Genomic DNA, 113,513 nt, shown 5'->3' on the forward strand with positions numbered 1-113,513 from the left:
TGACCGGCCGCAAATCCTAGGCGATCGCCGACAGGTAGGCCGAGACCGTGACGATCGCCAGCACCGTCGAGACCAGCACCACGGTGGCGGTCAGGTCGGCCTCGCGCCGGTAGAACTCCGCCAGCATGAACGGTCCGGTTCCCGTGGGGAGGGCGGCCATGAGCACCGCGGTGTGCAGCAGGAGCGGGGGCAGGTCGAACAGGTAGCGGCCGAGGCCGTAGGCCAGCAGCGGATGAAGGGCGAGCTTGAGGCCGACGAGGAGCGCGGCGGTCCGCCCCTGCCCGCCGCCGGCGTGACGGGTCTGGGCCAGGAACAGGCCGAGCGCCACCAGGGCGCAGGGCGCGGCCGCGCCGCCGAGGAGCTTCAGGAAGGTCTCCGCGGATTCCGGCACGGTCAGTCCGGCACTCGGCACGAGGGCGCCCAGCGCCGGCGCCACCAGAAGCGGGTTGCGCATGAGCGAGCGGCCGACCGACCGCCAGACGGGCATGCGGGGGCCGCTGCGGCCCGACGCGGCCGCCTCGCGCCGCAGCCCGGTCTCGATCAGCACGATGGCCACCGCAAACACGCCGCAGACCGTCAGGATCGCCGCCACCGTGGTGGGGGCGAGCGCCTCGGGCCCGAAGGCGACCAGCGCCAGGGGGAACCCCATGAAGCCGGTATTGGCGTAGCCGGCGTTGAGCCCGTCCACCGCGGCATCGGCCAGCGGCCGCCCCTCCCCGCGCCGGATCAGCACGGTGAGGGCGAAGACCGCGAGGCTGCTGAGACCGAAGGCGCCGATGAAGCCGGGCTTCCAGATGGCGCTCCAATGGGCGTGGGCGGTGACGTCGAACAGGAGGGCCGGCAGGGCCAGGAAGACCACGAACCGGTTGAGTTCGGTGGTGGCGGCGGCGCCGAGCACGCCGATCCGGCGGGCCAGCCAGCCGGCGAAGATCAGCGCGAAGATCGGCAGCACGACCAGCACGGTCGAGAGCATGGCGGGTCCGGGTCGGAGGACGATGCTCCGGCCTTAGGACGGTTTGCGGGGCCATCTCCAGTGCCGGGGGCGGGGACCTGCCATGCCGCGGCCCCCGCTCAAAGGACCTACCAGCGGTAGATCAGGCTGCCGATGACCGTCGCGGGCGCGCCGCGATAGCAGTTCCCGAACGCGCAGGTGTTATAGGTCCGGTCAAAGATATTGTAGGCGTTAACCTGCGCGCGCAGCCCCTGATACTTCGGATCGATCGCCGCGAAATCGTAGGCCACCAGAGCGTCGTAGAGCGTTACAGTCGGGTTCCGCACCGTATTGTCGTCGTCAGCGAAGCTCGTGCCGATGTAGCGGATGCCACCGCCCACCGTCAGCCCGCGCAACGGCGAATATGTCGGGAACGCGTAGGTCAGGAACGACGTGTAGGTGTCGCTGGGGATGCCAGAAACGCGGTTTCCATCCTGCGTGGCGCCCGTAAACGAGGTCTGGCTCAGGAAGCGGAAATCCAGGTGGGTGTAGGCGATCGTCAGGTTCGTGCCCGGAGCGAGGTTGGCCGTGGCCTCGGCCTCGAAGCCGCGGGACCGCACGGAGCCGGTGGCCGCCTGGAAGGCGAGGTTGGTCGGGTCAGTCCGCAGGATGCTCGACTGCACGATGTCGAATCCCGCGAAAGCGGTCTGAATGTTGGTCCCGGGGATCAGGTACTTTACACCCGCCTCGATCTGGTCACCCGTCGCCGGCTTGAAAGCTTGGCCGCGCACATCCGTGCCCACCTGCGGCGTGAAGGTCGTGGCATAGCTGGCATAGGGCACGAGGCCGGGCGCCAGGAGATAGTTCAGGCCGACCCGGCCGGTGAAGGCGGTGTTGTCCTGGCTCGTCACCGCGCTGACGGGTGAGGTCCGGTTATCCTGGAAGACCCAGTCATGACGGCCGTTCAGCGTCAACACGAAGTCGCCGAACTTGGCCTGATCCTGGAGGTAGACGCCGATCTGGTCCTGGGCTTGGCGCGTCGGGCTCGCGAGAACGGGTGTCGGGATGAATTGTTGGCCGTAATTCTGGGTGATTAGGTTGAGAGACGGCGCAGAACCGGCGCCGAACCGGTTGCTCAGGCCATAATGGGCGTAATCCACACCGGCCACGAGGGTATGGGAGATCGGGCCCGTGGTGACGTGCGCCTCGAGCTGGTTATCCAGAGTCTGCTGGACCAATCCCTCGCGGATGTAGCCGGTCGATCGGGTACCGATGGTGCGTGCCTCGTTGATCGAATCGATTCCGGTGTACTTCGCGCTCAGGAAGACCCCGTAGTGCCGAAAGTTCTGACGGAAGATCAGGTCGTCCGAAAAGCGGTGCTCGAAAGCGTAGCCGACACGGTATTGCGTCTGATCGAGCCCGGCAAAGCGGGGGTCGCCGCTGTAATACTTGGTAACGCGGAAGCCGGGATCATTGTAGTAGAACACCGTCGCCGGCGTATTCCGGACCTGAAATTCGCTCAGAAACGTGAAGGTCGTATCGGCCGAGGGCTTCCACGTGAAAGCGGGGGCGATGTTGAGCTGGTCGTCGTTCGTGCCGCGGCCGATGAAGGTCCCCGCCTCCCGACGCACACCCGTCAGGCGGTAAGCCATGGTGCCGCCGGTGCCCTCGATCGGTCCGCCGAGATCGAAATTGCCCTGGAAGCGATCAAAGCTCCCCGACTGGAACCAGACTTCGCCGAACGGCGCGAAGACCGGCCGCTTCGACGTGGCGTCGAGGATGCCACCCGGTGAGCCGAGACCGTACAGGCCGGAGGCCGGTCCGCGCAGAACGGTGACGGATTCCAAGCCATAGGGCTCGATGCGCGGGAAGATGAAGCCGCTCCCGATCTGACGCAGGCCATCGCGATAGGTGCCCTGGTTGGAGAGCACATCGAAGCCGCGGATGAAGATCTGATCGAAGCGCGGGTCGAAGCCGGACACGTTGATGGTCGCGCCTGGAACGTAGGCGAGCGCGTCGCTGAAGCTCTGCACGTTGCGGTCGTTGAGCTGCTCGCGGGTGACCACGGAGACCGATTGCGGGGTCTCGATCAGGGGCGTGTTGGTCTTCGTGGCGGTCGGGCTCACCCGCGCCACGTAGCCGGTGATGCCGGAGGGCCCGCCGCCGCCGCCGCTGGTGGCGGCGCTGCCGCCGTCACCGCCGCTGACATTGCCGCCGCCGCCGCCGGATCCCGTCGGAGCCGCCACGGCCGGCCGGGCGGCCTCCACGGAGATCTCGTTGAGCTGCACGGCGGTCTCTTGCGCGGCAGCCGCCGGGGCGAGGGCAATCGTGGTCAGCGCCGTGGTGGCGAGCAGCAGGCCGGACTGGGCGATACGGAATGACATCGGAGACCCCGAAACGCGCCCTTACGCGGCGCCTGGGGTCCACGTACCATCGTTCACGGGTCCTTGAGCAAGCCGAAAACGTGTTGTAAATCACACACTTAGAAGACTTCAAATCTGGAACGGTTCGAGCCTAGAACTCGAGCGGCGGCTCCCGCAGGGCGTCAGCCTCCCGGGTACAGGCAGCCTGATCCGGCACCGTCCCGGCGCCCGCCATGGCGCTCCGGAGCTCGGCCCGAGCCCGGTCGAGGTCCGCCCGGAAGGTTGCATCCCCCATCAGGGCGGCGAAGACCGCGGTGCCGGTGAGGCGTCCCGCCGCCACGTCGCTGAGCCAGTGCACGCCGCAGACGATCCGGCTCTCGCCATAGGCCCGGCCGCGGGTCAGGATCGGCGTCGCCTTCTCGGGAACCAGGGATGCGAGAATCAGCGCGTAGGCCCACCCCTGGGTGGCGTGCCCGGAGGGATAACTGAAGCTGTCGGCCAGGGCCTGGCTGCGCTGCACGCAGATCGGCGCCTCGTTGCCCACGAACGGGCGCAGGCGGCGGTAATGGACCTTGGGGCCCCGCGTCGCCCGGGCGAGGTCGAGGCGGGCGCGCTCCAGGAGGTTGATCACCGCCGGCACCCGCGCCTGATCGATCCGGGTGCCGAGGACGCAGGCGAAATTCTCCAGCACCGCCGCCGCGCCCTCCGCGACGTCGTTGGCGGCCAGGTCCCAACGGGCCGTTCCCTTGAGGACACGGGTGCTGTTGAAGGCCGCCCGGTCGGCCTTGTCGAGGGGCGCGTCGTGGGCCGGCGGGGCCGGCAGGATCTGGACGGCGTCCGGCACCGCCGCATCCGCCAGGTAGGGCTTCACGGCCGGCTTGCCGGGCTTCAGCGTCTCGGCGCCCAGGGACGGGGCTGCAGGGGTCATCGCCGGGGGGTGATGGGGCGCATCCTCAGCCCGGGCCGCGACGGCCAGGAGGAGGGCGAGGGCGGCCGGGGCGAGGAGGGGGAGGGACGGCGTGCGCAGCATCGGATCCGGGGCTCTATCGGATGGAATCTGCGGGGCGCGCCCGCTGCCGGACGAACGGCTCAGCCGGCCCATCCAGTCCCTGCACAGGCGCCCTCTTCTGTCCAGGGTGACGGTGCCGATCCGCGCCGACTGTCACGCGTGATCGCGCCCCCGCCGCATTCACGCCGCCCGGATCGCGGCGGCCACGGCGCCCGGATGCTCCTCGTGCGGGCTCAGGGCGCCGGGGATCGCGGCGCCGGTCACGCGGCCGCCGGCGATGAGGGCGTCCATCTCGGCGCCCGAGCGCCGGGGTGCGCCCTCGGGCCGCAGCACCAGGGTCGGCGGCAGGCCGTCGCCGAACAGGGCCAGGAAGGCGTCGCGGCTGCCCACCGGATCGAGGCCTCCGGTGACGAAGGCGGCGGTGCCGAACCGGCCGTTGCGCTGGCGGGTGATGGCGTGCTTGTCGCGGACCAGAGCCGGGGTCACCCGGGCGGCGTCGGCATAGACATGGGCGCGCATCATCCGGCCGATGATCGGTGGGCTGATGTTGATGCGGTAGAGCGCCTCGCCGAGGAGCGGCGCCTCCACGGCGCGGCGGATGCGCGGGAACCAGTGCGCCCGTCCCGGCATCGCGGTGGGCAGCGGCCCCCGCCAGGTCGGCGCCACCAGGACCAGGCGCGCGAAGGCCTGCGGATGGCGCCGCGCCGCCGCCACGAGGTAGCCGGCGGCATGGCCGGCCGCGACGCCGAGCGCGTACGGGCCGGGGGCAGCGGCGAGCAGGGCGTCGAGGAAGGCGTGGAAGGTCGCGGGGGCGAGGGGCACCCGCGTCCGCGGCCTCGCGCCGAAACCGGGCCAGTCGGGCACGAGGCAGCGATACGCGGTTCCCAGGTCGCGGGCGAGGTCCCGCATCTCGGCGCGCGCCGAGATGGTCGACAGGGCCGGGAGCAGGAGGGCGTCCGGCCCTGCTCCGAACACGTCGCAGGGAGTCGGCACCGGCCGGCCCGCCACCGTGAGGTTCAGCTCCAGCGTCTCCATCGCGCTCCCGCCAAGCACGCTCCCGCCCAGTCTCAGGACATCAGGTGCGCAGCAGCTCGTTGATGGCGGTCTTCGACCGGGTGCCGGCATCGACGCGCTTGACGATCACCGCGCAGTAGAGGCCCGGGCCGGGCGATCCGTCCGGGAGCGCCTTGCCGGGCATCGTGCCCGAGACGACCACGGAGTAGGGCGGCACGCGGCCGTACATCACCTCGCCGGTGGTCCGATCGACGATCTTGGTGGAGGCGCCGATATACACGCCCATGGACAGGACGCTGCCCTGGCCGACGATGACGCCCTCCGCCACCTCGGCGCGGGCGCCGATGAAGCAATCGTCCTCGATGATCACCGGGTTGGCCTGGAGCGGCTCCAGCACGCCCGCGATGCCGGCGCCGCCGGAGATGTGGCAGTTCTTCCCCACCTGCGCGCAGGAGCCGATCGTCACCCAGGTGTCGACCATCGTGCCCTCGCCCACATGGGCGCCGAGATTGACGAAGCTCGGCATCAGCACGGCACCGGGGGCGATGTAGGAGCCCCGGCGGACGAAGCAGCCCGGCACGGCGCGCAGGCCCGCGGCGCGGAACTCGGCCTCGCCCCAGCCGGCGAATTTCGACGCGACCTTGTCCCACCAGGGCGCGCCGCCGGGGCCGCCCTCGATCGTCGCCATGTCGTTGAGGCGGAAGGAGAGCAGCACCGCCTTCTTCAGCCACTGGTTGACCACCCAGTCGTGGTTGCCGCTCTTCTCGGCGACCCGTGCCTTGCCCGAATCGAGCAGCTCCAGGGCCGTCTCGACCGCCTCGCGCACCGCCCCCTGGGTGGCGGTCGAGATGTTGGCGCGGTCTTCCCAGGCGGCTTCGATGGTCTGGGCGAGATCGGAATGGGGCAGGCCGGCCTGGGACATGGAACGGGTCAGAACTCTTGCGGCGGGAGCCCGTGCTTACAAGCGGCCATCGGAGCTGTCACCTGAGGAGATGCCGTCGATGACCTCGAGGAGCCCGCGCACCTGATCGAGATCGGTCACCAGCCCGGCGAGGTCGTCCGCCAGGGTGTCGTGGACGGCCTGCGCGGCCGCGGGGAATTCCTCCAGCACCCGGCGCATCAGCATCGGCGTGATGCGCATCACCGCGGCGCTCCCCTCGGCCCGGGCCTCGGTCGGGCGGGTCCCGCGCACGAACAGGGCGAGCTGGCCGATCAAGGCGGAGCGCCCGGCCCGCACCGGCTCGGCCCCCGGGGACCGGGGTGCCAGCCGGATCGTCCCGGCCATCACCACGAAGCCGCCATCGGCCGGATCGCCGCGGGAAAACAGCAGGTCGCCGTCCGCGAGGTCGCGGCGCTCCGCCGCGAAGGTCAGCAGGCGCAGGGCATCCCGGTCGAGGAAGCCGAACAGCGGTGCGGCCGCGAGGATCGCGATGTCGTCGTCGAGCCCCAAGAACGCCTCACCACCCTGCGCATACGCGAACCTGCCGGATCGCCTACACGTAAAGCTTCAATTCGTCAGGGCAGCAACTTGTATCCGCCCCCCTCGGTCACGAGGATCGCGGCGGTGGCGGGGTTCGGCTCGATCTTCTGGCGCAGCCGGTAGATATGCGTCTCCAGCGTGTGCGTGGTCACCTGGGCGTTGTAGCCCCAGACCTCGGCGAGGAGGGTGTCGCGGTTCACCACGGCCCGGCCCGCCCGGTAGAGGAAGCGCAGGATCGCGGTCTCCTTCTCGGTGAGCTTCAGCTTCGAGCCGCGCTCGCCGACGAGGAGCTTGGCCCCCGGCCGGAACGTGTAGGGGCCGATCTGGAACACCGCGTCCTCGGAGGCCTCATGGCTGCGCAGGTGGGCGCGGATCCGGGCCAGCAGGATGCCGAACTTGAACGGCTTGGTGACGTAGTCGTTGGCGCCGGCCTCCAGCCCCTCGACATGGTCCGCCTCGGAATCCTGGGCGGTCAGCATGATCACCGGGCCGCGGAAGCCGCCGGCCCGCATCCGGCGCACGGCCTCGCGCCCGTCGAGGTCGGGCAGGCCGACATCCATCACGGCGAGGTCGATGCGCTCGGCGGCGACCCGTCGGATCGCGTCCGTGGCGTTGGCTTCGGTGAAGACCGTGAACTCGTCGCAGAGATCGAGCTGCTCGGTGAGAGTATCGCGCAGGATCGCGTCGTCGTCGCAGATCAGCAGGCGGTAGGCATTCGGCATCGTCCGGGGCCCCAGAGCAGGCTGCGGGAGAGGCGGGGGCCGCCTGCCGGGTGCAGCATGCGATGACGTCAGGATCTCGGCAGGATCGCGGCGCGACTCTACCGAGGCTTGTGTTTCCGCATCCTTTCGCCGCCGCGGCAATCGCCGCGGTGAACGGGCTGCGGGATCGGGGCGCACCGCTTCAGGATCAAGGCGTCGGACCCCACGGCGAGGCGGTGGGCTGGCTCCCGAATCCCGGCTCGGCGGCCCGGGTTCAACCGAGAAATAGAGCGCCCTTTGTGGCCGGAAGTTGCCTTGCGCGCAATTTTTCACCGGTTCGGAGTACGGATCTCGGGCATAAGGCGCGCCGGACCGGGTGGATTCGGGAGGACGGAGATGCGGCGGCCGAGCAGGGGACCCGTCCGCCTGACCCTGGGGGACATCCGCGTGCGGGCCACGGTGGGGGACCGGCGGCGCGGGCAGCTTCTCGTCGGCCCGGCGGTGATCCCCTGCGCCCTCGGGGCGGGCGGGATCGTGATCGACAAGCGCGAGGGCGACGGCGGCTCGCCGCGCGGGCGCTTCCGCCTGCGGGCCGGCGCCTACCGGCCCGATCATCTCGGGATCCGGCCGCGCACGCTGCTGCCCCTGCGGGCGACCCGGCCCGACGACGGCTGGTGCGACGAGAGCCGGGACCGCCGCTACAACCGGCCGATCCGCCTGCCGGCCCCCGAGATCAGCGCCGAATCGATGTGGCGCGGCGACGGGCTCTACGACGTGGTGATCGATCTCGACTACAACCGCGCCCCGATCCGGAAGGGGCGGGGCTCGGCGATCTTCCTGCACATCGCCCGGGACGGCTACCGCCCGACGGAGGGCTGCGTCGCCCTGGCCCGGGCCGACCTGCTGCGGCTGCTGCGCCGCCTCGGGCCGCGGACGCATCTGCGGATCGGCTGAGGCCCGACCTCAGGCTCAGGCCTTCCGGGTCCGGGCCCCGAAGATCGCGGTCCCGACCCGGACATGGGTGGCGCCGAGCTGGATCGCCGCGGGGAAATCCGCGCTCATGCCCATGGAGAGGATCGGCAGGTTGTGGGCCTTCGCGAGCCGGGCCAGCAGGGCGAAATGGGCCGAGGGCGGATCCTCCGCCGGCGGGATGCACATCAGCCCCTGAATGGCGAGGCCGTGGGTCTCCTGGCATTCGGAGAGCAGGGTGTCGAGTTGATCCGGGAGCACGCCGCCCTTCTGCGGCTCTGCGCCGGTATTGACCTGGATCAGAAGCTTCGGCGTCCGGCCGGACCGGTCGATCTCCTTGGCCAGCGCCGCCGCGAGCGACAGCCGGTCGAGGGAGTGGATCACGTCGAACAGGGCGACCGCCTCCCGGGCCTTGTTGGATTGCAGCGGCCCGACGAGGTGCAACTCGACATCCGGGTAGCGGGCCCGGAGGTCCGGCCATTTCGCTACGGATTCCTGGACGTAGTTCTCGCCGAAGACCCGCTGTCCGGCCTTGAGCGCCGGCAGGATGCCCTCGGCCGGCACGGTCTTGGAGACGGCCACGAGCTGGACCGTGGCCGGATCGCGCTCCGAATCCTCGGCGGCCCGGGCGATGGCCGCCCGGACCTCGGCGAGACCCGCGGCGACATCGGCCTGCCCCACCGGAAGCTTCGCGGTCACATGCCCCATCCCGTCGGTGGGAGGCGCGCTGGGTTCGGTCTTCGCGTCGTCCATGGCCTTGCCTGTCCTGTCGCTGCCGGGCGGCGGTCCGCGCATCCCCGCTGCCGTGATTCTCGAGGGGACGGTCATCCTGTCCAACCCCCTCATCCTGAGATGCCGAAGCGCCGCGGAGGCCTCGAAGGAGGGTCCCGGCCGTCCGCCACCCTGCAGCCCGCCGTCGAGGCGGCGGCGCCGCGTCTCAGGATGAGGGGGTTGGATGGGATCGCTCCGGCGCGACCCCGCCTCATGTCCCGCCTCTCCCTGTCCGACCTATGCGTTCGCGCGCCCCGCGCAAGCCCGAATCGCGCGCTGCGTTGACCGGCTGCGGCGCAGATATGCTATCGCGGCGCGACCGTGCCGTGGTCATCCTTCGGAATGACCGACGAGCCCCTGACCCAGCCGGATCCATGACCAGCACCGCCCCCCAGCCCGTCGAGCGCTACAACGCCAAGGATGCCGAGCCGCGCTGGCAGGAAGCCTGGGCTGAGAGGCGCCTGTTCGAGACCGACAATTCCGACAGCCGTCCGAAATACTACGTTCTTGAGATGTTCCCCTATCCGTCGGGGCGCATCCACATGGGCCATGTCCGCAACTACGCGATGGGCGACGTCGTCGCCCGCTACAAGCGCGCCCGCGGCTTCAACGTGCTGCACCCGATGGGCTGGGACGCCTTCGGCCTGCCGGCCGAGAACGCCGCCATGGAGCGCAAGGTCAACCCGCGGGACTGGACCTACGCCAACATCGCGTCGATGCGCGACCAGTTGAAGGCCATGGGCCTGTCGCTGGACTGGAGCCGGGAGATCGCGACCTGCGATCCCGACTATTACAAGCATCAGCAGCGCATGTTCCTGGACTTCTTGGCGAAGGGCCTCGTGACCCGCCGCACCGCCAAGGTGAACTGGGACCCGGTGGACCACACCGTGCTCGCCAACGAGCAGGTGATCGACGGGCGCGGCTGGCGCTCCGGCGCCCTGGTGGAGCAGCGCGAGCTGACCCAGTGGTTCTTCAAGATCACCGACTTCGCCGAGGACCTGCTGACCGCGCTGGACGGGCTGGACCGCTGGCCGGAGAAGGTCCGGCTGATGCAGAAGAACTGGATCGGCCGCTCGGAGGGCCTGGAGGTTCTTTTCGCACTTGTTCCGGATGCCCACGCCGCAGCGGCCCAACGTGCGGCGGATGGGGTCCTCCGTGACATCAAGGTCTACACCACGCGGCCCGACACCCTGTTCGGCGCCAAGTTCCTCGCCGTGGCCGCCGATCATCCGCTGGCGGCAGCGGTTGCCGCAACAAACCCCGCTCTCCAGGCCTTCATCGAAGAATGCCGGCGCACGGGCACGGCCCAGGCGGCGATCGACACGGCGGAAAAACTCGGCTTCGACACCGGCCTCACCGTCCGCCATCCCCTGGACCCGTCCTGGACGCTGCCGGTCTACGTGGCGAATTTCGTGCTGATGGAATACGGCACCGGCGCGGTGTTCGGCTGCCCGGCGCACGACCAGCGCGACCTCGATTTTTCGAACAAGTACGGGCTCGGCAACACGCCGGTGGTCTGCCCCGAGGGGCAGGATCCGGCGACCTTCGTCATCACCGACACCGCCTATGTCGAGGACGGGCGGATGATCAATTCGCGCTTCCTCGACGGCATGAGCACCGGGGAGGCCTTCGAGGCCGTGGCGCGGCGCCTGGAAGGGGAGGGGATCGCCAAGCGCAAGGTCCAGTTCCGCCTGCGCGATTGGGGCGTCTCCCGCCAGCGCTACTGGGGCTGCCCGATCCCGATCATCCACTGCGAGTCCTGCGGCCCGGTCCCGGTTCCGGTGTCAGACCTGCCGGTGAAGCTCCCCGAGGACGTCTCCTTCGATCAGCCCGGCAACCCGCTGGAGCGCGACGCGGCGTGGCGGAACGTGCCCTGCCCGCAATGCGGCGCGCCGGCCCGGCGCGAGACCGACACGATGGACACGTTCGTCGATTCGTCCTGGTACTACGCCCGCTTCACCGCGCCCTGGCTCACGGACGCGCCCACCGACCGCGCCGTGGTCGATCGCTGGCTGGCGGTGGACCAGTATATCGGCGGCATCGAGCACGCGATCCTGCACCTGCTCTACGCCCGGTTCTTCATGCGGGCGATGCGCGAGACCGGCTGGGCCGGCGTCTCCGAGCCCTTCGCCGGCCTGTTCACGCAGGGCATGGTCGTCCACGAAACCTACAAGGACGCGGCCGGCGCCTGGGTGCCCCCGGCCGAGATCCGCTTCGCCACGGAGGAGGGCGAGCGCCGCGCGTTTCACGTGAAAACTCAGGCGCCGATCACGATCGGTGCCATCGAGAAGATGTCGAAGTCGAAGAAGAACGTGGTCGACCCCGACGACATCATCGCGAGCTATGGGGCCGACACGGCGCGCTGGTTCATGCTCTCCGACTCGCCGCCGGAGCGCGACGTGATCTGGACCGAGGAGGGCGTGCAGGGCGCGGCCCGCTTCGTCCAGAAGGTCTGGCGGCTGGTCAACGCGGCCGTGCAGGCGACCGGCGACGGCGCCGCGGACCTGCCCCTGCGCAAGGCCGCCCACCGGGCGCTGGCCTCCGTGCAGGACGATATCGAGCGCCTGCGCTTCAACCGCTGCGTCGCCCACATCTACACCCTGGCCAACGCCCTGGAGGATGGCCTGCGCGGGCCGGTCTCGGGACAAGCGGCGCGGGAGGCCGCCGGCATCCTGGTCCAGCTCATCGCCCCGATGATGCCGCACCTCGCCGAGGAGTGCTGGTCCGTCCTCGGCCGCGGCGGCCTCGTGGCCCAGGCGCCCTGGCCCGAGACCGAGGCGGGGCTCCTCGTCGAGGACGAGATCACCTTGCCGGTCCAGATCAACGGCAAGAAGCGTGCGGACGTCATCGTGCCGCGCGATGCCGACGCCAAGGCTGTGGAGGCCGCGACCCTGGCGCTGGAGGCGGTCCAGAAGGTCCTGGAGGGCAAGGCGCCCCGCAAGGTCATCGTCGTGCCGGGGCGGATCGTGAACCTGGTGGTGTGAGGCGTCGATCTGCCGATCCCATCCGGAATCGACTCCATCCCACCCTCCATCCTCATCCTGAGGTGCCGGAGCGCAGCGGAGGCCTCGAAGGAGAGCTCCCGCCAGCCGGGCGATCCCGGGTGCCCTCCTTCGAGGCCCGCCGAGGCGGGCACATCAGGATGAGGGCACGGGTGAGGTCAGCGGATTCCAGGGCGAGGACGGCTCTGCCGGGCCTCTGTCACAGCGCCAGGTTGACGAAGGCCTCAGCGCGCCGCGTGACGCACCTCAAGGCGCCGCCAGCTCCGGGTCCTGCCCGCTGGCTTCCAGACCGCGCCGCACCAGTCCGTCCCGCTTCGCCTGCGCGATGAACGCGGCGAGGTAGGCGGCCCCGGCCGCGCGTCCGACCGGCAGGCCCATGGCCTGCGGGATCTCCATGAAGTGCCCCGGCAGCAATCGCACCTCCGGATGCGCCGCCGCGTAGGCGGCCAGCGGCTGATGCACGCCCGCCGCCACCTCCAACCCGTCCCGCGCGAAGGCCGTCACCGCCTCGGCCGAGGTCGGTGCCCGCACCAGGGCCGCGTGCGTCAGGGCGCGGGTCAGGAACAGGTCGTAGGCGCTGCCGCGCCCCACCGAGACGCGCACGCCGTCGCGATCCACCGCCTCCGGGGACCGGAGCGGCGAGGCGTCCGGCACGAGGTAGCTGCCGGCGATCAGCACGTAGGGCTCGGTGAAGCTGATCCCCTCGGCGCGCTTGGGGTCGATCGCCAGGAAGCAGATGTCCCAGGTTCCGGAGCCCGCCGAGCCCGAAACCGCGCCCGCTCCCGGATAGGTGATGAACGCCACCGGCACCCCGAGCCGCGCCGCCAGGGCCCGGGCCAGATCCACCGAGACCCCCGCGGGCCCGTCCGGGCCTCCCTGAGCGAGCACCGGGTTGCCGAGATTGATCGCCGCCCGGAGCGTGCCGGTGGGGGCGAGGTCGTGCAGGACCGTCGGATCGGGTGCCATCGGTCTCGTCTCGGCATGTGCGGCGGCGGGGAGCAGCAGCAGGAGGAGGGCTGCGCGGATCCACATGACGGTCGCTCCGCCTCAGGCGCGCCGCGCCGGCCCGGTCGATGCGGGGACGCCGTCCCGGGCGGGACGGCGGCGCCGTCGGGCCAGCATGTTGAGGCCCTCGACGCCGGCCGAGAAGGCCATGGCCGTGTAGACGTAGCCCTTCTGCACATGCGCGCCGAACCCCTCGGCGATCAGCGTCATGCCGATCATGATCAGGAAGCCGAGCGCCAGCATCACCACGCTGGGGTTTCGGGCGATGAAGGCCGAGAGCGGCTCGGCGGCGACCAGCATCACCACCACGGCGGCCACCACCGCCACCATCATCACCGGCACGTGCTCGGTCATGCCCACCGCAGTGATGATCGAGTCGACGGAGAAGACGAGGTCGAGGAGCAGGATCTGGCCGATCGCCGCGCCGAAGCCCAGGCTGCCCCCGGTTGGCCTGTCCGTCTCGGGCTCCGGATCCACCGTGTGGTGGATCTCCTTGGTGGCCTTCCACAGCAGGAACAGGCCGCCGCCGATCAGGATCAGGTCGCGCCAGGAGAAAGCCTGGCCGAGCACCGCGAAGACCGGTTCGGTCAGCTGCACGATGAACGCCACGGTGCCGAGCAGCCCCAGCCGCAGGATCAGCGCGAGCCCGATGCCGATACGCCGCGCCCGGGTCTGCTGATCGGCCGGCAGCTTGTTGGTCAGGATCGAGATGAAGATCAGGTTGTCGATCCCGAGCACCACCTCCATCACCACCAGGGTGGCGAGGGCGGCCCAGACGGCCGGCTGGCTCGCGAGTTGGAGCAGGTCGGTCACAGGCTGGGGGCCTCACTGGTCGGGAACAAGCGGCTGCCCAGGGTGGTCAGGTCGAACGGGCTGGGGCCGCGCACCGGCTCGGGGGCCAGCACCCGCAGAATCTGCGGGAAGACCTTGAAGTGGGCGGGCGTGTGCGTGGTCAGCTCGCCGTCGGTGTTCACCGGCCGGGGTCTGCGGGTGGAGAGGCGGATCTCCTGCGCGTGGAACGCCCGCACGTCGGCCGCCCGTCCATGCGTGCCCCGCCGAAGCGCCGGGAGCAGGGTGATGAGCCGCCACCAGTGATCGATCTCCAGGCTGTAGAAATCCAGCTTGCCGTCATCCACCGCAGCCATCTCCTCGACGGTCATGCCGCCGCCGTAGTGGCGGCCATTGCCCACCGAGACCTGGATCGTGGTGACCTTCTCCACCGTGCCGTCATGCTCGATCGTCACGGTGAAGGGCCGGACACGGCGCAGCACGCGGACAGCCGCGACCGCGTAACCGAGCACGCCCCAGGTCTTCTTGGATTCCGCCGTGAGTTCGCCGGCGAGTTCGGCGGAGAAGCCGATGCTCGCCACGTTGAAGTAGTAGTGACCGTTGACCCAGCCGAGATCCACCGGCCGCGCCTCGGCGGCGGGGATGAAGCGGGCGGCCGCCAGGGGATCCAGCGGCAGGTTGAGGGAGCGGGCGAGGTCGTTGGCCGTGCCGAGCGGCAGGATGGCGAAGGGCAGGCCGGCCTCCACCAGAGCCGGGGCGGCGTAGTTCATGGTGCCGTCGCCGCCGCCGAGAATCACGAGGTCGACCGCGCCGGCGCGGTCGCGGATGACATCCCGGCAATCGGCCTCCGGCGACGGCTCCTCCGGCTCGATCCCGCCCTCCCGCAGGATGGCGCGCACCTCGTCGAGATCCAGGGCGCCATTGCGGGCCTTGGCGTTACAGATCAGCAGGGCCCGGCGCTGGCGCGTGCTCATCGTGTGCGTCCGGGACGGGTGCCGGACGGCGTTTCGGTCTCAGGTCGGGCCAAGGGATCCTCGGTGCACGGCGGCAAGGGGGTGCCAGGGGAACGCGGGAACGGCGAAAGGCCGAGACTGTCCCCGACTTGGTACCCAAACGCACGAACGCAACCCCATCATCCCCGCAATCCAGGGCTGGTCGCCGCCGCGCAGTCGGGCAGGATGTGACGCGCGCCCGAAGCCCCCGTGGAACCCCGCACTCACGCAGGCGCGTTCTCTCCCAGTCCGCCCCCCAGTCCGCCCCGGCCGCCAGGAAGGCACCGATGCCCGCCACACGTCCCGCCCGTCCACAGGCCCTCGTCCTGGGCTTGGTCCTGCCGCTCGCCATCGTGGGCTCTGCCGTGGCCCAGCAGCCGGGTGCTGCGGGCGGGGGCGGCTGGGTGGATCCGCCCCCGCGGGCAGCCGCGCCCGTAGCGGCTGCCCCGAAGGCCCCGCTCAAAGCCGCAGGCCCACAGACCCAGGAGCCCGTCACCGCTCAGGCGAAAGCCCCGCCCGAAGGCGGGCGCGGCGCCGAGCCGCTCCGGCAGGCCGCCAGACCGGAACCGGGGGAGGATGCCCTGCCGAAGGCTGCGGCGACGCGGGGGCCGGGACCGAAGCGGGCCGCCGCCCTGGAGCGCCCGCCGGTCCGGGAATCCCTGCACCATCACGCGCGCCCCCCGCACCGGCTCGCCGAGACGCCGGCCGCGATGGTCCCGGCATCCGGCGTCTCGGCCGAGCGCGTCGCCGCCGCCCGGGCGCTGGCCACGAGCTACCTCGCCACCGTCTCGGGTTCGAGCGACACGATGGTCGATGCCGCGACCCGGTTCTACGCGACCCGCGTGCGCTTCTATGGGCGGCCGATCACCACGGCGGGGCTCGTGGCCGAGAAGCGCAGCTTCGTGCAGCGCTGGCCCGAGCGTCGCTACGAGCCGCGGGCGATGCGCGCCGCCTGCGATGCCGAGACCTGTACGATCCGCACGATCGTCGATTTCCGCACCGCCAATCCGGGGCGCGGCGCCGTCTCCAGCGGCGAGGCCGAGCTGATCCTGGAGGTCGGCTTCGCGGGCACGCGACCCTACATCCTCGGCGAGACCGGTCGCGTCCTGCGGCGGAGCATCCAGGCCGGAACCCTGGCCGCTTCGCCCGGCAAGGCGTAAGAGCCCCGGATCATGGTCCGCCGCCTCGCGGCGGGCAGGGGCGTGCGAGGTGGTGCGTCATGGGATCGGTCCCGGTGCTCGGGCGTTCCGTGAGGCGCCCCGGGCGGGCTTCGTCGGGAGGCGCGGCCGGGCCTCCTTCACGCCGCGCGCGGTGATGCCGGGATCGGGTGTATGACGTCTTCGATGGTGGTGGGGAAACAGGCGGCGGAGCCGGCGCGTCCGGCCCTCGACGGTCCCGGCCGCCTCGCCCTGCGCGAGGCAATCCGGGCCGAGATCGCGCGGGCGCGCCCGCGCCCCGTGGCGGTCCGGACCCTCGAGCTCCTGGCCGAGGCCGCCTGCACCCCCGATGAGGCGGGAACCGGCCTCCGCGTGCTCGATCGACACGGTGCCGTGCGCCTGCGGGACGACACGTCCGAGCCGATGACCCTCGTGGATCTCGTGGCGGACCTGCGCGCCCGGCATCCGGCCCTGTTCCTGCCGCCCGAGCCCGAACCCGAATCGGCGCCGGAGGCCGCCGACGAGGCCCGCGATTCGTCTCTGCTGAGCGGCGCCTACGAGATGAAGGCCGCCACCGCGCGCTTCGTCGAAACCCAGTCCGAACGGGCCCGCTCCCTGGCGGAGCGCTCCTCCGAGCAGGGTCGGGTGCTGGCGCAGAGCGCCGCCGGCCGGTTCGCCACCCTGCGGACGAGCCTGCGCGGCCGGTTCGCCCGTCCCGCGACGGTCCGGACCGACGCGGCCACGGGGGCGAGCCCGGGGGTCGATCCGGCAACGGCCTGGAACAGCGGCCCCGGCCGCGTCGGAGAGTCCCTCCGTGACGGCTTCGGCCGTCTGCGCGACCGGTTCGGCCGCGGCGGAGACGGCGCGGACGAGGGCGCACGCCGGCAGCGCCGCCTGCTCCTGGGCGCCAGTGCCGGCACCCTGGCGGCGGTGATCGCCGCGGGCCTCGTCCTGGAGGGCCGTGCGCCCGATCCCGCGCGCCCCGCGGCCCCGGCCGCGCCCCGCACGGAGGCCCCGAACGGCGCCACCCCGAACAATCCCTCCTCCGGCGCCCCGGCGGTAGCCCCCGACACGGTCACGCCGCCCCCCGAAACCGGAGGCGAGTCCGAGCCCGACGCGCCGCTGCCGCCGAATGCCGTGACGGGACAGGCCCAAGTCATCGATACCGCGACCCTCAAGGTCGGCGGCAAGGTCGTGCATCTGTTCGGCGTCGAATGGGTGCGCGGCGGTCAGGCGGAGGAGTTGGCCCGGTACATCGGCAACCGGCCGGTGACCTGCCAGCCCGCCCCCGGCAGCACGACCATGAATTGCCTCGTGGACGGGCGCGACCTCTCCGAGGTGGTGCTGTTCAACGGTGGCGGTCGCGCCTCGCCGGAGGCGAGCCCCGAACTGGTCGCGGCCGAGGATCACGCCCGGAGCGAACGGCTCGGCGTCTGGAAGCGCTAGACCGATGCCGGCCGAAGCGTTCGGCACCACCGCGGATGGACGGCCGGTCACCCGCCATGTCCTGAGCCGGGACGGTCTGCGCGTCGCCATCATCGATTTCGGCGCGGCCGTCACGGCGATCGAGGTGCCCGACCGCGCCGGCCATTCGGCCAACGTCGTCCTCGGCCTCGACACCCTCGCGGCCTACGAGACGCTGAGCCCGAGCTTCGGCGCCATCGTCGGCCGCTACGCCAACCGCATCGCGGGCGGGCGCTTCAGCCTCGACGGGCAGAGCTATCGCCTGCCTGTGAACGAGGCGCCCAACACCCTCCACGGCGGCCCGGACAATTTCGGCCGGCGCCTGTGGCGGGCGGACCTCTCCGAGGCGACGCGCCTCGTCCTGAGCCGCCGCTCCCCGGACGGGGAAGAGGGATTTCCCGGCACCCTCGATGTCCGCGTGACGTACAGCCTTCCGGAGGACGGCGTGCTGCGCATCGATTACGCCGCCGTCACCGACCGGCCGACGGTCGTGAACCTCACCAACCACAGCTACTTCAACCTCGCCGGGGAGGGGACGGGCAGCGTCCTCGGCCACATCGTGCAGGTCGAAGCGGACGCATTCGCGCCGACGGACGCGACCCAGATCCCCACCGGCGCGCTCCAGCCGGTCGCCGGGACGCCGTTCGACTTCCGCACGCCCCGGGCCCTGAAGACCCGGATCCGCGAGGGGGACCCGCAGCTCGCCTACGCCAAGGGCTACGATCACACCTTCGTCCTGCGCGGGGCCGCAGGGACGCTGCGGCCGGCCGCCACCTGCATCGCCCCCGGCAGCGGGCGCCGGCTCGACGTCTGGACCACGCAGCCGGCGCTGCAGCTCTACAGCGGCAACAATCTCGACGGGCGGCTGATCGGGCCCTCCGGACGCATCTACCGGTCCGGGGATGGCGTCTGCTTCGAGACGCAGGGCTTTCCGGACGCGCCGAACCAGCCGGCCTTTCCCTCCGCGGTCCTGCGGCCGGGCGAGACCTTCGCGGCGACCACGGAGTTCCGGTTCTCGGTGGTGTGAGGGCGCGTCGCGCCAGCCTCACGCCTCCGTCAGGGCGCACACCGCCGGGCCGCAGCGCCCCGAGGGCCGAAGCCTGGATCGATCCGGGACCGGCCGATCCGGTCTGACGGCCGGCTCCGGCCTCACGCGGCCTGCGGACGTCCCCGCAGGCCGGGGATCGCGGCGGCCGGCGCGGCGGGATGCGGACGCCGCGTCTCGCCGAGCGCCAGTAGGGCAACCGTCACGGCGTCGAGCCGGGACGGCTCGCCATCGGCCATGCCCTCGGCGGCGGCGACCTCCTTCAGGTACTCGTCCCACGCCCAGCGCCGCAGGATTTCGCGCTTGCAGCTGGGCAGCAGCCGGGGATGATCGAGGACCGCGGCCGGCGTGGCGAACACCGCGGCCGGGTTGACCAGGGCTCGCTCCAGATCCGGCAGCCCCTCGGGCACGCGATCGTCCGCGGAACGACCCTGCGCCGTCGCGCGGACCTGCACGGGCGCCGCGTCCCGGTTCGAGCGCCAGACCCGCACAGTGCCTGGCCGACCACGTCGGTCCGCCGGGTCGGGCGCGGGCCTGTCGGCGCGGCTCCGGCCCGGGGCAGAGGCTGCCGCCCGCTCCCCTGTCGGGCCTGTCAGCGCCTCCTCCGTGGCGGGCGTGCCGGTCTCGCCGGTCCGGCCCATCGGCGCCGCGATCTCCGGAGGCGTCGCCCGCTCGACGGCGAGGCCGCCCCTCTCGGCCCGGGCGGGGCCGGATGTCTCGACCGAGCGCCCGCCGTGGCGGATCGGCGCCCGGCGGCCAGCGCGCCTCGTTGCGCCCGCGAGCGGCGTGTCGTCTCCGAGTCCGATCGTACGATCCTGCATGGTTGCCTCCCTGTTGAGGCGCGCTCAGCCGCCGAAGAGACCGAGCCGCGCCGCCGATTGCACGCCGAAGCTCGCCGCGAACGAGAGCAGCGCGGCGTCCCAGGCAGTCAGATGCGGGGTGTTGGCCGGCGGCCCGGCCTGCGTGATCGCAAGACCGAGCCACACGAAGCCCGACAGGCTCAGCAGCACGGCCAGCACCCAGGGCAGGGCCGGTGACGGGCAGAGCGCGGCCAAAGTGACGCACAGCGCGGCGGACAGGATCCAGCGGCCCAGCACGGCCCCGTCGGTCGCCTGCCCCGGCCCGCCACGCCGGCCATGCCGCAACCGGGATACGTGCCTGTGCCCACCCCTCAGGTCGAAGGTTGCCATCGGACGCCTCCGGCTCAGTTCAGCTGAGGCTCGCGCCCGGTCGGACCGCGCCGCCAGCGGCGGGTGAACGCCGCGGGGACGAGCGGCTTGGGCGGCGCCGGAGAGACGGGCGGGGCCGAACCCTCGTCGAGCGCCTGGAGCGCGTCCAGGATCGCGTCGAGCGGCACGGGCTCGGCCCGGCAACCGGGCAAGCAGCGCAGCGCCGGACAGGACTCGACCGCCCGTGCGTCGGAGGCCCAGGAGGCCAGGATCGCCCGCTTCTCGGCGTGCGACAGGCCCGGATAGCGCAGCACCTCGCGGGGATGCCGGAAGACGTCGCCCGGCGCCACGAAGGCGTCGAACGGCTCGACCGCCTGCGGTCTCAGGGTGGCGGCCGCCACCGGACCGAGGCGCTCGATCTCGGGATGGATGGACGTCGTATCGATCGGCTGCATGCAACCCTCCTCGTCGTGAGCAAAGGCAGGGGCAGCCGGCACGTTGATCGGGACGCACCGGCGGCCGCATCATGCGTTCAGGTCTGCGGCCGCCGGGGCGGCCGCAGGCAAGGTCGATCCAAAGCCGGCTCAGTGCTTGGCGGCCGGCGCGCCGGTAGCGTTGATCGCGATGCGCCGACGGCGTTCCGGCGCCTCGGCGGCCCGCGGCAGCGTCACGGTGAGCACGCCGTTGCGGAACGTCGCCTCGGCCTTGTCCTCCTCCACCGGCACGGGGAGGGCGATCGACCGCTCGAAACGGCCGTAGCTGCGCTCGGAATAGCCGCGCGCCTTGTCGGTGGTCTCGGCACGCTTCTCGCCCTTCAAGGTCAGGACACCGTCCGCGATCAGGAGTTCGACGTCCTTCTCGTCGAGGCCGGGCAGCTCGGCGGAGACGCGCAGCGTCCCGTCCGCCTCCACCAGCTCGACCTGCGGCCAGCCGATGCCGCGGCTCGCGAGGCTCGGCACGCCGCCGAACCCGCTGAACACGTCGTCGAACAGGCGGTTCATCTCCCGGTGCAGCGTCAGGAACGGGCTGGCCGGCTCCTGCGACAGGGCGGTGGGCGCCGGGGCCGTGCTGCGGCTCCAGGGAATCAGATCTCTCACGCTCATGGTCCATTCTCCAGCGCATGCGATGCAGTCGTGGGAACAGGCCCGCGGCGGGTCCGCGGACCCGTGAGGGATGTCATGCGTGTCGGCACGGGGTGCCCGGACGCGCGGCCCGGGCCGCCGATCAGGCTGCCTTGGCGTCGCGGGCGATCTGAGCCGGGGCGTTGTCCTGGCCGGACGCGGCCGTCGTGCCGCCGATGGCGATGCGGCGGGGCTTGAGCGCCTCCGGCACCTCGCGCTTCAGCGCGACGGTGAGCAGGCCGTTCTCCAGGGACGCGCCCACGACCGTCACGTGCTCGGCCAGATTGAAGGTCTGGCGGAAGGTGCGCGCCGCGATGCCGCGGTGGAGGTAGTGCCTCTCGCCCTCCTGGGCGGCCTTCTGACCGGACACCAGGAGCGTGGTGTCCTGCTGGGTCAGCTCGATCTCCTCGGGCGTGAAGCCCGCCACCGCCATGGTGATGCGATACTGGTCCTCGGCGACCTTCTCGATGTTGTAGGGCGGCCAAGCGGCCGAAGGCTCGACGCGCTCAGCCTGATTGAGCAGCTCGAACAGGCGGTCGAACCCGATGGACGACCGGAACAGGGGCGAAACGTCGTAAGTCCTCATAACCACATCCTCCGACGAGCAACGTGACTACAAGCGACGCCGGACACCGTGTCCGGCGCCCTCACCGCGAGCCCGTTTCCGGGCCTCGCACGCGCGTAACGTGCCGGGGGAGGGCGGGTTCCAGGCCGAGCGAAAATTTTTGACCGCGACGCTGCAGGCTGTCGGACCGGGCATTCCGGCCCCAAGAGATCAGGATGAGGCCGGGGACTGGGACGGGCGCCGGACCGGAACCGGCGGCACCGGCGCCCGCACGCTCAGCCGACCGCCTCCTCCACCAGGATCTCGCGCTTGCCGGCATGGTTGGCCGGACCGACGATGCCCTCGATCTCCATCCGCTCCATGAGCGAGGCGGCGCGGTTGTAGCCGATCTGCAGGCGGCGCTGGATGTAGCTCGTCGACGCCTTCTGGTCGCGCAGCACCACCTGCACGGCCTGATCGTAGAGATCGCCGCCGGCCTCGCCGAAGGAGCCCTGGTCGAACACGGCGCCGTCGAGTTCGAGTTCCGCCGCGCCGGCCTTCCCCTTCCCGGCCCGTTCGCCGCCCTTCTCGGGCGCGCCCTCCTCGTCATCCGCCGTGACGGCGTCGAGGTAGCTGGGGCGGCCCTGGCGCTTGAGATGCGCCACGACGGTCTCGACCTCGCTGTCCGAGCAGAACGGCCCGTGCACCCGGGTCGTGCGCCCGCCGCCGGCCATGAACAGCATGTCGCCCTGGCCCAGAAGCTGCTCCGCGCCCATCTCGCCCAGAATCGTGCGCGAGTCGATCTTGCTCGTCACCTGGAAGCTGATCCGGGTCGGGAAGTTCGCCTTGATCGTGCCGGTGATCACGTCCACCGAAGGCCGCTGCGTCGCCATGATCAGGTGGATGCCCGCCGCCCGCGCCATCTGCGCCAGACGCTGGATCGCCCCCTCGATGTCCTTGCCGGCCACCATCATCAGGTCGGCCATCTCGTCGACCACGATCACGATGTACGGCAGCGGCGCCAGATCCATCGCCTCGTCCTCGTAGACCGCCTCGCCGGTGTGGCGGTCGAAGCCGGTCTGCACGGTCCGGGTCAGCACCTCGCCGCGCGCCGCCGCCTCGGCGACCCGGGCGTTGTAGCCGTCGATGTTCCGGACGGCGATCTTGGCCATTTTCTTGTAGCGCTCCTCCATCTCGCGCACCGCCCATTTGAGGGCGATCACCGCCTTCTTGGGGTCGGTGACCACGGGGGAGAGCAGGTGCGGGATGCCGTCGTAGACCGACAGCTCCAGCATCTTCGGATCGACCATGATCAGCCGGCACTCCTCCGGCTTCAGCCGGTAGAGCAGGCTGAGGATCATGGTGTTGATCGCCACCGACTTGCCCGAGCCGGTGGTGCCGGCCACCAGCAGGTGCGGCATGCGCGCGAGGTCGGCGATGATCGGCTCGCCGCCGATGTTCTTGCCCAGGCACAGGGCCAGCTTGTGCTTGCTCTCGGCGAAATCCGTGGAGGCCAGGAGCTCGCGCAGATACACCGTCTCGCGCTTGGCGTTCGGCAGTTCGATGCCGATGGCGTTGCGGCCGGGCACCACCGCGACGCGGGCCGAGACCGCCGACATCGACCGGGCGATGTCGTCGGCGAGCGCGATGACGCGGCTGGACTTGGTGCCCGGTGCCGGCTCCAGCTCGTAGAGGGTGACGACCGGGCCCGGCCGCACCGCCAGGATGTCGCCGCGCACGCCGAAATCGCCCAGCGTCGCCTCGAGGAGCGTGGCGTTCTGCTCCAGGGCGTCCGCCGAGATCAGGCTCGCCTGGGACGGGCCCCGGGGGGCAGCCAGCAGGTCGAGGGCGGGCAGGGCGTAATCCTCCGGGCGGACGGGCGGCGCGGGCGCGCGGCGCGCCGGCACCGGCGCGGCCGGGGGCGGAGCGACCCGGGAGGCGGTGGGTTCGGAGCGCGGCGGGACCGGGCTCTGCGGCGCCTCGAACGCCTCCAGCTCGTCCTCCGCATCGACCTGCGGCGCCGCGATTCGGCGGGCGGTCGTGGCCGGGGGGCCGTCCTCGGGCGCCTCGAAGACCGGCTCGCGCCGACCCGGCCCCGGCGCCCGTCCCTCGGGCAGGTGGTCGGCCCAGGGCAGATCCGCATCCGTGAAGGCGCGCCGGGCCGCGAGGGCCGGCGAGGCACTGTCGATCGGCTCGGCCCGGCCGGCGCGCCATGCCGCGATCCGGTCCGCCGCGGCGACGCGCAGGCCCATCAGCCCCTGCGCCAGGGCGCCGACACCGACGAGGCCGAGGCTCGGCTCGTCGGAATCCTCGCGCTCGTCGCGGGCCGATTCCCGGCCGCGCGCCGGGGCGCGGCGGACGGGATAGGGGTCGTCGTGCAGGCTTTCCTCCTCGACGGCGCCGAATCGGCAGGCACCGGTCAGGCTGAGGATCGCCACCGCTGCGTAGCCGAAGCCGACGAGATGGGCCGCCGCGGACGAGACCGCCCCGACGATCACCCGCGCCATCGACAGCAGGCCGTCGCCGGCCACGCCGCCGAGGCCGGTGGGCAGCGGCCAGCGGGTCGTCGGCGGGAGCGCGCTCGCCACCGCACTGGCGGCGCAGAAGCCGATGATCCAGAGCGCGATGCGCAGGCCGCCCTCGGGCAGGTTGCGCTCGCGCATCAGCCGGATGCCCCAGAGGACCGGCGGCAGCACGAAGGCCAGGGAGCCCAGGCCCAGGATCTGCATGGCGAGATCGGCCACGACGGCGCCCGGCTGGCCGAGGACGTTGTGGGCGGCGTGGTCGGTGGCGTGGTTGAGGCTCGGGTCGTCGATCGACCACGTGGCCAGGGCCACGGTCAGCGCGACCGCGCCGGTGAAGAGCACGAAACCGCCGAGTTCCGTCAGGCGCTTGCCCAGGAAGGGGCGAACGCTGTCGACGAAAGTCTCGTAGGGCGATGCGGGACGGCGAAGCGAGCGCATGCGGGACCGGACGCAAGACGGGGACTTACGCCCGAGGCTAGGCATGACCGCCTTAACGACCTGCTAAGGTTGAGGAAGGCTCACCGGCGCCCGGCCGGGCCTCCTCGGGCCGTCGCGATCCCGCCCGGGAGGATGCAAAAGCCGCCCCGCTGTGGCACAGGAGCGGCCATGAATATCGACGGCCAGCCCTACCGCACGATCTTCCCGGACCCGGACGGCGTCAGCGTCCAGGTGATCGACCAGACCCGCCTGCCCTTCGCGTTCGAGCTGAAGCGCCTCGCCACGCTGGAGGACGCCGCGGTGGCGATCCGCACGATGATCGTGCGGGGCGCGCCCCTGATCGGCGTCACGGCCGCCTACGGGCTGGCGCTGGCCATGCGGGCGGATGCCTCCCACGACGGGATCGACCGGGCGGTGGCGACGCTCGCGGCGACACGTCCGACCGCCATCAACCTGCGCTGGGCGCTGGATCGGGTCTCCACCAACCTGCGGCAGGTTGCGCCGGACGAGCGCTTCGCCCGCGCCTTCGCGGAGGCCGGCCGCATCGCCGAGGAGGACGTGGCGAGCTGCCGCGCCATCGGCGCCCATGGCAGCCAGGTGATCGCCGACCTGCACAGGGCCAAGGGCGGCGACAGACCGGTCACCGTGCTGACCCACTGCAATGCCGGCTGGCTCGCCACGGTGGATTGGGGCACGGCGCTGGCGCCGATCTACGCCGCCCACGAGCGGGGGGTGCCGGTGCATGTCCTGGTCGACGAGACCCGGCCGCGCAGCCAGGGTGCCGCGCTCACGGCCTTCGAGCTGAACGGCCACGGCGTGCCGCACACGGTCATCGCCGACAATGCCGGCGGCCACCTCATGCAGCACGGCGACGTCGACCTGTGCATCGTCGGCTCGGACCGGACCACGGCGAGCGGCGACGTCTGCAACAAGATCGGCACCTACCTGAAGGCGCTGGCGGCCCATGACAACGGCGTGCCGTTCTACGCCGCCCTGCCGTTCTCGACCATCGACTGGACCCTCGACGACGGAGTCAAGGAGATCCCGATCGAGGAGCGCGACGGGCGCGAGGTCACCCACATGACCGGGCGGCTCGCCGATGGCGGCTTCGCCACGATCGAGGTGGTCTCCCCCGGCAGTCCCGTGGCGAATCCCGCCTTCGACGTGACCCCGGCCCGGCTGGTGACCGGCATCATCACCGAACGCGGCATCTGCGAGGCCAGCGCCGAGGGGTTGTACGGGCTCTATCCGGAGCGCCGGAAGGCGGCGTGAGCCGCCTTACCGCACCCCGGGCCGGCCCGATTCCGCGAGCTGCTGCGCCCGGGCGCCCTGGCGCTCGAACATCCAGCCCGGATATTCCGGCGGCAGGGCGCTCACCGCATCGAGGGCGTCGAGTTCCGCGTCGCTGAGGCTGAGTTCGGTCGCCGCGATGTTGTCCGCGAGCTGGTCGAGGCGCTTGGCACCGACGATCACGCTGGTCACCGCCTTGCGGTGTAGCAGCCAGGCCAGCGCCACCTGGGCCACCGAGACGCCGCGGGCCTCCGCCACCTGCCGCATGGCGTCGATGCAGGCGTCGGCCCGGGGGCGGTCGACCGGCGGGAAGTCGAAGCTCGCGCGCCGGCCCTCCCCCGCGCCGCCGGCATACTTGCCGCTGAGCAGGCCGCCGGCCAGCGGGCTCCAGACCAGGAGGCCGAGCCCCTCCGAGCGCAGCATCGGGACGATCTCGCGCTCCAGGTCGCGGCCCGCGATGGAGTAATAGGCCTGCAGGGTCTCGAAGCGGGCGAGCCCCGCCCGCGCGCTGATCCCCAGCGCCTTCACGATCTGCCACGCCGCCCAGTTCGAGACGCCGACGTAGCGGACGTGGCCGTGCTGGACGAGGATGTCGAGGGCGCGCACCTGCTCCTCGATCGGCGTCGCCGGGTCGAAGCCGTGGACCTGATAGAGGTCGATGTGGTCGAGCTGGAGCCGCTTGAGGCTCGCCTTGCAGGCGTCGATCAGGTGCAGGCGCGAGGCGCCCTTGGCGTTCGCGCCCGGCCCCATCGGCCCGTAGCCCTTGGTGGCGACGACGACGCTGTCGCGCGGGACCTTGAGGTCGCGCAGGGCCTGGCCGGTGATCTGCTCCGAGAGCCCCTCCGCGTAGACGTCGGCCGTGTCGATGAAGTTGATCCCGGCATCGAGCGCCCGTCCGACGAGGCGCCCGGCCTCCGTCTGGTCGAGGGCGCCGATCTGGCGCCACATCCCGGCCCCGCCGCCGAAGGTCATGGTGCCGAGGCAGAGTTCCGAGACGAACAGCCCCGTGCTGCCGAGCTTCTTCTGATACATGCCTGCCTGATCCCGTCCGTGTCTGGGGTGTCAACGCGCGGGAGCGGGCCCGGTGCGCTCAGGGCTCCCAGCAGTGGAACACCGCGCTGTCGAAGGCGAAGACCGGCTCGCCGCGCTGGTTCACCCCGGTGTTGCGGGCGAAGGCCAGGCCCCAGCCGGGCCGCGAGGCCGAGGCGCGCTTGTCGGTGAGCTTGGCGCTGAACCGGACCGTGTCGCCCGCGTAGACGGGCTTCAGCCAGCGCAGGTTCTTGAACCCGGGGGAGGGGCCCGCCTCCGGGACCGGGCCGCGGGTGGCCGTGTAGGCGGCGTCGCGGGCGCGGGTCGTGAGCATCCGGTTCATGTAGGCGGCGGCCGTGTGCCAGCCGGAGGCGCAGAGGCCGCCGAAATGGCTGCGCTTGGCCGCCGCGTGGTCGAGGTGGAAGGCCTGTGGATCGTAGGCCTCGGCGAACGCGATGATCGCCTCGGCGGTGAACGGATAGGCGCCCAGCTCCCGCACGGCGCCGATCTCGGCATCCCGCAGGAACGGCAGGATCTCGGCATCCTCCGGCTCGGCGACCGGTCCCGGCACGCCGATCTCCACCGGCCGCGGGGGCAGGGGATCGGTGCCGCGGCGGGCCAGCATGAAGGTGAAGCGCTGGGTCAGCACCGTCTCGCCGCGCGGGTTGCCGAGGGCGACCTCGGCGGTCACGAAACCGAGCCCGGGCTTGGAGGCCGAATCGCGCAGCCCCACCACCCGGAAGGTCAGCGTCAGCGCGTCCCCCGGCAGGACCGGCGCGAGCCAGCGCAGCTCGTCGATCCCCGGCGCGCCGAGCGACGAGCCGCCCTTGAACGGTCCCTGCTGGAGCAGCCGCATGCCCAAAGCCGCCGTGTGCCAGCCCGAGCCGATCAGCCGGCCCGCGAAGGTCCCTTCCGCCGCCGCCTCGTCGAGGTGGAAGGGCTGGAAGTCGAAGGCCTGCGCGAAGCCCACGATGGCGTCGCGGGTGACGGTGAGCGGCGCGCCGACGATCACGTCGCCGACGGCGAAATCCTCGAGGGCGGGATCGGGCATGGCGGGCTCGTCTGGTTGATCGGTGGGGCGGGCGATCGGGATCGCCGTCTTTGCGAGCGGGAGCGAAGCAATCCAGGAGCGCCACGCTCACCGATGTCGCGCTGCCCTGGATTGCTTCGCCCCGCTCGCCAAGACGCAGCGTCGCCCAGGGCTGAGCGCGGCCCGAGCCTCAGTTGGCGAAGCGGAAGTGCAGCACGTCGCCGTCCTGCACCACGTACTCCTTGCCCTCCAGCCGCAGCTTGCCGGCGTCCCGGGCCCCGGATTCACCGTTGAGCGCCGTGTAGTCCTTGAACGCGATGGTCTCGGCCCGGATGAAGCCCTTCTCGAAATCCGAGTGGATCACCCCGGCCGCCCCGGGGGCGCGGGTGCCCTTGGTGATCGTCCAGGCGCGGGCCTCCTTGGGGCCGACCGTGAAGTAGGTGACGAGGCCGAGCAGGTCGTAGCCGGCGCGGATCACCCGGTTGAGGCCGGGCTCGGCGAGCCCCACCGCCTCCAGGAACTCCGCCTGGTCGGCCTCGGGCATCACGGCGATCTCGCTCTCGATCTTGGCCGAGACCACCACCGCCACGGCGCCCTCCGCCTTGGCGCGGGCGAAGACAGCGTCCGAATAGGCGTTGCCCTTGTCGGCGTCGGGCTCATCGACGTTGCAGACGTAGAGGACAGGCTTGGCGGTCATCAGGCCGAGGGACTGGAACAGCTTCTCCTCGTCGGGCTTGCGCTCCACCAGCCGCGCCGGCTTGCCCTCGCGCAGGAGCGGCAGCGCCCGGTTGACGAGGTCGAGGCTCTCCTTGGCCTCCTTGTCGGCCCCCTTGGCCTTCTTCTCCAGGGCGACGGCGCGGCGCTCCAGGCTGTCGAGGTCGGCGAGCATCAGCTCGGTCTCGATCGTCTCGATGTCGGCGGCCGGATCGACCTTGCCCTCCACGTGGGTGACGTCGCCGTCCGTGAAGCAGCGGACCACGTGGGCGATGGCGTCGACCTCGCGGATGTTGGCCAGGAACTGGTTGCCCAGGCCCTCGCCCTTGGAGGCGCCGCGCACGAGGCCGGCGATGTCCACGAAGGTCAGGCGCGTCGGGATCTTCTCCTTCGACGAGGCGATGCGGGCGAGGTCATCGAGCCGCGGATCGGGCACCGCCACCTCGCCGACATTCGGCTCGATGGTGCAGAACGGGTAGTTCGCCGCCTGGGCGGCCGCCGTCTGCGTCAGCGCGTTGAAGAGGGTCGACTTGCCGACGTTCGGCAGGCCGACGATGCCGCATTTGAAGCCCATGGGTCAGTTCCGTCGCAGCACGTCGTCGGGCGACGCGCGAAAAAGGGTTGCGGAGAGTCAGGCCCGCGAACACGGCACCGTGCGCCCTGTCCTCGGTCGAGCACGCGCGGCACCGGCGAGCCGGGCCTCAGCCACCGGGAGGCAATCGAACCGCCGACAGCCGGGCTTGTGGCGCACGGCCTTCATCGGACCCTCTCGCCCGCCCCGATATCCCGTCCCCGCGGGGGCGTGTCAATTTCGGGCGCCCAGCGTCTTCACCTCGTCCCAGCCGCGGCCGGCCATGGCGAGGTGGACCTTGTTCTGGAAGCTCGCATCCTCGCCGGCGGCGAGCAGGGCGGCGTGGTCGGCCACGGCCCGGCAGAGATCGTCCACCCAGGGCAGCTCGGCCTTGCCGAAATCGTTGAGCACGTAGGCATGCACCAGCGCCTTGTCGCCGGGATGGCCGATGCCGAGCCGCACCCGGCGGTAGTCGTTGCCGCATTGGGCGGTGATCGAGCGCAGGCCGTTATGGCCGGCATTGCCGCCGCCGAGCTTCACCCGGAGCTTGGCGGGGGCGAGGTCGAGCTCGTCGTGCAGCACGATCACGTCGGAGAGCGGAATCTTGTAGAAGCGCTGCGCCTCCGAGACCGCGCGGCCGGACTCGTTCATGAAGGTCGAGGGCTTCAGGAGGATCGCTCGCTCCGGGCCCAGCACCGCCTCGGCGGCCTCGCCCTGGAAGCGGTGGCGGAACGGGCTCGCCCGGTGCTGGCGGGCGATCGCGTCGACGGCGAGGAAGCCGATATTGTGCCGGTTGCCCGCATAGCGTGCGCCCGGGTTTCCGAGGCCGACGATCAACTTCATGTCAGAGGGTTCCGCGGGACTCCGTTCGGCGCGGTCTGTGGCACGCTTCCGCGCGGGACGCACCCCCGCGCCGGGTCCGGCCAGACCGGAGCGATGGGCCGGCCTCCGGGCCCGGTTCGTCTCCGTCGTGCGCCAGCGCACGGCCTCGGCCGAACCCGAAGCAGAATATCCTCGTTGAGAGGTCACATTCGGCCAAGCAAAGCCCGAGTGATCAAGACCGCCGACCCGACGATCTTCCTCACGCGACACGGTTGACCGGATGACTTCCCGCTGAAGTCGTACGAAGACACCAGGAGATCATCATGACCGTCCGCATGCTCGCTGCCGCCGCCCTGGTCGCCGCGGTCGCCACGCCCGCCCTCGCGCAGGGCCTGGATTCGAAGCACTCGCCCTACCCGGCCTCGGCCTATTCGGGCTGGGTCGGCAACGGCGCCGTCCTGCATCGGGACGCCGCCGGTCCGGCGCGGGCGGCCGCCTACCGCTACAGCGGTCCGCATGCCGGCGGCCCGGCCAACGCCCTGCCGCGGTTCTGACGGGCGAACGGGCCCGCGGGCTCCGCGGGCCCCGATAACCGGCGGTGATCGGGGCACCGGACCGGCGGGCCCTCAGGCGTGAGGGACGGGCTGGCTGGTGGCGCCGTTTGCCGGACCCGGCACCGCGCCGACGGCCGCCGTCCCAGCCCGGATCTCTCCAGGGCGCAGGGTTCCCACCAGAAGATCGACCTGGCTGACGAGACGCACGAGCGATTGCCCGCGATCCAGCGCCGGCCGCTCGGGCACGGGCCTGTCCGCGCCCAGGGCCGCCAGGGTCGCGGTGATCCAGGCCCGCCAGGGCTCGGCCTCGGGGGCGGCCGCCTCAGGGGCGTGCCGCAGGACGATGAGCCGGGCGCTGATCCGGCGCAGGGTCGCGTCGGCCACCAGGGCGGATTCCACCTCCGGGTGGCTGCCGGCCCGGGGCTGCTGCAGGGCGCGGGAGAGCGCCGCCTCCAGATCGTTGAGGGCGAGGCCGGCCTCGCGGCTCTGCGCCGCGATCGCGGTCTCGCGGCCCTCGCCGGGCGGCGCGCGGAGCACCGCCTCGGCGAGACCGGCCTGGGCCTTGAGCGCCCGGCGCAGTTCCTGCCGGACCTGATCGGGCTCCCAGATCGGCCACAGCACCAGGCAGCTCGCCACCGCGATCACGCCGCCCAGCACCGTGAAGCCGCCCCGCATGGCGACGATCTCCCAGGAGCTGTGGCCGGGCTCCAGCAACTCGACCAGCAGCACCACGAGGGGGGTCAGGCAGGTGACGAAGAAGCCGTAGGAGATCTGGCGCGCCGCGAAGCCGACGATGCTGAGCACGAGGATCAGCCCGGCCTCCGCCAGGGGGCTCGTGGCGTAGTAGGCGAGCACGGCGCCCACGAGGCCGCCCAGCACCGTGCCGCCGATCCGCTCCAGCGCCCGCTGCCACGTCGCCGCGTAGAAGGGCTGCATGGTGAGCACCACGGTCATCACCAGCCAGTGCGTGAAGGCGCCCGCATAGGTCAGGGTGGCGGCGAGCGCCGGGGCCGCGACCGCGCTCGCCCGCAGGGCGTGCCGGAGATTGGGCGAGGCCAGGGTGAAGTTCTGCCGCAGCGGCCCGACATAGCGGGTCCAGCGGTCGAGGCTGCCGCCCTCCGTGAGCGTGCCGCCGGGGCGATAGCCCTCCGGGGTCGACAGCTTGGCGCCGATCCGCACGCGCCCGACGATCCGTTCGGCGAGGCGGGCGAGGGTCGGATCCTCCGACAGCCCCTCGGCCACGCGGGCGATGGAGTGTTCCAGACGGTCGAGGTCGAGGTTGACGTCGTCGCGGATCGCCCGGGCGATGGTCACCAGCAGGGGGCGCAGGCGCCGCAGGAAGACCTTGGCGAGGGCCCGGCGGCGGGCATCGGGACGGCTGTCGATCAGCTCGCCGACGGCGATCAGCGCGGAAAAGATCTGCTCGGCGCTCTCCAGGCGCAGCAGGGCCTGGGCGGTGCGGTCCGAGACGCGCTCGCGGGAGCGGGCGAGGTCGAGGATCATGGTCCGGGCGGTCTCGATGCTCGCCCGCACGCCCCGCCGGTGGCCCCGCGCGTGGCCGTCGAAGGCGGCCGTGTCGGGTTCCGGCAGGACGACGAGCCGCTCGAGGTCGCCGCAGAGCCGGGCGAGGTTGTGCCAGACCTCCGCCACCGCCCGGTGGGCCGGCCGGTACGGGTGCAGCCGCCAGATCACCAGGGCCAGGAACGTCGCCCAGAGACCGCCGGCCGCGAACATCAGCGCGGTGACGGCCGCCTGCTCCGGGGTCAGGGGCCGGTCGAGGGCGATGCACAGCACCACCACGAGCACGTTGCCGGCCGACTGGGCCTGAACGCTCCAGACGCGGGCGTACGAGCAGGCGAAGATCAGCGCGCAGGCGACCGGGACGACCACCGGCAGGCCGAGGGGCTGGATCAGGCCGAGCCCGGCCCAGAGCAGGCCGCCCAGGACCGAGAAGGCGGTGAGGACCCGCAGGCGGGCGCGCATCGGGCCGCCGTTGTCGCAGAAGCAGGCGAGGTTGGCGGCGAGCGCCATCGTCAGCAGCGGCGCCCACTGGATCCAGATGTTGAGGAGGATGACGACGCCGAACGCGAAGGCGGCGCGCACGCCTTCCACGAGCCGGACGTTCCGGAGATCGAGGCCCGTCGGCAGGCGCCGCAGGTCCGAGCCGGGCCGGTTCAGGCTGCCCCGACCCGCGGCGTTCCACCGGCGCCGGGCCGGCCCAGGGGGCGAAGCTGTGGGACTCGGCGCGGGCAACCTCGGTCTCCGGACGGGGGCGCGGTGCCCCGGCATGAACCGCGCCCCGGCCTGTCCGGATCCGCAGCGTCGCGCAACCCCAATCCGGATCCGCGGCACGATCCAGACGTCCACATCGTCACCGCCGATGTGAACCCGGGGGCGGCGGACGTCTTCGTCTCGCGCTTGACCCCCGGGCGAGCCCGTGGCTTCTGGGGCCGCTTGGCATCCTGACTCCGTAGCTCAGCTGGATAGAGCAGCCGCCTTCTAAGCGGCAGGTCGTAGGTTCGAGCCCTACCGGGGTCGCCAGGTCATCTCCCTTCGAGAGAAGGTCGGATCGAGTCGGCCTACAGCAACTCGAAGGGGTTTTCAGAGCGTCTGGTTACAATGTGGTTCCAGGTGGCGTCGCGCAGAATCCGTGCGTGTCGCCCAGCCTAGTGGGTCAAATTCTCGACGGCAGCGCAGCGCGTCGGCGCAGGCGAGCCGTGGAGCGAACGTTACGCAGACGACCCTGACGGCCAACGATCATGTTCGGTCTTCCGGCCGGAAGCGGAAGACTCGGGCACTGTCGCCGAGTGTCTCGATGCGGCGAACCGCTTCTGGCGCCGACATCGCGAAACTGTCCCGCAGGACAGCAGCGATCGCCGCATATTCGTTGCGCAAATTCGTGGCGAAGATGCCGGGATCGTCGCTGCCGATGACGATCGTCGGACGATTGGCGAGCGGTGGTCCCTCAAGGCCAAGCCACCGGAAGAGGTGATGCTCTCGGATCGTTTTATAAAAGCTGATTCGGGTATTGCTCGTGGGCAGCGCCTCAATGGCTACCCCACGGCGATTGACGTCACCAAGAACGCTATCTTGAAGAACGACAAGAGCTTCGGCCGATACGAGTTCTGCCTCAACCTCCACTTTGGCCTGCCAAGCCTCGCGTCCGAGGCGCTGGCGCATAGCATAGATCGTGTAGGCGCATCCTGCCGCGGCCACCTCCTCGGCGATCAACGCTAATTCGCTGGCTCGCTGGCGATCGAGCGTAGTCGTGGCCAGCCGCTTGGCCTCATCGGCGATCGCCGCCGCTGTGAGGGGTCGACCGGAACGGCTGACCGCTCGCTCTGCCGCCCGCATCTCAAGAGCGTCTAGACGCCGAAGCTCCCAGGCTCGGTGCAGCAGCGCCGGGCTGCGTGGCTCGCCATAGAGCATCCCAGACAGAGTCGCAATCCGGTCTCCGAGCTTCAACACTTCTCGTTCGTAGCCGCCGCGCTCAGCAAGTCGGCGATGAACGAATACTGCGTCGTCGAGCGCATCGATTACCGTCAGGTAAGTCCGCTCCGCGGTACGCGCCGCCCAGAGGTTCGGTGTAATGCCCAGAGCGGTTGCGTGGCCGATCCTATCGCCGGAGCGTAAGTCTAGGAAGGTGAGCGCTTCCGCCACGGCGCGGATACCAGACACAAGGTGCCGGAAATCTTCGCCGACGTGAAAAGTCGCCCGCGGAATGCCCGCAGCGCGAGCGAGGCGGAAGGCTGGCGCGAACGGCTCAGGGGGGGCGTGGAGTTCATTGGATGCCGCATCAACGCCGCGCACGAGGGCGCAGGCGATCTGGTTGCCCTGTAGCAAGCGCCTGAGCGCCCGCGCCTGCATCAGCAGTGAGAGCCTAAGCTCGCTATCCCGACATCCTCGCGCCCGATCAAGGGCTGCTTTGGGCGGCTTTTTGATGAAGTGCGCGACGAGAGATAATTCGGTCCCGGGTCGACCGTGCCCGCGGCAACCTTCGGGCAGCCTCCGGCCAATCCGCGGGCCTACCTCAGGGCAGGGCAGGCCGAGCAGGCAGGGCGGGGGCGGCCCAGACAGATCTGGCTCCCTGCGCTTGCAGCCTCGGAATGCGAGGTAATCGCCAACGATTGTGCTGATGAGGCCGCGGGTCTCAGCCACTGTACCCTTCGGGGCGAAGCGTCCTTCGAGATGAGAGAGGGTGTCAAAAGGGGCACGGCCGTTGAGCTGGCGGAAGCGCATATCGTAGCGCCGTTCGATCCCAGATCGAACGCCAACGAAGGTGTATTTTTGGAACTGGTCGAACCCAGTCTCGTCCGCCTGTTGGACGACGATTCGGCCAATCTGATTTAGAACGAGAAGGTTGTAATAAAGTCCCGTGCCGACGACAGAGTCGGGCGCTTGCACAAGCGCGAGCAGGCAGGAGTAGAGAAAGGCAGCCTCCTCGATGATGGAGGCATGGGGCGGACCGCCTGGATGGATCACGCGGCCTGGATGGGTACGTAGTGAGGCGCCCAATGGAGCGCGCCAAGCAAGGTCGCTCCGATCGACTTCCATGGCGCGCAGGAGGCCCTGGATGCCCCACGCAATCGGCGGATCCTGCCGGGATGCCCCAATCCGACAGGCGATCTCGGCTGCAATCTGCCGGCGCACGCGCCGAACGGCGCGCAGGCGCCGGTACAGAGCTAGCGGGGTGAGACCCGGTTCCATCTGCTCATAGAGCTCGGCGGTGGGCTCCCGGTTCTCGTACCAGGCATCCGCGAGCTCCTTGTAAAATGCGTCAGGATCCCTGCACGCATAGGGCCAGAGAACGTCGAGCTCCGTCGATCCATTCAGGTGCATGTGTAATTCGAACAGCCCTTTGCGCTCGACGAGGTCGTCGAGGGCGTGGTCGGACGGTCCGATCAAGGCAGTCTCGCCGATCTCGCGTGCAAGAAAAGGCCGAGGATCCTCCACGATTCGAGGGCCAGATCCCTCTCGGATTAGAAAGGCCACGATCACCGCAAGCGGCGAAATGTAAGGTAGGAGCTCGTGCCACTCGACGAAGCGGTCGACCCGCACGACAACACGGCCATCCCGTCGCTCCAGAAAGCGCTCAGCCAGTCGCGTAAGGACCAGCATCGGGATCTCGCCCACGTGCTTGGCTCGACCAAGCCGCTCCTCAAGATAGCCCTTGTAGAAGTGATCCGGCCGGCCGACATCCGTGCGCCGCTCGGCTATGAAAATCCGCCTGCGCGTCTCATCGATTGACGGCAGTTGGCCGCGTCCCAACAAGACGAGCGCGTGATGATCCGCGAAGGCGCGGCGGTCGATTAGAGCGGCCATTGAGGCTTAGCTGTTGGAGTCCGGGGAAGATCGGCGTCGCGTGCGACGAGGAGCCGGATCGGTATCAGAGTCCGCTTGGCTCTTTGGCTCAGCATACTTCTGTAGAATTCTTTTGAGATTTTGCGCTACAGCCGAATTTGGCGCACGCTTTGATACTTGGATTGGTATCGTATTTAGGAGGGGATATAGGCCATCGAAACGGATCGTTCCTCCGCTATTAGTTGTCTTGAATACCACGCCATAAGAAGGTCTGAGATTTATTCTCGAAAGTCTTTCAGCATATTCGTTATATATCTCGTCTGCATAATTTATCTTGCCGTCGTCAATTTCTCCATCGTCACGCGCGGTAAAATAACCCCAAACAGGGCACGAGAAAATAGCTTCGAAGATCCACATCTTCTGTCTAAACTCAGCGTTATCTCGTTCGCCTGCATCGATTTCTTGCAATAACTCCCAGAAGGGTAGTCCAGAAACCGTCGGGTTTCGGATTGTTTTCGTCGTCGGCGCGCGTCCGGCAGCCTTCAGGGCCTCAACACCAACAGCATGCCAAAATACGATGATTGCTCGATGCATCAGAACGCCGAGGTACCGTGTCTTGGTATGTCGGAGTTCTTCAACAACGTTGTCGAATGCGTATGTGAACCGAGTCCAAATTCGGGCGAGCGTGACAGTTGATATTGACGGCGGAGGTTCTTCCAAAATGGCGTAAAGCCAGGCTTCTAAGAGGCTGTGCAATTCCTGATCATTAGAATGCGGGTCAGATGGGAGCTCATCTGACGCAGAAGTCTCTTCGCCATCGTCCTCTGGATCTTCTACATCATCTCCACCAACGACTGACGTCGCTCTTGCCACAGAACTTGAACCACCTAGACCGGGACTCGGGTAGCTGCGCAGTAGCGAGAATGTGGATAGCAAGCCTGCGATAGCCTGCGCGCGATCTGCCGCTGGCACCCTAGCGCCGATAGCGAGGACTTCGCCAACAAAACCTATCAGGCGGAGTATAGAGTAGCTGGTAATCTCGGCCAACTGGCCGCTTCTTGCGCGATTGGCGGGGATCATAGCCACAGCGGCGATGTCAGGTGGCAGGCGCCTCTCCAAACTTTCCAAAGAATTAGCGAATACCGCAGTGAGGCCAGCCTCCGATCCCCGTCTTGAATTGTAGCTCCAGCCCGCCCTCATAAGTGTACGATGATATGTACGTAAGGGAACGGGTAGCGCATTAATCAGCTCGAGCTGGCGTTCATCAAGTTCTTGCGGTCCGTCTTCGTTTCCATTAGCTATACTACTGAATGTCTCGCGATCGAAATCGACACTGAGTCCGTAAAGTCGCTCCATATAGCCTTGTTGGCGCGAACGCTCAAGGTTCAAGCTCGCCGGAATACTGATACCGCTAAGGCGAAGGCCGGGACGAACCTGACCTCCCGCCCCTACTTCCCAAGCTGAAAGGCGGCTAACGAATTGGATTGAATTTTCGCTTGCTTCGATCTTGAGTTGGTCTCTTAAGACCGCGCGCATATCGTCTGAAGAAGAGATGCTGCGATCAAATACCTCCCTGACCGTACAAATCTTAAGCCAGTAATCTATGATCGTACGCGGCTGAAGTTGGAACAAATTGGTTAATGTTCCTGCGATCAGTAATGAGACAATGTCGTTTCCTTCGCTTTTTCCCTGCGGAAAAAATCGATCCATATTCAACCAAAGATTCTTATCCGTCATCCATTGCGATAGCTGATCGATGATCCTGTTGGGATCGGCTTCCAGTAACGCCTCGTGGTCTAGATCAAGCGTCATCAGGCTCTGCGAAGCCACTGATCGAAGCGCATCGAGGGCGTCCCGCGTCAACTCGGCGTCCGGTTCTTCCCATGTCTGCCGAGTTCCACTAGCTTCGCCCGGACGTGCTACAGGCGGCACGGTTGAGATCAAACGCCAAGCGCCCGCAAGTGCCTGAAGGCTACTGCGCAGAGGAAGACGTAGGAGAGTCGATCGGATAACCGCGCGCTCCTCCAGACTTCCGAGCGCGAATAGGCGATCAGCGTAGCGGTCAAAAACTTCCCGCTCGTTCAGCCGCATACTATTGCGGTGTTTCGAAGCGATAAACGACAAGTTTGACTTATTCGCGTAGTGTAACAGATTTCGAAGATCGAGCCGGTTCTCGGGTCTTGCAATTTTTATAAGATATTGATCCTGGAGAAGATCGACCATCTCAATGATCTGATCGCGATACGATCTATCGGTTGTCGAAGTTCTTTCAACTTCGACAAACTCCTTGGTCATCTGCTTCCATTGCTGCTGTCGAACTAGCAAGTTGTAGAGTTTTAAATCCCCAGCCAGAACCACCTTGAGTTGGGGCGCGGCGAGGTACTTGCGTAGGGCCTCCAACACTGGCCACCCGCGATCGAAAGACGTATCGACGTCGTCGATGGCGAGGACGAATGCGTCAACTTTCAGGAACGTGCAGGCTTCGACCACATAACGTCGAAAGGCACGTTCGAATCCGCCGGCGGCACCTGCTCGGTCAAGGCCCTTGTCTAGAACGAAGTCAGGATCGGCCCAGTCCTTGCCCTGGAGCATCGACTCGCCGATACCGTCGAGGAGGGTCAAACCAGCCGCGAGATCGTAAAGCCTGGTCTTAAAAGCATCATAGGAAGCCTTATCGCCGGAGGTGCGCTCATGGAGGTGGTCTACTGCCGCCTTGATTTTTTCGATAATGATCACGACAATATGCTGCTTGGCCTCTATCAGCGTTGGATCAATGATACCGAGGCTGTAAAGACGGCCGACTTGATCATTTGGAACAGCACCGTCAAGATAGTGACGAAAATCGTCGCTCCCATTCTGAACGTCTTGAATTAGCGCTAGTAGATCGGTGAGGAAGGTAGTCTTGCCATCGCCGCGTCGGGCGCTAATCAGGATCGCGTCGTGGCTGCGATTCGGCATGACGTCGAGAGCTTGCGGCCGACGGGCATACAGATCCTCCGTCTCGGGTCTACCGGACGGATTGGCTACTAGCTTGGTCAGGACGCGCCGGAAGGCATCTCGCCGAATGACGCGGGATCCGCCGGCATCCGGCCGGCGGCCGTCAGCGTTGTGCAACCTTTCGAATGTGGCAGGTCCTCCGCCGAGCGCATCGAGGTCGATGATGACTTCTTCGTTGTCGCCTTGCACGTTAACCCCTGGGGACGCTCTGGATCTTCTTCGCATAAGCTAGCGGCTCGCGAATGGCGAAGCCACCATATAATGTTCCGCGCGCGAACTACGTTCTCTTAGCTCAAGCCACGCGCAATTTCATCCTATCTATGCGAAATTCTAGTGCCGCAGAGGATTCAAGCCGAATAGTATCCCGCGAGTCGTAAGATTGTATGTGAATTATAGATACATATAGGAAATTATACAGTCGAGATCGCATGATGAATTACTGCCGAACAGTCACGGATGCATAGTCTAGTAGAAGGCCAACCAAAACGGATTGGCTCCACTCCCCTGAAACTCGCGCTCGCAAGCAGAGTTGAGGCTTCCGCAACTTATTCAATAGCTCGGAACAAGCCGACCAGACACCCTTTGCGGGAACGCCCTTGTGTCCTTCGCTGGATCACGAGCCGTCATCGCGATACGATCGCATCGTTTGCTCGCGCTGCCGCGCTTTCTGTTTCGGCTCGTGCCTCTCTGGCTTCCTCGTTGCCAGGTGCAGCAAGCTCTGCTGCCTCGGCGTGTCGCTTGGCAGCCGCCGCGTGGTGCATGGCGGCGGCCGCGTGGGCGTCGCGAGGATCCTCACCATCCTCGGCCTGCCGTACTGCCTCGGCCGCCTCGCGACCCGCATCACGCACTGAGTCCAGAACCATGCCCGTCGCCGCGGTCGCCTCGGCCGCCGTGTCGGTCTGCGTCGCCGCGTCAGAGCTCGCGCTCTCCGCGTCCTGGTGCTGGGTCGCGTCGGTGCTCCCACGCGGCTCGCGAGCTTCGTAGTGCATCTCTGCGGCCAGCGCGTGAGCATCGGCCGCAGCCGCGTGCTGACGGGCGGCCTCTGCATGAGCAGCGGCGAGACGGCGGCCAACCAGCCCAGCTCCAGCAACCCTAGAGGAGGTCTCGTGGCGGGGGCTGCTCGACATTGCCGCGTTTCTCTGGTCAGGATGCTTTGCCAGAACACAAAAACACGCGAGGTAGTGTCGAACAATTTTCCGACCCCCAATGCGGTTAACGGCCGTGTACAGCCGTTCTAAATGCGCGGATCATTCTGCTAATTTCTATATGTCCCCACCTGACACGCTGGCCGTCCGCACCATGGGCGCCAGTGAGCAAAGCTGCAATATTGTAGGCGCGACACGCGTGGAAAGCCGCTGCTATGCGAAGGCTCGATCGATCGCACTCGAAGCGGCTTCCCCGCCCCGGACGGCCTGCGTGTAGTGGCTCAGGGTTACCGCTGGGCTCTTATGGCCGGCGATTTTCGCCACGAGACCCACCTCGATGCCTTCGGCCTGAAGAATCGAGATGAACGCGTGGCGCGCCGAGTGTGGGGTGACATACGGGACACCGGCCCGCTTCAGCAGCGGCGCCCACATACGCGTGCGAAAGTTGGCGTACAGCAGGATTCCACCGCCTCCGACTCTCGGCAGCGGCCACGCCTGCCGCTTTCCGAGACCGGGGAACACTCGATGTGGTTCGCCGTCGCGCTTGGGGCAGATCTCCTGCCACGAGACCAGCAGAGCGCGCAGCCGCGCCGACATCGGGATGTCTCGCCGCCCGGCATCCGTCTTCGTGACTTCGCACTGCCGGCCGTCCATCTCCTGCATTCGTCTGATACGGATGACGTTCCGCTCGAAGTCGACATCCTCCCACAGAAGAGCGAGCTGTTCGCTGGGCCGGGCACCGGCAAGGAACGGGAACGCGACATATGGGCCGCGTTCTGCATCAGCCTCAGCGACGGTCAGGACAGCCGCGATCTGTGCGGGCGTGAGAATGGCCTTGCGCACCCGCGGCGCGGCCTTCAACCGGGTCGGCATCGTAGGTGGCCGGATACCGAGATCCTCGGCCGCCAGCGCGAGCGCGCTGCCCAGGTACTTCTTGGCTCGTGCCGCGGTGGAAGGCCCGACCTCCCGCACGAGAAGCTTATGCCAAGCGCGGATGTCGCCGGTCCCGAGACGAGTGACCTTCGTAGCGCCGAGCATCGGTGCGAGCGACGTACCGTGCGGCACGAGACCAGTCTCGGTAAAGATGCGGCGCTGGGCAGGGGTCGCCGAGACCAAGAGCGGCCCAGTGATGTAGCGGGCCCCCTGCTCGTATCCGAACAGGGTCCGGCCTTTCACGTCGCCGCGCCGGCCTTCAAGCCAGCGCGCCACCGCGTCAGCGACCGTGATGACGTCGCGGTCAGGGACATAGGCCCGCGCTTCGACTGCGGCCTGAATCTCGTTGCGCTTGGCAATGGCGTCCTTCTGACGGACGAAGAACAGCTGTGTGCGCTGACCGGATTTCGGGTCGGAGTAATTCAGAACCCAGCGGGTATTCACGACGATCTCACCGGAACGGAGCTTGCGCTGACGGTCGCGCTTCGTCAATGAGATGTTGAACGGCTTGGAGGACATAGAACTCGCTCCACAAGAGGTTTGCAAAGAAAACCATGCGGTTGAAGGAGAAACAACTATTCGGACGGAGGCGCGGTTAACGGACGGCGCGCGACCAGCACTCGTCAGACATCAGCCCGAGACTTTTTGGCAGGTCCGCTCGTAACCCCAAATGGAACCACGGGCTTGAAATGCATTCATCGAGCGGCCTGAGATACGACCGATCGTACTCGTCCGATGCCAGGAATACAGCCGGTTGAGCTTCGCAGGCCGTGGCTCAACGCCCGCGAAGCGGTAGGTCGCAGCTGCTAGGACGCAGGACAGGACGGACGGCACTGGATAGAGGGAGAGAGGGGGGGGTTATATGCGGTGATGATCCCGCACGGTCGCGTGCACCCTCCCCCCACGCGTAATGCGACGTCCGTCCCGTCCTGCGTCCTGTTGTACTTCGATCGTACTGTGCGGCATTACCCCTCGCTTAAGACGCAGGACGGGACAGACAGCGAGAGAAATGGGTAGAGGGGATCTGCGTGTAGCGGTCGCATCGCGCCCCAACATATATATCGACCTCTCATTATTCCCGATGGGACATCCATTCGATCCTGCGTCAGGTCCGCATACCCCGTGTGAGCCAATCAATACTCGGGGAATAAGCCTCCTCTACTACCGCACTCCGGTTCACTCGGCGCTTCGGTTGGATCGGGCAGGATGTCGAATTTGATGCCAATCGCCCTGGCTTTTCTCTTCATGTTGCTGAAGTAAACAGGATTGCTCGGCGTAAATGCGCCCTCGTACTTGCGGATCGCATGCATCCATGTGCCGTCAGCCCACTTCGTGTCCCTGAAGATCTTATCGATTCCGGGCGCGCCCCTGAGCAGGAAAAATCCTGGCTCCTTGTTCTTGATGTTCATCGCGATATCGAGGCTTGCAAGAAACTGAGCGCTTGGCCGTGTGTCCTTGTCTCCGATCTCCATCCTGTCGCGACGCTCGCGAGCGATCCACTGCCCGAGTGACGTGCTACCGATCGGGTATGCGAGGAGGTGATGCAGCGCCTCGACAGCATCGTCGCGGTCGACAACATCGGCATGCTCGGCTGTCGTCGAAGCGAACTCAGCGACTTCTGTGACGGCTTCGTCCTTCGTTGGAACACGCCCGTGCAGGGCCACGAAACCGGCACCGAGAAGCGTGGCTATGTTCGTCCGGAGACGCGAATCCATCCCCGGCATCTCGGCCTCGAAGGCCAAGCGGGCTGGTGCGATCAGCAAGGCCTTCGAGGCCATGAACGCGCACCACCGCGGGCCGGAGTCGGCGAAGTAAGCTAGGTCCGTGGTGATGCGACGCGCCGCTTCCTGGTCATTCTCGTGCATCAAGAGTTCGAACAGCAGAATACGGCTGGCATCCGCTGGCGAAAGGCCGGTGGGATTGATCGCGCTGAAGAAGAAGGTCGTGCGCAGGCTGAACTGCATCGCCTTCCCGTCAGGGGTCCCCTTAAGAATCGGGGTGTCTCCAGACGACGCGCTGCGGGCGAGCATGATGATCGACTTCAGGCGCCCTTGCCTCTGATCGCTCTCGAACTCGTCGATGATCACCGGCAAGCTATCTGGGCCGATGGCTTGGCGGATTCCCGCCTCGGAGCTATCGCCCGTTGTCGAGATGGCGAGGGGGGTGAGAAGCGCTGTGGCGAGGCCGTGTAGCGTGCTCTTCCCCGCCTTCGGTGGACCAAAGACGAAGCAATGCGGACGCCAGTCGAGGACGCCACAAATCGGCGCGATCGCCAGCCATCCGAACAGCAACCTGGCGTTCTTCGTGTCGCGGAACTTGAACTGTTCCAAAAGGTCCGCCAAGCGACGCGTGTCAAAGCTAGCGTCGGGCGGCAGGGAGATCGGCTTGAAGCAGAGATACTGCCGCTTTAGGCCCTCGCGGATCGGCCCACCCAGATTGAGCACGATCTCCCGCTCCTCGACCCAGACCCCGCGACCGCGGACTTCCAGAGGATCGAAGGGACCAGCGCGCTTGCACGCAGCGATCAGCGCTTCGCCCGCAGCCGCGGCATTGAAGGGTCGCCTGTCATCACGGAACTGGCGCCCCCAGAACGAGGAAGGGGCGACGCCCTGAAGCCATTGGCTCGACAAGAGCTGCTGAGCGCTAGCGGGGATGATGATGTTGCGGACTGGATCGCGCAGGGCGAAGGTGCCGTCCCGGCTGTAGCCGAGCGGGATAGGTCCTTCTTCGCCTGGACTGTATTGTCGAGGTCCGGAGCCAATCTGGACGGGCGACTTGATCCTTCCGTGGTACGGGCACGCGAGACACCCGTCGTGGCCGAGATCAATTTCGATCGACTCGCATGTACGCGGTGCGTCAGCCTCGACCGCCCGCTGGAACTTCTTCTGCGCCTCACTCTGATCGTAGCCAGAATGCGCACCGCTGTAGGCGTGGAAGATCTCCTCGCCGTCGCGGCAACACGCAGTGATGCTCGCTGCCGCGAACCACTCGGGTTCGGACGCGGTTGCCACCCCGTCGCCGGTCTTGAGCTCGTACCAGGAGCACCCGCGCCGGATCTCCTCGTGATCGGCCTGCCCGAACCCATCGCTCGGCCGTCGCTTACGGGCCGGCCGCGTCGGCGGTGCGGCCGGCGGCGTGATGATCCGCTCGATCTCGGCGAGCCGGTAGCGCTTGGCCGGATCGAACGCGAGGAGCACGACTGGCTTCTTCGCGCCACCCTTGAGATTGAGCGTCCCCGGGAGGCGGAACGCCCGGGTGATGTCGCCGACGGCGTCGATCTCGGCGCCGCGCTCGCGGAAGATCGCTTGCATGTGGCGGCTGAATGCGGCGGTGACCCGCTTGGCCGCTTCGAGCTCGTCCGGGTGCTCAATGACGAAGGGCCGGTCGAGAAACCAGTGCCAGTGCTCGCCGTTGCCGGTCGAGACGACCGCTGAGGGAGGTAGAGGAAGACCCTCGCGGATCACGGCGGCGGCCGCGGCGTCCGCGACGTACCGCTTAGCGCTGTTCTTCATCACGGCAAAGTCGACATCGACGAAGAGCCCGGACACCTGCCGGACCGTTGCAATGCTGCCGCGAGACCGCGCCGAGAGCCGCTTCTGCTGGGTGCCAATCACGCCGTAGAGGTCGTTCTCGCCCTTCAGGCGCTCGATTTCATCGCCAAGTACGCTCCACTGAGTGTGATCGAAGAAGGCGGTCTGCTTTGTGGGCAGGACGAAGAGCGCCTGGACGCCAGCGAAGTCGTCTCCATGGACGGCCTTTAGGAACTCCACAGGGCCGATTTCACGCTGGGCAACGGCCCGCGCACTGTTACGCTTACCGGACATAGAACTGCCTTCCAGCGGCCTGTAAGCCGCAAGTTGAATGGGATTTGAATGGTTGGGTGCAGGGCACGAACGGCTATCGCGTGACGCGAACAGCGTTCGTTATGGGGCTTCGAGGATGAGCCCGCCGAGTGAGCGTCAGTCCTAGAGCGAGCAGTTCCCGCTCATGACCCGCTCAAGGTCAGAGCGCTTAACGTACGGACGAGAGTTCAGGAGGCGGTACACTGGCACGATACCGAGACGGGCTGCGCGCTGTATTTTGAAGTACGGCACGTTTAACGCCTGGGCTGCCTGACGAAGTGTTAGGTAAGATTCGGCTTCGCTCGTATGGCGGTCTACGCTACGCATCGTACTCACTCCGCGTCAGCTCTATGGCGACGCGGAGAACGGTACGACGGTGTTCAGCCCGTGGCTTCCCGACCCTCAGGGTCTGATTTCAAGCTCGTTCAAACCGATTCGCCGACAGCGGCGGGAGAACGCGCCGCGGGACCAGGGGGTCCTGCACCATGCGGCTAATCTCAGCCAAAGAAATCTTCGTGTAAGAAGTTTTGAGATCACCAGAGTATTGATCTGGCCGGCCGCCGGATCCTTTCCGCTTCTCGAGCATGCACTCGTACCACTCGACCTGGTATGGCCCCCAAGGCTTCAGCTCGCCGGCCTTTATATTCTCAATGACGGCAATCAGCTCACTGCGTGCATCGCCAATGTCTCGCGATTTACTCTGGACTGTCTCGTGCATCCAATGCGCATACCAATGGCGCTGGATCTGGGTGGCATCACCGATCGACATCATACATTGATGAAACTCGCGTTTGTATATAGCTTCATTTCCAAGATATAGCTCAACATAAACCCCGAAGTAAAAATTCAAGAGCGACCATAGATGCAGAAATTCGGTGTTTACGGTTTGTTGGGATAGCAATTCTTCGAGTTGTCTCCAGTTCGGGCGGCCATCGTTTTTGTACTTGTCATCGGTGAAATTGTCGTCATCCGAAAAGCCCAACATGTATGCTAGGTCGGTGAGACGTTCACGTTTCTCTTTGTCGAGGATCACGACGCAATCGTTCCGCCGCCAATCCTCAACGAGCTTGCTCGCGATCATGCCATGAGTCATGTCGCTTAGCTTACAACGCTCGATGTCTTGCTCTGAAGCAACCCTGAAGGGAATTATGGCTGCGCGAATGCCGTCAAACTCGGCGCGTATTGCGGACCAGTCGATTTCGAGACGACGAGTTCTGGCCACGGCCATGCTCCACATTATTGCGCGAGCGTAGGTCGGCGCGCTTGCAACTTCGTTATGGTGATGCTGTCTGGTCGTCTGTAGGGCGGCATCCCCCGACATGCGGGATGCGCGCTCGTCGGATTGTCACTCGGTCGGCAAACCGAGCGCGGCCTCGAAAGACGTTTGCACGCTCAAGCGCGTACAGACCGGAAGCGCCTACCCAGACGATGGCTCCAGCTTCTCAAGTACCGTAGACGCCACCGCAGACGTTCGTCTCACCGAGACGTTCGCAATACATATCCTTCACCTCGACCTTCTGCGTCGCGGGGTTCATGAATTTGTATCTTTGCCAGAACGAAGCGTTATGGAGTGCCAGATCGCTCCGCTCCTTGATGAATAGCTTGCCGTCCGGATCCTTGGCGTCGATCAGATTTTGGCCGATGAAGTCGGCCCGTTGTCCATGGGCAAGGACCCTACCATCCAGGCCGAGCACGGTAATGTAAAGATCGCGGTCGTGGAACTGGCCGCCCTTCTGGCTGAATTCGGCATAGGCCGTGGCGTCCCCCTGTTCCTTTATGAAGACAACTGCCTTCTTCACCATGGCGACGGCTTCTTCCTTCGTCGCGAACTCGGCTGCCGTTGCTGGCCCAATTGTCAGCACCAAGGCCATCAGACCTGATGCCCAGAGTGTTGCTGTTTGCCTAGTCATCATGATCTCCTGCTGGATCGAGAGTGGCGAGTCCGCTTCAGAATAGAATCACGAATACGATTGACATATCCCTACATATAGCGGCTTTTTCATTAGATATCTGGGATCGATCTTGCGGATGATTCAAGCATTTCGTCCAGTATTCCTAGCATCTGTCGCACACTATTACGTATGTCTACTATTGATGCGGTGGCGGCGAGTTCGGTCCGACCCGCCAGGGTCAGGAAGGCGACAAGCACCGCGTCCGATTTCGCAGCCAAAGACACGAGGTGCTCCTCATTCGGACCGTAGCGACCCGCGAACCAGTTCTTGACTGTCCGCTCGCTTGCGCCCGTCCAACCCATGGCGATCTTAGCGGCGGCCGGCGTCGTGCCGAGTTCCCGCCGAAGGGCCTCGCAGATCTCGCTGGCGACCGCTGACGGAGGACGTTCGCCGCCACTGGCACCGCCCGCGATCGGTAATGATCTGCCCTTTTTCGGAAACGACATCCTCGGCCTCCTACGCATAGGGTCAGGCGCCGGCATGCATGGCCACCATTCGGTACCATCGCCGGCGGCTAGGGCCGGCAGCGGGAGGTGCGTCCTTGAGCTCGGGGCGACGGACACCGACATTGGACAGCGGCACGGGCCGGCTGACCCGCGCGGCTGCGTACCTACGCATGTCGACGGACATGCAGAGCTTCTCCACGGAGGGTCAACTCGCACACATCCAAATATATGCCGAGCGTCGCGGGTTCGACGTAGTCCGCGTCTACGAGGATGCCGGCCGGAGCGGCCTGACCGTCGACGGGCGTGAAGCGTTCCGGCGTCTGATCGACGATGTGGTCTCAGGTCGCGCAGACTTTGAGGCCATCCTGGTCTACGACATCAGCCGTTGGGGCAGGTTCCAGGACGCCGATGAGGGAGCGCACCTAGAGTACATCTGTCGGCAGGCCAGGATCCGAGTCCATTACTGTGCCGAGCAGTTCGAGAATGACGGGAGCATGGCTTCCGGCATCATGAAATCGCTCAAGCGCTACATGGCGGCCGAGTACAGTCGGGAACTCTCCGACAAGGTCTATGCCGGGCAGTGCCGTCTGATCGAGAAGGGCTTCCGACAAGGGGGGATGGCTGGGTACGGCCTGCGGAGACTTCTCGTGGATGAGGGCCGCGCGCCGAAAGCGGAACTCTCATATGGCGAGCGCAAAAGCCTTCAGACTGACAGAGTCATCCTCGTACCGGGCCCGGAGACTGAGCTCCTCACGGTTCGCCGGATGTACGACCTGTTCGTCGCTGGGGTGCCTGAGCGCGAGATTGCCGCCACTCTGAATCAGGATGGTGTCCGCACCGACCTCGGGCGCCCATGGACGCGCGGCACCGTGCATCAGGTCCTAACCAACCCGAAGTACGCTGGTGACAACGTCTATAACCGCGTGTCGAACCGTCTCAAACGTTGTCGTGTAGTTAACACTCCGGAGCGGTGGATCGTCGCCCGGGATGCCTTTCGGGCCGCTGTACCTCGGGACCTTTTCGAACGCGCCAGGGCTATCGTGGAGGGGCGCAGCAAGCGCTACGACGACGCCGAGCTCCTCGCGCTGCTATCTGGGCTGCTGCGGGCAACCGGGGCACTGTCGGGCCTCATCATCGACGAGCGGGACGACATGCCGTCGAGCAGCGTCTACCGCCGACGTTTTGGCAGCCTACTACGAGCCTATCAGATGGTGGGGTACGCGCCGGGCCGGGACTACCGATACCTAGAGATCAACCGCCGGCTCCGCGACCTGCATCCCGGCGTCGTCGACGAGGTTATAGCCGGACTGCGCGATGCCGGCGGGTCTGTCCATCGTGATCCGGCAACCGATCTCCTGACCGTCAACGGCGAGTTCGTTGCGTCGGTCGTGATCGCCCGAAATCGTCAAACTGAGGCCGGCCACTCGCGTTGGCGCATTCGCCTGGATGCAGGCTTGGCGCCGGACGTGACGTTGGCCGTGCGAATGGACATCGGGAACCTGGCCCCACTCGACTACTACGTCCTTCCTCGGATCGACATGACCGAGCCCACCCTACGGCTGGCTGAATTCAACGGACTGTCGCTCGACGGATACCGGTTCGACGATCTGTGCTTCTTCTACTCGCTGGGCGCTCGGGCCAGCTTCTCGGAGGCGGCGTGATGGAGCACATCAGCAGGCGAATCGCAATGATCGCGGTGGATCGGATCACCGTCCTCAACCCCAGGACGCGTGAGCGTCGCAAATTTGGTGAGATCGTCCGAAACATCGACAACGTCGGTCTAAAGCGCCCCATCACCTTGACTCGAATCCCATCCGCGGACGGGGCCGAATCCTATGGGGTCGTCTGCGGTGAGGGACGGCTCAGAGCATGCGTGGAGCTGGGCGAGACCGAAGTCGCGGCCATCGTGATCGAGGCGAGCGAGGAAGATTGCCTTGTCAGGAGCCTCGTCGAGAACTGCGCCCGCAGGCAGCACCGGCCAGCGGAACTCCTGCACGACGTCGGAACCCTTCGCGGCCGCGGCTACAGCGACCGGGAGATCGCCGCCAAGATCGGTTGCACGCCAGAATGGGTGAACATGATCGCCAACCTGATTAGTCACGGCGAGGAGCGCCTTCTCGCTGCCGTAGAGACCGGCGTCCTGCCCATTAGCGTCGCCATGCAGATATCTAAGTCGGACGAGGCTGGCGTGCAGGCGCTCCTCACGCAGGCCTACGCCGAAAAGAAGCTCAAGGGCGGTAAGCTTGTGAAGGTTCGTCGCTTGATCGACGCTAGGTTCAAGTCTGGGCGTGTTACCCCGATGACCCCATTCGGACGCAACAAGGATAAGAATTACCGGCCCAGCTCGACCTCAGCACTCCTTAGAATCTACCAGAAGGAAGCTGATCGGCAGCGGATTTTCGCAAAGAAGGCTGAGGTCACACAGTCCCGCCTGATGTTCGTCGTTGAAGCGCTCCGACGGCTCAGGTCGGACGAGGACTTTGTCACGCTGCTCCGCGCAGAGGATTTGGATGCCATGCCGTCCGACCTTGACCGCCGGATGAATGGAGGCCTGACATGAACAACTCGAATCGGCGATCGTTGTCGTTTGGCTTCGAGCCCGAAACAATTTTTGTCCCGATCGCCGCGCTTACGCCGGTCAAGACCTTACGAGCGTCGGTCAAGGCCAGCTCCAAATATGCTCAGATCGCCCAGTCGGTTCGAGAGATAGGATTGGTCGAGCCGCCTGTCGTTGCACGCGATCGTGCCGTCCCGGACCGATATCTATTGCTGGACGGGCACATGCGTATCGAGGTCCTCAAGGAACAGGGACACACAGAGGTCGAGTGCCTAGTGTCGACTGACGACGAGGCTTTCACCTACAACAGGTACATCAACCGCCCTTCGCCGGTTCAAGAGCGCGCGATGATCGTTCGTGCCATTGAGAGAGGCGTTCCAGAAGGAAGAATTGCTGCCGCTATGTCACTCGACGTTGTGAGCGTGCAGCGGCGGGTAAAATTGCTCGACGGCATCTGCCCGGAGGTCATTGCGCAATTGTCCGATAGACATTGTCCCATGGCTGTGTTCGACATCCTGCGGAAGATGAAGCCGTTGAAGCAGATGCAGACGGCGGATGTGATGGTCAACCATAACAATTTCAGCGTCGCCTTCGCCGCCGGGATGCTATCCACCGCATCCGAGACCGAGCTCGTGAAAGGAGCAAAGATCAAGCCCAAGGGCATCTCAGCCGTTGCAATGGCCCAGATGGAACGCGAACTCGCTAACATGCAGGCGGCCATCGGGTCGGTGGAAGCGTCGTTCAGCCAGGACAATCTGCATCTGATGGTGGCCAAGGGCTACTTGGCCAAGCTTCTCGCGAATCACCGCGTCCGGCGGTTTCTGGAGAGCAGGTATCCCGCTTACCTAGAGCAATTCGTGGCCATCTCAGACATCACGTCCACCCTGTCGGTCGATGCCGTCGCCTAGATGGATGGTCTCGGGAAAGGTGTGATGAATTGATCCTGAAGCGATCGAGCTCTTTCGTCCGCGCTTCCAAGATGAAATCGGTGGGCACGAGGCTGCGCAGGCTGTTATGTCTGAAATTGTGATTGCAGGCATCAACGAGAGTAGATTCAGGTGCGCTCGAACCTGCACAGTTCCGATAGAGCCGAAAATGCATCTATCGCTCTTGGGTCGATGGCTTCGCAGCGGCCCATCCGAGCATCCTTCCAGCGGCGACTGCGCGGACTTCAATGCCGATCCCGCCATCATGGGGCCAGATTAGTGGGATGTGGTGCTCGTCGACGCGGCGAACGATGCCATGCCGTCCGCTTCGACCATTGCAGCGAAGGTGTTGAAGGCTTCCTGATCCGTCGCGAAGGTTGCCAGCCAAGCAGTGCAGCGACCAGATGACAGGTCAATCACCTCTAGTCGCCAAGGCTCCTGCGTGCCGGCATAGCGGTAGATTTCAACATCCACCTTCCCACCATCGCGACTGAAGGTGCCGGACAGCGGCGAATGCTCGAATTCGCGGTCGTCATCTGTAGGCGGCAGACTCATAGGTTGCACGTACTTCATCCGTGGTAGCAGTCGCGGTTACCGTTACGTGGCAACGCGCCAATCGATCGGGTTCCACATCGTTTCGCAGTGTCGAGCGAAGCGAGGTCGAACCGCTTGGTGTAAGCTGGGAAGGAAAGCGTCAATTTCTGAGAAGATACATCCAACTGCATTAAATGTCGCGACAAGGCGAATCCGCCTCTTCTAAGCGGCAGGTCGTAGGTTCGAGCCCTACCGGGGTCGCCAGCAACTTGCCCGCTGCGGGGATGATGGAGCGGGTTTCACGGTGCCGCAGCGTCCTCCTCTGCGTTCACGGCACCGACGCGACCTCGACGCCGCGGAACTCACCGCCATCCGAGCAGAACGACGAAGCCGGAAAACGTGAGGGCGGAGGCCATGAGGGCGAACGGGGCGATGTCCATCAGGGCCGCGTAGCGGCGAGCCGCAGGCTCGGCCATCGGGCGTTCGGCCGCTGCGGCACGATCACCGCCGCTCCGGCCATCCTGGTTCGAACCGAAGAGCGCTCTGGACCGTTGATGGCCGTTCAGCGTGACCGTTCGAAGAGCCTCCCATGGACCGCCCCCGCCGCGTCGGCCTGCCCTGGTACGCTCCGGAGCGCTACGCGGAGTTGCGCGCGCGCTTGGCGGATGGCGCCAAGCTGCCGCCCGACTATGAGACGTGGCGCGTCGCCACCGAACAGATGGAACGCGAGGTGCAGCGCAGCGGCGTAGAGGTCGTGCGCGTGCCGATCGAGCCGGAGATCTTCGCCGCGTGGTGCGAGCGGGCCGGGCTTCAGAGAGATGCGGCGGCGCGCGCCCGATACGCCGCCGCGGCACTGGCGGCCGACTGGGCGATCTGAGGAGCGCGGCGGCGTCCCAAGGGTGATTCGTCGCGCCGCCCCCGGGCGGCGCGGGCGCAGTTCGGCCAGCGCGTGACAGCCGGGCGGTCGGGGCCGCCCGGCGGCTCGCATCCGGGTGGGCGACGGGGGCGATCGCGGCGCGACCCGGATCGCGTTCGGAACGCCAGGGGGCGCCCGCCCTCGACGGCGGGTGGCCGCAAGCCGGGATCCCGACGCCTTCACGTCACGACCTGCGTCGGCGCGTGCGGACCCACCGGCCGGCCCGACAGGCTCCGCTTCCACCGGGCGCGCAGGACGGCGGGCCGGAGGCCGTGCCGCTCCTCCAGGAAGTCGGGGTCCGTGATCCGGTCGGTGCGGAAGTGCCGGAATTCCCCGCGCAGCTCGCACCAGCCGGCCAGCATCCGTGCCTGATCGAAGAACCCGACGATCACCGGCCAGATCACGCGCCGGCTCGGATCGCCGCGCGCATCGCGGTAGTCGATGCGAATCTTGCGGCCCTCGCGGATCCAGGCCCGGGTCCGCGCGACATCGATCCCGTCCGCGGTCTGCGTGAAAGCCGGCGGCGTACCGATCGAGGGATCGGCGATGAACGGATGCAGGCGCTCGGGCACGACGGCGGTGATCTTGGCGATGAGATCGCGCGCCGCCTTGGCGAGGACCGGCTCGCCCCGGCCCGCAACCCATTGCGCGCCGAGGACCGCCGCCTCGATCTCGTCGGGTGTCAGCATCAGCGGCGGCATGTCGAAGGTCTCGCCCAGCACGTAGCCGAGCCCGGCCTCGCCCAGGATCGGCACGCGCTGGCCGACGAGATCGGCCACGTCCCGATAGACCGTGCGGGCGGACACCTCCAGCTCCCGGGCGATCTCGGCGGCGGTCACCGGGCGCGGCGCACGCCGCAGGATCTGGATGATCTGAAACAGCCTGTCGGCGCGGCGCATCACTCGACTCCTGCTGACAGGATGCTGTCAGCAGGGTGGTCCTACAAGCCTCCCGTCGCGGCCATCCCGCCCGCCGTGACGAAGGAACCGCGCCATGATCACCCTGTATCACGCCCCGCAATCGCGATCCTCACGCATGATCTGGCTGCTGGAGGAGCTGGGCGTTCCCTACGCCATCGAGCCGGTCTCGATCTTCCGGCCGATGACGGGGGAGGGCGTGCCGGATGCCGCCAACCCGCATCCCGACAAACGCGTCCCGGCCCTCCTGCACAACGGCGTGCTGGTCGCGGAGTCCCTGGCCATCGTGCTCCATCTGGCGGAGCACTTCCCCGAAGCGGGGCTGGCGCCGGCGATCGGCGACCCCGATCGCGGCGCATACCTGACTTGGCTGGCTTGGTACGTGGCAGAGTTCGAGCCTGCCCTGTTCGCCGGCATGGCGGGCGAGCTCCCGGGATCGCCGCAGAAGCGGCGCGCCCACGAGGCGGTGGTCCGCCGCCTCGAAACCGCCCTGGCGCGCGGCCCCTACGCGATGGGTGAGAGGTTTTCCGGCGCCGACATCCTCATCGCCAGCGCGCTGGGCTTCGGCCGCGCCGCGTTCCCGGCCAGCGAGGCCTTCGAGGCCTATCTGGAGCGCTGCCGGGCGCGACCGGCCGCCCTCCGCGGTGCGGCGCGGGACGGTGCCTCCGGTCTTCAGCAGGGTGCCTAGGGCGCCCTCCGCCGAAGCGGATGCCGGTTCTGTGGAGGGGCCCGCGCCAGAAGGACGGACCGAGCCCGCACCGCGCCGGCGTGCAGCGCGGTGCGGGCTCCGCCGGCCATCGCCGCGCAGACGATGTGCGGGGCGCCCTCCACCGCGGGTGTTTCAGGACACGCCGGACCTGAATGCTTGAGCTTACATCAGGATCACACCGCGAACGCCGCCGCACATCTGATGGAGATGACGATGACCTGGACGAACCGCATCACGATCGCCGCCACCCTGATCGCGGGCGCGATCGCGCTGGTCACCTACGCGCAGGCTCTGAGCCTTCCCGCGCATTTCGCATAGGACGGACCGGCGGGACGGCCGACCGTCGCATCCCGTGCCGCGCGGGCGGCGAAGGCCTCCGCACCGCGCCGGGGCAGGCTCAGCCGTGTCGCTGAACCTGCGCCGAACGGTTCCGCAATGCAACGTGACGCATCGCACCGCACGCGCCCGGCCGATCCGGCATCATCGTTGCAGTTGGTTTTCCCGGGCCTTTGAAGGCCCGCCGCGTGATGAAAGGAGTGCACGACATGGTTCTGAAGGGCTTTTCCTACGCGATGATCGGCGCTTTCCTGGGCGGCCTCGCGATGACGGTGACCGGCTCGGCCGGCGTCCTGATGGGCTTCTGAGCGACGAGGACTGGCAGCCCTCGAGGCTGCCCTGGCGACGGTCTTCGCGGGCGGCGGGGTTCTTGCCCCGCCGTCTTCGCGTTCGGGGACCGGGCAGATCGCGGCACCGCCGCGCACGCAGCCAACTTCCAGTCGCCGGCCGGCCCAGCGGGATCCGGCAGGCGCATAACGGCCGGGCGCAGTGCACCGCTCCCAATCGACGGTAAAGCGAACCGGAATCCCGCCGGCATGCGGGATCGGGCCCGACAGTCCCTCACCGTGCGAAGCGGATCGTCGGTTCGAGACCGCCGGGGTCGGCACGCCGCCGGCCGCCTCGGCCGGTCTCCCGAGGCTCGGGCCGGCCGCTGGAGCCGAGTCCGAGCATCAGGCCGGTCACGTCCCTCGGTGGGATCGCTCGGATCGATCCTTCCGCGACGGTGCGGCCTCCGTTGATCTTCGGGCGTAAGGCGGGCCGGTCCGCAACCGGCCCGGCGCTGTCCGTCAGGCCGCCTCCCTCCGGGTCACGACCAGGGCCCAGATCGTCGCCGGGATCCATCCGATGATCGTCAGGTGGAGGATGATGCAGAGGATACCCTGAAGCACCTTTCCGCGCAGGAACATGGCGAGCCATGGCGCGAGAAAGCAGATGAGGATCATGATCATGGGGGTGACGTGTCTCCGGGTTCGAGAGCGAACACGGAAAGCGCCGGCTGGTTCCTGGGGGCCGGGCCTCCGCCGCGACACGCATCGGATCGAGGTCCCGGATCGAGATCCCGGATCGAGGCTCCGGGGCGCAGGGCGGATGCCGGTTCGGCGCCGGAGGGCTTGTGAGAACGGGCATCCGACGCCGTGCCGGTTCGCCCGGGGCCGGGTGCGGCTCTAGGCGCCGAGCCGCGCCCTGAGGCGCGAAGCCCGGCCGGATCCGTCGATGCACTCGATGCCGCCGCCGGCGTTGAGCGTGTGGAGACAGCTGCCGGGCCAAGCCGGCCCGGGCTCGATCCGGCCGAGGACGGTCTGGGCGAACCCGTCTTGGTCCAGCCGGTCGATCCGCGCCAGCGACAGGGCGCGGCCGTAACCGTGGGCGCAATCCTGAACCGGACGGATCAGGCGCCCGCCGCGCGCGACGATCCGGCCCGCGGGCCGCGCGAACGAGGGGTCGACCAGAACGGGATTGGCCGGATGCGGCACATACGGTCCCCGGAAGTCGGGGGCCGACCAGAGATACAGCGCGTCGTGGTGGCACCCCGATCCCGCCGGGGCGCCGGGGGGGGCGTCGCGCACGGTGGCGAAGAGCCACCAGCGGCCATCCTGTTCGAGGAGCGTCGCGTCGCTCGCGACCACGCCGGAGAGGAGCGTCGCTTCCTTCACCCAGCCGCCGGGGTAGCGCGTCGCCCGGTAGAGATCGACCGTGCCCGCCGCGGAACTCTCCGGCACCATCCAGACGGCGCCCGCCCGCGCGAACACGAACGGGTAGGAGAGGTGATACGGCTCCTCCAGCACGGGGATGGGCGCCCCTACGGGACCGTCCGGCCCGAAGCGGACGGCCGAGATGATCGCCTTGCCGGTCGCGTGCGGGAATTCCTCGACGAAGACGTGGGTCGTCCCATCGGCGGCGAGCGGGAACGGGTCGGCGTAGAAGCGACGGCCGTCGTCGGGCAGGATCTGCCATCCCCCCTCGGGATGGCGCCCCAGGTCGATGAGATCCGGCCCGCGCAGAACCCGCCATCCGGTGCGCCAGTGCGGCGCGTGATAGCACAGCCTGTACAGGCGGCCGACGAGACTGCGGGCCAGCAGCCGCGCCGGTCGGGACGCCCGGATCCGCGCCGGGCGCGCGGGCCCGGCGGCCGCCGGGGCCGGGATCTCAGCCGCGGCGCGGCCCGCCAATCGGTCCCGCAGCGCGGCGGCGACCAGCGTGGTCGTGCGCACCAGCGCGTCCTCGAACGACAGCGCGATGGAGCCCCGGTAGTCCGATCCGAGGCGTCCCGAGACCAGGACGGTGTCGCCTTCCAGCAGGTCGAGGCGCGGCACGCGGCCGGCGAGCAGGCTCCCGAGCAGGCCGGTCTCGCCGAAGCCGCCATCGTAAGCCACCCGCCAGACCGGGCAGCGGGCGACCGCATCGCCACACAGGTCGAGCAAGAGGTCCGGGGCCGCGGGATCGGTCCAGGCGGCCAAGTCCGCCGGCGGCACAGGCGCCGACCCGTTCGGGGCCACCCGGAAGATCAGGGATTCCAGCCGGAACAGGAGGTCGGCCTGGACCGGCCAACCGTCCGGGCCGGGTGCGGCCTCGACACTGACGGCTTCGATGCCGGGCAGGCCCGAGAGTCGCGTCAGCAGCGCGACGTGCCAGCGGCGCGGGTTCGCGCCGTCGAGGCGAACTCTCACATGCATGGCAGCCGGGTTCCTATCGATGGGTCGCTCAAGACAATGACTGTCGATCCCGTCTATTTTCCCGCTGGTAACGGGAGTGATAACTTTGGGCGGCCCATAGGATTTACCGTCGATCGGCTTCCGGACAGCGGCGAGGGTGCCGAAACCCGATCATCCGCGCGGCGCGCGATTGCCGGCGACTGGCTCGGCGGCCCGGTCCGGAATCCCGCGGGATCGATCTCGAGTGTCAGGCCCGGCCCAGGCGGCGCCCTCCCCCCCACGAGGCCGGCCGGTCGCGCAGGGGCACCTGTGGCTCGACAGCCACAGGTGCGGACGTAGGCACAGTGCGATGCAACCAAAACGCCTTCACATTGTTCTCGCGCGCGCTCGCGGTATGCGCGATGTATTTCGGCACGTCGGCGAATCTTGCGGGATGATTTACTATGACATTGCCCGCCATCGACGGGCGGTGTGTCCGTAAAACTACAGCCATTTTCGTCGATGATCGGTAGCCATACGTCCAGATCGAAATTTGGACCTTACCTCATGACCAAGCTCCTGGCCTCGCTGGCTGCCTTCACCGCCCTGACCGCTGCCGCCTCGGCCGCCGACCTGCCGCGCCGCGCCGCCCCGCCGCCGGTCTTCACCCCCGTCCCGGTCTTCACCTGGACCGGCGCCTACTTCGGTATCAACGCCGGCTACGCTTTCGACGCCAGCGACCGCAACACCGGCAACACCTTCGCCGTGCCGTTCCCCTACGCCGCTCCCGGCACCGTCGCCTCCTTCCGCAACCGCAGCCAGGACGGCTTCTCCGGCGGTGGCCAGATCGGCTACAACTGGCAGCTGACCCCCGGCTCCGGCGTCGTGTTCGGTATCGAGGCGGACGCCCAGTACCTCGACTTCGGCCGTAACCGGAACAACGCCTTCGTCGCCGGCGCGCTGGCCCCCGGCTACTACGTCACCGACCCGCGCGGCCTCTCCAGCCTCGACTTCTTCGGCACCGTCCGCGGCCGCCTCGGCTACGCCTTCGACCGCACCCTCGTGTACGGCACCGGCGGCTTCGCCTACGGCTCCGGCAGCGCCGACCGCTCCTTCGGCGGCTACGCCGGCAACGACAGCTTCCGCACCGGCTGGGCCGTCGGCGGCGGCGTCGAGTACGCGCTCCCCACCGACTCCTTCCTGAACTTCTTCCGCTCCTCGGCCGTGACGCTCAAGGTCGAAGGCCTGTACGTCAACCTCGACCGCAACACCCGCAACCAGGGCGCGTTCGTCATCAACGCCGCCAACAACTTCCCCGTCGTCTACAGCGGCATCGGCCGCCGTTCCGACGAGTTCGCCGTCGTCCGCGCCGGCCTGAACTACAAGTTCGGCTCCTACTAAGACCGCGCCGCGGCGGTCGGATCCCGACCGCCGCGCCAAGCCGAACTCGCAAGGGGCCGCGTCCGAAAGGACGCGGCCCCTTCGGCGTTCGGAGGCCGTCGCGTCTGCGACAGGACGGACTTTCCACGGCCTCAACCGCGGAGCGCTGTGAACCAGGGCCGGGCGACCTCGGAGCGGGTGGCCCGCCCCGGATGGCTTCGCTGCACGCGTGAAACCTGGACGCCGGCCTCGTCCGAGCGCTTCACGCGGAATCCGTATCGAACCGCCCGCCGGGCGTGCGGCGCGTCGAGAGCCTGTGCGGCCCGGTCCGCAGCCGATTCTCTATTGGTCAGAGCCGGGGGATCAGCCGATCGCCCAGAAGAGCGGCAGGGCGCCCGCAAGGAACAGCGCGGAGGAGATGAGCACGGCGACGCGCTCGCGATGACGGAGGATGAGGGCGTGGGGCTGGGCGAACATGCGATGAGGGCGCTGGGTGAGCCGGATCGGCGGTGCGCGGTCATGCTGGCCTGCGAACCTTGACGGATCGGGGGCAGGTCACGTCATCCACAGGCGGTCGTCGTCGGGTGTCGCGGCCGCGCCACAGAGGCCGGCGCGGCGCCCGCGGTCCCGGCGGACCCCGGAACGCGTCGAGGCCGCAGGGCGGCTATCGCCGCCGTGGGACGCCGGCCGATCGGGCGGCCCGATCCGGCCCCGCATCGACCGTCCGGGCTCCGAGCCGTCGTCGATCCGCAGCGTGCCTCAGGCGACGGCCGCGTCCGGGCGGCCCGGTGCCACGAAGCCTTCGCACGCACCGATCTCCTCGGCGAAATGCTCGATCGGCTGCGGCTTGCTGATCAGATAGCCTTGAGCCTCGTCGCACGCCTCCGCGGCCAGGAAGCGCATCTGCGCATCCGTCTCGACGCCCTCGGCCACGACGCTCATCCCCAGGCTGCGGCCGAGCCCCAGGACCGCGCGCACGATCACAGCGGCCTGGGCGCTGACCTCGACATGGCCCACGAACGACCGGTCGATCTTGATCTTGTCGAAGGGGAACGCCTGCAGCGTCGCCAGCGACGAGTAGCCCGTCCCGAAATCATCCATCGCGATGGAGATGCCGAAGGCCTTCAGCCGACGCAGGATGCCGAGCGCCCGCGCCATGTCGTTGATGATCAGGGTCTCGGTGATCTCGAGTTCGAGCCGCGTCGGCGCCAGGCCCGTCTCGGTGAGGATGGCCAGGATGCGCTCGGGCAGATCCGCCTGCTGGAACTGGCGCGGGGAGAGGTTCACCGCCACCTTCAGCGGACGGGACCACCGCGCCGCCTCCCGGGAGGCGGCGCGCAGCACCCACTCCCCCAGCAGCAGGATCAGGTCGCTCTCCTCCGCCAGCGGGATGAAGGCATTCGGCGGCACCAGCCCGCGGGTCGGATGCTCCCAGCGCACCAGCGCCTCGAACCCGACGAGCCGGCCGGTGGCGGTGCTCACCTGCGGCTGGTAGTGCAGGATGAGTTCGTCGCCCTCGATCGCCTGGCGCAGATCCCGTTCCAGGTCGCGCCGGGCCGCCTCGGCCTCGTCCATCGTGGGCTCGAACACCCGATGGGTGTTCCCGCCCTCCGCCTTCGCCCGGCAGAGGGCGAGATCGGCGCGCCGGAACAGCGTCTCGCTATCGGGCCCGTGGCCGGGCGCCTGCGCGATGCCGACGCTCAGGCCAACCTTCAGCCGCTGCTTGCCGAAGCGGATCGGCGCCTGCACCGCCGCGATGAGGCGCGCCGCCAGGGTCTCGGCGTGGGCGGGATCGCCCGCATCGGCCACCAGCACGGCGAACTCGTCGCCGCCGAGGCGCGCCACCATGTCCTCGGCCCGCAGTACCGCGCGAATGCGATGGGCCACCGCCCGGAGCAGGAAATCCCCGGCCGCGTGGCCGAGGCTGTCGTTGACGGCCTTGAAGCGGTCGAGGTCGAGGCACAGCACCGCGCAGGCGCCGCCGTGGAGATGCAGGTCGGCGAGCCGGATCTCCAGCCGCTCGTAGAACAGCGCGCGGTTGGGCAGGTCGGTGAGGCCGTCGTGGCGCGCCATGTGGGCCACCTGCCCCTCGGCCGCCTTGCGGGCGCTGATGTCGATCTGCGTGCCGATGAAGCGCAGGGCACGGCCATCCGCGGCGCGGGCCACGACCTTGCCGCGGGTCATCATCCAGGCCCAAGTGCCGTCCTTGCGCCGCATGCGGTGCTCGCACGCGAAGGTCGGCGCCCGCCCGCTCAGATGCTCGATCAGGGCCCGCTCGGCCGCGCCCGCATCCTCCGGGTGGAGCAGGGCCCGCCACGTCTGGGCGTGGCTCGCCAGCTCGCCGGGCTCGTAGCCCAGCACCCCCCACCAGCGATCCGAGGACCACGCCTCCCCGGTCGTGAGATCGCAGTCCCAGAGCCCGTCACTGCCCGCGTCCTGCGCCAGGGCGAGGCGCGTCTCGCTGACCTGCAGCGTCTCCTCGGCCCGCTTGCGCGCGGTGATGTCCGTGAAGGTCCGCACCGCCCCGCCATCGGGCAGCGGCACGGTGCGGATCTCCAGCACGGTGCCGTTCGGGCGCTCGCGCTCGTAGGTGTGGGCGCGGCGCTCCAGCCCGCGCGCGGCCACCCAGCGCCGCAGGGTCTCGCACGCCGCGCCGAACTCCCCCTGCGCGATCTGATATTGCCGGACGGCCTCGAAGGTCGGGCGGGTCCGCATCAGCGCCGGCGGCAAATCAAGCAGCGTGAGGGCGCGGGCATTGCAGACCTGAACGACGCCGGCGGCGTCGATCATCATGAGACCCTGGTCCATCGTGTCGAGGACGGTGTCCAGAAGCTTCGCCTTCTCCCGCAGCGCGCCCATCCCACTGTTCATGTTCCGGGGATCCCACTCGTCCGCCTGCGCGAACGTACTGCTGGACGGTGCACGCTCCCACCAGGCGGGACTTTAGCAACGGGGAGCTTTCCGGATTCTTTCCGGAAGACCTGATTTCAATTGCTGCGTGTAATCCCGGAGGCGGATGGAGCACGGCTCCGCGGGCGTCCGGCGCGCCGCATCGGCCCTTGCCGGGCCGCCCGCGGAGCTTTCCGATACGCGGACCGCAGGCGGATCGCAGGCGGACCCGGGCTGAAGGTGGTCAGGGATCACGGCCGGATCCTGACCTTCGCGGCCCCCGGGATGTCGGCGGCACCGCAGGCCGGCGCGGCCGGCCGCTCACTCGCCTTCGTCCCGGACGAGGGAGATGCAGGCCCGCACCATCTCCTCGAGCCTGAGTTCCTTCGTGTCACCGATATTGGCGGTCTCTTCCAGACACCGCATGAAATACGCTTCGTCGAGTTTGGGCGACAGCGTGTGGAAGGCCCGGCCCATCCGGCTGGAAAAATCGATCTTGTCGGTCATGCTCGCCCGCGGCCACAGCGAGGCCTTGTCGTCCATGGTCAGGCGGGCGGCATCCGCCGGCAAGGTCCCGCAGGTCAGAGCAATTAAGACGATTATAAGCTTGGTCTGCATTGTAAATCCCCGATCCTGCGGCATAACCCTGCGTGACTCTGCGCAGCGGTGACGGTGGACGGACGCGCTGCTCTTCGAACAGGATGAGAGAAGCCATGCGCGTGGTCCGTCTGTCCGGTCTGGTCTCGGCCGGCCTCCTTCTGAGCCTGCTGACGGCCCAGGCGCAGACCCAGACCCAGACCCAGGACCCATCGGCCGGCGACCCGCGGCGCAACCAGGCGGCGAAGCTCGCCGGGCTCGCCGGATTCGTGAACCTCGAATGCCCCGGCCTGCGGAGCGATCCCGCGCGCCTCAAGCAGACCGTCGAGGCCCTGGGCGTCGATGCCGCCAGCCTGGAGACCGGCGACCTGCACCTGATCGCGACCCGGTACATCGCGGCCTACCAGAAGGACGTGGCGGCGAATTGCCGGAAGGCCGAGGCGACGTTCGGGCCGCAGGGATCGATCATTCCCGGCCTGATCGTGCCGCGGTAGCCCCGGCCCGCTGTCGGCGGCGCTGTCGGCCGCGCTGTCGGCTGCCCGCCTCACACCGGCCGCCCGTCCCGCGACAGGGCGATGCGGAGGAGGTCGGCGAGGCTGCCGGCGCCGAGCTTCTGCTTCATGCCCGAGACGATGGCCGACACGCTTCGGTGGCTCATCGAGAGGCTGTCGGCGATCGCCTCGTTGGACTTGCCCGCCCCCAGCAGCGACAGGACCTGAACCTCCCGCGCGGTCAGGCGCGCGAGGGGCGAGTCCAGCAGACCGGCATTCAGCATGGCGATCTTGGTCGCGACCTCGTGCGACAGGTAGCTGTGCCCGGCCGAGACGGCCGCCAGCGCCTCGTGGAAGCGCGTCACCGCCGTGTCCTTCAGGACGAAGCCATGCGCCCCGCCCTCGATGGCGCGGGCGACGATCACCGGGTCGTCGTGCATGCTGAAGGCGAGGATCCGGGTCGCCGGCTCCAGGGCCCGCACCCGGCGGATCAGCGACAGGCCGGAGAGGCCCTGGTCGCGGAAGCCGAGGTCGGTCACCACCAGCCCGGGACGGTGGCGGTGGAACGTGCGGTATCCCGACACCACGTCGGCGGCCTCGTGGACCGCCCGGACGCCGGCATCCTCCGCGAGGTGGCGGAAGCCGCGCCGCACCACCGGGTGGTCGTCGACGATCAGCACCGCGTCGAGGATGGCCGCACCGTCCCCCCCCGCCGGCCAATCGGCCGAGGCCCGGGCGGCGCTCACGGCGTGCCCTCGAGGACCGGATGCGGGGCGGCGAGGCGCGCCAGCGCGGCTGCATGGTCGGCCCCCTGCATCCGCGCGTTGTAGTAGTGCTGGCACATCTCGCCGTAGAGGCTCTTGCGGCGCCCGCGTTCGGCCGCGATCCCGCCGAGCCCGTCGAGGATCGCGCCGTAGCCCTCGCCGATGCCGGCCTCGGCCAGCATCTGGCCGAGCTGGACGGTGCGGTTGGCGATCATGCGCGGATCCTCGATGAAGCCGTCGCGGGCCCGGGCCAGCGCCGCCGCCATCGCGCGCACACGGGGCTCGTCGGCCGGCAGGGCCTTGCCGGCCTCCCGGCCCGCGAGCCAGCGGGCCGGGTCGGTCCCGTCGGTCGGCGCGAGCCAGGCCGGCAGGGTGCCCTCGGCGGTGGTGGCGACCACCCCGCCCGCGGCGTCGCCGCGCTCGTCCGAGTCCCGGTTGCAGGCGCCGAGGGCCAGCAGGACCAGGCCGGACGCGATCCGGATGCGGCAGGCCCGTCTCATCGCGCGGGCTCCCCCGGCGCCAGGACCGTGCGCGGGCCCTCCGCCACCTTGATGCGCGCCGTCTCGCGCCACGTGGCGAGATCGATCACCGAGACATCGTCCGAGAACCAGTTCGCCACGTAGGCCCGCGGACCGACCACCGCGATGCCCTCGGGATAGGGCCCCACCGCCACGGTGGCGACGATCTCGAGCCGGGCCGCATCGATCACCGTCACGGCGGCGGCATGCTGGTTGGTGACCAGGATCCGGCTGCCGTCGCCGGTGACCGCGACGCCGTAGGGCATCCGGCCGGCCGGGACCGTGGCACGAGCCCGCAACGTCGCCGTGTCGATCACCGTGAGGTCGCCGCTGCGCACGTTGGCGACGTAGAGGCTGGCCTCGTCCGGCGCGAGCGCCAGGGCGAAGGGCGCCTCGCCGGTCGGGACGACGGCCACGCGGGTCATCGTCCCCGTGTCGATCACGCTGACCTGACGGCTCTCGCGGTCGGCGACGTAGAGCCGCCCGCGCCGGTCGAGGACGAGATGGGCCGGTTCGTGCCCCACCGCCGCGGTGCCCTCGACGGCGCCGGTCGCCGCGGAGATCCGCAGCACGCGGTCGCCCGACCAGTCGCCGACGAACAGGTGCGCGCCGTCGGGGCTCGCCGCGAGGCCGAAGGCCTGGCCGGGGACGGGCAGGCGGCGGGGCGGCTTGCCGGGCTCGACGACGGTCACGGCGCGCCCGTCCGGGTGGGTGAGATAGAGGCGGCCGGCCCGGTCGGCGGCCGCCGCCACCGGCGCCGGCCCGAGCGGGATCCGCCCGGCCACGGTCCCGGCCTCGATCCGCGCCAGCTCGGCCCCCTGCTGGCTGACGACCCAGACCGGGTCGGCGGAGGCGGACGCGCCACCGGTCCCGGTGGCGGCCGCGAGCGCGAGCGTCGCGATCAGCCGGAGGTGGCGCATGCGGGGCCTCAATGGGTCGTCCGGCCCTCGACGGCCGCCTTCAGCCCCTTGAGCCCGTCCGCGAAGTAGCGGTTCATCGCCGTGCGCCCGGCCTCGTCGCTGAGGTTCTCCGGCGGCTCGTTGCCGGTGTCGCCCCGGTAGAAGCGGCCGATCCACGACACCTTGGAGCCGGTCCCGTCCGGGGTCACCGTGAGGGTCGCCGAGTAGGAGGAGACCGGGAGCGCCTTCAGGTCCGGGTCGGACATCCGGTACGAGTAGGTCCGGCCGTCGGCCAGCCACTCGTCCAGCCCCTCGACCAGGGTGCCGCCGGCCTTGAGGGTCACCCGGCGGGTCGTGCCCTCGACATTGCCGCCGCTGGCCTCGGCCTTGGCCACGTCGGGGTGCCAGCGCCCGATGCCGCCGAAATCGCCCACCACCTTCCAGACCGCGTCCGGGGGCGCCTGGATGGTGATCGACTGGTCGATCTTCTGCGGCGTCGGCCCGTGGGCCAGCGCCGCGCCGGCGAGGCCGACGACGGCGAGGCCCGCGGCGACGGCCGGGACGAGGGCGAGGGGCATCCGCATGGTCAGGTCCTGATCGGTCCGGTTGGAACGAGGGTTGGAACAGGGTGGGCCGCGCGCCCGCGGCGCGCGCGCTGGACGAGGGCGAGGGGGTTCGCCAGGAGGGCCAGGAGCGTCAGCCCCAGGGACGCCGCCAGGAGGGCGGGGCGCGGGTCGAGGCGGCCGGGCAGCGGGCGCGGCGTCGCCGCGGCGCGCAGGGGGGTGGCCAGGCCGCCCGGGCCGTCGAGATGGGCGTAGCCGAGGCCGGTCTCGGCGGCGAGGCGCTTCAGGTAGGGTTCGCGGACCGCGGAGAGGTGCTCGCTGCCATGGGCCGCCTGGGCGCCGAAGGGGGCGTTGCGCGGATTGTAGCCCTCGCGCGATTCCGCGTCGGCCGGGGGCGGCCCGGAGCGGTTCTCCTGCTGGACGTCGCTCTCGCCCAGGAAGCCCGCCGGCCGGCCGCGATCGTCGAAGCGCGGGATCGGCGACAGGCCGTAGCCGCCCGCGCCGACGATCAGCCCGCGCACCGCGCCGGGCTTGCCGTCGAAGGTCGGGCCGCCGGAGGCCGGCAGGGGCGGCGTCTCCTGGCCGTCGGTGAGGAACAGGAGGTCGGCGTCGATCTCCCCCGCCATGGCGATCGACCGGAACAGGCCGGCCGCGATGCGGCTGTCCCCCTCCCAGGCCATGCGCGGATCGAGGGCCGCGATGGCGCCATCCAGCGGCGCGAAATCGGCGCAGACCTCGACCGGCGTGAACAGCAGGAACGGCCGCCGGTCGGTGAACAGGCCGAGCGCCACCCGCGAGCCGCAGGGGAGGTCGGGCAGCATCGCCCGCAGAGCCGCCTTGACGGTCTCGAGCCGGCTCACGGATCCCGCGGCGGCGGGATAGTCGCGCACCGCCATGCTGCCGGTGATGTCGACCACCGCCAGCACCGACACGCCGGTGCGGGGGAACGGGATCGGCGGAGCGACGAGGGCCGCCAGCGCCAGCACCAGGGCGGCCGCCAGGATGCGGAACCGCCCGTCGCGCAGGTTGCGGGCGACGAAGGGGGGCAGGACGGAGGGCCGAACGGGGGGCAGGACGCGCCGCGGTCTCACGGGCCGCCCCGCGGCTGGCCGGGGATGTCGGTCCAGATCTTCTTCGGCTCGGCGCGCAGCTCGTCCCCGGTCTTGCGGTCGAATTCCGGGTAGTCGCGCACGAGGCGCGAGGCGACGTCGAGATTGTACTTGGCGTCCCAGAATTCGGGCCGGGCCTGGAGGGCGCGGCGGTAATCCTGCCGCGCCAGCGTCACCTGGGGCGCGGCCTTGTCGAGATCGCCGCGGCCGATCAGCACGAAGGCCTGCCGCATCCGCGCGTTGCCGATGACGTACCGCGCCCGGGCCGCCTCCCGCACCGCGCCGGCGCGGTCGAGGGCGTCGAGGAGGGGTTCTGTCTCGCCCAGACGGTCCCGGGCGGCGAGGAAGCCGATCCGCGCCACCAGGAGGGCCGGCCGCGCATCCGGGTCGACCGGCCGGTCGCGGCCCGCCTCCAGGGCGGCGATCCGGTCGTCGTCGCGCGCGGCGCTCCAGCCCGAGACGGCGAACCACAGGGCGGCGGCCGCGAGGACCAGCGGCAGGGCGACCAGCAGGGCCGGCCGGACCCGGCGCCAGGCCACGGCCACGCCGAGGCGGGGGAGGGCGGCGCGGCGGCGCGGAGCCGGGCCGTCGAGAAGGGCGCCGGAGCTCATGCCGCCCTCCGCGGCGCCGCGCCCGCGGCTTCCGTCGCCGTCTCCGCCTCCGCCGGCGCATCCGCGAGGTCCGCCTCCACGAGGTCCGCCTCCACGAGCTTGGCGAGGACGAGCACGGCGAGGCCCAGCGCGGCGAGCGCGGCGGCGAGCCCGGTCAGGTCCCGGCGCGGGCGCTCCTCGACATACGGGATCGGGTCCCGCTCCAGGGCCTCGATCTGCCGGATCGCGGCTTCCACCGCCGCGGCGCCCTCGGCCTCGAAGGCGCGGTAGGGCACGCCGAGGCTCTTGAAGAACAGGTCGAGGTGCCGCTCCGGCGCGGCCTGGGGCGTGTCCTCGCCGGCCGGCCGGTCGGCGATGCCGGGCGAGCCCTTGGTGCGCAGGAACAGCCAGTACAGGTTCGGCCGGATCCGCGCGACGGCGGCGCGCAGCTGGTCCTGGATGCGCGGGTCGATCACCGCGGCGCCGTCGGACACGAGCAGGAGCACCCGCGAGGCGCCGACATCGACCCCGAACTGCGACAGGGCCATGCCGAGGCCGCGGCCGATATTGGTGTAGTCGAGGCCGGGCCGGTCGATGGCGGCGATCGCCGCCCGCACGGCGTCGTGGCGGTCGGTCATCGGCATGACCAGCATCGGCGCGGTGGAGAAGGCCGTCACGGCGAACAGGTCGTGCCCCCGCGCGCCGACGAAATCCGCCAGGAGGCGCCGGGAGGCGGCGGCCTTCGATTCCTCGGCGCCGGAGGGCTGCCGGCCCGCGAAGGTCTCGTTCATGCTGCCCGAGCGGTCGATCAGCAGCGACACCTGCGCGCCGATGCCGAGGCGCTCGATCCGCGCCCCCGTCCGGTAGGGGCCCGCCAGGGCCACGATCAGGCCGGCGATGGCCAGGATGCCGGCGAGCGTCAGCGCCCGGCCGAGCCAGGCCGAGAGGGGATCGGCCGGGGCGGCGGCGACCGCCGGCACGGAGGTCCGGCGCAGGGCCGAGCGGGCCAGCGGCAGCAGCGCCAGCGGCAGCAACCACAGGATCCAGGGTTCGGTCGCGCCGAGGCGGGCGAGGAGATCGGTCACGGCGTCACGCGCTCCGCTCCGCCGCCGCGAGGCGGGTCAGGAGCATCTCGGCCTCGGCGAGGGGCCAGGCCGCGCGCGCGGCGGGCAGGCGGCCGCCGAAGAAGGCGAGGCGCGAGGCCTCGAAGAAGCGCGCGAGCCCCTCCGCCTGCCCCCGAAACGCCCCATGGCGCGCGAGGACGTCCCCGAGATCGTCGGCCAGCACCCGCCGGCCGGCGGTCTGGTCGAGCCCCCGATGCAGGGCCAGCAGCGCCGCCCGGTAGGCCTGATCGGGCTCGGCCCCCGCCCGCTGCCGCCGGAGCACCCGCAGGGCCGTCGCGAAGGGACGGCCGCGCCGTGTCCGGAACGGCCCCCAGGCCCGGTCATGCGCCAGCGCCAGGGCGGCGAGGCCGGCCAGGGCCCCGAGGCCCGCCGCCGCCGCCACATCCGGCCCGGGATCGATCCGGCCGCCGCGACCGTCCGGGCGCAGGTACTCGGCCGGATCCTCGCGCCGCTGCGGCTGCACCTCGCGCAGGGGGGAGACGCCGAGGCTCCAGCCCGGCACCTGGACGGCGGCGGTGGTCAGGCCGGTCGCCGCCTCGCTCGCCAGCGTCAGGGGGAAGCCCGGCACCTCCAGGGTGCGGGCGTCGAGGGCGGCATAGAAGCTCTGGTAGGTGAGGCGCAGGCGCACCCGCCGGGCGCCGGCCACCGTAACGTCGTCGACCGCGACGGCGCGTAGGTCGAGCCAGTAGGTCACCGGACCGGGCTGGGGCAGGGTCGCGCGCTGCAGCCGGAAATCGGGATCGGCCAGGATCTCCACCTGCGCCTCGACGAGGTCGCCCAGGAAGATTCCGAAGGGCCGCGGGCTGCGCACCTCGACGGAGCGCACCTGCGCGGCCGCCGTGCCGGCCGTCAGGGCGAGGGGCGCGGCGAGGAGGCCGGCCAGCAGGAGGGCGGGAACGCGCGCGCCCATGCTCAGGTCGTCATCAGGTGGCGGGTGAGCGCCTGGGCGTCGAAGCGCCCGGCGAGCTGGAAGACCCGGCGGGCGAAGGGCGCGGCGGCGCGCTCCAGGGCGGCGATCCGGTCCCGCTCCCGGGCGATCCAGGCCCGGCGCAGGCTCGGGCGCAGCAGGACCACGCGGCGGCCGCCGCCCTCCAGATCGTCGAGCTCGACGAGGCCGAAGGCCGGCAGCGCCTCCGCCTCGGCGGGGTCGGCGAGCAGGATCGGCACCGTGTCGTGCGGCGCCAGCGCGGCGAAGACCTGGGCGATCAGGGCCTCGGGCCAGCGGAAGTCGGAGGCGAGGAAGACGAGCTTCGGCCGCCCGGCGAGCCGCCGCGCGGCCTCGAGCATGCCGGCGCAGCCGCGACCCGCGCGGGGCGCGCCCGCGACCCGCTCGGCGGCGGCGACGGCCGCGCCCCGGTGGCGGGTGGCGGGCAGGGTGAGGTCGTCGCGCAAGGTCTCGTCGCAGCCGATCAGGCCGAACCCGTCGCTGATCCGGGTCGCCGAGACGGCCAGCGCCCGGCAGAGATCGCCCGTGAGCCGCGTCCGGTCCGCCGTGCCGCGGAAGCCCATGGAGGCCGAGAGATCGACCAGAACCCAGGTCTCGACCGCGGTCCGCGCCTCGAAGCGGCGGACATGCACCCCCTCGAACGGGTCGCGCAGCGTCGCGCGCAGGTCGATGCGGCGGGCATCCGGCAGTTGCAGGAACGGCACCTGATCGCGGAACGGGCCGGAGCCGCCGGCGTCGCGTCCCCGGTGGAGGCCGGCCCGGCTGCCGCGCGGCCGCCAGCGCGGCAGGTAGACGATGTCGGCCGTGCGCGGGTCGCTCACGGCGCCGGCACCGTCTCGAACGCGGCCCGGCACAGGGCCGGCACGATCGCGCCGCGCTGCAATTCGTGGACGGGTTCGAGGAAGACGCGGTGGGCCATCACCTCGGTGAAGACCGCCCGCACATCCTCCGGCACCAGCCAGTCGCGCCCCTCCAGCCACGCCCGCACCCGGGCGGCGCGCACCAGGAAGGCGACGCCGCGCGGCGAGGCGCCCCCCTGGACGAGGGTGGCGGTGTCGAGGCCCGGGAGCCGGATCCCGGCCTCCGCGGGGCGAACCAGGGCGTCCCAGAGGGCGACCACGTAGGCCTCGATCGACGGCTCCGCCCGGACGGCGTGCTGGATCGCGGCGGCGATGCCGCCGATCCGGGCGTGGTCGAGCACGCCCTCCGCGACCGCGCCGACGAGGGCGTCGGTGTCGTGGAAGCGCGGGTCGAAGACCAGGGTCCGGCGCACCGCCGCGTCCCGGGGCGCCTCCAGGCCGATCTCCATCAGGAAGCGGTCGCGGGCCGCGGCCGGGAGCTCGAAGGTCTCCTCGCGCTCGACGCGGTTGCGGTCGGCGAAGACCTGCAGGTTCGGGAACGTGTAGGTGCGGCCGAAGGCCTGGACGCTGCGCTCGGCCATCAACCGGAGCAGCAGGGCGTGGACCTGCGGCCGCGCCCGGTTGATCTCGTTGAAGAAGAACACCGAGAGATCTTCGGCCCGGGCCAGGACCGGACCGGGATCGACCCGCGGCCGGCCGTCGGGGCCGAGATAGGTGTGGTAGATCAGGTCGGTCGGCATCATGTCGACCGTGCCCTCGACGCGCTCGTAGGCGCCGCCCAGCGCCCGGGCCACCGCCCGCAGCAGGGTGGTCTTGCCGACGCCGACATCGCCCTCGAGCATCACGTGGCCGCGGGCGAAGATCGCGATCGTCACGAGGCGGATCGCCCGCTCCTGTCCGACCACCGCCTTGGCGACCTCCGCCTCGAAGCGGGCCGCCGCGGCCCGCCAGTCGGTGAGCATCGTGTCTCCGGGACGGAGGGTGTTCATGAGGCGGTGCCTGCGGTGTCGGGCGGGGCGCCGGTACGGTGGCGCCGGGTGTCGATGCGGCGTGTCGGTGCGGCGCGCGGTACCGAGCGTCGCTGCGGGCCGGCGCCGCGGCGCGGGCCGGCCCCAGGACGCCCGATCGGCCGGCCGGATCGGTCGGCCGCGATCCGTTCGACGCGATCAGTTCGATGAGATCTTGGCGACGTCGTACTCGAACTTGCCGGTCTTCTTGGCGTTCTCGATCCGCTTCTTGTTGCGCTCCTCCATCTGCTTGATGGATTCGGCCTGCTTGCTGACCTCCTTCGGGTCGTGCTTGGGATCGTACTTGGTCCCGGCGACCTTCTCGGGGAAGCCGGGCTTCGGCTGCCAGCAATTGCCCGGCGCCTTGCAGGTCTGCCCGTCATAGGCCAGCGCCGGCACCGCGAAGGCCGCCCCCGCGATCAGCATCGCCGTCGTGATCACTGTGCGCATCGTTGATTCCTCCGTCTCTTCCTTGGCCGGCCGGTCGGGCCGTCGGTTCGCCCCGTCTCCTGCGGGGCGCGACTTGCCGAGAACGGCTAGTCCAGCGGCTTGCACTGGCCGGGCACGTCCTTGGCAAAGGTCTCGCCCTCCTTGAAGGGCTTGTAAGTCTTCTTCTGCGCGTCGGTGAGCCACTCGGCATCCTTCACCGGACCCGTGTAGAGATGGCGGATCCAGGCGATGACCTGCAGCATCTCGTCGGGATTGAGATCCTCGTTGTGCGGTCCCATCATGCCGTTGGCGCCGCCCCAGAGGGTCGAGAACAGGCCGACATCGGTCGTGTTCGCCGGGTAGGTCCAGTAATCGTCGTTGAGGCCGGGCCCGACCTTGCCCTCGCCGAGATGGCCGTGGCAGCCGGAGCACGAGGTCAGGAACAGGCTCTCGCCGTTGCGCAGGCAGGACTTGTCGTCGATGTAGAGATTCTTGCCGGTCTGGAAGAAGGTCTTGACCGCCTGCGTGTCCCGCCCGCCCGGCTTGCCCTCGGCCGTGTCCATCGCCTCGCCGGTGATGGTGTTGCGGAACACGATCCCGGTCTGCGGGCCGGACTGGGGCTGCGCGCGGGCCGCAACGGGCATGGCCACGGCGAGGGTGAGAAGGGCGACGCGTGCCGAACGAACGATGAGCATCTGTTGAGCGGATCCTGATGTCTTGGTCGGTGGCCCGGGCGCGCCGGGCCGGTCTCGGGGGAGTCGGGGCGGGCGGGGCTCAGTTCGAGGCGACGACCGGCACCCCGTCCTGCTTGAGGATCGCCGCGATGGCGGGCCGCGCCTTCTCGATCCCGGCGTCGAGGGCCTTGCGCAGGGCCTCGTCGTCCTTGCGCACGCCCATCGACTGGTCGAAGACCTGCGGGACCTTGCGGCCGTCGCTGCCGACCGTGTCGGCCGGGACCAGCGTCATGCGCAGGGGCGTCGGGGAATCCTTGACGTAGCGGGCGACGTCGGGACCGAAGGCGACGCCGACATCGGCCTTGTCGTTGGCCACCTCGCTGACGATGCGGGCCGGGTCGATCTGGGTGTACTGGTTGCGCGGCGAGCGGAAGTTCACCAGCGAGTAGAGGTAGGCCATGTCCTCCTCGTAGCGGCCGATATCCTTGAGCATCGCCTCGCCAGGGGAGCCGAAGGGCACCACCATGTGGTCGAGGGTCTTGAGCCGCGGGTCGGACCAGGACTTCACGTCGAGATCCTTGTCGGCGCGCGTGATGAAGACGTAGCCGCTCCGGTAGTACGGCTTCGTGGTCAGCACCCGCGGGTCGTCGCTGTCGAGGCCGACGACCACGTCGCAGGTCCGCTTCTCCAGGCCGTCGCGGACGAGGTAGATCGCGGGCTTCGGCAGCCAGACGAAGACGGGCTTCTTCCCCATCGCCTCCGCGACCGCCACGGCGACGCGGTTCTCGAGCCCCGATCCGTCCCGCATCGAGAGCGGCGGCTGCTTCTCGGAGGCGCAGATGCGCAGGGTCGCGGGGTCGGCCGGCGGGGCGGCCGGAGCCTTGCCGGGATCCTGCTGGATGGCCTGGGCCTCGGAGTCCTGGGCCGCCACCGGCCCGGCGGCCAGGGTGGCGAGCGTCAGGACGGCGGCGAAACGGGCCGCCAGGATGCGGGCGCGCGGGCGCGGCATGGACGTTGATCCCTGTTGTCGAAGCGTTTCTTGATGGCGGTCCGGAGGGGCGCGGCCGGGCTGCGGGGCGCCGTGGCGCCCCGCGCGTCCCGGACCCGGCCCGGAGTCCCGCCGGCCGCTTGGCCGGCGGGATGAAGGCGGGCCTTACTTGGATGGCCCTACTTGGCGGGCCCTACTTGGCGGCGTGCTGCTCGTACTCGCCGACATTCGGGTCGTCGTAGGGGCCCTTGCCGTCCAGCGAGAACACCATCACGCCGCCGCCCATCTGGGTGTAGTTGGCGAGCTTCTTGAAGGCGCCCACCGCGCCGAGGCCGGCGGTCGGGTCGGCGAGGTCGAACACCAGGCCCACGCCCGGCCAGCCGCCGACGCCGTAGTAGATGGCGACGTATTGCGTGCCCTTGTGGGTGTAGGTGATCGGGTAGCCGATGGCGCCCGACGGCAGCTTGAACTTCCAGAGGAGGTCGCCGTTGTCGGAGTCGCGCGCCTTGATGAAGCCGTCCAGCGTCCCGTAGAGGACCAGGTCGCCGGCGGTGGCGGTGGTGCCGCCCCAGACCGCGAAGCGCTCCATCTTCTCCCAGTTGAACTTGCCGGTGATGGCGTTGTAGCTCTTGATCTGGCCGAGGCCCTCGTAGTTCTGCCGGTCACCCTTCGGGCCCGGATACATGTTCAGCGTCGCGCCGACGAAGAACTGACCCGCCCGGTAGGGCAGCATGAAGGGCTCCCAATCCATGCAGATGTGGTTGATGCCCATGTAGAAGGCTTGGCGCTTCGGATCGTAGGAATCGTGCCCCTGGTTGTGGTAGCCCATCGCCGAGGGACAGATGTCCTTGGCGAGGTGGTCCATCCGGGTGCCGTATTCCGGATCGCGCACCGGCGTGCCGGTCTTCAGATCCACCGACTTGAACACGTTGACGGTGTCGTCGATCTTGTTGGCCGAGACCAGCGTCCCGTCCGTCCGGTCGAGGGTGTAGACGATGCCGTTGCGGTCCGGGTGGGTGAGGAGCTTCCTCATCTTCCCGTCCTTGTCCTTCTGGTCGGACAGCATCATCACGTTGACGCCGGCATAGTCCCACTCGTCGTGCGGGGTCTTCTGGTAGCCGAACTTCGCCTCGCCGGTGTCGGCGTCGCGGCCGAAGATCGTCATCGTCCACTTGTTGTCGCCGGGACGCATGGTCTCGTTCCACGGCGCCGGGTTGCCGGTGCCGAAGTAGATCAGGTTCGTGCCCGGGTCATAGGCGTACCAGCCCCAGTTGGTGCCGCCGCCGATCTTCCAGGCGTCGCCCTCCCAGGTCGAGGTGCCGAGGCCCTTCTGGCCGTAATGAGCGTTGTGGATGTTGAAGTCCTTGGCGAGCAGCAGGTCCTCGTCCGGGCCGGTCGCGTAGGCGCGCCAGACCTGGGCGCCGGTCTTGACGTCGTAGGCGGTGAGGTAGCCGCGGACGCCGAGCTCGGCACCCGAGGAGCCGATGATCACCTTGTCCTTGACCACGTAGGGGGCGATGGTGAGCGTCGAGCCGACCTTGATGTCGGAATTCTCGACCTTCCACACCGTCTCGCCGGTCTGGGCGTTCAGCGCCGCCACGTTGCCGTCGAGCTGGGTCTTGAGGATCAGCGCCGGGGTCTTGCCGTCGCCCGGCCAGTAGGCGAGGCCGCGGTTGACGAGATCGCAGCAGGCGACCGAACGGGCGGCCGGGTTCTGCTTGGGCTTGTCCTGCCACAGGATCTTGCCCGGGTCGTCGAGGCCGAGGGCGAAGGTGTTGTTCGGGAACGAGGTGTGGATGTACATGACGCCGTCGACGACGAGCGGCGCGCCCTCGTGGCCGTTGAGCAGGCCGGTGGAGAACGTCCAGGCCGGCTTGAGCTGCTTGACGTTGCTCTTGTTGATCTGGGTCAGATCGCTGTAATTGTTCGAGTCGTAGTTCTTACCGGGCATCACCCAGTTCTCGTCGCTCTTCGATTTCTCGACGAGCTTGTCGTTGGCCTGCGCCACGCCCGCCATGGCGACCGGCGCGAGCGCCATGATCGCCAATGCCGAGACGGAATTCCGGAGCCTGATCATCCTGCGTCTCCTCGCCGGACTGCCACGCCGTTTGGCCTCGCAGTCATCGTGGTGTTCATCCGATGGCGACACGTCTTCCGACGACAAATCCGCTTTCAGCATCGCGATATCCCGGCTATTTCCAGTATTCGCTAGGCTTATGAAAGACTTATTATCGTTGTGCGCCACTCGATTATTCGCACGGCTTGTAATGCGTGTCTTTGCAAAACGAAACATTTCTTTTCGGGACAATCTGGCAATACGCCACCGGAGATTTGGTAAGATCAGCGAGGTCTTGACCGATCGCCGACATCCATCCCAGACAAGCGGAAACGATATGCGGGCGTGCGGGCACGGTGCCGTCCGCCGACCCGCTCCGGGAGGACGCGATGGGTCTTGTCACGGGCGGCGCAGGCCGCTTTCTGGCGCTGGCGACCTGTGTCGCGATTCCGGCCACGGCGGCCGGGACCGGCGGCGGACAACGCCTCGCCGCCCTCTACGCACAGGACGGGCGGCGCGAACTGACGGGGGCGGATCTGGAGCGCTTTACCGGCGCGGGCGTCCTGTGGTGCCGCCGCCCGGACGGGATCCCCCAGAAAGCCGCCGCCGCCTGGCTGATCGGGACCCGCTCCCTCGTGCTGATGAACGCGCACAATTTCCGCAATCGCCAACTGGAGGTCACCCGCACCGTTGCCGATTGCTACTTCCAGATCGCCGGCCGCAATTACGGCTTCGCGCCGGACTTTCTGGAACTCGGCATCGAGCCGGAGGCGCGGCGCCTGCACATCACCGACGACTGGGCGCTCCTGCGCCTCGCCGAGCCGGCCGAGGCACGGCCGCAGCCGATCCCGGACGCCCCGCACCTTCCGACCGGCGACCTGACGCTCCCGGTGACGATGGTCTCCCCCGCCGGCCACGAGAACTACCGCGGTCAGAGCAGCCGGGAATCCTGTGCCATCCGGCGGATCGATCCGCCCAGCGAGGGCGACATCCGCCGCGCCCGCCACGACTGCAACGACGGCTACGGAGGGTCGGGCTCGGGCCTGTTCGACGAGGCCGGGCATCTCGTCGCGATGCAGAGCGCGTCGCTCTCGATGAACCAGCGCCACGCCTTCGACATCGAGTTCCACTACGGCTCGGCCCTGCTGATCGAGGGCCGGCTCCGCGAGGCCCTCCGGGCGCAGGCCCGCTAGGGCCGTCGGTCTGACCCGCCCGCCCGGCATCCGCGTCGGCGGCGCGTGCCGGATCCGCCGTCCGGCCGCACGGCTTCCCGGAGGCATTCCGGTAAGCCTCCGGTAAGCAACGCGGCGATTTCCGCACCGCCCGGGCGCTAATGCCTCGACGGCGGTGCCGAGGAGCGCCAAAACTTAACGTTGAGCCTCGAATCTGGTCCCGCGAGGGTGCCGGGATGCCAGCGGTCGGAACGTTCAGGGTCTGCGAGCCGGGAAGGCTGCCGCTCACGGAGGCCGTGGGGGAGGCTGTGGCGGAGGCGATCGCCCTGCCATCGGTGCTCGTCACGATGCTGGGCAGCCTGATCGAGGCTTGGCCCCGGCAAATCTACACACAACCCTTGGTGACAACGCGCTTCCTCGGCCAGCGCACCACCTACGTCTGCGACCCCGGACACATCCGCAGCCTGCTGGTCGATCAGGCCGAGGCGCTGGAGCGGGAGCCGTTCATGCTGCGGGCCCTCGCGCCCGCCCTCGGCTCGGGCGTCCTCACCGCGGACGGTTCCCACTGGCGGGGGCAGCGCAGGACCGCCAGCCCGATGTTCCGCCCGGACCGGGTCCGGAGCTTCGTGCCGGCCATGGCCCGGGCCGCCGCGGCGACGCGGACGCGCTGGCATGGCGCCGATCCGGCCGGGGCGGAGCGGGACGTCCTGCACGAGATGATGCGCACCACCTTCGAGGTGATCGTCGCCACGATGGTGTCGGGCGATCCCCATCTGGAGGTCGAGCCGTTCGGGCGCGCGATGGACGCCTATCTCGGCCAGACCAGCTGGAAGATCGCCCTCGCGATGCTGCGCGCCCCGGCCTGGGTCCCGCATCCCGGGGCCCGGGGGGGCGCGGCCGCGGTGCGCCACCTGCGCGGCGAGGTCGCCCGGACGATCGCGCGCCGCCGGGCGCGCGGCGAGCCCGGCACCGACCTCCTCGGCCTCCTGCTGGAGGCGCGGGATCCGGAGACCGGACAGCCGCTCCCCGAGGCGCGCGTCGTCGACAACCTGCTGACCTTCGTGGCCGCGGGCCACGAGACCACCGCCCTGGCGCTGGCCTGGACCCTCCGGGTCCTGGCGGAACACCCGGAGGTGGAGGCGCGCGTCGTCGCCGAGATGGCGCAGCTCGGCGACGATCCCGCCGCCGATCCCGAGGCCGCGGACCGGTTGCCCTACACCCGCCAGGTGCTCCTCGAGGTGATGCGCCTCTATCCGCCGGCGCCGCTGATCGTGCGGCGGACCCGGGCGCCGGTCCGGCTCGGGGACAGGGTCGTGCCGGCCGGGCAATCGGTCCATGTGCCGGTCTACGCCCTGCACCGGCATGCCCTGCTCTGGGACAGGCCGGAGGTGTTCGATCCGGATCGCTTCGCCCCCGAGCGGGCCGCCGCGCGCGACCGCTACGCCTACCTGCCGTTCGGAGCCGGCCCGCGGGTGTGCATCGGCATGAGCCTCGCCCTGACCGAGTGCCTCGTCATCCTGGCGACGCTGCTGCCCGCCTTCCGCTTCAGACCGGTCACCCGGGCGATGCCCGCGACGCAGTTCCGCGTGACGCTGCGGCCCAAGGGCGGCCTGACGATGAGGGTCGAGCCCCGCCATGTCGCGTGAGACGTCCGCCGCGGCCGCCGGCCCGGCCGGCGGGCCCGATCCGGCCCGGCGGTCGCGGCGCCGGACGGGATCGCTGCTCGGCCGCCTCCGCGGCCCCGACACGGTCGACGCGCTGCCGAACCGCTACCGGCTGCAGGTGCGCACCGGGCTCCTCGACGAGACGCTGAAGCTCGCCACCTACTCGGCGGTGACGCACCTGATCATCGCGCTGGCCGTCACGTACTTTTTCTGGGGCTCGGCCTCGCACACCTATCTTCTCGGCCTGCTCGCCGTGGTCGCGGCGCTGATCACGGCAACGACCTACACGACCTGGCTCTACTGGCGCGCCTATGCCGGCACCGCGTCCGAACGCAGCGTCCGGTGGGGCTGCCGGATCTCCGCAGGGCTGGCCTTCGCCCTGGGCCTCGCCTGGGCGACCATGCCGGTCGTGCTGTTCACCCCCTGCAGCAGCGAGGAGCGGCTGCTCGTCGTCGCCATCGTGGCGGGCCTGATCTCGGACGCCTACGTGGTCGGGCCGCTCCTGTCGGTCTCGTACCTGTTCGCGGTCCCGGTCATCGTCGGCAGCTTCGTCGGGCTCGCCCGGTCCGGGGAGCCGATCGCGCTCAGCATCGGTTTCCTGCTCACCGTCTACGCGGTGTTCGTGGTGACGAGCGTGCGCCGCATGAGCCGCCTGTCCTGCCAGCGCATCCTGGACCGGGTGCGCGTCGAGGATCAGAGCGAGACGATCGGTCTGCTGCTCAACGCCTTCGAGGCGAATGCCAGCGACTGGCTCTGGGAGACGGACGAGACCGGGCAGTTCCAGCACGTCTCCACCCGGATGGCGGATGTCCTGGCCCGCCCGGTGGAGACGCTCCAGCACGCCCGGTTCCAGGCCCTGCTCGCCGGGCGGGGGAAGGCGCCGATCGAGGCCGATCAGAGCGCCGACCTGCTGGAGCGCCTCCGCGGGGGCACCCCCTTCCACCAGCTCCTGATCGCCGTCGACACGCCGGCCGGCCGGCGCTGGCTCCGGCTCAGCGGCAAGCCCTTCCTCGACCAGGGAGGGCGCTTCGCAGGCTTCCGGGGCGTCGGCTCGGACATGACGGAGGCCCGCCGGACGGAAGCGCACATCGCCTTCCTGGCAACGCGGGACCCGATGACGGGCCTGTCGAACCGGGTCATGTTCCACGCGGTCGCGTCGGAGGCCTGCGCGGCAGCGGTCGCGCAGGGGCCGGCCCCGGTGGTCAGCCTGCTCTACCTCGACCTCGACGGCTTCAAGACCGTCAACGACAGCATCGGCCACGCCGCGGGCGATGCCCTGCTGGGGCAGGTCGGCGATCGCCTGCGCGCCCTGCTCCCGGCCGACGCGCAGGCGTTCCGCCTCGGGGGCGACGAGTTCGCGATCCTGCAGCGCGGCCGGGATGCCGCGGCGGCGCAGGCCCTGGCCGAAGCCATCATCGGGGCCCTGCGCGAGCCCTACCTCATCGACGGCGTCCGGGCGGAGATCGGCGTCAGTATCGGGATCGCCTGCGCGCCCGCGGACGCGACCGATCCCGAGGATCTGCTCCGGAAGGCGGATCTCGCGCTCTACAGCGCCAAGGAGGCCGGCAAGGGGCGCTGGCGGGACTTCGACAGCGGCCTGGAAGTGCGCGTGCAGCGCCGGCGCGAACTCGACGAGGCGATGCGCCACGCCCTCGCCGACGGCGAGATGACCTTGCACTACCAGCCGCTCGTGAGCCTGCAGGACGGCCACGTGGTGGGCTGCGAGGCGCTGCTGCGCTGGACCCGGCCGGGCCTCGGTCCCGTTTCGCCCGCCGAGCTGATCCCGATCGCCGAGGGAACGGGCTTCGTGGTCACGATCGGGCGCTGGGCCCTGCGGCGGGCCTGCACGGAGGCGCTGACCTGGCCGGCAAGCCTGCGCGTCGCCGTCAACATCTCGTCGGTCCATTTCCGCCGGCCCGACTTCTTCGCCGACGTCGCGGCGGTCCTGGCCGAGACCGGCCTGGCGGCGAACCGCCTCGAGATCGAGATCACCGAGTCGATCTTCCTGGCCAACACGCCGCACGTGCTGGACAATCTCCGCTCCCTGCGGGCGCTCGGGGTGCGGATCGCCCTCGACGATTTCGGGACGGGGTATTCCTCCTTGAGCTACCTGACGCAGTTCCCGGTCGACAAGATCAAGATCGACCGCGCCTTCGTCCGCGACCTGAGCAGCCGCCCCGAATGCCTGACGGTGATCGCGGCCATCATGGTCATCGCCCGCGACCTGGGCATCGACGTCACGGTCGAGGGCGTCGAGACCGAACAGCAGGCCGAACTGCTCCGGCTGCGGCGCTGCGACAGCGCGCAGGGCTTCCTCTACAGCCCGGCCCGGCCGCCCGGGGAGATCCCCGGCCTGATCGAGCGCATACGGATCGCGTGCGCGCCGCGCACGGCCGCTCCGGCGGAGCAGACCGTCCGCGCGGTCGCCTGAAGGAGCGCCGGAATCGGCCCGGCCGCGTCGCGGGCGGGGACGGATCCGTGTTGCCACGCGCCCGGGAACGGCTCTAGCGGGGGGCGACCACGCGGAACCGGGGAACAGGCGCGCCATGCCCAAGGTCGTCATCAGCGAATTCATGGACCCTGCGGCGATCGCCGCCGACCTGTCGGGCTTCGACACCCTGTACGATCCCGGACTCGTCGACCGGCCCGAGGCACTCGCCGCCGCCGTGGCGGAGGCCGACGCCCTGATCGTGCGCAACCGGACGCAGGTCCGCGGCGCGCTGCTCGCGGGTGCCCGACGCCTCCGGATCGTCGGGCGTCTCGGGGTCGGCCTCGACAACATCGACGTTCCGGCCTGCCGGGCGCGGGGGATCACGGTCCGGCCGGCGACGGGCGCCAATGACGGCGCGGTCGCCGAGTACGTCGTCGCCACCGCGCTGCTGCTGCTGCGCGGGGCCTATGGGGCGAGCGAGGCGGTCGCGGCGGGGACGTGGCCGCGCAACGCCCTGATGGGGCGCGAGATCGCCGGCAAACGCCTCGGGCTCGTGGGCTTCGGATCGATCGCCCGGGAGACCGCCCGCCGCGCCGCTGCCCTCGGCATGGCGATCGCGGCCCATGACCCGTTCCTGGCCGCCGAGGATCCGGCCTGGACGCCCCCATACGGTCCGGTGCGGCGCCGGGATCTGGAGGCGCTGATCGCGGAGAGCGACGTGCTCTCCCTGCACGTCCCGCTCACCGCGGAGACCCGCGGCCTGATCGACGCGACCGCCCTCGCCCGGATGCCCGCGGGCGCCGTGCTGATCAACGCCGCCCGGGGCGGCATCGTCGACGAGGCCGCGGTGGCGGCCGCCCTGCGGTCCGGGCATCTCGGCGGCGCGGCCCTCGACGTGTTCGACCGCGAGCCCCTCGACGCCGCGGCCGGCGCCCCGTTCGCGGGCGTGCCGAACCTGATCCTCACGCCCCACATCGCCGGGGTGACGCAGGAATCGAACGTCCGGGTCTCGGCCGTCATCGCCGCGGCGGTGCGCCGGCATCTCACGCAGGGCTGAACGCGGGGGATCTGGGCCTTTCGCCCGGCGCAGGCTATCCCATGGATCCGGCGCCGCGCGACCGAGGCTGTCGGGGCAGACCGGGAGGGAGCAGGGGATGACCGATCCGGCACGACGGGCCTTCCTGAAGAGCGCCGCGCTCGGTGCCCTGGCGGCGGGAAGCGGCCTGCGGCCCGCCTGGGCCGGAGAGGACGCGCAGCTGCCCTTCGGCAACGGCGAGCGCCCGCTCGTCGCCTATCCGGGCAAGCGGCCGCTGCTGCAGACCACCGCCCGGCCGCCCCAGCTGGAGACGCCGTTCGCGGTCTTCGACGAGGGCGCGATCACGCCGAACGACGCCTTCTTCGTCCGCTACCACCTCGCCGACATCCCCCTGGAGATCGACCCGGAGGCGTTCCGGCTGACCGTGGGCGGCCATGTGGAGCGACCCGTCGCGCTGTCGCTGTCGGAATTGAAGGCGCTGCCGGGCCGGACCGAGATCGTGGCGGTCAACCAGTGCTCGGGCAATTCCCGCGGCTTCTTCGAGCCCCGGATGGCCGGCGGCCAGCTCGGCAACGGCGCCATGGGCTGCGCGCGGTGGACGGGGGTGCCGTTGAGAAGCGTGCTGGACCGGGCCGGCGTGAAGGCCGGGGCCGTACAGGTCGCCTTCAACGGGCTCGACCGGCCTGTGCTGCCCGAGACGCCGGACTTCGCCAAGGCGCTCACCCTCGACCAGGCCGGCGACGGCGCGGTGCTGCTCGCCTGGGGCATGAACGGCGAGGACCTGCCCTGGCTCAACGGCTACCCGCTCCGCCTCGTGGTGCCGGGTTATTACGGCACCTACTGGGTCAAGCACCTCGATACCGTCACGGTGCTGGACAAGCCCTTCGAGGGCTTCTTCATGAAGACCGCCTACCGCATCCCCGACAATCCCTGCGCCTGCACCGAGCCCGGCCAGGCGGCCGCCGCCACGGTGCCGATCGGGCGCCTCAACGTGCGGTCGTTCCTCACGAATCTGGCCGACGGCGCGCGCGTAACCGCCGGTCCGGTCTCCCTGCGGGGCATCGCCTTCGACGGCGGCTCCGGCATCCGGACGGTCGCGGTCTCCACCGACGACGGCGCCACCTGGACCGAGGCCGCGCTCGGCCGGGATCTCGGCCCCTACGCGTTCCGGCCCTGGTCGCTCACGGCCGCGCTCACGCCGGGCGCCCACGCGATCCGGGTCCGGGCCACCGCCAACGACGGCAGCAGCCAGCCGACGGCGTCCCGCTGGAACCCGTCCGGCTACATGCGCAACGGCGTCGAGACCACCCGGGTGCAGGCGGCGTGAACGCGAACGGGAGGACGAACGGGATGCGTATGCTTCTGCTCGGCGCGATGATCGGGGGCCTGACGGCCGGCTCGGCCTGGGCCGCGCCACGGACCTACGCGGTTCCGGACCCGACCGCGCAGCTGCGGCCGCCGAAGGCGGACAGCCTGGCTGCGGGCTACGAGGCGGCCCAGGCCAATTGCCAGACCTGCCACTCGGTGGACTACATCGCCACGCAGCCGCCCGGCCGCGGGAAGGCGTTCTGGGATGCCGAGGTGTCCAAGATGATCAAGGCCTACCACGCCCCCATCGAACAGGCCGATGCCGGCGCGATCGCCGCCTACCTGGCCGATACGTATTGAGAGGCCTGGAACGACGCCCGGGCCGGAAACCCGATCCGGGTTGTCAGCGCAGGGCGAGGGCCTGTGCGGCGTGCGTGGCGACGGCCTGAACGGCCGGAAGATCGTACGCGTAGACGCGACCGGCTAGGATCGCCAGGGCCAGCGTCCAGAACACCGCACCGCCGACGCGACGGGCCGTGCGGTCGCCGGCCGCTGTGGCCGGGCAGGCGCGGGCGACGCCGTCGGCGACGGGCTCGCCGAACGGATCGAAGGCCGGCGACTGGTTTTCGGAGGCGCTGCGCATGATGGCGAATGTCGCGCTCGGCCTGTCCCTTCGCAATGGACGCGTCTTTCGTATTTCTCTGTCCGGGGAGATGCTTGTTCTCTATCCGCCATCGGCGGCAGACAGGTTCTTCTCAGACCGCCGTTCCTGCCGCCGGAAGCGGCACATCTTCGTCTCCACAGGGCGCCGGCGCGGCCGGCCCCGGGCCGGCGGGGGTATGATAGGCCATGCGCTCCCGGCGTCCCCGCAGGGGCTCGCGGCTGACCTCGCGCCACGCCTCGACCGGGGCCCCGGCGGCGCGCCGCGCGGCCTCGGAGACCAGGATCGGGACACCGTGGAGCTTGGTCGCCTGTTCCAGGCGGGCGGCGACGTTGACCGCATCGCCCAGCACCGTGAACTCGTAGCGCGCCTCCTCGCCGATGATCCCGCAGAACACCTCGCCGTAATGGACGCCCACGCCGATGCGCACGGTCCCCGTGGGCCCGGCTCTGTCGGTCCAGCGGGCGATCACCGCGACGAGATCCTGGGCGAAGGCGAGGGCACGGGCGGCATCGTCTGACCTGGGCTCGGGCAGGCCGAACACCACCAGGGCACCGTCGCCGATGAACTTGTCGACCACCCCGCCTCGGAGGCGGGCGAGGCGCGTAACCCGCCGCCGGAAGGCGGACAGGAACTCGGAGAGCCGGTGCGGATCCAGGTTCTCGGCCAGGGTGGTCGAGCCGCGCATGTCGACGAACACGATGGCGGCCTGCTGGCGGCGGCCGGCCTTCAGGCTCCCGTCGCCGTCGGCGAGCCGCAGGACCAGCTCCTGCGGCAGGAACCGCGACAGCCGGTTGCGGCGGGTCGCCTCCCGCAGGGCCGAGACGGCGAACAGCACGAACAGGACGGCGAGGGCACCGACCATGATCCAGAGGGCGAGGGCGATCCGGGACACCGTCGCCTGCCGCCGCTCCATCCTGTCCGCCTCGTACGTCTCCATGCGGCGCACGCGGTCGCGGATCGCGTCCATCACCTGCTTGCCGCGTCCGTCCGCCACCGAGGTGTAGGCCGCGGCGCTGTCGCCGCCGCGCATCAGGGCGACGCTGGCACCGAGTTCGTCGAGCTTCTCGCGGATCAGGGCGGCCAGGGTGTCGAGTTCGGCCCTCTGGTCGGCGTCATCCTGGACGAGGTCGCGCAGCCAATCAAGCTGGCGGTCGACGTTCAGCCGGCCCTCGGTGAAGGGCAGCAGGAAGGCCTCGTCGCCGGTGAGCAGGTAGCCGCGCTGGCCGGTCTCGGCGTCCTGCACCGCCGACAGCACCCGGGCGAGGCGGCCGTCCACCGCCACGGTGTGGCGCACGGCGTCGATGCCGCGCTGCTGGTAGACGAAGGCGCCGAGCGCGATGGCGGTCATCACCAGGATCGTGGCGAAGCCCACCGTCATCCAGGTCACGGTGCGCGAGCGCAGGGATCGCTGCACCCGCGCCTCGACGCGGTCCCGGACGGAGGCGACGTCCGGCGCGGGCACGGTGGCGGGACCGGACATGTCAGGCCCCGCCCGCGCCGTGCAGCCGGACGGACCGCCCGATCCGCCCCCCGCCCTCGACCGCCTGCGTCCGGCAATCCGCGATGGTCGCCCGCGCCGTGTCGATGGCGACGGACGCCGCCGACAGGATCCGGGTGTCCGGCTCCCGCTCCCGGGCGTAGCGCACCACGTCCATGGCCAGCGCGTCCACCTCGACGGTGAGCGCCTCGATCGCCGCCGGGTCGCGCAGCGCCCGGGCCTGCCCGGCGATCTCCAGAAGCCGGTCCATGATCTCGTCGATGCGCTCCCGGCGCAGGCTGGCGAGGCGCTTCCGGATCCAGGCGAGCACCGAGACGAGGCCGCCCGCCAGCGCGCCCAAGAGGTAGAGGGTGTCGCCGTAGCGCTCGATGAAGCCGTGCTGGTCGCGCTCGTAATAGTCGATCGCGCCGGGATGGATCGGGATCCGGGCGCTGGTGGCGGCCACGGTGGTGTCGTAGGCCGGGGCCTGGACGTACTCGGCGGCGTCGGTGGAAAGCGCAGCGGCGCTGCGCTTCTCGAAGAGCTGCTGGGTCACGTCGGCCGCCACCACGCGGCTCAGGGAGGCCCGGGCCATCAGCCGGTACGAGGCGCCCACCGTCTTCACGTCGTCGGCCGGCAGCTTCGGGCGGCCGCCGAACAGGCCGCCCGGGACGGTGACCGCCTGGAGCCGCGGGAAGCGCTCGATCACGGCGCCGTCATCCTCAACGGCGACGAACGCCACCTTGCCTCCGCGGGCGACGCCCTGCACGGCCGAGACCAGGGCCAGCGCCTTGGGCGCCGAGGGGGCGATGATGCTGACGAAGGCGTCGATCCGCCTCTCGCGGAAGGCGCCGGCCACCGCCTCCTGATCGACCGGGACCAGCAGGACCGTCGAGTCCCGGGCCGGGCCGGCGGCCTCCTCCAGGGTGAGGCCGTAATAGCCGAGGAGATTCCGGAGCAGCCAGAGATCGGCGTCCCGGTGCGCCGCGATGCCGAGACGCTTGCCGGCGAGCTTCGGGAAGCTCGTGATCCCGGCCTGCTCGGGCGAGGCGATGACCATCGCCTGGTCGCGCAGGATCGCCAGGGTCAGCCCGTTCGTCGGCAGCAGCACGTCGGGGCGGACCACCGCGAGGTCGGCCCGGCCGTCCTGCAGGGCGGCGGCGCTCTCGCGCACGTCGTCGAAGGACAGGATCTTCAGGCGGACATTCTCGTGGGCGGCCTCGAGCGCGTCCGCGTAGGCCTTGATCAGGCCGGGCTCGGTGCCGTCGCGGGGCGCGACCGCGATGGTCAGGACCGTCGCCTGGAGCAGGACCCACGCCGCGATCCCGCCCGCGCCCAGGAGGGCGGCGCCCGCCAGGAGAAGCATTTCCCGGCGCAGCAACCAGGCGGGCAGGCTCCACATCGGTCCGGATGCTCAGAACAGCGAGATCAGCACGATGCCGGCCACCATCACGGCGGCGCCGATCAGGCGCGGCGGGCCGGCCTTGACCTGCTTCATGCCGAACCAGCCGAAATGGTCCAGGGCCACCGAGGTCAGGAGGTTGGCGGTGATCAGCAGGCCGTTGAACGCCCCGGCCCCGACCTTGTCGACGAAGAGCAGCCCGGCGAACACCGCCACCGCCCCGGTGATCCCGGCGAGCGGCATCCACCAGCGAACGCCCGCGATGTCGTCCCGGGTCGGCAGCGGCGACGGCCGCAGCAGGAACATCAGGGCGAACACGAACACCACGGGCACGAACGACACCGTGGCGGCGAGCCAGGGGTTCTCCAGGGCGCCGCGGAGCTGCGCGTTCCAGACCACGCCGATCGCCATCAGGGCGCCGGCCACGAGGATGAACGGGTAGAGCAGCTTGCCCGACATCCCGTGCCCCTCGCCGTGGCCCTCGCCGCCGTCGCTCCTGCCCCCCGAGCGCGCGATGAAGATCACGCCCACGGCCATCAGCAGGCCGCCGAGCCAGGGCATCGGCTTGAAGCCCGCGGCCTGCAGGCCGAACAGGCCGAGCGCGTCCATCGCCAGGGAGGTGAGGATGTTGGCGGTGAGGGTCAGGCCGTTGAACGGCCCGGCGCCGACCTTGTCGATGAAAGCCAGCCCCCCGAACACCGCCACCGCGCCGGCCAGGCCGCCGAGGGGTGCGTACCAGGGCATCTTGCTCAAGCTGTCGAGGCTCGGCAGCGGCGTCGGCATCGTGAAGAACAGGGTCGTGAACACGAAGACGATCGGCAGGAACGACACCGTCGCGGCGAGCCACGGATTGACCATGCGGCCCCGCAGCTGCGCGTTCATGGCGTTGCCGATCGCCTGCAGCGCGCCCGCCACCAGGATGAAGGGATAGAGGAGGGCTGCCGTCACGGGCGCGGACCTTGGGTTTCCGGGAAGGGATCAGACGAGGAGCAGGCCGGCGAGCGCCAGCGCGAGGGCCGGCGGCATCACCAGCAGGCCGAGCTTGAGGAAGGTCCAGGCGCCGACATCCTGGCCCTCGCGGCGGATGGCGGTGAGCCAGAGGATCGTGGCGAGCGAGCCGGTGACCGAGAGGTTCGGCCCGAGATCGACGCCGATCAGGATCGCGCCCGCGACCTTCTCGGGAACGTGGGCGGCCTGCACGGCGGCGCCCGCGATCAGGCCGGCCGGCAGGTTGTTGACGAGGTTGCACAGCACCGCGACCAGGCCGCCCGCCCCCCAGGCGGTGGCCTCCGGAGCGGCGTGGGCGTAGCCCTTGAGGAGGTCCGCCAGCATCGCCAGGACGCCGGTCTTCTCCAGCGCCTCCACCAGCACGAACAGGCCAGCCACCAACGGCAGCACGCTCCACGACACGTCCTTGGCCACCTCGACGAGGCCGCCGCGCTTGAGCAGCAGCACGACGATCGTGGTGGCGAGCCCGGCCACGAAGGTCGGCAGGCCGAGGTCGAGGCCGAGCGCCGAGGCGGCGATCAGCACGCCGCCGGTGGCCACGATGCCGATCCCCGCCACGAGGCCGGTGCGGGACAGCGACACGGCCTCGACGTCGGTGGCGACCTCCTGCCCGCGCAGGGTCTTCGCCTGGGTCAGCCGCAGCACCGCGTAGGTCGTCGCGATGGCCAGCAGCGAGGGCAGGGCGAACAGGCCGAGCCAGCGCACCAGCGGCGGCATGTGCTCGGCGAAGACCACGAGGTTCGCCGGGTTCGAGATCGGCAGCACGAAGCTCGCCGCGTTGGCGATGAAGGCGCAGATGAACAGGTAGGGGAGGGGGTTCTCCACCTTGGCGGCCTTGGTGGCCGCGTAGACGGCGGGCGTCAGCACCACCGCGCAGGCGTCGTTCGACAGGAACACCGTGACCACGGTGCCGACGAGATAGACCAGGGTGAACAGCCGCGTCGCCGAGCCCTTGGCGGCGCGCACGGCGATCGAGGCGAGCCAGTCGAACAGGCCCTCCTTCCGGGCTACCTCCGACATCAGCATCATGCCGACGAGGAACAGGTAGACGTCGGTCCCCTTCAGGACGCCGTCCCAGGCGGTGGCGGGGGCGAGCAGGCCGAGGGCCACGAGGGCGCCAGCGCCGAGCACGGCCCAGATCGCCTCCGGCCACGCGAACGGCCGCAGGATGACGCCGAGGGTGGCGAGCGCGGCGATCGCCCAGGTCGCGATATTGGGGGTCAGCGTCAGCGCGCCCATCGGGTCCGGTGGTCCTCTGGTGGAGTGGATCGTGCGGTGCGGTGTGCAGCGATTCGGGTGAGTCCGGCTACCAGGGCCGGCCGTTGCGGTTCGGGCCGAGCTGGTCGCCCCGAAGCCCCTTCTGCGGCCAGGCGGGGAGCCGGGTGGCGTCGCTGCCGGGGCGATCGGGTGCGGGCGGCGGGACGAAGCTCCGGCCCACGGGCTCGATCACCTCGGTATCGGCCTGCCCCGTGCCGTCCGTGACCGTGACCGCGAGGCGGCGGGCGCCCTCCGGCCAGGGAATGCGGGCATGGACGGTGCGCGGCCCGTCCGGCACCATCGCGTGGGGCCGCCCGTCATCGACGCGCACGCAGCAGCACCAGTCGCCCTGCGGCCTGTCCGACAGCACGAGGGCGCGCACGGAGATCCGGCCGTCCGCCATGGCGAGGGGCGCCGTGGCGAGGCGCCGGTCGGCGGGGCTCGTGATCATCACGAAGGGCAGCGCCCGGTCGAGGGGCTTGAACCGCCAGCTCGTGACCGGCCCGTCGATCGCCGCGACCGCGTAGCCCACCGAGCCGTCCTCGTTCTGGCCGACGGAGCGGGCCGCCGCGTAGAGGGTGCGCCCGTCCGGGGCGAGCTCGTTGTAGTGGGTGTGGCCCATCTCGACGAGGCGCACGCCGTGGTGGCGGATCAGGCCGGCCAGCGCCGCCTTCTCGTCGGGCACGCAGAGATCGTCCGGGTAGGTGTGGGTGAAGACCGCGCAGGGCCGGCCCTCCTCGTCGGCCCGGGCCAGCTCCTCGGCGAGCCAGGCGAGCTGGCAGGGGCCGAGCCGGAAGTCGAGGCCGAACCCCTTCCGGCCGTAGCCGGGGCTGACCATGTCGAGGAACAGGCAGCGCACGCCCGCGAACGTCTCGGCGAAGTAGTAATGCGTGACGGGGGCCGGGTCGTGCGGGCGCGGCAGGTCGTGGCGCCGCGCCGCGTGGCCGCCGCCGCGGGGGCTGCCCGCCACCGCGGCGAACAGCGCGTCGAAATCCGTCATCGTGCCGTGCTGGCGGTCGTGGTCGCCGGCGATCAGGCGCACCGGCAAGTCCGGGTGCCGGCGCAGGGCCTCGCGCAGGACCGCGTATTGCTCCGCCCGCCCGTCCTCGGCGAGATCGCCCGGGAGGTAGGCGAAGTCGAGGAGGCCGTGTCCGTGCAGCCCGTCCACCTCCGCGAGGATCGCCCGCAGGTCGGCGGCATGGGGGTCGGAACTCCGCTCCAGATGGAGATCGCCGACATGCGCGAAGGCGAAGACACCGTGATCTGCGGTCATGGCGCGCCCACGGGGCCGGACACGGCCGCGTGGGCCGCGCGCGCTCTGTCGTTCCCCTGCGCCATCATGCTCCCCGGACAGGCCAGCCCGCCCCGGCCGGGGATCGGCCGCGGTGGTCGCGACCGGCCCGACGTTTCGGACACGGCCGGGTTCCGGATTCGGGATGATGCCCGCGGTGGCGGGAGCCTACATTTTCGTGAGTCAGGGCCGTACGCGCCGTCGAGCCGGGAAAGTGTCGCGAAAACAGACACTCGATGTCTTCTCGCGCGACAGATCTGCGGGGATCGCCGTCGGCCGTGGACGCGGACGTCGGGCGCGGTCCCCAGGCTGTGCCGGCGTCGCCTGGGTGCCGCCCAACGGGGCACGGAATCCTCCCGCGCAGGCTCATCCCCCGGATCCAGGGCTATCGGTCGCGGCCTGTTCGCGGACGAACGCGGTCTTGGATGAGCCACGGTTCGTGCTCGATGACCGGTACGGTCCCGATCCGACGGGCACTGGTCCGGTCTCGTCCGAGACGAGGCTCGAGAGGCGCCGTACGGGATGCACGCAGCATCCGCATCCCCCTGACCGGGCCTTCCGGAGATCTTTCATGTCGCCAAACGATCATCTTTGGAATTTCGGATCGCGTTGAGCTGATCTAGACTTTCTCAAGAAGCTCATCCGGACAAGATTGTGCCTATCGAATCGATGGATCGCCCGCGCCTGCGCGTCGGATGCCGACCGTTGTCTCGCGGCTCCACATCCGGAATTGCCCGATCATTGCCCCGCCGGAGTCCTGCCCGATGAAGATCCTGCGTCTCCTCGCCGTCGCGGCGCTCTGCCTCGGCGCATCCTCCGCCGGGGCAGAGGCCCTCCGGATCGGCGTCGTGCCCGGGGCCTACGGCGATGCCGTCACGGTGGCGGCCCGGGAGGCCAAGGCGGAGGGCCTCGACGTGAAGGTGGTCGAGTTCAGCGACTGGACGACGCCCAACGTCGCGCTCGATGCCGGCGACATCGACGTGAACTTCTTCCAGCACCGCCCCTTCATGGAGAACGCGGCCAAGCAGAAGGGCTACGCGTTCGACATCGTCGGGCAGGGGATCCTGTCCAATATCGGCCTGTACTCCCTGAAGCATAAGCGCCTCGACGAGATCCCGGTGGGCGGGTCGGTGGCGCTCGCCAACGATCCGGTGAACCAGGGCCGCGGCCTGCTGCTCCTCCAGAAGGCCGGGCTGGTCAGGCTGAAGGACGGTGTCGGCTTCCTCGGCACCCTCGACGACATCGTCGAGAACCCGAAGAAGCTGCGATTCACCGAGGTCGAGGGACCGCAGCTCGCGCGGATCACCGGCGATGTCGATCTCGCGCAGGGCTATCCGCATTTCATCGTGGCGGCCGGAAGCTTCGACCCGACCAGCGGGCTGATCTATTCCGGCATCGAGGACAAGCTGTTCACGGTCAGCTTCGTCACCAAGACGTCCCGCAAGGACGACCCGGCGATCCGGAAGTTCGTGACCCTGTTTCAGAATTCGGACGCCGTGAAGCGGCAGATCCGCAAGTCCTTCGCCGACAGCGACAAGCTCTACCTGCTGGCGTGGCAGAACTGATGGTCGGCCTCGTCTTCGACAGCCTGCACACTCCGGGCACGCCGGTCGCGACCGGACGGCGGAGTCCGGGCGCCGCGGCCACCGCCCCAGGTCCGGCCGCAGGTCCGGCCGCAGCGCCCGGCCGGAGGCCCGGCACGGTACGGTTCGAGGCGGTCTCCAAGACCTATCCGTCCGCCGCCGGACCGGTCCGCGCGCTCGACAGCGTCGACCTCGCCATTCCGGCGGGGGCGATCTTCGGCATCATCGGCCGATCGGGGGCGGGCAAGTCGAGCCTCCTGCGCATGGTCAACCGGCTGGAGGCGCCCACCTCCGGCCGGGTTCTGGTCGACGGCGCCCCCGTCGATGCCCTCGACACCGACGGGCTCGTGGCCCTGCGCCGGCGCGTCGGCATGATCTTCCAGCACTTCAACCTGCTGGCGGCCAAGACCGTCCGGCAGAACGTGGCGCTGCCGCTGACGGTCGCGGGCGTCCCCAGAAGCGCGATCGGCCCGCGGGTCGCGGAGGCGCTGCGCCTCGTCGGCCTGGAGGACAAGGCCGACACCTACCCGTCGCGGCTCTCCGGCGGCCAGAAGCAGCGGGTCGGCATTGCCCGGGCCCTCGTGAGCGATCCGGAGATCCTGCTCTGCGACGAGGCGACCTCCGCCCTCGACCCGGAAACCACGCTGGCGATCCTCGACCTGCTGCGCGACATCAACCGGCGCCTGGGGATCACCATCATCCTGATCACCCACGAGATGCACGTGATCCGCGAGATCTGCAGCGACGTGGTGGTGCTGGAACGGGGCCGGGTGGTCGAGACCGGGCCGGTCTGGCGCGTCTTCGGGGCGCCCGAGCACCCGACCACGCAGGCGCTGCTCGAACCGCTGACCCGCGGCCTGCCGCCGGATCTGGCGGACCGGCTGCAGCCGCTGCCGACACCCGGCGGATCCGCGATCCTGCGGATCACCTGGGCCGGGCAGGGGACGCCGGATCTCTCGGGCCTCGCCGTGGCGGCCGGCACGCCGGTGCGCCTGCTCCAGGCCGGCATCGAGCGGATCCAGGGCCACGCGGTCGGCCGGATGCTGGTCGCCGTCCCGGGCGCGGATCCGGACGTGGAGGCGCGCCTGCGGGCGCTCGGCGGGGCCGTCGAGAGGCTCGGCTACGTCGCCCCGGAAGCGGAGGCGGGGTGAGGCGACGATGGGCCGCCTTCCCCGCGGAATCCGGCAGAGACTCCGCCGCGCAAGCGGTTCCCCCTCGAACCCACCGACCCGGAGCCCCGCATGACCCCGCAGATGATCGACCGCCTCTGGCAGGCCTTCCTCGACACCGGGCTCATGGTCGGGGTCTCGGCCGGGATCGCCGTGCTGGCCGGCCTGCCCCTGGCGCTGTTCCTCGTCATTTCCGGGCCCGGCGGCATCGTCCCGGCACCGGCGGCCAACCGGGTGGTCGGGGCCGTGGTCAACGGCTTCCGGGCCGTGCCGTTCATCGTGCTACTGGTGGCGCTGATCCCGTTCACCCGGCTGGTGGCCGGCACCACCATCGGCGTCTGGGCGGCCATCGTGCCGCTCGCGGTGAGCGCCACCCCGTTCTTCGCCCGGATCGCCGAGGTCTCGCTGCGGGAGGTGGATGCCGGCCTGATCGAGGCCGCCCAGTCCATCGGCTGCCGACGCCGGCACATCCTCGCCCACGTGCTCCTGCCCGAGGCGCTGCCGGGGATCGTCGCGGGCTTCACCATCACGGTGGTGTCGATGATCGGCGCCTCCGCGATGGCCGGGGCGGTGGGCGCGGGCGGCCTCGGCGACGTCGCCATCCGGTACGGCTACCAGCGCTTCGACACCACCGTGATGATGGTGGTGATCGCGATCCTGATCGCCCTCGTGTGCGTGGTCCAGTTCGCGGGCGACACCGCGGTGCGGCGGCTCCGGGCCCGCTGACGGCCCCGCGCCCCGGCACGAGGCGGCCCGCACCCGAGGCCGCATCCCTGAGGCTGAACCCGTAAGCCTGCACCCATGAGCCTGCACCCATGAGCCTGGACATGGACGAATCCGTCGCCGACGGGGCGGCCGAGCCGATGCCCCCGCCGCCGTCGCCCCCGCACCGGATCGGATCCGACGCCGAGGCGATCGCGGCCGCACAGGCCGTGGCCCGGATCTTCGCGGCGGGCGCGGCCGAGCGCGACCGCGACCGGCGCCTGCCCTGGGGGGAGATCGCGGCGTTCACCGACAGCGGGCTCGGCGGCCTCACGGTGCCGCGGGCCCATGGCGGCGCGGAAGTCTCGTACGCGACGCTGGCCGAGGTGTTCACGATCCTGGCCGCCGCCGACGGCTCGGCGGCGCAGATCCCCCAGAACCAGTTCGGCGTCCTGGCGCTGGTCGCGGTCGCCGCCAGCCCCGCCCAGCAGGCGCGGATCTACCGCGACGTCCTCGCCGGCCACCGGATCGGCAATGCCGGCCCCGCCCGCAACGGCAAGGCGATCACCCGCGTGGAGACGCGGCTGACATCCGGGCCGGCGGGCCCGCGCCTGAGCGGCCACCGCTTCTATTCCACCGGCGCGCTCTTCGCCCACTGGATCCCGACCCGCGCGGTCGGCCCCGACGGAGGACCGCTCCTGGTCTTCGTGCGCCGGGACGCCCCGGGCGTGCGGGTCGTGGACGACTGGCAGGGCTTCGGCCAGCGCACCACGGCGAGCGGCAGCGTGATCTTCGAGAACGCCCCCGTCGAGGCGGATCTGACGATCGACCTCGCGCCCCTCGCCGGGCGCCCGGGCCTGTTCGGGCCGATCTCCCAGCTGATCCACGCGGCGATCGATGCCGGCCTCGCCCGGGGCGCAGTCGCCGCGGCCCTCGACTTCCTGCGCACCCGGACGCGGCCCTATCCCTTCACCGCCGAGACCGTCGCGGAGGATCCCCACATCCTCGGCGAGGTCGGACGGCTCACGGTCGACCTCCACGCCGCCGAGGCGGTCCTGGCCCGGGCCGGCCGGACCCTGGACCGGATCGCCGCGGCCCCCGTCACCGCCCAGAGCGCGGCCGAGGCCTCGGTGGCGGTGGCGCAGGCGAAGATCCTCACCACCGAGGTCGCCCTGGAGGCCTCCGAGCGGCTGCTCGAACTCGCCGGCGCCTCGGCGACCCGCGACGGGTACAATCTCGGCCGGTTCTGGCGGGATGCCCGGGTCCATACCCTGCACGACCCCGTGCGCTGGAAGTACCACCTCCTCGGCAACCACGCCCTGAACGGCGTGCTGCCGGCCCGCCACCAGTGGAACTGAGGATCGGGCCATGCCACTCCAGCCCCACGAGACCGCCTTCACGCAGGCGCCCGCACCGCCGCGCCCGGTGCCGGTGATCGCCGACGCCGCGGCGGCGCTGGCCATCGCCGACGCGCTGGCGGCCGCGTTCGCGGAGGCCGCGGTCGCGCGCGATCTCGAGCGGCGCCTGCCCGTCGCCGAGGTCGAGCGCTTCAGCGAATCCGGCCTCTGGGCGATCACGGTGCCGAAGGCCTATGGCGGCCCCGGCCTCGACAGCGCCACGGTCGCGCAGGTGATCGCCCGGATCGCCGCGGCGGACGGGTCCCTCGGCCAGATCCCGCAGAACCATTTCTACGCCCTGGAGGTGCTCCGCAACGGCGGCACCGAGGCCCAGAAGCGCGACCTCTACGGCCGCGTCCTGGCGGGCGAGCGATTCGGCAATGCGCTGGCCGAGATCGGCGCGCGGGACCACACCCGCCGCACCCGGCTCGTGCGCGATCCGGCCGGCTGGTTCGTCGAGGGCCGCAAGTATTACTGCACCGGCTCGCTCTATGCCCACCGCATCCCGACGCTGGTCGAGGCCGAGGAGGCGGGCCGCACGGCCACCTACCTGGTCTTCATCCCCCGGGACGCGCCGGGCGTGACCCTGGTGGACGATTGGGACGGGTTCGGCCAGCGGGTCACCGGCTCGGGCTCGGTCCTGTTCGAGCGGGTCGCCGTGGAGCCCGGCTGGGTGGTGCCGTTCCAGGCCTCGCTGGAGCGGCCCACCGCCATCGGCCCCTTCGCGCAGATCCTGCACGCCGGGATCGATCTCGGCATCGGCGAAGGCGCCTTCGCGGCGACGCTGCCCTTCGTGCGGGACCGCGCCCGGCCCTGGATCGATTCCGGCGTCACCCGGGCGAGCGAGGATCCCCTGACCCTCCACGCGCTGGGCGACGTCCAGGTCCGCCTCGCGGCGGCCGACGCCCTGCTGACGCGGGCCGGCCGCTTCGTGGACGCCGCGCAGGACGCCCCCGATGCGGACAACGTCGCGGCGGCCTCCGTGGCGGTGGCGGAGGCCCGGGCTGCGAGCCACCGGGCCGGGCTGCTGGCGTCCAACAGGCTCCTCGAACTCGGCGGCACCTCCGCCACCGACCGGGCCGAGGCCCTGGACCGCTACTGGCGCAACGTCCGCACCCACACCCTGCACGATCCGGTGCGCTGGAAGTACCACTGGATCGGCGCCTACCACCTCGACGGCCGGCTGCCGCCCCGGCACGGAGCGCTCTGATGGCCGCCCAGAAGAAGCAGATCCTGTTGAACGCCTTCAACATGGCCTGCGTGGGCCACATCAATCACGGGCTCTGGACGCACCCGCGCGACCGCTCGTCGGCCTACAACACGCTGGGCTACTGGACCGACCAGGCGAAGCTCCTGGAGCGCGGCCTGTTCGACGGCCTGTTCATCGCCGACATCATCGGCGTCTACGACGTCTACGGCGACGGCATCGACGTGACCGCCCGGGAGGCCGTGCAGCTCCCGGTCAACGACCCGACCGTGATGATCACCGCCATGGCGGCGGTGACCGAACATCTCGGCTTCGGGGTGACGATCAACGTCCACCAGGAGGCGCCCTACACCTTCGCCCGGCGCCTCTCGACCCTCGACCACCTGACCGGCGGCCGGATCGGCTGGAACATCGTCACCGGCTACCTCGACAGCGCCCACCGCGCCCAGAGCGGCGGCACGTTGCCGGCACACGACCGGCGCTACGACTATGCCGACGAGTATCTGGAGGTTCTCTACCGGCTCTGGGAGGGCAGCTGGGACGACGCCGCCGTGCGCCGCGACCGGGCGGCCCGGGTGTTCAGCGATCCGGCCCATATCCGCAAGGTCGCCCACCGGGGCGAGTTCTTCGCGGTCGACGGCTACCACCTGTCCGAGCCGTCGCCCCAGCGCACGCCCGTCCTCTACCAGGCGGGCGCCTCGGGCCGCGGCCGCGCCTTCGCGGGCCGCCACGCCGAGTGCGTGTTCATCTCCGCCCGCGACACGGCCACCGCCCGCGAGTCCGTCCGCGCCATCCGGGCCGAGGCGGTCGCGGCCGGCCGCAATCCCGACGACGTGAAGGTCTTCGTCGGCCTCGCGGTGATCCCCGGCCGGACCCGGGCGGAGGCCGAGGCCAAGCGGGACGAATACCTGTCCTACGCGAGCCCGGAAGCGGGGCTCGCGCATTTCTCCGCCTCCACGGGGATCGACTTCGCCCGCTACGGCCTCGACGAGGCGATCCCCTACGCGCCGGGCAACGCCATCCAGTCGGCCACGGCGGCGGCGGCCAGGCGCGGGCTGACGAAGCGCGACCTCCTGGCCGAATTGCAGCTCGGCGGCCGCTACCCGGTGCTCACCGGCGACGCGGTCGCCATCGCCGACGAGCTCCAGGCCTGGATCGAGGAGGGCGAGGTCGACGGCTTCAACCTCAGCCGGATCGTCGTGCCGGAGAGCTTTTCCGACTTCATCGACCTCGTGATCCCGGAACTGCAGGATCGCGGCCTCTACAAGACCGCCTATGCCAAGGGTTCGCTGCGGGCGAAGCTCTTCGGCCAAGGGGACCGGCTGCCCGCGCGCCACCCGGCCGAGGCCCACCGCCACCGCGGCGCGCCTCAGCGATCCTGAACCTCGCCGCTCTCGGAGCCGAACCAGCGGCTGTAGATCTCGTCGTAGCGGCCATCCTCCCTGAGGCCGAGGAGGGCTTGGTTGACGCGCTTGCGCCGGGGGTCGTTCGCCGCGAACAGGATGCCGTAGGCCTGCCGGTTGAAGGCCGGCCCGATCAGGCGCAGCGGCGCGTGGCCGGGCTGCGTCGCGTAGTAGCCCAGGGCGGGGGCATCGTAGACCACCGCGGCGACCGTGCCGGCCTGCAGGGCCGCGCAGGCCTCCTCCAGGCTCGCGAACCCCACCGGCGTGGCGAAGTGGTCCGCCAGATAGGCGACCGACGTGGTGTGGGCGACCGTGCCCACCCGCTTGCCCGGCAGGTCCTGCGGGCCGTTGATCGCGCCGCGCAGGCGCTCCACCGTCGCCGTGCTGGTCAGGCCGGCGGTGAACCACGCCACCAGGGCGATGCAGGTGAACAGCCAGACCACCGTGATGGCCCGCGCGAGGGGGCTGCGCGGCATCTCCTCCGCCTGCGCGGCGAGGCTGCTCAGCGCCCACCAGAGGACGTGGGCGAAGCCGTGCGCCGGCCGCGCCCGCGCCGCCATGCCGCCGGGATGGCGGCGTTCGAGCCACCAGATCAGCGCCGCCACCGCGAGGATGAGGGCGGCGAGCCCCAGGAGGACCTGCAGGAAGGTGGCGTCGCTCAGGAGCGCCCGGAGGGCCCGGCCGGTGGCCGAGCCGGTCGCGTCCGGCGCCGCCGGGACGGCGATGCGCAGGCCGGTCTCCAGCATCGTGACCGAGAAGTCGAACCGCCGCTCGCGCTCCGCGGTGATCGACACCGCCGCGATGGCGAGGTCCGCGCGCCCGTCCGAGACCGCCCCGAACAGCGCCGGCAGGTCGTCGACGCGGACGAAGGCGGTCCGGACGCCCAGCTCCCGGGCGATGGCGTTCCAGAGATCGATGCTGAACCCGCGCAGCCGGCCCTCCGCCTCCATGACCAGGGGCGGCACCGGATGCGTCGCGACCCGCCACGTCTCGGGATCGTTCGTGCGGAGCGCGAGGGACGGCCCCTCCGACACGCCCTCGGATGCCGCCCGAGCCGTGTCCCGGGTCTCGGCGCGCAAAGGGTCCGCGGCCACCGGCACGGCGGCCGCGAGGCAGAGGCAGAACGCCACGACGCCCGCAGGCGCGACGGCGCGCCGTCGACCGGTGGACGGGCGCGGCATGTCAGAGGCTCTCGATCCAGTTGCGCAGGACGGCCCCGGGCGCGGGGTCGGGGTGGGCGTCCAGGCGCTGGGACGCATCGCTGGGGATGAAGCCGAACCGGCGCTTGAACGCCCGCCGGAAGGTCCGCTCGTCCGAGAAGCCGACCGCGAAGGCGACCTGCGAGATGCGCAGGGGCTTGGACGCATCGTCGCGCACGAGCATCCGCATCGCCGCCATCAGGCGCCGGTCGCGGATATACGCCACGATGCCGTTGGGGGCGAACAGGCGGTACAGGGTCGAGCGCGACAGGCCGAGCCGCGCCGCGACCAGGGCGGGCGTCAGCTTCGGGTTGCCGAGTTCCGCCTCGACGAGGCGGCGGACGCGGATCCGGACGTCCTGGTTCTGGGACGGGCGCCCCTCCTCCTGGCCGCGCAGCCAGCTGGCGCAGAGCTGGGTGATCGCCGTCGAGGCCGCCAGGGCCTCGCGCCGGTCGAGGAGGTCGCCGCAGGCGACGACGTTGGCGACGAAATTGTGGACCAGCCGCCCGAACGGGTCGCCGTCATGGTCGAGGGGGCGGCCGTGCAGGGCGTCCGGGTGGCAGCCCTGCTTCTCCAGAAGCGCGCGGGGGATCACGACGTTGGTGGCGTCGACCGCGCCCGCGACGATGCGCACGGGCTGGGCGAGATCGAAGACGATGCACTGGACCTCGTTCACCGGGCCGGTGCCGTGATCGGTCTCCACGCGGCTCTGCCCCCGGCGGTAGAACTGCAGCAGGATGTGATCGAGGCCCTGCTGGCCGATCATCTCCCGCGTCCGCACGAGGGTGTGCGCCGGCGCCACCACGTCGCCGACCAGCAGGTCGCCGAGATGGTAGCTGCGCATCGCGATCGGGATGGTGAGATCGGTCTCCGGGCGGAAGCTCACGTCGAAGATGGGCGCGAGATGGTCCTGCCAGGCCCGGCCGAGCGCCTCCGGATCACCGGGCGGCTCGAACCGCAGGCAGGCGACCTCGCCGCCCGGGGCGTCGCCGCCGGCGGGTGCCACGTCCGGGTCCCGGTTTCTCTCCTCGGAAGACATACGTGGAGCCTGACACCTGCTGTTAGCGCGACCGATGAAGAACGAGGGCCTGCCCCAAGGTGACGCGTGGCAACGCGGTCGGGTCGTCCCGCACGTTAGCCGCGTCCACCCAGACAGTCCTCCTATCTCCCGCCGACCCGAGCAGCTGTACACTGTCGTTTGTCGCTGCGGCGTGCGATTCGACGCAGGTGTCGCCCGACCGGGCCGCAGCGGGCCCAGCATCGGAGGATTCTGACCTGCGCGCCGGTGGGATGGTTCCTTCCGTCTCAGAAAGGGGGATCCCCGTTTCAGAATGTTGCGCGCGGCGCAGAGTGTGGCTGCAATGTGATAGTTCGTTAAAGCCGCATTTTCTAACCCCCGCGCAAAGTCTGTGACAGGCATGACGGGGGTCAGTCCGATGGTCCAACAGTATAGCGACGTCGAGCATGCGACCGGATCCTGTGATCCGAGCAGGAGCACGGGCGTCGGAACGCGACGGTGCGGCCCCGTCCGGATGGGATTGCTGGTCGGCAGCTCGCTCGCCACGCTCGCGCTGGCTCTGGGACCTGTGGCGGCGCAGACCGTGCCGGCGCGCTCGCCCTCGACTTTCGGACTGACAGCGGCTGATTTCTCGAACTGGTCGGCTTACCAAGGTGATTGGGGGCTCGCCGCGATCAATGCCGCGACGGCTTACGCGCATGGCTATACGGGGCTCGGCGTCTCGGTGGCAGTTGTCGATAGCGGCATCGACCCCAATCACCCGAAATTTGCTGGGCGGATATCGTCTGCCTCTCGGAACTTTTGGCTCACCGATCCCCCTGGAGCGATCCGCAGCACTCTTCTCGTCGACCTCAACAGTCATGGGACGCACGTTTCAGGAACGATCGGGGCATCTGCAGCCGGCGGCGAGATGATGGGCGTCGCTTTTGAAAGCACGCTGCTCTCACTGAATGCGATCATGGGCCCGGCCGAGGCCAATTTTATCAAGCAGAGATTGGGCCTCAACGAAATCTCGACCGATGCCAATGCCGCGGTTGATTTCGCGGCAGCCAATGGGGCGCGAGTTCTCAATGGCAGCTATGGCCCCTCCTTGCCGACCAAGCTCATTTTCGATGATAACGGCAATGTAATATCTAATCCTTATTACGTTCAGCTGAAAATACAATCATACGAATACGGCGACGCACTGGCGGAGTACAGCGCCCTCAAACGTGCCGCAGACAAAGGTATGCTGCTAGTCTTTGCGGCTGGCAATGAGCGTGAAGATCAGGAAAAAGTCGCCGTCAATCCGACCGGCGTTGCGTTCTATCCTTTCATACGTCCAAGCAACGCAAACAGCGGCGTCTATCAGCTCAATGATGGTCAAAATCGGCCGATCGATCAGTCGAAGGTCGATTTTTCCGACTTGTCAGGCTACATCGTTTCAGTCGTCGCAACTGACAAAAACAATCAAATCGGATCTTTCAGCAATCTATGCGGCCTGACAGCAGCTTGGTGTATAGCCGCGCCCGGCGTGGGTATCTACTCGACCGTTCCGGGCGGCGGATACGGGTTGAAAAATGGTACATCGATGGCAGCGCCGCACGTCTCCGGTGCCGCAGCCGTGCTGATGCAGGCGTTCCCGTTCCTGACGGCGCCGCAGATCGCCCAGACCATGTTCACCACCGCCACCCACCTCGGCGACGGACCGGCCAACGCCCCGAACGCCACCTTCGGCTGGGGCCTGCTCAACCTCGGCAAGGCGATCGACGGTCCGGGCCAGTTCACCTCGACCTGGACGGTCAACACCACCTATAAAGGCCAAGCCTATTACGGCCGCTTCGCCAACGACATCTCGGGCGTCGGCGGCCTGATCAAGACCGGGCTCGGCACCCTCGAACTCGCCGGCACCAACAGCTATGCCGGCGGCACCGCCGTCTACGGCGGCACCCTCGCCGTCTCCCGCGACGCCAACCTCGGCGCCGCCGGCACCGGCCTGACCCTCGACGGCGGCACCCTCGAGGTCCTGGCCGACGGATTCGCCACCGCCCGCCCGCTCACCCTCTCCGGCCCCGGCACCCTGCAGATCGACGGCGGCACGTCCACCTTCGCGGGTCCGATCGCCGACGGCAGCCAGCCGGGCGTGCTCGTCAAGACCGGATCCGGCACCGCCGTCCTGTCGGCCGCCAACACCGTCACCGGCGGCGCCCTGGTCGGCGCCGGCACCCTGACCCTGACCGCCACCGGCAGCCTCGCCGCACCGGTCCGCGTCGGCCCCGCGGCGCGCTTCCTCAATGCCGGCCTGGTCTCCGGCGGCGTCGGCAATCTCGGCGTCCTGGGCAACAGCGGCACCATCGCGGGCGGCCTCGCCAATGCTGGGCTGGCCCTCAACACCGGCACGATCACCGGCGGGGTGGCCAACACCGGCAGCCTGGCCAACAGCGGCGCCCTCGCGGGCGGGCTGACCAACACCGGCACAGCCCTGAACACCGGCGTCATCGCGGGCGGCGTGACCAACACCGGCAGCCTCGCCAGCAGCGGCGCCCTCGCGGGCGGCCTGACCAACACCGGCACCGTGCTGGCCAGCGCCGGCCGCATCGACGGCGCCATCGCGAACAACGCCGGGCTGCTCGCCGTCTCCGGCAACGTCGCCAGCGACGGCACCCTCGCCAACGCCGCCGGCGCGACCCTCGCCGTCACCGCAGGCGGCCGCTACAGCCTCGCCGGGCCGCTCGCCAATGCCGGCATCGTCGTCCTCGCCCAGACCGCCAGCCTCACCGCGCCGGCCGGCTTCGGCAATGCCGGCCTCGTCGCCAGCGACGGCACCCTCACCACCGACCTGACCAATACCGGCCTCGCTCGCCTGTCCGGGCAGCTCAACGGCGCGCTGACCAACACCGGGCTGATCCAGGTCACCGGGCCGCTGGCCGGCCTCACCACCCTGACCAATGCCGGCGCCCTCGACCTCGGCGGCGGCGCCCTCACGGTGGCGAGCCTGTCCGGCCCCGCCTCCGCCGTCCTGGGCAACGGCGCCCTCACGGTCGCCGGCCCGGCCTCCACCACCTATGCCGGCGCCATCCTGGAGACCGCCAGCCCCACCAGCCTGACCCAGGCCGGCACGGGCACGCTCACGCTCACCGGCACCGGCCGCTTCTCCGGCCCGACCACGATCCAGGCCGGCACGCTCGCGCTCAACGGCCTCTGGACCTCGCCCGTGACGGTGGCCGCCGCCGGCACCCTGCGCGGCATCGGCACGATCGCCGCCCCGGTCACGGTGGCCGGCGCCCTGCGGCCGGGCAACTCCCCTGGCACCCTCACGGTGCTCGGCCCGGTGGCCTTCGCCCCCGGCAGCCGCCTCGGCCTCGACATCGACGGACCCGGCACCGGCACGGGTGCCGGCAGCTACGCCCGGCTCCTGGCGCTGGGCGCCACCGGCACGGTGTCGGCGGGGGGCACCCTCGTGCCGGAGCTGCGCGGCCTCACCGGCAACGCCACCAACGCCTTCACCCCGGCCCTCGGCCAGCGCTTCGGCGTCCTCACCGCTCAAGGGGGGCTGTCGGGCTCGTTCACCGGCCTCGCCCAGCCGACGACGGGGCTTCCGGCCGGCACGCGCTTCGACGCCCTCTACGCCGCCACCGGCCTCGACCTCGTGGTCACGCCGGCGGCCTACGGCAACCTCGCCGGGCTGGGCCTCTCCCAGACCGGCAACGCCCAGGCCGTGGGCGCGGCGCTGGACGTCGCCCGCCCGGCCGCCGGCACCCGGCCGGACGCGGCCCGGGCGCGAGTCTACGATCCGCTCTACGCGGCCAACCCGGCCACCCTGCCGGGCGGCCTGGCCAGCCTGTCGGGCCAGAGCTACGGCGACGCGGTGATGACCGATCTCTCCGCGCGCCGGCTGATCGCCGACGCGATCGACCGGCACCAGCGCGGGCTGGGCGGCGGGACGGCGGCGTTCGGCGCGGGCGATCCGGGCCTGGGCCCGAACCGCACGGCGCTGCAGGTGCGCGGCGCCGCCGGGGTGCCGGACCAGCCGCTGGCGGTGGGCGAGGGCCGGGTCTGGGCGGACGCGCTGTACGGGTTCGGCGACCGGGTCGGCGATCGGGCGGCCTCGGGCGCCGGTTACGGCGCGGGCGGCCTGCTCGTGGGCGTCGACCGGCAGGTCGGGGCGGAGACGCAGGTGGGCGGGGCGTTCAGCTACCTGCGCGAGACCGGCACGTCGCGGGGGGCGGGGCTCGGCCGGTTCACCACGGACAGCTACGGCGGCAGCCTGTACGCGCAGACGCGTCTGGGGCCGGTGGTGCTGCGCGGGACGGCGGGGGTGTCGTACGCGGACGGGCGGATCGACCGGACGGTGGCCTTGGGCACGGCGGTGTCGCAGGCGAGCGGTCTGGCCTCGGGCTGGAACGGCGGGGTGGCGGGCTTTGCCGGATACGCGCTGGCCGTGAATCTGCCGGTCGAGGTCGTGCCGGAGGTGGGGTTCAGCTACGATCGCCTGACGCGCGGCCGGGTGGCCGAGCGGGCCGGCCTGGTGGGCCAGGGGTTCGGGGGCCAAGGGTTGGGCGGCCAGGGATTCGCGGTGGCCGATCTCGACGCGGCGCGCAGCCTCGTGGGCGGCCGCGTGGCGAGCGTGGCCTTCGCGGGCGTGCCGGACCTGCGGCTGGAGGGTCGGGCCTATTGGGCGCACGAGCTGGCCGACACTTACGCGGTGGTCCGCTCCGGCCTGTTCGGGGCGCAGTTTGCCGCCCGCACCAGCGCCCTCGGCCGGGACGGGGCGGTCCTGGGGGTGAGCCTGACCGGGCCGGTGGCGGACGGCGTGCGGTTGACCCTGGGCTACACCGGCGACGTGCGTCCGGGCGCCACCGCCCAGGTCTTCGCCGCAGGCCTCCAGGCCGCATGGTGAGGCACGCCGACCGCACGCAGGCCGGCGCCGTACTCCGGAGGGAGGCATGCAGGACCGCAGAGAATCGGGCGATCCGTCGATCGAGGCCGAGCCGGCATCGCGCCGGCCCGGCCGGTTGCGGCGGCTGGTCGATCTGCTCGAAGGGATCGAGCTGCTGGTCCAGGCGGTTCGGCTGGTCGGATGGCTCCTGAGAGGATTGTGGCTGGCCGCCGGGGCCCTCGTGCGCGCCTTCGGAGATCGATGAGCCGCACGGCGGCCCCACCATCCCCTGCCGATGCATGGCTGCTCCGTCCGAAGCCCGTCTCGTGTCGTTCGGGACAGTAACGGCGCTCCGATGCAGAGCGGCGCGCAGGCGGAGATGTTTCACGGGAAACACCCGCCCGATTGGCCGAAGTTCCGACAACCGGGTCCGGCGCGGGCGCGGGACCCGGTGCTTCAGCCGAACAGCGCGCGCGCCACAATCTGCGGGTCGAGAGGTTTCTGGCAGAGGGCCACGGCTCCGTGGAGGGACGGCACCGCGACCGGATCGTAGCCGGTCGCGAACAGGAACGGCACACCCCGCGCGTACAGCGCGTCGGCGACGGGATAGACGAGCTCGTCCTGCAGGTTGATGTCGAGCACCGCGGCGTCGATCGCGGCCGTGCGGGCGATCAGCGCCAGCGCCTCGCCGACACTGGGCACCGGTCCCAGCACCTCGGCACCGCCCGCCTCGAAGCCGGATTTGAGATCGATGGCGATGAAGTAGTCATCCTCGACCAGCAGGACCCGCCTGCCGGCCAGCGTGCGTGGAGTCGGGGTCATGCGGGGCTGCCTGCGGCTTCTCCGTCGGGGAGGGGAATGTTGATCGCGCAATAGAGCGCGGTGTCGCCGAGTTCGTAGCTGGTGGTCGCCTTGAGGGCATAGGGGAGGGCGCGCTCGATCAGTTCCCGCCCGTATCCGCCCCGCGGCGGCGCGTCCGCCGAATCCGGTCGAAGGACGAGACCGTCCTCCACCCATTCCACCAGCAGCCGGCCGCCGCCATCGTCCGCCCGGTAGGTCCGCCACGTCACCGTCAGGCGCCCCTCCTCGCTGGTGAGCGCGCCGTATTTCAGCGCGTTGGTGGCGAGTTCGTGCAGGGCCAGCGCGAAGGTCTGCACCGTCGCCTTGCGCAGCCGCACCACGGGGCCGTGGAGCCGGATGCGCGCCTGCATGGCCGGAGCGTCGAGGGCGGCGAGTTCCGTCTCGATCAGGGCGCGGAGCGTGATCGGCTCCTGATCCGAGCGGGAGAGGAGGCCCTGGACCCGGGAGAGGGCGGACAGGCGGTCGTTGAAGCGCTCCCGGAACGTCTCGCCGGGCCCGGTCTGAGCCATCGTCTGCTGGGCGATGGAGCGCACGACGCCGAGCAGGTTCCGGGTCCGGTGCTGCAGCTCGGCGACCATGACCTGTTGCCGCTCCTGAAACTGGCGCAGATCGTCGATGTCGGTCGAGGTTCCGAGCCACTCGACGATCCGGCCCTGCGCGTCGCGGACCGGGGCGGCCCGGGTCTGGAACCAGCAGAAGCGCTGCTCGGCCGCGTTGCGGAGCCGGTGCTCGAAGGAGAGGTGGCCGCTCACCGGAGCCTCGCGCCAAGCGGTCTCGGCCGCCGCGTGATCGTCCGCATGGACCGCGTCCAGCCAGCCCCAGCCCCGGCTCGTCGCCTCGGTCTGACCCGTATAGGCGTGCCATTGCGGGCTGGACCAGATGCAGGCACCGTCGATCGCGGCGCGCCAGACGAGCTGCGGGATGCCCTGGGCGAGGGTGCGGAACAGCTCCTCGCTCTCCCGCAGGCGGCGCTCGGCCAACACCCGCTCGGTGCTTTCGACCACGATGGCGATGACCCCGGCGGGCCGACCATCCGCGCCGAAGACCGGCGAGTAGTCGAGGTTCATCCAGACCGGCTCGGGCTGGCCGTAGCGGTGCAGGGTTAGTTCCTGGTCCTTGTAGGAGAGCGTCCCGCCGGCCAGTCCGACACGCATCACGTTGTCGTTGAAATCGACGATCTCGGGCCAGCCCTCGCGCACCTTGGAGCCGAGGAGCTTGGGATGGCGCGCCCCCGCGAAGACGGAATAGGCATCGTTGTAGATCATGATGCCGTCTTCGCCCCACAGCAGCACGATCGGCACCGGCGATTGCAGCAGGGTGCTGACCGTGAAGATCAGGCTCTGGGGCCAATCCGCCAGGGGCCCCAGCGGCGTCTGCGTCCAATCATAGGTCCGGACCAGGTCCGCGAGTTCGCTGCAGCCGGCCGAGAAGATGCAGGCCTCGCTCATGCGGTGACCGACTGAAGAGGCTCCAGCCCGGGCGAGCGCCGCGGGACTGGAGCGGGGATCGTTCCGCGACCGGCCCGGGGGCGGCCCGTCGTGCAGATCACGACCAGGTACTACACAGCCCCGGGGCTTGATAGGGGCGCCCTCATCGTCGAAGCGGCCATCGGCTCCGGGTCTTGCGACCATCCGACGGGTCCGGAAAGCCGGATGTCGCGACATCGCATCGGTCTTCACGCCACCACGCCACAGCGCGCTCCACGAGCGCCACGGCGGATGTCCGCGGCCCTGTCGGATCCGATAGGACGAATGCAGGGACGAACCGCCGGTGACGTGCCCTAGCGGCGGCCCGCCGGCTCCGGAAAGCGCCGGGCGAACCAGTCGCGCAGGAGCTGGCGCTCGTAATACAGGCTGCCGATGGAGAAGCGCGGGTTGGACGTCAGCAGGAAGTTGATATCCGTCACCGTGTCCTCGCCCTGCGCGACGATTCGGCCGCCGCGGTGCAGGACATAGGCGAAGCGGATCCGTGGCGGCGTCGCATCCGTCACGACCCGCAGGCCCGTCGGCGTCGCGAAGCCGGGGCGCTCGAAGCCGGCGAGATCGACATCGAGGACGATGATGTCGAGGCGCTCATCCGGGCGGAGCCGCGCCGTGCCGAGATCCCGGAAGATCCGGGTCAGCTCGGCGAGGGTGACCCGGAGCGGCTGCCCGGAGCCGAACCGGTTCTCGGCATCGGTGAACCGATCCGGATCGGCATAGCGCACATGGACCTGTGCCTGGACGATCGGAGCTTGGACGACCTGAGCCTGAACTTGGGCGGCGGCTGGCCCGGCCAGGGGCAGCACAGCCGTGACCGCGAACCCGGCCAAGCCGCCGGCGAGACGCCTGCACATGTCGAACTCCTCCCCGAACCGCTTCCCGACGGCGCAGCGTGGGCCTGCGGGGTGGGACCACCCGAGCGGAGCCACAGAGCCCACGCTCATCCCCGACGGCCGGCTGCGACCGAATGGCCCTGACCCGTTCATAGTCTCGCCGTGTTCCGGGCGCCCCATAGCACTCCCGGCCCGAGGGGCGAGCCGGTCATGGGAGTCCGACGCGCATGATGAACTCTGTTCTGGCGCTTCTTACCGTCGTGGCGGTTTTGGTGGTCACGGCGCTGATCAAGCTGCCGCTGCTGCCGTTCCGCCTCCTGGGCCGTCTCCTGCGCAGCCGCCCGGCGACCGCCTGATCGAGCCGCTCAGGTGGCCGTGTCGATGCAGAATTCCATCCCGCGACCCGGCCCCTGATCGGAATAATCGACGAGCGCCAGTCCGCGCTCGGCTAGGGTCGCCTCCACGGTGTCCCGCTCCTTGCGCACCATCTGGCCGACCGCCAGAGGGGTCAGCCGCGGACTCGCGCGCCGCACCTGATCGACCCCGATGCTCGCCGGCAGGCCCGCCCCTTCGGCGATCCGGGCCAGGGCGAGCCCCAGATCCCGCGCCTTGGTCTCCGCGGCGGATTTCGGCTTGTAGGCCATCTGCTTCTCCTTATGGGCGGCCGCCTGCCTCAGGCGGCCCGCGTGTCGACGTTCACGTCGGGAAAGGCCCGGATCCAGACGCGCCGCCCCTTGGCGTCGTAGACCTCGACCTGCCAGCCCGACCAATCGAACCGCTCCACGACCCGCTCCATCAGAGCGAGGGCGACGCGCTCGGCATGGGCCCGCATCGGCGCCCCGTCGGGCAACCGGCTGCCGCACAGGTCGGTCACCAGCTCGTGGCCGTCCGTACAGTGGAAACGGTACAGCCGCGTCGGCCTTGAGGCTCTCTCGATCAATCCACAGGGCTCCACCGCGATCCCAGACAGGACGCGTCAGCGGTTGAAACTGCCGATCCGAAGCGCTCTGTTCATGATATGTTCTATACAGATTCGAAGCGCGATGCACCCTGGTCCCGAGACGAGACCTGCGGAGATTCGTCTCAGGGAAGCCGAGGCGATCGCCTTTGCCGATCACCCGGCGGCCAAGGGCGATGGCGCAGCGCCTCGACCGGCAGACCGGCTGATTGTCCGGGGGGCTATGGCCATGGCCGGACGGAGGCGGACGATATCCCTGCGGCTGCCCCCGGCCGGTCCGTCGCTGTGACGGACGATTGACGATCCCAGCTCCGTCGGGGGGAACGGGACGCGGCGCCGTCCGGGCGGCGTCACGCCCGCGGGGGATCAGCGCTTCGCGCCGCCGCGACGGGCCATGGCGCCGGGCTGGCCCAGGCCGATCGCCTTGGCGAGGGCGGAGCGCTGCTCGGCATAGCCCGGGGCGACCATCGGGTAGTCGGCCGGAAGGCCGTAGCGGTCCCGGTAGCTGCGTGGATCGAGGCCGTGGCTGGCCAAGTGGCGCTTCAGCGTCTTGTAGGTCTTGCCGTCGATGAAGCTGACGATCCCGTCCTGCCGGACCGACTTGCGAACCTGGGCCGCGCCCGGCTTCTCGATCTCGGCCTGGGGCGCCGCCCCGGATTCCGGCGTCAGGGTCCCGGCGACGAGCCCGCTGACCGCGCCATGCACCCGCGCGATCAGGGCCGGCAACTCCGAGGCCGGAACCGGATTGTTCGACACGTAGGCCGCAACAAGCTCGGCCGTTATAACGGCCAAGGTGTTGGAGGCTTCATCGAAGGTCTCGTTCATGTGCAGATTTCCAAATAGCGGTTTACGTTCAGATCGTTTGGGCTCAACAAGGGTTTAAACAAGGTAAAAATCGAACGAAGACTCATCGAATAGATTCCGATTTTCTCGTGCCCTACGGCCTCCGAGAGGCGATGGCGCCGCGTCGGTCACCGGGATCGCGTGACGACCCGTCTCGTGCCACCGAAGATCGTCCCGGATCATGGACACCCGGGTGGCGGCCAGATTCGGCACCCGTGCGGCGCAGCCGCCCGCTTGCCGGAACCGGCAATGGCATCGCGAACAGGCGCGTCGCCGACGCGACGGTCGGCGGTGGCCCCGGACCGTGCCGGCGATCGCCGTCAGGCGCCCCAGGTTGGCATGCCGCGCAGCGGCTCGGGCGGCCGGGTGTCCTCGCCGCCGCTTTCGGGAGCTTCGTCGGGCCCGGGATCCGCAGGGCCGCGGACGCGGGACCGCTGCCGAGGGCATCAGGATCGGACGCTTTCGCCGGGCCGGCCGAACGGTCCGGCGCACGCGTTCCGAACGCTTCGCGGGCGGCCTCGAGATCCTGTGCCTTGCGTTCCTCCGGGCCAGCCCGGCGGATCCTCCCGGAGGATCGCGCGGGCGGTCCGGTCGGAGTTCACCCGGATCCCGCTCAGCGTCGACCCATCGTCCGGGCCAGGGCGCGGCCGAGGCTCATCAACAATCCGTCGGCCGCGAGGCGGAGTTCCGCCGCCGCATCCTCGCCGAGCGTCTGCCTCAGCGCGATGGCCAGATCGGCCGCACGGCTCAAGGGGTCGTCCGGCGCCGCCGCGCTGGTGAAGATGTAGCGGTCGCCGCCTTCCCGGAGTTCCGTGATGTCGATGATGATGCCACGCGCCCGGACCGGCCGCCCCGCGGAATCCGGGACGGTCCGTCCGCGGCTGATCAGCCAGTGCTCGGCTCCGCCCTGCACGACGCGGTACTCGGCCAGCACCAGACCACCCGACCGCACGGCCCGCTGGACCTGGTCCAGCAGCCACGGATGGTCGTCCGGATGGACGGCGGCCAGCGCGTCGGCGCCGCTGATCTCCGTACCGGCGAGGGCCGGATCGCCGGTGAGCAGCCGGGCCGCGCCGGCATCATAGACTATGGTGCCGCGGCGGATGTCCCAGTCCCAGGCGCCGACCACGCCGGATGCATCGAGGGCGGCCTGCAACCGGTCGAACGGCGTATTGAATCCGTCGGTCGCGTCGATCGGCGTCCTCGAAATCTCACTCATGACGCGAATCCCGGCCGCACAACCGGGATGATCTGGCATAGAAATGTGCCGCTTTGCCAGAATCTCGACGGAGATTTCATCAGCGGGTCCGGTCGACCAGGATCGGCACGCCGGGCGGCCCGTCATGCCGCATCATTTCCGCTGGGCGGTGGGGTTGGGTGTCGACGACGTATCCGGCGCGACGGCCGGATTGACGGGCGTGACCGTCGACCACGTGGCCGCGATCGCCACAATGGCGAGCAGCAGAGCGACGAAGATGCCGATGAGGGTGAGGCGCTTCATGAGGAGGGTCTGGGACTTCCGTGCAGGGCGATGAAGGCGGGGAACGGCCTGAGCGACCGATCGATCCCGCCGGGCCGCAGGATCCGAACGGCCGGCACCGACCGTCACGGGCCGCTCGGACGGATCCGATCCAAGGCCGCCGCCGCGTGCCGGGCCAGACCCTCGAGCCGGCGAACGGTCCCGTCGTCGGGGATGACGGAGGCGCACCAATAGGCGCTGAGGGCGGCGACCGGTTCGGGGGAGCCGATCGGAACCACCACGAGACTGCGCATCGAGGTCAGTCGGTAGACCGCGATCGGCACCCGGGGATCGCACTCGATGTCCGGCACGACGATGGTCGCGCCATCGAGCATGGCCCGTCCCGAAACGCAGTCCATCAACGGAAACCGGCGGCCGCGCCACAACGGCTCGATGGCGTCCTCGGCGGCGTAGAATGAGGCGTCGCCCTCGCGCAGCACCACGGCAATCCCATCGGAGCCGGCGATCTCCCGGGCCGTCTCCCGCAGGATCGTCACGATGTCCTCGAGGAAGCGGGCGGTCGCCAGCCGGCACGAGGCCCGAACCAGACCGGCGTCGGAATCCAGGGGACGTTCAGCCATCTGGGACGCGTCGTGGAAGCAGGCCGATCGATCCATGAAGCGCCCTCCGCGACGTCGCCTCGGGGTCGCCTCGGGCGTCTTCTTCGGTTGAAGCCTCACTGCGCGCGACGGCGCGGACAACAACTTGGATCAAGCGTTTCGCCGAAGCGGTTCGGCGTGATCGGATCGCCCGCGCGTGGCGAGACGCGGAGAGATGAGCGGGCGACGCCCGACATATTGGTCATCGCGGCGGGGCGACGCGGCAGATGTCACGAAATAGTTCCCGATCCTTCGATCACGACGCCGAGATGATGTGCTCCAGCGCACCTTCCGGTCCACCGCCTCCGGACCCCCGCCGACGCTGTTGCAACAATGCACTATCGCGTCCGCACATCCTGACGTCCTGTCCGCCCCGCACACATCCCGCCTAACGGGAGACAGAGGACCAGATGATCAAGAAGCTTCTTCTCGCGAGCGCCGCCACGGCCCTCCTGACCGGTGCCGCCTCGGCCGCCGACCTGCCGCGCCGCGCCGCCCCGCCGCCGGTCTTCACCCCCGTCCCGGTCTTCACCTGGACCGGCGCCTATTTCGGTATCAACGCCGGCTACGCTTTCGACGCCAGCGACCGCAACACCGGCAACACCTTCGCCGTGCCGTTCCCCTATGCCGCCCCCGGCACCGTCGCCTCCTTCCGCAACCGCAGCCAGGACGGCTTCTCCGGCGGTGGCCAGATCGGCTACAACTGGCAGCTGACCCCCGGCTCCGGCGTCGTGTTCGGTATCGAGGCCGACGCCCAGTACCTCGACTTCGGCCGTAACCGGAACAACGCCTTCGTCGCCGGCGCGCTGGCCCCCGGCTACTACGTCACCGACCCGCGCGGCCTCTCCAGCCTCGACTTCTTCGGCACCGTCCGCGGCCGCCTCGGCTACGCCTTCGACCGCACCCTCGTGTACGGCACCGGCGGCTTCGCCTACGGCTCCGGCAGCGCCGACCGCTCCTTCGGCGGCTACGCCGGCAACGACAGCTTCCGCACCGGCTGGGCCGTCGGCGGCGGCGTCGAGTACGCGCTCCCCACCGACTCCTTCCTGAACTTCTTCCGCTCCTCGGCCGTGACGCTCAAGGTCGAAGGCCTGTACGTCAACCTCGACCGCAACACCCGCAACCAGGGCGCGTTCGTCATCAACGCCGCCAACAACTTCCCCGTCGTCTACAGCGGCATCGGCCGCCGTTCCGACGAGTTCGCCGTCGTCCGCGCCGGCCTGAACTACAAGTTCGGCTCCTACTAAGACCGCGCCGCGGCGGTCGGATCCCGACCGCCGCGCCAAGCCGAGCTCGCAAGGGGCCGCGTCCGAAAGGACGCGGCCCCTTCGGCGTTGAGGGCCGCCCCGACGCGACCCGGCGCCGCCTCAGTAGCCCTTCCAGAGGCCGGGGGTGGCCAGCTCAAGCAGGTGCCCGTCCGGGTCGCGGAAGTAGACGCTGACGCCGCCCCTCGGCCAGCGGGTGCGCCCCTCGACGGCCACGCCGGAGGCCGCGAGATGCTCCTCCCAGGACGCGAGGACGTCCGCGTCGATCGAGAACGCGACATGGGCCGGGCCGCGGCCGTCATGCGGCGGGATGAGTCCGCCCGGCGTCTCGATCGGCTGCAGGGACCCGCCCTCCAGGAAAAGCAGGAGGACGCCGCGGCCGCCGACGTCGAAGGCCCGCATGCGGAAATCCGTGAAGAGGCAGGGCAATCCCATCGTGTCGCGGTAGAAGGCTTCGGCGCGGTCGAGATCCGCGACGTACAGCGCCGTCTCCAGGATGGCGTTGAGCTTGGGCACGGCGATCTCCTGACGGCATCTCGGTCACGGGCGGCCCGGCCGCCGGGCTCGATCGTCCGGCGAAGATGTCCGCGACGCCGCGCGAGCCGCGCGAGCCGCCGGCGACCGCGCCGGCGGTCACCATCGGCAGAGCCTCGCGGTCGATCCGCCTCGGCCTGACGCGTCGGCTCCGCCCGGATGGCGTCCCGTAAGGCGTCGTCCAACGTCATGGGTCCGGCTCCCGGTCATCGGTGCGCCCGGCCGGCGGGCCCCGATCCGGTCCGGATCGGCCCCGTGCCGGGCGATGGCGGCACCAGGGCCAACCGGCCGGTCCCAGACTCGGTTCGCCGCCGCGCCGGGCTCAGACGGTCGACGGGCGCGGCGTACCCCGGTCGGGACGCGGGGCACGGCCCGGCACCAGTGACAGGGCGGCCGAGAGCAAGGCGAAGGCCACCAGGGGCAGAAGGCTCAGGGTGAAGCTGCCGGTCCCGTCCTTGATCGCGCCGATCAGGTAGGGGCCCAGGAAGCCGCCGAGATTTCCGACCGCGTTGATCGCCGCGATGCTCGCCGCCGCCGTGGCGGGCGGCATCTGCTCGGTCGCGAGCGCCCAGAACGGCCCCTTGAGCATGTAGACGCCGACCGCCGCGACCGTCAGCGCCGCCACGACCGGGCCGAGCCCCGAGAGGACCGTCCCGCCCGCGAGCCCCAGCGCCAGGACTAGGAACGAGAGCGCGAGGTGCCAGCGCCGCTCGACGGTCCGGTCGCTGTGCCGGCCCCAGAGGACCATGGCCAAGGACGCGAATCCGTACGGGATGCTGTTCAGGAGCCCGGTCTCGACATTGCCGAGGCCGAAGCTCTTGACGATCTGCGGCGTCCAGAACGACAG

Annotated in this window: 98 protein-coding genes and 1 tRNA gene (1 of these 99 cut by a window edge); 31 read left to right on the plus strand and 68 right to left on the minus strand. The window is 69.9% G+C overall.

Annotation, left to right across the window (positions count from 1 at the left end; all coding sequences use genetic code 11):
- Positions 1-16 precede the first annotated feature (16 nt).
- The 7 genes from MCBMB27_RS17770 to MCBMB27_RS17800 form a co-directional block, all read right to left on the minus strand.
- Positions 17-973, minus strand: a complete 957-nt coding sequence (locus MCBMB27_RS17770; protein WP_043346866.1) for an AEC family transporter — start codon at positions 971-973, stop codon at positions 17-19.
- 107 nt (positions 974-1,080) lie between these two features.
- Positions 1,081-3,315 (minus strand): TonB-dependent siderophore receptor, encoded by a 2,235-nt coding sequence (locus MCBMB27_RS17775; RefSeq protein WP_043384067.1) that lies wholly within the window; start codon positions 3,313-3,315, stop codon positions 1,081-1,083.
- Positions 3,316-3,445: 130 nt separating this feature from the next.
- On the minus strand, positions 3,446-4,324 hold the full coding sequence (locus tag MCBMB27_RS17780; protein WP_043346862.1) for an acid phosphatase: 879 nt from the start codon (positions 4,322-4,324) through the stop codon (positions 3,446-3,448).
- Between the two features lie 159 nt (positions 4,325-4,483).
- Positions 4,484-5,338, minus strand: coding sequence for an alpha/beta fold hydrolase (locus MCBMB27_RS17785; protein WP_043346860.1), 855 nt, complete (start codon positions 5,336-5,338; stop codon positions 4,484-4,486).
- Positions 5,339-5,378: 40 nt separating this feature from the next.
- Positions 5,379-6,224, minus strand: a complete 846-nt coding sequence (dapD, locus tag MCBMB27_RS17790; protein ID WP_043384148.1) for a 2,3,4,5-tetrahydropyridine-2,6-dicarboxylate N-succinyltransferase — start codon at positions 6,222-6,224, stop codon at positions 5,379-5,381.
- Between the two features lie 51 nt (positions 6,225-6,275).
- The gene (locus MCBMB27_RS17795) at positions 6,276-6,767 is read right to left on the minus strand and encodes a cyclic nucleotide-binding domain-containing protein (protein WP_043384073.1); all 492 of its coding nucleotides are present in this window, start codon (positions 6,765-6,767) and stop codon (positions 6,276-6,278) included.
- Between the two features lie 65 nt (positions 6,768-6,832).
- On the minus strand, positions 6,833-7,519 hold the full coding sequence (locus MCBMB27_RS17800; RefSeq protein ID WP_043346856.1) for a response regulator transcription factor: 687 nt from the start codon (positions 7,517-7,519) through the stop codon (positions 6,833-6,835).
- Between the two features lie 375 nt (positions 7,520-7,894).
- On the opposite strand from MCBMB27_RS17800, the gene MCBMB27_RS17805 reads away from it, so the two are divergent.
- Positions 7,895-8,452 carry a L,D-transpeptidase family protein gene (locus tag MCBMB27_RS17805; protein ID WP_043346855.1) on the plus strand — a complete coding sequence of 186 codons (558 nt, stop codon included), beginning with the start codon at positions 7,895-7,897 and terminating at the stop codon, positions 8,450-8,452.
- A gap of 15 nt (positions 8,453-8,467) precedes the next feature.
- On the opposite strand, the gene MCBMB27_RS17810 is transcribed toward MCBMB27_RS17805, so the two are convergent.
- On the minus strand, positions 8,468-9,220 hold the full coding sequence (locus tag MCBMB27_RS17810; RefSeq protein WP_043346853.1) for a YggS family pyridoxal phosphate-dependent enzyme: 753 nt from the start codon (positions 9,218-9,220) through the stop codon (positions 8,468-8,470).
- 392 nt (positions 9,221-9,612) lie between these two features.
- Here MCBMB27_RS17810 and leuS point away from each other — a divergent pair, with 392 nt between their 5' ends.
- The gene (leuS, locus tag MCBMB27_RS17815) at positions 9,613-12,222 is read left to right on the plus strand and encodes a leucine--tRNA ligase (protein ID WP_075380962.1); all 2,610 of its coding nucleotides are present in this window, start codon (positions 9,613-9,615) and stop codon (positions 12,220-12,222) included.
- Between the two features lie 264 nt (positions 12,223-12,486).
- Here leuS and MCBMB27_RS17820 read toward each other — a convergent pair whose 3' ends face one another.
- Genes MCBMB27_RS17820 through MCBMB27_RS17830 form a run of 3 tightly spaced genes read right to left on the minus strand, consistent with a single transcriptional unit; the run spans position 12,487 to position 15,008 of the window.
- Positions 12,487-13,272 (minus strand): ABC transporter substrate-binding protein, encoded by a 786-nt coding sequence (locus MCBMB27_RS17820; protein ID WP_078947139.1) that lies wholly within the window; start codon positions 13,270-13,272, stop codon positions 12,487-12,489.
- A 15-nt stretch (positions 13,273-13,287) separates the two neighbouring features.
- The gene (locus MCBMB27_RS17825) at positions 13,288-14,058 is read right to left on the minus strand and encodes a TerC family protein (protein ID WP_053609619.1); all 771 of its coding nucleotides are present in this window, start codon (positions 14,056-14,058) and stop codon (positions 13,288-13,290) included.
- Positions 14,055-15,008 carry a lipid kinase gene (locus tag MCBMB27_RS17830; RefSeq protein ID WP_043346841.1) on the minus strand — a complete coding sequence of 318 codons (954 nt, stop codon included), beginning with the start codon at positions 15,006-15,008 and terminating at the stop codon, positions 14,055-14,057. The genes MCBMB27_RS17825 and MCBMB27_RS17830 overlap by 4 nt, the downstream gene beginning before the upstream one ends.
- Before the next feature lie 305 nt (positions 15,009-15,313).
- Between MCBMB27_RS17830 and MCBMB27_RS17835 the strand changes: the two genes are divergently transcribed.
- The 3 genes from MCBMB27_RS17835 (at position 15,314) to MCBMB27_RS17845 (ending at position 18,674) form a co-directional block, all read left to right on the plus strand.
- A complete protein-coding gene (locus MCBMB27_RS17835; protein WP_075380963.1) occupies positions 15,314-16,186 on the plus strand; it encodes a hypothetical protein in 873 nt (290 codons plus the stop codon).
- Between the two features lie 171 nt (positions 16,187-16,357).
- Positions 16,358-17,629: a thermonuclease family protein gene (locus MCBMB27_RS17840; RefSeq protein WP_075380964.1), complete on the plus strand. Its 1,272-nt coding sequence runs from the start codon at positions 16,358-16,360 to the stop codon at positions 17,627-17,629.
- Positions 17,630-17,633: 4 nt separating this feature from the next.
- On the plus strand, positions 17,634-18,674 hold the full coding sequence (locus tag MCBMB27_RS17845; protein ID WP_075380965.1) for an aldose epimerase family protein: 1,041 nt from the start codon (positions 17,634-17,636) through the stop codon (positions 18,672-18,674).
- A gap of 122 nt (positions 18,675-18,796) precedes the next feature.
- On the opposite strand, the gene MCBMB27_RS17850 is transcribed toward MCBMB27_RS17845, so the two are convergent.
- The 6 genes from MCBMB27_RS17850 to MCBMB27_RS17875 all read right to left on the minus strand — a co-directional run bounded on the left by MCBMB27_RS17850 (position 18,797) and on the right by MCBMB27_RS17875 (position 24,489).
- Complete coding sequence (locus tag MCBMB27_RS17850; protein ID WP_075380966.1) at positions 18,797-19,513, minus strand: hypothetical protein; 717 nt, start codon at positions 19,511-19,513, stop codon at positions 18,797-18,799.
- A 24-nt stretch (positions 19,514-19,537) separates the two neighbouring features.
- Positions 19,538-19,882, minus strand: a complete 345-nt coding sequence (locus MCBMB27_RS17855; protein ID WP_075380967.1) for a hypothetical protein — start codon at positions 19,880-19,882, stop codon at positions 19,538-19,540.
- 14 nt (positions 19,883-19,896) lie between these two features.
- Positions 19,897-20,316, minus strand: a complete 420-nt coding sequence (locus tag MCBMB27_RS17860; RefSeq protein WP_043384098.1) for a hypothetical protein — start codon at positions 20,314-20,316, stop codon at positions 19,897-19,899.
- Positions 20,317-20,445: 129 nt separating this feature from the next.
- A complete protein-coding gene (locus MCBMB27_RS17865; RefSeq protein ID WP_075380968.1) occupies positions 20,446-20,964 on the minus strand; it encodes an Hsp20/alpha crystallin family protein in 519 nt (172 codons plus the stop codon).
- A gap of 121 nt (positions 20,965-21,085) precedes the next feature.
- Positions 21,086-21,568, minus strand: coding sequence for an Hsp20 family protein (locus MCBMB27_RS17870; RefSeq protein WP_043346827.1), 483 nt, complete (start codon positions 21,566-21,568; stop codon positions 21,086-21,088).
- Positions 21,569-21,822: 254 nt separating this feature from the next.
- Entirely contained in the window at positions 21,823-24,489 is a 2,667-nt protein-coding gene (locus MCBMB27_RS17875) for a DNA translocase FtsK (RefSeq protein WP_043346824.1), read from the minus strand.
- 168 nt (positions 24,490-24,657) lie between these two features.
- Between MCBMB27_RS17875 and mtnA the strand changes: the two genes are divergently transcribed.
- Positions 24,658-25,761: an S-methyl-5-thioribose-1-phosphate isomerase gene (mtnA, locus tag MCBMB27_RS17880; RefSeq protein ID WP_075380969.1), complete on the plus strand. Its 1,104-nt coding sequence runs from the start codon at positions 24,658-24,660 to the stop codon at positions 25,759-25,761.
- Positions 25,762-25,767: 6 nt separating this feature from the next.
- Here the strand turns inward: mtnA and MCBMB27_RS17885 are convergent, their stop codons facing one another.
- The 4 genes from MCBMB27_RS17885 to pth form a co-directional block, all read right to left on the minus strand.
- Positions 25,768-26,811 (minus strand): aldo/keto reductase, encoded by a 1,044-nt coding sequence (locus MCBMB27_RS17885; RefSeq protein WP_075380970.1) that lies wholly within the window; start codon positions 26,809-26,811, stop codon positions 25,768-25,770.
- A 58-nt stretch (positions 26,812-26,869) separates the two neighbouring features.
- A complete protein-coding gene (locus MCBMB27_RS17890; RefSeq protein WP_075380971.1) occupies positions 26,870-27,859 on the minus strand; it encodes a MaoC/PaaZ C-terminal domain-containing protein in 990 nt (329 codons plus the stop codon).
- A gap of 169 nt (positions 27,860-28,028) precedes the next feature.
- Positions 28,029-29,126 carry a redox-regulated ATPase YchF gene (ychF, locus tag MCBMB27_RS17895; protein ID WP_043355673.1) on the minus strand — a complete coding sequence of 366 codons (1,098 nt, stop codon included), beginning with the start codon at positions 29,124-29,126 and terminating at the stop codon, positions 28,029-28,031.
- A 231-nt stretch (positions 29,127-29,357) separates the two neighbouring features.
- Positions 29,358-29,966, minus strand: a complete 609-nt coding sequence (gene pth, locus MCBMB27_RS17900; protein WP_043387837.1) for an aminoacyl-tRNA hydrolase — start codon at positions 29,964-29,966, stop codon at positions 29,358-29,360.
- Positions 29,967-30,268: 302 nt separating this feature from the next.
- Between pth and MCBMB27_RS17905 the strand changes: the two genes are divergently transcribed.
- Positions 30,269-30,499 (plus strand): hypothetical protein, encoded by a 231-nt coding sequence (locus MCBMB27_RS17905; RefSeq protein WP_043387836.1) that lies wholly within the window; start codon positions 30,269-30,271, stop codon positions 30,497-30,499.
- A gap of 72 nt (positions 30,500-30,571) precedes the next feature.
- On the opposite strand, the gene MCBMB27_RS17910 is transcribed toward MCBMB27_RS17905, so the two are convergent.
- Complete coding sequence (locus MCBMB27_RS17910) at positions 30,572-32,788, minus strand: FUSC family protein (protein WP_052083690.1); 2,217 nt, start codon at positions 32,786-32,788, stop codon at positions 30,572-30,574.
- Between the two features lie 175 nt (positions 32,789-32,963).
- Here MCBMB27_RS17910 and MCBMB27_RS17915 point away from each other — a divergent pair.
- Positions 32,964-33,040 (plus strand) — tRNA-Arg (locus MCBMB27_RS17915).
- A 216-nt stretch (positions 33,041-33,256) separates the two neighbouring features.
- Here the strand turns inward: MCBMB27_RS17915 and MCBMB27_RS17920 are convergent.
- The 7 genes from MCBMB27_RS17920 to MCBMB27_RS17945 form a co-directional block, all read right to left on the minus strand.
- Positions 33,257-35,821: an amidohydrolase family protein gene (locus MCBMB27_RS17920; protein ID WP_075380972.1), complete on the minus strand. Its 2,565-nt coding sequence runs from the start codon at positions 35,819-35,821 to the stop codon at positions 33,257-33,259.
- 6 nt (positions 35,822-35,827) lie between these two features.
- Positions 35,828-38,986 carry a hypothetical protein gene (locus MCBMB27_RS29665; RefSeq protein ID WP_139231612.1) on the minus strand — a complete coding sequence of 1,053 codons (3,159 nt, stop codon included), beginning with the start codon at positions 38,984-38,986 and terminating at the stop codon, positions 35,828-35,830.
- 1,169 nt (positions 38,987-40,155) lie between these two features.
- A complete protein-coding gene (locus MCBMB27_RS17930; protein WP_075380974.1) occupies positions 40,156-41,394 on the minus strand; it encodes a tyrosine-type recombinase/integrase in 1,239 nt (412 codons plus the stop codon).
- 614 nt (positions 41,395-42,008) lie between these two features.
- Positions 42,009-44,699: a hypothetical protein gene (locus MCBMB27_RS17935; RefSeq protein WP_139231613.1), complete on the minus strand. Its 2,691-nt coding sequence runs from the start codon at positions 44,697-44,699 to the stop codon at positions 42,009-42,011.
- Positions 44,700-45,132: 433 nt separating this feature from the next.
- Positions 45,133-45,939 carry a hypothetical protein gene (locus MCBMB27_RS29670; protein WP_139231614.1) on the minus strand — a complete coding sequence of 269 codons (807 nt, stop codon included), beginning with the start codon at positions 45,937-45,939 and terminating at the stop codon, positions 45,133-45,135.
- A gap of 220 nt (positions 45,940-46,159) precedes the next feature.
- Positions 46,160-46,588 carry a cache domain-containing protein gene (locus MCBMB27_RS17940; RefSeq protein WP_236952736.1) on the minus strand — a complete coding sequence of 143 codons (429 nt, stop codon included), beginning with the start codon at positions 46,586-46,588 and terminating at the stop codon, positions 46,160-46,162.
- Between the two features lie 131 nt (positions 46,589-46,719).
- On the minus strand, positions 46,720-47,115 hold the full coding sequence (locus MCBMB27_RS17945) for a hypothetical protein (RefSeq protein ID WP_075380976.1): 396 nt from the start codon (positions 47,113-47,115) through the stop codon (positions 46,720-46,722).
- Between the two features lie 122 nt (positions 47,116-47,237).
- Here MCBMB27_RS17945 and MCBMB27_RS17950 point away from each other — a divergent pair, with 122 nt between their 5' ends.
- From MCBMB27_RS17950 to MCBMB27_RS17960, 3 genes are read left to right on the plus strand one after another with little or no spacing between them, the layout of a single operon-like run.
- Complete coding sequence (locus MCBMB27_RS17950) at positions 47,238-48,776, plus strand: recombinase family protein (protein WP_257787386.1); 1,539 nt, start codon at positions 47,238-47,240, stop codon at positions 48,774-48,776.
- Complete coding sequence (locus tag MCBMB27_RS17955; protein ID WP_075380977.1) at positions 48,776-49,675, plus strand: plasmid partitioning protein RepB C-terminal domain-containing protein; 900 nt, start codon at positions 48,776-48,778, stop codon at positions 49,673-49,675. Before MCBMB27_RS17950 ends, MCBMB27_RS17955 begins: the two co-directional genes overlap by 1 nt.
- Positions 49,672-50,580, plus strand: coding sequence for a plasmid partitioning protein RepB C-terminal domain-containing protein (locus MCBMB27_RS17960; protein WP_075380978.1), 909 nt, complete (start codon positions 49,672-49,674; stop codon positions 50,578-50,580). The genes MCBMB27_RS17955 and MCBMB27_RS17960 overlap by 4 nt, the downstream gene beginning before the upstream one ends.
- Before the next feature lie 294 nt (positions 50,581-50,874).
- Here MCBMB27_RS17960 and MCBMB27_RS17965 read toward each other — a convergent pair whose 3' ends face one another.
- A complete protein-coding gene (locus MCBMB27_RS17965; protein ID WP_236952737.1) occupies positions 50,875-51,171 on the minus strand; it encodes a hypothetical protein in 297 nt (98 codons plus the stop codon).
- Between the two features lie 550 nt (positions 51,172-51,721).
- Between MCBMB27_RS17965 and MCBMB27_RS17970 the strand changes: the two genes are divergently transcribed.
- Entirely contained in the window at positions 51,722-52,009 is a 288-nt protein-coding gene (locus MCBMB27_RS17970; protein ID WP_043351475.1) for a hypothetical protein, read from the plus strand.
- Positions 52,010-52,227: 218 nt separating this feature from the next.
- On the opposite strand, the gene MCBMB27_RS17975 is transcribed toward MCBMB27_RS17970, so the two are convergent.
- Complete coding sequence (locus MCBMB27_RS17975) at positions 52,228-52,947, minus strand: helix-turn-helix transcriptional regulator (RefSeq protein ID WP_043387833.1); 720 nt, start codon at positions 52,945-52,947, stop codon at positions 52,228-52,230.
- Between the two features lie 94 nt (positions 52,948-53,041).
- Between MCBMB27_RS17975 and MCBMB27_RS17980 the strand changes: the two genes are divergently transcribed.
- Positions 53,042-53,653 carry a glutathione S-transferase family protein gene (locus MCBMB27_RS17980; protein WP_043357054.1) on the plus strand — a complete coding sequence of 204 codons (612 nt, stop codon included), beginning with the start codon at positions 53,042-53,044 and terminating at the stop codon, positions 53,651-53,653.
- A 1,145-nt stretch (positions 53,654-54,798) separates the two neighbouring features.
- Here MCBMB27_RS17980 and MCBMB27_RS17985 read toward each other — a convergent pair.
- The gene (locus tag MCBMB27_RS17985) at positions 54,799-54,960 is read right to left on the minus strand and encodes a YqaE/Pmp3 family membrane protein (RefSeq protein WP_085987713.1); all 162 of its coding nucleotides are present in this window, start codon (positions 54,958-54,960) and stop codon (positions 54,799-54,801) included.
- A gap of 216 nt (positions 54,961-55,176) precedes the next feature.
- Positions 55,177-56,685 carry a glucosamine inositolphosphorylceramide transferase family protein gene (locus MCBMB27_RS17990; RefSeq protein ID WP_075380979.1) on the minus strand — a complete coding sequence of 503 codons (1,509 nt, stop codon included), beginning with the start codon at positions 56,683-56,685 and terminating at the stop codon, positions 55,177-55,179.
- A gap of 525 nt (positions 56,686-57,210) precedes the next feature.
- Here MCBMB27_RS17990 and MCBMB27_RS17995 point away from each other — a divergent pair.
- Complete coding sequence (locus MCBMB27_RS17995; RefSeq protein WP_043756327.1) at positions 57,211-58,044, plus strand: outer membrane protein; 834 nt, start codon at positions 57,211-57,213, stop codon at positions 58,042-58,044.
- A 738-nt stretch (positions 58,045-58,782) separates the two neighbouring features.
- On the opposite strand, the gene MCBMB27_RS18000 is transcribed toward MCBMB27_RS17995, so the two are convergent.
- Positions 58,783-60,894, minus strand: coding sequence for a putative bifunctional diguanylate cyclase/phosphodiesterase (locus MCBMB27_RS18000; protein ID WP_075380980.1), 2,112 nt, complete (start codon positions 60,892-60,894; stop codon positions 58,783-58,785).
- 339 nt (positions 60,895-61,233) lie between these two features.
- Complete coding sequence (locus tag MCBMB27_RS18005; RefSeq protein ID WP_236952738.1) at positions 61,234-61,530, minus strand: hypothetical protein; 297 nt, start codon at positions 61,528-61,530, stop codon at positions 61,234-61,236.
- 95 nt (positions 61,531-61,625) lie between these two features.
- Here MCBMB27_RS18005 and MCBMB27_RS18010 point away from each other — a divergent pair, with 95 nt between their 5' ends.
- The gene (locus MCBMB27_RS18010) at positions 61,626-62,003 is read left to right on the plus strand and encodes a hypothetical protein (protein ID WP_043357064.1); all 378 of its coding nucleotides are present in this window, start codon (positions 61,626-61,628) and stop codon (positions 62,001-62,003) included.
- A gap of 50 nt (positions 62,004-62,053) precedes the next feature.
- Here MCBMB27_RS18010 and MCBMB27_RS18015 read toward each other — a convergent pair whose 3' ends face one another.
- From MCBMB27_RS18015 to MCBMB27_RS18080, 14 genes are all read right to left on the minus strand, one after another.
- On the minus strand, positions 62,054-62,746 hold the full coding sequence (locus MCBMB27_RS18015; protein ID WP_083683598.1) for a response regulator transcription factor: 693 nt from the start codon (positions 62,744-62,746) through the stop codon (positions 62,054-62,056).
- Entirely contained in the window at positions 62,743-63,264 is a 522-nt protein-coding gene (locus tag MCBMB27_RS18020) for a hypothetical protein (protein WP_043759501.1), read from the minus strand. Before MCBMB27_RS18020 ends, MCBMB27_RS18015 begins: the two co-directional genes overlap by 4 nt.
- Complete coding sequence (locus MCBMB27_RS18025; protein WP_043759503.1) at positions 63,261-64,202, minus strand: YncE family protein; 942 nt, start codon at positions 64,200-64,202, stop codon at positions 63,261-63,263. The genes MCBMB27_RS18020 and MCBMB27_RS18025 overlap by 4 nt, the downstream gene beginning before the upstream one ends.
- Positions 64,203-64,210: 8 nt before the next feature.
- Positions 64,211-64,765, minus strand: coding sequence for an SRPBCC family protein (locus MCBMB27_RS18030; protein ID WP_043386677.1), 555 nt, complete (start codon positions 64,763-64,765; stop codon positions 64,211-64,213).
- A gap of 2 nt (positions 64,766-64,767) precedes the next feature.
- Positions 64,768-65,835, minus strand: a complete 1,068-nt coding sequence (locus tag MCBMB27_RS18035; RefSeq protein WP_083683601.1) for a vWA domain-containing protein — start codon at positions 65,833-65,835, stop codon at positions 64,768-64,770.
- Positions 65,832-66,464 carry a hypothetical protein gene (locus MCBMB27_RS18040; protein WP_053610249.1) on the minus strand — a complete coding sequence of 211 codons (633 nt, stop codon included), beginning with the start codon at positions 66,462-66,464 and terminating at the stop codon, positions 65,832-65,834. Before MCBMB27_RS18040 ends, MCBMB27_RS18035 begins: the two co-directional genes overlap by 4 nt.
- Positions 66,461-67,528, minus strand: coding sequence for a vWA domain-containing protein (locus tag MCBMB27_RS18045; RefSeq protein ID WP_053610248.1), 1,068 nt, complete (start codon positions 67,526-67,528; stop codon positions 66,461-66,463). Before MCBMB27_RS18045 ends, MCBMB27_RS18040 begins: the two co-directional genes overlap by 4 nt.
- Positions 67,529-67,532: 4 nt before the next feature.
- On the minus strand, positions 67,533-68,477 hold the full coding sequence (locus MCBMB27_RS18050; protein ID WP_170861889.1) for a nonribosomal peptide synthetase MxaA: 945 nt from the start codon (positions 68,475-68,477) through the stop codon (positions 67,533-67,535).
- A 2-nt stretch (positions 68,478-68,479) separates the two neighbouring features.
- Positions 68,480-69,334 (minus strand): DUF58 domain-containing protein, encoded by an 855-nt coding sequence (locus tag MCBMB27_RS18055; protein ID WP_043761499.1) that lies wholly within the window; start codon positions 69,332-69,334, stop codon positions 68,480-68,482.
- Complete coding sequence (locus MCBMB27_RS18060) at positions 69,331-70,362, minus strand: AAA family ATPase (RefSeq protein ID WP_043386668.1); 1,032 nt, start codon at positions 70,360-70,362, stop codon at positions 69,331-69,333. The genes MCBMB27_RS18055 and MCBMB27_RS18060 overlap by 4 nt, the downstream gene beginning before the upstream one ends.
- 177 nt (positions 70,363-70,539) lie before the next feature.
- Positions 70,540-70,830 (minus strand): methanol dehydrogenase [cytochrome c] subunit, encoded by a 291-nt coding sequence (locus MCBMB27_RS18065; protein WP_043386662.1) that lies wholly within the window; start codon positions 70,828-70,830, stop codon positions 70,540-70,542.
- 86 nt (positions 70,831-70,916) lie between these two features.
- Positions 70,917-71,504 (minus strand): cytochrome c(L), periplasmic, encoded by a 588-nt coding sequence (moxG, locus tag MCBMB27_RS18070; RefSeq protein WP_043759515.1) that lies wholly within the window; start codon positions 71,502-71,504, stop codon positions 70,917-70,919.
- A 79-nt stretch (positions 71,505-71,583) separates the two neighbouring features.
- The gene (gene moxJ / locus MCBMB27_RS18075; RefSeq protein WP_043386657.1) at positions 71,584-72,492 is read right to left on the minus strand and encodes a methanol oxidation system protein MoxJ; all 909 of its coding nucleotides are present in this window, start codon (positions 72,490-72,492) and stop codon (positions 71,584-71,586) included.
- 172 nt (positions 72,493-72,664) lie between these two features.
- A complete protein-coding gene (locus MCBMB27_RS18080) occupies positions 72,665-74,548 on the minus strand; it encodes a methanol/ethanol family PQQ-dependent dehydrogenase (RefSeq protein WP_043386654.1) in 1,884 nt (627 codons plus the stop codon).
- 368 nt (positions 74,549-74,916) lie between these two features.
- On the opposite strand from MCBMB27_RS18080, the gene MCBMB27_RS18085 reads away from it, so the two are divergent.
- The 6 genes from MCBMB27_RS18085 to sorB all read left to right on the plus strand — a co-directional run bounded on the left by MCBMB27_RS18085 (position 74,917) and on the right by sorB (position 82,498).
- The gene (locus tag MCBMB27_RS18085) at positions 74,917-75,720 is read left to right on the plus strand and encodes a trypsin-like serine peptidase (protein WP_051976220.1); all 804 of its coding nucleotides are present in this window, start codon (positions 74,917-74,919) and stop codon (positions 75,718-75,720) included.
- A 215-nt stretch (positions 75,721-75,935) separates the two neighbouring features.
- Positions 75,936-77,345 (plus strand): cytochrome P450, encoded by a 1,410-nt coding sequence (locus MCBMB27_RS18090; RefSeq protein ID WP_043759520.1) that lies wholly within the window; start codon positions 75,936-75,938, stop codon positions 77,343-77,345.
- Positions 77,335-79,794: a putative bifunctional diguanylate cyclase/phosphodiesterase gene (locus MCBMB27_RS18095; protein ID WP_075380981.1), complete on the plus strand. Its 2,460-nt coding sequence runs from the start codon at positions 77,335-77,337 to the stop codon at positions 79,792-79,794. Before MCBMB27_RS18090 ends, MCBMB27_RS18095 begins: the two co-directional genes overlap by 11 nt.
- A 115-nt stretch (positions 79,795-79,909) precedes the next feature.
- Complete coding sequence (locus MCBMB27_RS18100; RefSeq protein WP_075380982.1) at positions 79,910-80,851, plus strand: NAD(P)-dependent oxidoreductase; 942 nt, start codon at positions 79,910-79,912, stop codon at positions 80,849-80,851.
- Positions 80,852-80,948: 97 nt separating this feature from the next.
- Entirely contained in the window at positions 80,949-82,157 is a 1,209-nt protein-coding gene (gene sorA, locus MCBMB27_RS18105) for a SorA family sulfite dehydrogenase catalytic subunit (protein WP_043759524.1), read from the plus strand.
- A gap of 23 nt (positions 82,158-82,180) precedes the next feature.
- On the plus strand, positions 82,181-82,498 hold the full coding sequence (gene sorB, locus MCBMB27_RS18110; protein ID WP_043386636.1) for a SorB family sulfite dehydrogenase c-type cytochrome subunit: 318 nt from the start codon (positions 82,181-82,183) through the stop codon (positions 82,496-82,498).
- A 43-nt stretch (positions 82,499-82,541) separates the two neighbouring features.
- Here sorB and MCBMB27_RS18115 read toward each other — a convergent pair whose 3' ends face one another.
- From MCBMB27_RS18115 to MCBMB27_RS18140, 6 genes are all read right to left on the minus strand, one after another.
- Positions 82,542-82,781: a hypothetical protein gene (locus tag MCBMB27_RS18115; RefSeq protein ID WP_043386634.1), complete on the minus strand. Its 240-nt coding sequence runs from the start codon at positions 82,779-82,781 to the stop codon at positions 82,542-82,544.
- 112 nt (positions 82,782-82,893) lie between these two features.
- On the minus strand, positions 82,894-84,282 hold the full coding sequence (locus MCBMB27_RS18120) for an adenylate/guanylate cyclase domain-containing protein (protein ID WP_236952739.1): 1,389 nt from the start codon (positions 84,280-84,282) through the stop codon (positions 82,894-82,896).
- Position 84,283: 1 nt separating this feature from the next.
- Complete coding sequence (locus MCBMB27_RS18125; protein WP_075380983.1) at positions 84,284-85,681, minus strand: TAXI family TRAP transporter solute-binding subunit; 1,398 nt, start codon at positions 85,679-85,681, stop codon at positions 84,284-84,286.
- Between the two features lie 12 nt (positions 85,682-85,693).
- Positions 85,694-86,629: a DMT family transporter gene (locus MCBMB27_RS18130; protein ID WP_075380984.1), complete on the minus strand. Its 936-nt coding sequence runs from the start codon at positions 86,627-86,629 to the stop codon at positions 85,694-85,696.
- Between the two features lie 30 nt (positions 86,630-86,659).
- Positions 86,660-87,928, minus strand: a complete 1,269-nt coding sequence (locus tag MCBMB27_RS18135) for an arsenic transporter (RefSeq protein WP_043352329.1) — start codon at positions 87,926-87,928, stop codon at positions 86,660-86,662.
- Positions 87,929-87,995: 67 nt separating this feature from the next.
- Complete coding sequence (locus tag MCBMB27_RS18140; protein ID WP_075380985.1) at positions 87,996-89,219, minus strand: metallophosphoesterase family protein; 1,224 nt, start codon at positions 89,217-89,219, stop codon at positions 87,996-87,998.
- Positions 89,220-90,001: 782 nt separating this feature from the next.
- Here MCBMB27_RS18140 and MCBMB27_RS18145 point away from each other — a divergent pair.
- From MCBMB27_RS18145 to MCBMB27_RS18170, 6 genes are all read left to right on the plus strand, one after another.
- Positions 90,002-90,802, plus strand: a complete 801-nt coding sequence (locus tag MCBMB27_RS18145; RefSeq protein ID WP_043352335.1) for a MetQ/NlpA family ABC transporter substrate-binding protein — start codon at positions 90,002-90,004, stop codon at positions 90,800-90,802.
- Entirely contained in the window at positions 90,802-91,971 is a 1,170-nt protein-coding gene (locus MCBMB27_RS18150) for a methionine ABC transporter ATP-binding protein (protein ID WP_043386625.1), read from the plus strand. Before MCBMB27_RS18145 ends, MCBMB27_RS18150 begins: the two co-directional genes overlap by 1 nt.
- Before the next feature lie 90 nt (positions 91,972-92,061).
- Positions 92,062-92,715, plus strand: coding sequence for a methionine ABC transporter permease (locus MCBMB27_RS18155; RefSeq protein ID WP_043352323.1), 654 nt, complete (start codon positions 92,062-92,064; stop codon positions 92,713-92,715).
- Between the two features lie 89 nt (positions 92,716-92,804).
- Positions 92,805-94,049 carry an SfnB family sulfur acquisition oxidoreductase gene (locus MCBMB27_RS18160; protein ID WP_075380986.1) on the plus strand — a complete coding sequence of 415 codons (1,245 nt, stop codon included), beginning with the start codon at positions 92,805-92,807 and terminating at the stop codon, positions 94,047-94,049.
- A gap of 10 nt (positions 94,050-94,059) precedes the next feature.
- Entirely contained in the window at positions 94,060-95,298 is a 1,239-nt protein-coding gene (locus MCBMB27_RS18165) for an SfnB family sulfur acquisition oxidoreductase (RefSeq protein WP_053610243.1), read from the plus strand.
- Complete coding sequence (locus tag MCBMB27_RS18170; protein WP_075380987.1) at positions 95,298-96,677, plus strand: LLM class flavin-dependent oxidoreductase; 1,380 nt, start codon at positions 95,298-95,300, stop codon at positions 96,675-96,677. Before MCBMB27_RS18165 ends, MCBMB27_RS18170 begins: the two co-directional genes overlap by 1 nt.
- On the opposite strand, the gene MCBMB27_RS18175 is transcribed toward MCBMB27_RS18170, so the two are convergent.
- Both MCBMB27_RS18175 and MCBMB27_RS18180 read right to left on the minus strand, forming a co-directional pair.
- Positions 96,665-97,879, minus strand: a complete 1,215-nt coding sequence (locus tag MCBMB27_RS18175; protein WP_075380988.1) for a transporter substrate-binding domain-containing protein — start codon at positions 97,877-97,879, stop codon at positions 96,665-96,667. The two genes, MCBMB27_RS18170 and MCBMB27_RS18175, sit on opposite strands and share 13 nt — an antisense overlap.
- Position 97,880: 1 nt before the next feature.
- Positions 97,881-98,903: a helix-turn-helix domain-containing protein gene (locus tag MCBMB27_RS18180; RefSeq protein WP_236952740.1), complete on the minus strand. Its 1,023-nt coding sequence runs from the start codon at positions 98,901-98,903 to the stop codon at positions 97,881-97,883.
- 526 nt (positions 98,904-99,429) lie between these two features.
- On the opposite strand from MCBMB27_RS18180, the gene MCBMB27_RS18185 reads away from it, so the two are divergent.
- Complete coding sequence (locus MCBMB27_RS18185; RefSeq protein WP_236952741.1) at positions 99,430-103,794, plus strand: S8 family peptidase; 4,365 nt, start codon at positions 99,430-99,432, stop codon at positions 103,792-103,794.
- A gap of 46 nt (positions 103,795-103,840) precedes the next feature.
- Complete coding sequence (locus MCBMB27_RS18190; protein ID WP_043348020.1) at positions 103,841-104,038, plus strand: hypothetical protein; 198 nt, start codon at positions 103,841-103,843, stop codon at positions 104,036-104,038.
- Between the two features lie 191 nt (positions 104,039-104,229).
- Here the strand turns inward: MCBMB27_RS18190 and MCBMB27_RS18195 are convergent, their stop codons facing one another.
- The 3 genes from MCBMB27_RS18195 to MCBMB27_RS18205 all read right to left on the minus strand — a co-directional run bounded on the left by MCBMB27_RS18195 (position 104,230) and on the right by MCBMB27_RS18205 (position 106,969).
- Complete coding sequence (locus MCBMB27_RS18195; protein WP_075380990.1) at positions 104,230-104,595, minus strand: response regulator; 366 nt, start codon at positions 104,593-104,595, stop codon at positions 104,230-104,232.
- Entirely contained in the window at positions 104,592-106,082 is a 1,491-nt protein-coding gene (locus tag MCBMB27_RS18200) for a sensor histidine kinase (protein WP_075380991.1), read from the minus strand. Before MCBMB27_RS18200 ends, MCBMB27_RS18195 begins: the two co-directional genes overlap by 4 nt.
- A 332-nt stretch (positions 106,083-106,414) precedes the next feature.
- Entirely contained in the window at positions 106,415-106,969 is a 555-nt protein-coding gene (locus tag MCBMB27_RS18205) for a DUF3016 domain-containing protein (protein ID WP_075380992.1), read from the minus strand.
- A gap of 206 nt (positions 106,970-107,175) precedes the next feature.
- Between MCBMB27_RS18205 and MCBMB27_RS30845 the strand changes: the two genes are divergently transcribed.
- Positions 107,176-107,304 carry a hypothetical protein gene (locus MCBMB27_RS30845; RefSeq protein WP_257787387.1) on the plus strand — a complete coding sequence of 43 codons (129 nt, stop codon included), beginning with the start codon at positions 107,176-107,178 and terminating at the stop codon, positions 107,302-107,304.
- Between the two features lie 9 nt (positions 107,305-107,313).
- Here MCBMB27_RS30845 and MCBMB27_RS18210 read toward each other — a convergent pair whose 3' ends face one another.
- From MCBMB27_RS18210 to MCBMB27_RS18230, 6 genes are all read right to left on the minus strand, one after another.
- Positions 107,314-107,592 carry a hypothetical protein gene (locus tag MCBMB27_RS18210; RefSeq protein WP_043348032.1) on the minus strand — a complete coding sequence of 93 codons (279 nt, stop codon included), beginning with the start codon at positions 107,590-107,592 and terminating at the stop codon, positions 107,314-107,316.
- A 29-nt stretch (positions 107,593-107,621) separates the two neighbouring features.
- Entirely contained in the window at positions 107,622-107,888 is a 267-nt protein-coding gene (locus MCBMB27_RS18215; protein ID WP_210274908.1) for a DUF6894 family protein, read from the minus strand.
- A 384-nt stretch (positions 107,889-108,272) separates the two neighbouring features.
- Positions 108,273-108,731, minus strand: coding sequence for a Ros/MucR family transcriptional regulator (locus MCBMB27_RS18220; protein WP_043348035.1), 459 nt, complete (start codon positions 108,729-108,731; stop codon positions 108,273-108,275).
- 631 nt (positions 108,732-109,362) lie between these two features.
- Positions 109,363-110,094 carry a PAS domain-containing protein gene (locus MCBMB27_RS18225; protein WP_236952742.1) on the minus strand — a complete coding sequence of 244 codons (732 nt, stop codon included), beginning with the start codon at positions 110,092-110,094 and terminating at the stop codon, positions 109,363-109,365.
- A 6-nt stretch (positions 110,095-110,100) separates the two neighbouring features.
- On the minus strand, positions 110,101-110,250 hold the full coding sequence (locus tag MCBMB27_RS30270) for a hypothetical protein (RefSeq protein WP_164706361.1): 150 nt from the start codon (positions 110,248-110,250) through the stop codon (positions 110,101-110,103).
- A gap of 104 nt (positions 110,251-110,354) precedes the next feature.
- Positions 110,355-110,849, minus strand: a complete 495-nt coding sequence (locus tag MCBMB27_RS18230; RefSeq protein WP_075382017.1) for a GAF domain-containing protein — start codon at positions 110,847-110,849, stop codon at positions 110,355-110,357.
- A 428-nt stretch (positions 110,850-111,277) separates the two neighbouring features.
- Here MCBMB27_RS18230 and MCBMB27_RS18235 point away from each other — a divergent pair, with 428 nt between their 5' ends.
- A complete protein-coding gene (locus MCBMB27_RS18235; RefSeq protein WP_083683604.1) occupies positions 111,278-112,114 on the plus strand; it encodes an outer membrane protein in 837 nt (278 codons plus the stop codon).
- Positions 112,115-112,234: 120 nt separating this feature from the next.
- On the opposite strand, the gene MCBMB27_RS18240 is transcribed toward MCBMB27_RS18235, so the two are convergent.
- On the minus strand, positions 112,235-112,648 hold the full coding sequence (locus MCBMB27_RS18240) for a VOC family protein (protein ID WP_075380994.1): 414 nt from the start codon (positions 112,646-112,648) through the stop codon (positions 112,235-112,237).
- Positions 112,649-112,988: 340 nt separating this feature from the next.
- A protein-coding gene (locus MCBMB27_RS18245) for an MFS transporter (protein WP_075380995.1) crosses the window boundary here: on the minus strand, positions 112,989-113,513 show its final stretch. It continues 786 nt past the right edge of the window; only the last 525 of its 1,311 coding nucleotides appear in the window; its start codon lies beyond the right edge, outside the window — the gene reads right to left on this strand; its stop codon occupies positions 112,989-112,991.

The sequence above is a fragment of the Methylobacterium phyllosphaerae genome (assembly GCF_001936175.1).
Taxonomy (GTDB): Bacteria; Pseudomonadota; Alphaproteobacteria; order Rhizobiales; family Beijerinckiaceae; genus Methylobacterium; species Methylobacterium fujisawaense.

Excerpts from the sequence above, each read along its gene's own strand:
- MCBMB27_RS17770 (WP_043346866.1), bottom strand. The coding sequence starts at position 973 with ATGCTCTCGACCGTGCTGGTCGTGCTGCCGATCTTCGCGCTGATCTTC.
- MCBMB27_RS17775 (WP_043384067.1), bottom strand. The coding sequence starts at position 3,315 with ATGTCATTCCGTATCGCCCAGTCCGGCCTGCTGCTCGCCACCACGGCG.
- MCBMB27_RS17780 (WP_043346862.1), bottom strand. The coding sequence starts at position 4,324 with ATGCTGCGCACGCCGTCCCTCCCCCTCCTCGCCCCGGCCGCCCTCGCC.
- MCBMB27_RS17785 (WP_043346860.1), bottom strand. The coding sequence starts at position 5,338 with ATGGAGACGCTGGAGCTGAACCTCACGGTGGCGGGCCGGCCGGTGCCG.
- MCBMB27_RS17800 (WP_043346856.1), bottom strand. The coding sequence starts at position 7,519 with ATGCCGAATGCCTACCGCCTGCTGATCTGCGACGACGACGCGATCCTG.
- MCBMB27_RS17805 (WP_043346855.1), top strand. The coding sequence starts at position 7,895 with ATGCGGCGGCCGAGCAGGGGACCCGTCCGCCTGACCCTGGGGGACATC.
- MCBMB27_RS17810 (WP_043346853.1), bottom strand. The coding sequence starts at position 9,220 with ATGGACGACGCGAAGACCGAACCCAGCGCGCCTCCCACCGACGGGATG.
- leuS (WP_075380962.1), top strand. The coding sequence starts at position 9,613 with ATGACCAGCACCGCCCCCCAGCCCGTCGAGCGCTACAACGCCAAGGAT.
- MCBMB27_RS17820 (WP_078947139.1), bottom strand. The coding sequence starts at position 13,272 with ATGTGGATCCGCGCAGCCCTCCTCCTGCTGCTGCTCCCCGCCGCCGCA.
- MCBMB27_RS17830 (WP_043346841.1), bottom strand. The coding sequence starts at position 15,008 with ATGAGCACGCGCCAGCGCCGGGCCCTGCTGATCTGTAACGCCAAGGCC.
- MCBMB27_RS17835 (WP_075380963.1), top strand. The coding sequence starts at position 15,314 with ATGCCCGCCACACGTCCCGCCCGTCCACAGGCCCTCGTCCTGGGCTTG.
- MCBMB27_RS17840 (WP_075380964.1), top strand. The coding sequence starts at position 16,358 with ATGACGTCTTCGATGGTGGTGGGGAAACAGGCGGCGGAGCCGGCGCGT.
- MCBMB27_RS17845 (WP_075380965.1), top strand. The coding sequence starts at position 17,634 with ATGCCGGCCGAAGCGTTCGGCACCACCGCGGATGGACGGCCGGTCACC.
- MCBMB27_RS17850 (WP_075380966.1), bottom strand. The coding sequence starts at position 19,513 with ATGCAGGATCGTACGATCGGACTCGGAGACGACACGCCGCTCGCGGGC.
- MCBMB27_RS17855 (WP_075380967.1), bottom strand. The coding sequence starts at position 19,882 with ATGGCAACCTTCGACCTGAGGGGTGGGCACAGGCACGTATCCCGGTTG.
- MCBMB27_RS17860 (WP_043384098.1), bottom strand. The coding sequence starts at position 20,316 with ATGCAGCCGATCGATACGACGTCCATCCATCCCGAGATCGAGCGCCTC.
- MCBMB27_RS17865 (WP_075380968.1), bottom strand. The coding sequence starts at position 20,964 with ATGAGCGTGAGAGATCTGATTCCCTGGAGCCGCAGCACGGCCCCGGCG.
- MCBMB27_RS17870 (WP_043346827.1), bottom strand. The coding sequence starts at position 21,568 with ATGAGGACTTACGACGTTTCGCCCCTGTTCCGGTCGTCCATCGGGTTC.
- MCBMB27_RS17875 (WP_043346824.1), bottom strand. The coding sequence starts at position 24,489 with ATGCGCTCGCTTCGCCGTCCCGCATCGCCCTACGAGACTTTCGTCGAC.
- mtnA (WP_075380969.1), top strand. The coding sequence starts at position 24,658 with ATGAATATCGACGGCCAGCCCTACCGCACGATCTTCCCGGACCCGGAC.
- MCBMB27_RS17885 (WP_075380970.1), bottom strand. The coding sequence starts at position 26,811 with ATGTATCAGAAGAAGCTCGGCAGCACGGGGCTGTTCGTCTCGGAACTC.
- MCBMB27_RS17890 (WP_075380971.1), bottom strand. The coding sequence starts at position 27,859 with ATGCCCGATCCCGCCCTCGAGGATTTCGCCGTCGGCGACGTGATCGTC.
- ychF (WP_043355673.1), bottom strand. The coding sequence starts at position 29,126 with ATGGGCTTCAAATGCGGCATCGTCGGCCTGCCGAACGTCGGCAAGTCG.
- pth (WP_043387837.1), bottom strand. The coding sequence starts at position 29,966 with ATGAAGTTGATCGTCGGCCTCGGAAACCCGGGCGCACGCTATGCGGGC.
- MCBMB27_RS17905 (WP_043387836.1), top strand. The coding sequence starts at position 30,269 with ATGACCGTCCGCATGCTCGCTGCCGCCGCCCTGGTCGCCGCGGTCGCC.
- MCBMB27_RS17910 (WP_052083690.1), bottom strand. The coding sequence starts at position 32,788 with ATGCCGGGGCACCGCGCCCCCGTCCGGAGACCGAGGTTGCCCGCGCCG.
- MCBMB27_RS17920 (WP_075380972.1), bottom strand. The coding sequence starts at position 35,821 with ATGGCCGCTCTAATCGACCGCCGCGCCTTCGCGGATCATCACGCGCTC.
- MCBMB27_RS17930 (WP_075380974.1), bottom strand. The coding sequence starts at position 41,394 with ATGTCCTCCAAGCCGTTCAACATCTCATTGACGAAGCGCGACCGTCAG.
- MCBMB27_RS17935 (WP_139231613.1), bottom strand. The coding sequence starts at position 44,699 with ATGTCCGGTAAGCGTAACAGTGCGCGGGCCGTTGCCCAGCGTGAAATC.
- MCBMB27_RS17940 (WP_236952736.1), bottom strand. The coding sequence starts at position 46,588 with ATGGCCTTGGTGCTGACAATTGGGCCAGCAACGGCAGCCGAGTTCGCG.
- MCBMB27_RS17945 (WP_075380976.1), bottom strand. The coding sequence starts at position 47,115 with ATGTCGTTTCCGAAAAAGGGCAGATCATTACCGATCGCGGGCGGTGCC.
- MCBMB27_RS17955 (WP_075380977.1), top strand. The coding sequence starts at position 48,776 with ATGGAGCACATCAGCAGGCGAATCGCAATGATCGCGGTGGATCGGATC.
- MCBMB27_RS17960 (WP_075380978.1), top strand. The coding sequence starts at position 49,672 with ATGAACAACTCGAATCGGCGATCGTTGTCGTTTGGCTTCGAGCCCGAA.
- MCBMB27_RS17965 (WP_236952737.1), bottom strand. The coding sequence starts at position 51,171 with ATGAAGTACGTGCAACCTATGAGTCTGCCGCCTACAGATGACGACCGC.
- MCBMB27_RS17970 (WP_043351475.1), top strand. The coding sequence starts at position 51,722 with ATGGACCGCCCCCGCCGCGTCGGCCTGCCCTGGTACGCTCCGGAGCGC.
- MCBMB27_RS17975 (WP_043387833.1), bottom strand. The coding sequence starts at position 52,947 with ATGCGCCGCGCCGACAGGCTGTTTCAGATCATCCAGATCCTGCGGCGT.
- MCBMB27_RS17980 (WP_043357054.1), top strand. The coding sequence starts at position 53,042 with ATGATCACCCTGTATCACGCCCCGCAATCGCGATCCTCACGCATGATC.
- MCBMB27_RS17985 (WP_085987713.1), bottom strand. The coding sequence starts at position 54,960 with ATGATCATGATCCTCATCTGCTTTCTCGCGCCATGGCTCGCCATGTTC.
- MCBMB27_RS17990 (WP_075380979.1), bottom strand. The coding sequence starts at position 56,685 with ATGCATGTGAGAGTTCGCCTCGACGGCGCGAACCCGCGCCGCTGGCAC.
- MCBMB27_RS17995 (WP_043756327.1), top strand. The coding sequence starts at position 57,211 with ATGACCAAGCTCCTGGCCTCGCTGGCTGCCTTCACCGCCCTGACCGCT.
- MCBMB27_RS18000 (WP_075380980.1), bottom strand. The coding sequence starts at position 60,894 with ATGAACAGTGGGATGGGCGCGCTGCGGGAGAAGGCGAAGCTTCTGGAC.
- MCBMB27_RS18005 (WP_236952738.1), bottom strand. The coding sequence starts at position 61,530 with ATGCAGACCAAGCTTATAATCGTCTTAATTGCTCTGACCTGCGGGACC.
- MCBMB27_RS18010 (WP_043357064.1), top strand. The coding sequence starts at position 61,626 with ATGCGCGTGGTCCGTCTGTCCGGTCTGGTCTCGGCCGGCCTCCTTCTG.
- MCBMB27_RS18020 (WP_043759501.1), bottom strand. The coding sequence starts at position 63,264 with ATGAGACGGGCCTGCCGCATCCGGATCGCGTCCGGCCTGGTCCTGCTG.
- MCBMB27_RS18025 (WP_043759503.1), bottom strand. The coding sequence starts at position 64,202 with ATGCGCCACCTCCGGCTGATCGCGACGCTCGCGCTCGCGGCCGCCACC.
- MCBMB27_RS18030 (WP_043386677.1), bottom strand. The coding sequence starts at position 64,765 with ATGCGGATGCCCCTCGCCCTCGTCCCGGCCGTCGCCGCGGGCCTCGCC.
- MCBMB27_RS18040 (WP_053610249.1), bottom strand. The coding sequence starts at position 66,464 with ATGAGCTCCGGCGCCCTTCTCGACGGCCCGGCTCCGCGCCGCCGCGCC.
- MCBMB27_RS18050 (WP_170861889.1), bottom strand. The coding sequence starts at position 68,477 with ATGGGCGCGCGCGTTCCCGCCCTCCTGCTGGCCGGCCTCCTCGCCGCG.
- MCBMB27_RS18060 (WP_043386668.1), bottom strand. The coding sequence starts at position 70,362 with ATGAACACCCTCCGTCCCGGAGACACGATGCTCACCGACTGGCGGGCC.
- MCBMB27_RS18065 (WP_043386662.1), bottom strand. The coding sequence starts at position 70,830 with ATGCGCACAGTGATCACGACGGCGATGCTGATCGCGGGGGCGGCCTTC.
- moxG (WP_043759515.1), bottom strand. The coding sequence starts at position 71,504 with ATGCTCATCGTTCGTTCGGCACGCGTCGCCCTTCTCACCCTCGCCGTG.
- moxJ (WP_043386657.1), bottom strand. The coding sequence starts at position 72,492 with ATGCCGCGCCCGCGCGCCCGCATCCTGGCGGCCCGTTTCGCCGCCGTC.
- MCBMB27_RS18080 (WP_043386654.1), bottom strand. The coding sequence starts at position 74,548 with ATGATCAGGCTCCGGAATTCCGTCTCGGCATTGGCGATCATGGCGCTC.
- MCBMB27_RS18085 (WP_051976220.1), top strand. The coding sequence starts at position 74,917 with ATGGGTCTTGTCACGGGCGGCGCAGGCCGCTTTCTGGCGCTGGCGACC.
- MCBMB27_RS18090 (WP_043759520.1), top strand. The coding sequence starts at position 75,936 with ATGCCAGCGGTCGGAACGTTCAGGGTCTGCGAGCCGGGAAGGCTGCCG.
- MCBMB27_RS18095 (WP_075380981.1), top strand. The coding sequence starts at position 77,335 with ATGTCGCGTGAGACGTCCGCCGCGGCCGCCGGCCCGGCCGGCGGGCCC.
- MCBMB27_RS18100 (WP_075380982.1), top strand. The coding sequence starts at position 79,910 with ATGCCCAAGGTCGTCATCAGCGAATTCATGGACCCTGCGGCGATCGCC.
- sorA (WP_043759524.1), top strand. The coding sequence starts at position 80,949 with ATGACCGATCCGGCACGACGGGCCTTCCTGAAGAGCGCCGCGCTCGGT.
- sorB (WP_043386636.1), top strand. The coding sequence starts at position 82,181 with ATGCGTATGCTTCTGCTCGGCGCGATGATCGGGGGCCTGACGGCCGGC.
- MCBMB27_RS18115 (WP_043386634.1), bottom strand. The coding sequence starts at position 82,781 with ATGCGCAGCGCCTCCGAAAACCAGTCGCCGGCCTTCGATCCGTTCGGC.
- MCBMB27_RS18120 (WP_236952739.1), bottom strand. The coding sequence starts at position 84,282 with ATGTCCGGTCCCGCCACCGTGCCCGCGCCGGACGTCGCCTCCGTCCGG.
- MCBMB27_RS18125 (WP_075380983.1), bottom strand. The coding sequence starts at position 85,681 with ATGTGGAGCCTGCCCGCCTGGTTGCTGCGCCGGGAAATGCTTCTCCTG.
- MCBMB27_RS18135 (WP_043352329.1), bottom strand. The coding sequence starts at position 87,928 with ATGGGCGCGCTGACGCTGACCCCCAATATCGCGACCTGGGCGATCGCC.
- MCBMB27_RS18140 (WP_075380985.1), bottom strand. The coding sequence starts at position 89,219 with ATGACCGCAGATCACGGTGTCTTCGCCTTCGCGCATGTCGGCGATCTC.
- MCBMB27_RS18145 (WP_043352335.1), top strand. The coding sequence starts at position 90,002 with ATGAAGATCCTGCGTCTCCTCGCCGTCGCGGCGCTCTGCCTCGGCGCA.
- MCBMB27_RS18150 (WP_043386625.1), top strand. The coding sequence starts at position 90,802 with ATGGTCGGCCTCGTCTTCGACAGCCTGCACACTCCGGGCACGCCGGTC.
- MCBMB27_RS18155 (WP_043352323.1), top strand. The coding sequence starts at position 92,062 with ATGACCCCGCAGATGATCGACCGCCTCTGGCAGGCCTTCCTCGACACC.
- MCBMB27_RS18160 (WP_075380986.1), top strand. The coding sequence starts at position 92,805 with ATGAGCCTGGACATGGACGAATCCGTCGCCGACGGGGCGGCCGAGCCG.
- MCBMB27_RS18165 (WP_053610243.1), top strand. The coding sequence starts at position 94,060 with ATGCCACTCCAGCCCCACGAGACCGCCTTCACGCAGGCGCCCGCACCG.
- MCBMB27_RS18170 (WP_075380987.1), top strand. The coding sequence starts at position 95,298 with ATGGCCGCCCAGAAGAAGCAGATCCTGTTGAACGCCTTCAACATGGCC.
- MCBMB27_RS18175 (WP_075380988.1), bottom strand. The coding sequence starts at position 97,879 with ATGCCGCGCCCGTCCACCGGTCGACGGCGCGCCGTCGCGCCTGCGGGC.
- MCBMB27_RS18185 (WP_236952741.1), top strand. The coding sequence starts at position 99,430 with ATGGGATTGCTGGTCGGCAGCTCGCTCGCCACGCTCGCGCTGGCTCTG.
- MCBMB27_RS18190 (WP_043348020.1), top strand. The coding sequence starts at position 103,841 with ATGCAGGACCGCAGAGAATCGGGCGATCCGTCGATCGAGGCCGAGCCG.
- MCBMB27_RS18195 (WP_075380990.1), bottom strand. The coding sequence starts at position 104,595 with ATGACCCCGACTCCACGCACGCTGGCCGGCAGGCGGGTCCTGCTGGTC.
- MCBMB27_RS18200 (WP_075380991.1), bottom strand. The coding sequence starts at position 106,082 with ATGAGCGAGGCCTGCATCTTCTCGGCCGGCTGCAGCGAACTCGCGGAC.
- MCBMB27_RS18205 (WP_075380992.1), bottom strand. The coding sequence starts at position 106,969 with ATGTGCAGGCGTCTCGCCGGCGGCTTGGCCGGGTTCGCGGTCACGGCT.
- MCBMB27_RS30845 (WP_257787387.1), top strand. The coding sequence starts at position 107,176 with ATGATGAACTCTGTTCTGGCGCTTCTTACCGTCGTGGCGGTTTTGGTG.
- MCBMB27_RS18210 (WP_043348032.1), bottom strand. The coding sequence starts at position 107,592 with ATGGCCTACAAGCCGAAATCCGCCGCGGAGACCAAGGCGCGGGATCTG.
- MCBMB27_RS18220 (WP_043348035.1), bottom strand. The coding sequence starts at position 108,731 with ATGAACGAGACCTTCGATGAAGCCTCCAACACCTTGGCCGTTATAACG.
- MCBMB27_RS18225 (WP_236952742.1), bottom strand. The coding sequence starts at position 110,094 with ATGACGGGCCGCCCGGCGTGCCGATCCTGGTCGACCGGACCCGCTGAT.
- MCBMB27_RS30270 (WP_164706361.1), bottom strand. The coding sequence starts at position 110,250 with ATGAAGCGCCTCACCCTCATCGGCATCTTCGTCGCTCTGCTGCTCGCC.
- MCBMB27_RS18230 (WP_075382017.1), bottom strand. The coding sequence starts at position 110,849 with ATGGCTGAACGTCCCCTGGATTCCGACGCCGGTCTGGTTCGGGCCTCG.
- MCBMB27_RS18235 (WP_083683604.1), top strand. The coding sequence starts at position 111,278 with ATGATCAAGAAGCTTCTTCTCGCGAGCGCCGCCACGGCCCTCCTGACC.